The organism is Eubacteriales bacterium mix99 (assembly GCA_038396605.1).
In the GTDB taxonomy this organism is placed as follows: domain Bacteria; phylum Bacillota; class Clostridia; order Caldicoprobacterales; family DTU083; genus UBA4874.
Genome location: CP121690.1, coordinates 230,686 through 346,028, shown reverse-complemented (window position 1 = coordinate 346,028; position 115,343 = coordinate 230,686). Strand labels below are relative to the sequence as shown.

Here is a 115,343-nt window from a genome sequence, read left to right as displayed (position 1 = left end):
GGAGGGAAAGTATCACATGGGGGACATGGAGGAACTGGATTTACGGGACATTCTGCATATCATCGGCAAGCGTTTTTGGCTCATCATTACGGTGGCAGCACTGGCTGCGTTCTTAGCCAGCATGATAAGCGCCTTCTTTTTGGATAAGATTTACTCTTCCTCGACGACCTTGATTGTCAGCGGGCAAAAAAGCAGAACCAATGCAAACGACCTGCAGCAGAGTGATGTCAGTCTGGCAAGGGATCTGGTCAACACTTACAGTGTTATTATCAAAAGTGACAGTGTTCTGGAAAAAGTGGAGGATGAAGAGAATCTGGACATGCCGCTGGAGGATCTCCGCTCCAAAATATCCGTGAATTCGGAAAACGATACGGAGATTATCCGCATTACCGTGGAGGATACGGATTCACAGCGTGCGATGGATGTTGCAAATTCCCTGGCGGATGTGTTTATGGATGAAGTAACATCTCTGCTGAAACTGAACAATGTCCAGACCATTGATGTTGCAAAGGCTCCTCTGGATCCGGTCCGGCCCAAAGTGGCAAGGAATACGGCACTGGCGGCGGTGCTCGGCCTGGTACTTGGCTTCGGGATTGCTTTCCTGGCGGAAACCCTGGATCATACCATCAAGACGCCGGAAGACGTGGAGAAGATTATGGGGATTCCAGTGCTTGGGAATATCCCGAACTTTGGGAAGTAAAGGGGGAGGTCAATATTCAATCGTCAAAATTACTGTTTAATGCTTCATCCAAAACCCCGATTGCGGAAGCGTACAAAACCCTGCGGACCAATCTGAAGTTCAGTTCTCTGGACAAGGACCTGAAGGTCCTGCTGGTCACCAGTGCAGCCGCTGCGGAAGGCAAAAGCACAACAGCTTCCAATCTGGCCATTACCATGGCGCAGACCGGGAAAAAGGTTCTCCTGGTGGACTGTGACCTGAGGAAACCTTCCGTCAACAAGGCGTTTAATCTGCCCAACGGGGAGGGCCTGACCAATGTCCTGGCGGACGCGCTGGACTATCATGAAGTCTGCAAATATATCAGCGGATCGGATCTGGAGATCCTGACCTGCGGTCCCAAGCCGCCGGACCCATCAGAACTGCTGGGTTCAAAGAGGATGGAGGAGTTTATCCAAAAGGCTTCCGCAGAATGCGACATGGTGATTCTGGATGCGCCTCCGGTGCTTCCGGTCACTGATTCCGTGGTGCTTTCCCAACTGGTGGACGGCATTGTCATTGTCCTCAGCTATGGAAAGACAACCAATGAAATGGCGCTTCAGGCAAAGGAGAGTCTGAAGAAGGTCGGTGCGAACATTCTTGGAGCGGTCATCAACAACATCCCGGAGAGGGAGCACAGCCACAACGGTCACGGGTATTATTACGGCTATGCTGAGGACAGCAGGAGCAAGAGGAGAAAGCCCAGGCTGATGGGAGTGCGGGAGAAGGCAGGTAGAAGAAGCTTATGATTGATCTGCATTGTCACATATTGCCGGAGATGGACGATGGGTCAAGGTCCATGGAAGAAAGCAGGGAAATGCTGGCCATTGCAGCAGCGGAAGGCATTCGGGTGATCGCAGCGACACAGCATTTTATCGAGGATCAGACTTCCGTCGATGCTTATCTGGAGCGGCTGAAGGAGGGCATCAAAAAGGTCCAGCGCTATGCAGATGAACCGGATAAGGGGATCCGGATTGTAAAGGGCGCGGAGGTCTATATCAGCCCCGAAATTTCCCGGCTGGACGGGGTGGAGCGGCTCTGCCTGGCTTACAGCCGGTATCTGCTGATGGAGCTTCCCATGCTGGATATTCCCCAGTATACGGAGGATGTGATATACAACCTCCGGCTGAAGGGGATTCAGCCGATTATCGCTCATCCGGAGCGGAACCACAGGATTCAGGATGATCCGAATCTGTTCCTGCCGCTGATTGAGCTGGGAGCCATGGGGCAGGTCAATGCCGGGAGCATCAACGGGTTCTTCGGGGACCGGGCCCGGAAGTGCGCCAGGATTCTGTTTGACCATAAAATGGCTCATCTGGTCGGTACCGATGCCCATTCTTCCGGAAGACGGGCTCCCCGGGTAAAGGAAGCGTCTGAAAAGCTTCAGAAATGGATGGGGTCGGAGGCGGCAGATGTCGTCCTGAACAATACCCCTCAGGCCATTATGAACAATGTATTTCTGGAGCCGGATCCTCCGATCCGGTACCGGCAGAGGCTGTTTCATTTTCTGTTCACCTGAAATGTGTATTTGGAGGGATTCCCTTGGAGTGGTATGCATTGTTTGTGAAAACAGGGGAAGAAGAGCGGGTGCATTTTTATCTGGATAAGCTGCTTCCGGATGCCAACCGGAAAATCCTGATTCCAAAACGCAGGCTGATCGAGCGGCGGCAGGGCAAAGCCGTGGAGTGCATGCGGCCTTTGCTGCCGGGGTACGTTCTGTTCCGGACAGAGATGGATGTCCATTACTACTATGAACTGAAAAAAGTACCAGGCCTGCTCCGCATCCTGAAAGGAGAGCAGGACTTTCTGTACATAAAGGAAAGTGAAATCGCCGTGATCCTTGCCCTGACCGGCGGGGAGGATGTCATCGGATTCTCGGAGCTTTACAAAAAAGGCGATGAGATCCATGTCGTCAGCGGTCCCCTGAAGGATCTGGAAGGGATCATTGAGGCCTTTGACTACCGCAAGAAGCGGGTCAAGGTATGCTTTGAGCTGGGAGGACAGACAAAGCGGGTGGATCTGGGCGCAGAGTGGGTCCAAAAGGATGTGGGGACCCCTCCGGCACCGAAAAAATCATGAAGACTGCCTTTGCTGTTTCGGCGCAAGGCAGTCTGGATTGAGGTCATAGCACCACCTGTAATGCTGCTGAAAGGGAGCAATGGCGAAGCTATGGCCCGAAGTTGGTTTTGGGATCGAATGAATTGTTCGTAAATTAATGGATACAGGCATGGGGGCTTTTCTGCATGTATTTGAAGGGAAAAAGAATATTGGACATCATTATTTCTTTCCTGGGGCTGATCTTATTGTCTCCCTTTTATTTGATCATCATCCTTGCAATCAAACTGGACTCCAGGGGCCCGGTGCTGTTTCGGCAAAAGCGGTTCGGGAAGGACAAGAGCTATTTTTCTATTCTTAAATTCCGAACCATGCGGGTGAATACCCCGGATAATGTCCCGACGCATATGCTTAAAAATCCGGAGCAATGGATTACGAAGGCTGGCAGATTTCTGAGAAAAACAAGTCTGGATGAACTGCCACAGATATGGAATATCTTTATCGGACAGATGTCGGTTATCGGGCCAAGACCAGCTCTCTGGAACCAGGAGGATCTGATACGGGAGCGTGACGAATACAAAGGACGGTATGGACTGACGGCAAACCAGATCCGGCCCGGACTGACCGGATGGGCACAGATCAACGGCCGTGATGAGCTGCCAATAAAAGTGAAAGCCGGCCTGGACGGCGAATACATAAAAAAGATCAGCTTTTGGTTTGATGTGAAATGCTTCCTGGGAACGGTCACATCTGTTTTTCGGCATGACGGCATTGTGGAAGGCGGAACGGGAGTCATGGAAGTTGATAAAACCGCCGGGAAAAGGACGATTTCGGGATGAAGAAGATTCTGATAACGGGCGCAGACAGTTATATCGGGACCAGTGTGGAAAAGTGGCTGGGGAAGGATCCGGAAAAGTATCAGGTGGATACTGTGGATATGCGGACGGACTCCTGGAAGGAGAAGGACTTCTCTCCATACGATGTTGTCTTTCATGTGGCAGGGATAGCACATGTATCGACGGATTCAAAACAAGAAGATCTTTATTTCCGGGTAAATCGGAATTTGGCTGTGGAAACTGCTGAAAAGGCAAAGAAGGATGGCGTAAGACAGTTTATTTTTATGAGCAGTATTATTGTCTATGGGGACAGTACTGCCGGACAGAGCATAATAGATCAAAATACAGCTCCCAGCCCCGGCAATTTTTACGGGGACAGTAAACTTCAGGCGGAAAAGGGTCTCCGGGCACTGCAAGGTGACAGCTTTCGGGTGGTAATACTGAGACCTCCCATGATTTATGGAAAGGGCTCGAAAGGCAACTATCCGAAGCTGGCAAAGGCAGCACAAAGGCTTCCCATATTTCCCGATTTTGATAATCAGCGCAGCATGCTGCATATAGACAATCTGTGTGAGTTTATTCGATTGATGGTCGAGAATGAGGAAAGCGGACTGTTTTTCCCACAGAACAGAGAATATGTGAAAACGAGCGAAATGGTCCGGCTCGTTGCAGAAGCACACGGAAAGAAAATAAAGCTTGTGAAAGCTTTCAATCCGATTATAAGGGGGATGCTTGGGAGAGTGGGGATAGTGAAAAAGGTGTTTGGCAACCTGGTCTACCAGAAAACTATGAGTGAATATAAAGAGGAGTATCGGGTGAGGGACTTTTATGATTCAGTTAACGAAACTGAAAGGTAATAGAATAGGTTAAAGATAATGAGTCATATTTTGGTTATCTCACAGTACTTTTATCCTGAGCAATTTCGAATAAATGATATTTGCGCGGAATGGGTAAAAAGAGGCAATAAGGTAACAGTTATCACAGGCATTCCTAATTACCCACAGGGTAAGTATTATAAAGGATATGGGATCTGTAAGAGAAGGAAGGAATCCTATAAAGGTATAAATATTATAAGAATCCCTGTGATACCAAGAGGACACAATGCATTGATGTTAGTACTGAATTACTTATCTTTTGTTGTGACAGGATTTTTATGGAAATTATTTACCAAAATAAATGCTGATTATGTTTTTATCTATGAAGTTTCTCCCATGACGCAGGCATTGCCTGGAGTTTGGTATGCCAGAAAAAAAAAGATTCCGTGCTATTTATATGTAACAGACCTATGGCCAGAAAATGTAGAAATAGTTGCTGGTATAAAAAGCAAAGGTATTTTGAAAGCAATTGGCAGTATGGTTGATTATATATACAAGCGATGCAATAGAATATTTACTTCCTCAAAAAGCTTTATAGCATCTATAAATAAACGCGGTGTCGATATTGGGAAACTGGAGTTTTGGCCGCAGTATGCAGAAGAGTTTTATAAGCCAGTAAAACGTGGGACTGTTCAGGTGCCAGAGATTAAAGAGGACGGATTTAATATTGTATTTGCAGGAAATATTGGTGTGGCACAAGGGTTAGAAGTATTGCCCAAAGCAGCGAATATTTTAAAGAAGGAAAAAGTCAATGTCCGATTTAATATTGTAGGGGATGGACGTTTTAAGGATACATTGATAGATTTGGTATATAAGCATAATTTATCTGAGATGTTTAATTTTATTTCCAGACAGCCGGCAATTAGAATACCAGAGTTTATGTCCGTATGTGATGCAGCTTTGATTTGTTTGTCAAGAAGCAAAGTATTCTCTATGACACTGCCAGCCAAAATGCAGTCATGTTTAGCTTGCGGAATACCAATAATAGTATCAGCAGATGGTGAAGTTCAGGATGTTATAAGAGAGGCTAAAGCGGGAACTTATAGTAATGCAGGTAATGCTGAAATGTTGGCTCTTAAAATAAAAAATTTCGTATCCAAATCAGACGATGAGTTAAAAAGGATGGCGAATAATGCCTATCAGTACAGTAAACAAAACTATGATAAGGAGAGTTTGTTATCCAGGATGGATGGTTTTCTAATATGATGAATCATTGCTATATAAGATTTGCTTTTAATATAAAAGAGAGATCACTTATATGCGGATATTAATAGTTGTATCAGGCTATTTTCCAGCTCAAAATTACGGTGGCCCTCCTGTCAGTATCTTAAATTTTTGTCGGTTAATGAGCCATGATATAGATTGTTATATAGTAACGAGCAATCATGAATATGGTTCAAAGGCAGAACTGAAAGGGATCGGAGAAGGATGGCAGCTACAAGGTAATGCACATGTCAGATATCTAAAAGAAAGTGAAATGAGGGTTCCATACTTTCAGAAAATTTTAGATGAAGTAAAGCCGGATTGGATTTATCTAAATAGTATATTTGACATGAAGCGCACGTATCCTTTTCTAAGTTTAGCAGAGCAAAAAAATATACGTGCATTAATAGCTCCACGTGGTGAATTATGTAAAAATGCTTTTAAGAAGAAATATAAGAAGATGCCGTATTTATGGGCTTTGAAAAAATATTGGAAAAGCAGGTTGATAAGTTTTCAATCTACCAGTGAGGAAGAAACCGAAGCCATAAAAAAGATACTGCATATATCCCCCGATAGGATTTTATTATTGGATAATATCCCGACGATTCCAGATTTTTTACATATTTGTAATGATAAAAGATCTGGCGAACTATTCTTGGTGTTTTTGTCCCGGATTCATCCAAAGAAGAATTTGATATTTGCATTAAATTGTATAAGACAATTGCATGGGGATATCAGGATGGCTATTTATGGCCCCTTGGAGAATCCGGATTACTGGAATGATTGTCTTCAGATTATTGCGAATATGCCTGGTAACGTGCAGGTGTCGTATCAGGGAGTAGTGAAACATGCTGAGGTTTACAATGTTTTAAGTGGGTATCAGGTATTTTTTCTGCCTACATTAAGTGAAAATTATGGACATGTTATCGCAGAAGCCTTATTGGCCGGTCTTCCCGTAATGATCAGTGACCAGACTCCATGGAACGATGTAAACAAAGCGGAAGCTGGCTGGGCGATATCTTTGAACAATCAGAAAGAATTTATAGATAATCTGCAGAAACTTGTGGATATGAATGGTGTTGAATTCCAGAGGATATCAAGGAATGCTATTGAGTTTGTAAAGAGCCGTGTCGACGTGAAAAGAATTCGAGAGGAATATCTGGGAGTTTTACATGGAAACGAGTAATCAGAAATCTGAATATCGTGTACTCCATATTTTTTCTGGCTATGGTGGGGGTATATCCTCGTTGATTCTGAATCTTTTAGAAAATAAGAGCAAAGATTTTACCTTTGATATCATGGCATTCAGCTATAAGGGTGGAGAAAGGTTCTTGAAACGGGTTCACGCGATAGGAACAGAATCTTATTTAATGCCAAGGCCAAGATTGGAAGGTTGGAAAAAATTCTGGGATTTTATTAATCAGGTTATGGTTGCGCATGCCTATGATGCAGTTCACTGTCATATTGACGGATTAAGAGCAGTACCTTTTCAAAGAGCTGCTGTACGGCATCATATCCATACGTTTATTCTCCATGCTCACAAGACACAATATGAGAGACACTTTGATATGTTACCGTTTGTGCGATATATGAATCAAAGAACCAATTATGGAATCGCTACGGATTATATGACCTGTAGTAAATTAGCCGCTGATTTTATTTTTGGCTCAAAGTATCTTTTAAAGAGAGATGTTACATTTATTCCCAATGGCGTCAATATTAAAGCTTATCAGAATACATTATCTGTTAAACAGCGACAAGCATATAATCAGGAGTTTAGTGTAGAAGAGGATGCTCTTGTTTTTATGCATGTGGGTCGTTTTACTGCATTGAAGAATCATGATTTTATATTGCAGCTGATTGTTCAATTAAAGGTGAAGTGCAGGTCATTTGTATTTTTGTTTGCTGGTGACGGTGAATTGTATAGTGAGGTTTATGACAAAGCTTCCAGAATGAAAATATTGGATAGTATTCGTTTTATTGGGCATAGAAATGATATTCCTCATTTATTGAAGTATGCGGATATGCTTATCCTGCCTTCCATTAAAGAAGGACTACCAACTGTAGCTATAGAAAGCCAGGCTGCAGGTACTCCAATCATATTATCAGATTCTATAACAAGAGAATGCGATATGCATTTAGGGCTTGTCAAGTTTCTTCCGATAACCAGCGTCTCCATTTGGGCAGAAGCAATAATCAGTGGGATAAGAAAGGAACATCCAGTGCCTGAAAAGTATCTTTCTATAATTGAGAAAAACGGTTTTACCGCTGGATCAGCCGGGCAAACTTATTGTAATTGCCTGAAAAAAATAATCAGGAATAACGAAAGGGAATAAATGAGAATTTTATTTACAATTGGCTCATTGGCTGGCGGAGGGGCAGAGAGAGTTGTTGCACGCCTTGCAAATGAAGTGAGCCGTGAAGGTCATGAAGTATACATAAAAATGATTGCTAATAGTCAAATTGAGTATCCAATAGATGAAAAAATAGAGGTTTCCGAGGTTCGAAGCAAAATTAATATTCGTGGATTACGTTATCTATCCCGATGTCATGAATACAAAAAGCAGGTATTATCCTGTCAGCCCGATATTGTGGTTTCCTTTACAGCAGCTGTGAATCTTTTTGTTTTAAATTCATTGCATAAGACGAGAATAAAAGTGGTTTTGAGTGAACGTAACAATCCTTACGTTGATCCGGACAGTCGGCAATTGAGAAATAAAAGGGATATGTTATATAAAAGAGCAGATGGGTTTGTTTTTCAGACTCAGGATGCCTGTAATTACTTTAAGCCAGAGATCCGCAGACGCAGCGCTATTATTTTGAATCCTTTGGATGATTCAATTCCTTCTCCTTGGATAGAAGAACGGGAGAAAAGGATCGTTTCCGTGGGTAGGTTGGAGAAGCAGAAAAATCACAGATTATTAATTAATGCTTTTGCAGATATCGCTGCATTGTTCCCGGAATATGTTCTGGAGATATATGGAGAAGGATCTCTTCGATCTTCACTTGAATTACAGATTTCAGAATTACATTTGGAGGGAAGGGTTATTTTAAAAGGCTACAATAGGCAGGTGCTTGATAAGATACAAAAAGCAACATTGTTTGTGCTTCCCTCAGATTATGAAGGACTGTCCAATGCTTTGATAGAAGCAATGGCAATGGGCTTACCGGTAATTTCGACAGATCATCCAATTGGTGGGGCTCGAGAAGTTATAAAGTCAGGGTCTAATGGCATTTTAGTACCTGTTGGCGATAGAAACGCAATGTCGGATGCTATGAAGCTGATTTTATCAGACTCCCCGTTTGCTCGGAGTATCGCCAAGGAAGCGCAAGATATAAGAAGTTGCCTGTCGATAAGCAGAATCACAAGCCAATGGACTTCTTTTTTGCAAAACACAATAGAGGGAGCTTGAGATGACAAAATTGCTATTATTAATATTAGTCCTTATTGTTGCTCCGGCGATGGCAGCGATGGCTCAGAAGGAACGTGTACCTATTGTAAAAGATGGAGCTGTAACACAATATATTTATAATAAATTTTCATTAAATACTTATAGCCTATCGTTCGTTATTCTCTTTTTGATTGTCTTCATTACAAAAAGCGGAGAAGACATTCCTACGTATGTTCAATACTATAAATTGTGGAGCCTTAATGACCTAAAGTCTCTTGATTTTGAGCCGGGGTACAAGCTATTATGTATTTTTTTGAATTCTTTCATAAGTAATCCTTATATTGGTATAGGAATAATAAAATTTTTCTCTTTATTTTTGGTTTACAGAGCTATTTATCTTTTAAGGGATAGAATAAATGTTGGTTTTTCCGTTTTTGCCTATGTTACTCTATTATATATTTATTCGTTTCATCTATTAAGAATGATGTTGGCTCTTAGTATAGTCTTTCTCGCTTATTCTTATGAATCAATGGGAAAGGAGAAGCGTTGTTTTTTATTATTATGTATAGCATTGCTTTTTCATTATAGCGCTATTTTTGCATTAGGAGCATACTTAATCTATAAATTTATAAATAGCAACCTTACAATCTTAAAGATAATATCCTTGTTAGTAGTAGGTTCGATTGCATTGTTTAGCTTCAATAAGTTTGCTGAATATGCCATTACAAAATTCTCTATTTTCTCCAAGTATGACGCTTATCTCAAACTTGAAGGGGGCTCTGGTAGTGGCATTATGCAGATCATTTGGCTATTACCAATACTATATATCATTATGCGAATGTATCACACCGAACGATTTGATAAATTTTACGTTTTGAGTGTTGTATGTGGTATTTTTACTTTTTATTGTGGAAGTCTAGGCTATTTCGCACCTGTATTTAGTCGGAGCGCTTATTATTTTTATTTTTTCTTTGTTATGTATTGTGCTTCTTTACAACTAAAGCCCCGATCTGTTCAACTTGTATATGGAAGCAAAAAGGTTAGCTTTCTAACACTCTTCATGATTGTATATCTTATTGTAAGACTTTTTTTCAATATTCATTATGATAATATATTAGTTTCAAATGGTTTGGATGAATATATATTATTTTGGGATTAAAAGGCCGGACTATTTCTACATAAGTCGAAAGGATGCAAAATATATGTATTTTAAGAATTTAGTCTCAAAGAAAATGTGGACAATTTGTTTATTGAACTACGGAATATTGAACTTCTTACCGGATGAAAAATATCTCAGGATAAAGTATAGAGCAAAAATGGACAGAGAATTGAGGTTGAATTCGCCTCAGACGTTTAACGAAAAGATACAATGGTTAAAGTTGTATGACCGACATCCTAAATATACGATGATGGTAGATAAATATGAAGTTCGAAAATATATTGCAGATACCGTTGGAGAAGAGTTCTTAATTCCTTTACTTGGAGTATGGGAGGATCCGGATGAAATTGATTTTAATGCACTGCCAAATCAGTTTGTCTTGAAGTGTACTCACAATTCCGGATTAGGTATGTGTCTTTGCGAAGATAAGTCAGCATTGGATGTTCAGGCGATAAAAAGAAGGCTCAGAAAAGGACTGAAGCAGAATTATTATTTAATTGGTCGTGAATGGCCCTATAAAGACGTACCCAGAAGAATTATTGCAGAAGAATACCTGCAAGATCAATTAAGTAATGAGGGATTGGCAGATTATAAATTCTTTTGCTTTAATGGCAATGTAGATTGTGTTATGGTTTGTATTGGCAGACAAACAGGTAATACAAAGTTCTACTTCTTTAATAAGGATTGGGAGCTTTTGAGAATCAACAAAAGCGGAAAGGAAGCACCTGCCGGTTTTTCTTTGAAAAGGCCGGATGAGATTGATAAGATGTTTGCGATAGCAGGAAAACTTTCTATGGGGATACCCTTTATTCGTGTCGATCTATATGAGTGCAATCATAAGATTTATTTTGGTGAGCTAACACTATATCCGCAAAGCGGATTCGATTTAAATTTGTTGCCTGAAACCGACTTGTACTTTGGAGATTTAATTCATATTGATTAGGAAGGAAGGCCAATTATTATGAAAAGGACCATAGGTTTCCCAATTAATAAAAAGGAAAACGAAAGGCGTCGGGCTATAGTTCCGCCAGATTTATCTAAGATAAAAAATCGGGATCATCTTTATTTTCAGCATGGATACGGGAACGTTCTTGGATACTCTGATGATGATTATGCTGCCATACATGGTGTGCATATGGTTGATCGAGAAGAGGCACTGAAGAAAGACATTATCTGCGATCCTAAGATCGGGGATGCTGAATACCTAACAGGTTTACATAATCAGACTATATTTGGTTGGCTGCATGCAGTCCAAAATAAGCCTATCAGGAATGCAATCATTAGAGGTGGTTTGACAGCATTTGCATGGGAAGATATGTTTGAAGGTGGTCGACATGTTTTTTGGCGTAATAATGAGATAGCTGGAGAAGCAGCAATAATGCATGCATTTCAATGTTATGGCCAGATGCCATATGATGCCAAAGTCGCACTTATCGGCAGAGGAAATGTAGGTAGCGGAGCTTTGAAAATCTTAACGTTACTGGGAGCAAATGTTACAGTATATAGCAGAAAAATGGATGTGCTATTGCGTAGAGAACTTCCGAATTATGATGTAATAGTGAATGCAATATTATGGGATTCTTCAAGAAATGATCATATTATATATCATGAAGATTTAAAAAGAATGAAGAAAGGGGCTATGATCATTGATATTAGTTGTGATCGGAATGGAGGAATAGAATCGAGTATACCAACAACGATTCAAGATCCTGTCTATTCTGAAGGCGGTATATTGCATTATGTTGTTGATCACACACCTTCTTTATTTTACAAAACAGCTTCTGCCAATATTTCCTCTGCGGTCTATAGTTATATCGATAGACTGATTGAAGGAGACATTAATGATGTCTTAAGAAATGCATTATACGCTAAAAATGGTGTTGTATTAAATAACAGAACAATAAAGTAAAAAGAAGAGTTTCCAAATAAAAACTTTATGGTATTTTAAGGAGAAGTATGAGATTATTAATCGGTGCTGATTTAGTTCCAACAGAGAGCAATTATAAGCAATTTTCAACGGGCCAAATGGGAAAATTGATGGATGATAAGTTAGGACTAATTTTAGAACAGGCAGATTTTCGGATTTTCAATCTTGAAACTCCGTTAACGGATGTACGGTCTCCGATAAAAAAGTGTGGTCCTAACTTAATTGCTCCGGAAATTATGATTAATGGGATGAACAAACTTAATGTTGATTTTTTTACACTGGCCAATAATCACATTCTTGATCAGGGTGAGCAAGGACTTTTATCTACAATTAAAGCACTTGATAAAGCTGGCATTAAATATGCAGGTGCCGGGAGAAGTCTATTCAAGGCTGAACGTCCTTATATATGCAAATATGAGAATTTAAAAATAGGAATTTATTGCTGTGCTGAGCATGAATTTTCTATTGCAGGTGGAAATCATGGTGGTGCGAACCCGTTTGATCCACTTGTAAGTTTGGATCATATTTTTGATCTTAAGAGTAAAGTTGATTATGTTATTGTCTTATATCATGGAGGAAAGGAACATTATAGGTATCCTTCTCCTTACCTACAAAGAGTTTGCAGGAAAATGGTTGATAAGGGTGCAAATCTTGTTGTATGTCAACATTCCCATTGTATTGGATGTGAGGAGAAATATGGTGATGGGAATATAGTGTATGGTCAAGGAAATTTTTTATTTGATGGCTCAGATAGCAAATACTGGAAAACAGCTCTTTTAATTGAATTGAATGTATCACCTAAAGCCAATGTTTCAATCATTTATCATCCGATTATAAAAAATGGGAATGCTGTGAGGCTTGCAAACGAGAATGAGCAAAAAGATATTTTCAAAGAATTCTGGAAACGATCTGATGAGATAAAGTCTGATAAAATAGTTCAAGAAAAATATGATGAGTTTGCAACTGAAATGTTGCCTGTCTATTTACGTGCTTTACAAGGGAAGCATATATCTTCTCTGTGGTTCAGAGTACTTAGCAAATTTTTAGGAAAAAAATTTGTTGATAAATCTATTCGTCGGAATTACAGAGAAAAGGAGTTTCTCAAGCTGTGGAATTATTTTGTATGTGAAGCTCATAACGAATTAATAAGGCAAGGAATGCAAAATGAAACAAAACAATCTAAATAAGAAGATATCGTCATCGACTAAGTGGTCATCCATTACTGAAATAGTAAGCAAGCTAATTTCGCCTATTACCAATATGATATTGGCGAGAGTTCTTGCTCCGGAAGTTTTTGGAGTGGTTGCGACAATAACGATGGTCATCAGTTTTTCTGATATGTTTACGGATGCTGGATTCCAAAAATATATTGTACAGCATGAGTTTAAGGATAAAAAGGATCTGGCTGACAGTACGAACGTTGCGTTTTGGACAAACTTTATCTTTTCGTTGATAATCTGGTTCACTATTTTTGTCTTTGCCGATCCGATCGCAAAGCTTGTAGGGAATGAGGGGAAAGAGAAAGCGATCGTTGTAGCTGGGTTGGCTATCCCTATATTATCTTTTTCCAGTATACAAACGGCATTATATAGGCGTAACTTTGATTTTAAAACACTGTTCAAAGCACGATTGGTTACATCGCTTATTCCGTTAGTTATTACCGTACCTCTGGCTATATTGCTTAAAAGTTACTGGGCAATCATATTTGGTAATTTACTCAAAGAGATAGCTAATGCTGTTATATTGACTGTAAAGTCGCCTTGGAAGCCTCAATTATTTTATAGCTTTGATAAACTAAAAGAAATGTTATCTTTTAGCCTTTGGTCTCTTTTCGAGCAGATATCAATATGGCTAACATCAAATGTTGATATTTTTATAGTTGGAAGGTTTTTAAATGAGCATTATCTTGGCCTGTACAAAACATCCATGACGACAGTCAACGCCTATATGGCGATTATAACTGGCGCTACAACCCCGGTTTTGTTTTCCGCTCTTTCCAGGTATCAAAATGATGAATCGGCATTTCGGAATACTTTTTTTAAATTTCAAAGATATGTAGCAGTTCTGGTTATGCCGATGGGCATAGGACTGTTCCTATATCGAGACTTGGCCACCCAAATTCTGCTTGGGAGTCAATGGATGGAGGCTTCGGAATTTATAGGGCTGTGGTCACTTACCAGTGCGTTTACAATTATTTTTGGGCATTACAACAGTGAGGTTTATAGGAGCAAAGGAAAGCCAAAACTTTCTTTGTTATCGCAGTGTATCCATTTGGTGTTTCTCGTTATTATATTGATGATTTTAACTCCGATAGGTTTTAGGGCATTGTATATAGGGCGTTCATTAGTCCGAATACAGGGCGTAATAACTGGGTTGATAATATTGTGGTATTGTTTTGGGATTTCGACTTACTCGATTATGAAAAATGTATATCCTGCTATCGTTTCTTCAATTGTTATGGGAGTTGTGGGTTTCGCTCTTCAGCAAATAAGCCAAAATGTCGTTTGGTCTTTTGTTTCCATTTTGATTTGTGTTATTATCTATTTTGCTGTCTTATTACTGTTTCCGCAAATGAAAGAAGAACTTCTAAACTTTGGATTCGTTAGAAAATTTAGAAGTAAAGCGAAGAAGATACAATACAGCTTGCACCGATGAATTTAAAGATAATGAAGTAAATAGCAGAGGGACTTCCAAAAGGCAAAGGAGAATTAGAATTGCAAAGCGGAGAAGTACATTGTGAGGAAACTTATCTTATCACAGGAGCAGCTGGCTTTATCGGATCTAATTTAGTGCTGGAGCTGCTACGCACAACATCCCATGTGCATATTATTGGGATAGACAATATGAGTGATTACTATGATGTGGGCATCAAGAAATATCGGCTTGAGCAGATTAAAAAGTGTGCAGACGAATGTTTAGGATCCGTTTGGACGTTCCTAAAAGGCTCTATTGCGGATAGAGGCATTATTGATAACATATTTAAACATTATAAGCCATCCATTGTAGTCAATCTGGCTGCCCAGGCAGGTGTCCGTTATTCCATTACAAACCCTGATGTATATATAGAATCAAACATTATTGGATTTTATAACATCCTGGAGGCATGCCGACATTCCTATGACGGAGACTCTGTAGGTGTAAAACATCTTGTATATGCTTCTTCCTCATCTGTTTATGGTTATAATAAGAAGGTTCCATATTCTACCAAAGATATGGTGGACAACCCGGTCAGTCTTTATGCTGCGACAAAGAGGAGCAATGAACTTATGGCTCATGCTTACAGTAAACTGTATAATATCCCATCAACCGGGCTGCGGTTCTTTACGGTTTATGGGCCTGCAGGGAGACCGGATATGGCTTATTTTAGTTTTACAAACAAGCTGCGAAACAATGAAACCATTCAGATTTTCAATTACGGCAATTGTAAGAGGGATTTTACTTATATTGACGATATCGTTGAAGGCATAAAACGCGTGATGTGTGGTGCTCCGAAACGAGTTACCGGGGAGGATGGTCTTCCCATTCCTCCTGCTGCGATTTACAATATCGGAAACAATCATCCGGAGAATTTGCTTGATTTTGTGGACATTCTTCAACAGGAATTGGTGCGAGCAGGAGTATTGGACAAGGATTACGATTTTGAAGCACATGAAAAGCTGGTTCCCATGCAGCCAGGGGACGTGCCTGTTACCTATGCCGATACAAGTGCACTGGAACAGGACTTTGGGTTTAAACCAAGTACTGGTTTAAGGGATGGGCTTCGCAAGTTTGCCCAATGGTATAAAGAGTTTTATATGGATTGAGTAAGAGAAAGGAACGTGAGGTATTTTGAAGATTGCAGTAGCAGGGACAGGATACGTTGGGTTGTCGATTGCTACGCTTTTATCCCAGTATCATGAGGTAATGGCTGTAGATATCGTTCCGGAAAAAGTGGGACTTATTAATCATAGAAAGAGCCCTATCCAGGATGATTACATAGAAGAATATTTGTCTGAGAAGGATTTGAATCTTACAGCTACATTGGATGCGAAGGCAGCATATGTAGACGCTGATTTTGTAGTCATTGCAACACCGACCAATTATGACAGCAAGAAAAATTTCTTCGATACATCTGCTGTAGAGGCGGTTATTAAACTGGTCATCCAGTATAATCCGGATGCGATTATGGTCGTCAAGTCTACCGTTCCAGTAGGTTACACATCGTCTGTACGGGAGAAATACCATTGTGACAATATTATCTTTAATCCGGAATTTCTTCGTGAATCCAAGGCTCTTTATGATAACCTTTATCCGTCCCGTATCATAGTGGGAACGGATACGCAGAGCCCAAGATTGGTGAAAGCAGCGAATATTTTTGCCGGGCTTTTGCAGGAAGGCGCGATCAAAGAGAACGTTGACACGCTGATTATGGGATATACAGAAGCAGAGTCGGTTAAATTGTTTGCCAATACATATCTTGCGCTGCGTGTGTCCTATTTTAATGAACTGGATACATATGCGGAAATGAAAGGATTGGATACGCACCAGATTATAGATGGCGTATGCCTGGATCCACGAATTGGGAGCCATTACAACAACCCGAGTTTTGGATATGGTGGATATTGTCTGCCAAAAGATACGAAGCAGCTTTTAGCTAATTATGCAGATGTTCCTGAGAATCTGATTGAGGCAATCGTGGAAAGCAACCGTACAAGAAAGGACTATATCGCCGATCGTGTATTGGAGATTTCCGGAGCTTATGGAGCAGATAGCGAATTTGACAAAAGCAAGGAGAAAGAAGTAATCATCGGTGTGTATAGGCTAACCATGAAGAAAAACTCCGATAACTTCCGACAGAGTAGCATTCAAGGTATCATGAAACGTATTAAGGCTAAAGGGGCGATTGTTGTTGTATACGAACCAACATTGGAGAATGGCAGCACATTTTTTGGCAGTAAAGTGGTAAATGATTTAAAAAGATTTAAAGCGATAAGTCATGTCATCGTCGCCAACAGGTATGACAAGTGTCTGAGTGACGTGAAGGAGAAAGTATATACGAGAGATTTATTCGGCAGAGATTGAGTGAAAAATGATGAGATCCGCAGGGCAACAAATGCAGAATTTATAGGGTATGTTTATAAAGGAGACATAGTGATGAATGCATCAAAGTTTTTTAAAGACAAAGTACTGATGATTACCGGCGGTACCGGATCTTTTGGTAACGCTGTATTAAATCGTTTCTTAAAAACAGATATTGGTGAGATTCGCATTTTTTCACGTGATGAAAAGAAACAGGACGATATGCGTCATGAGTTTCAGGCGAACATGCCGGAAGTATCTGACAAGATCAAGTTCTTTATTGGAGACGTTCGGGACTTGGCATCCGTTAAAAATGCTATGCATGCAGTGGATTATATATTCCATGCGGCTGCGTTAAAGCAAGTTCCGTCCTGTGAATTTTTTCCACTGGAAGCTGTTAAGACAAATGTACTTGGCACGGACAATGTATTGACAGCAGCGATTGAAGCCGGAGTAAAGACAGTTATTTGCCTTTCTACCGATAAGGCTGCTTATCCGGTTAATGCAATGGGCACCTCTAAAGCCATGATGGAAAAGGTTATCGTTGCAAAATCGCGTACTGTTCAACCAGAAAGAACGAAAATCTGTTGTACAAGATATGGCAATGTTATGTGTTCCCGCGGGTCCGTTATTCCACTTTGGATCGAACAGATCAAGGCAGGAAAACCAATCACTATTACCGAGCCTAAAATGACAAGGTTTATTATGTCACTGGATGAAGCTGTGAACTTGGTACTGTTTGCTTTTGAACATGGCGTTTCGGGAGATATCCTTGTACAGAAAGCGCCAGCATGCACAATTGGTGTTCTTGCGCAGGCAGTAAAGGAGTTGTTTCATTCAAATGATGAGATAAAGATTATTGGAATTCGTCACGGGGAAAAGATGTATGAAACACTGCTGACGAATGAAGAATGCGCACATGCCATTGATCTGGGGAATTTTTATCAGGTTCCCTGTGATAAGCGGAATTTGAATTATGATAAGTATTTTATTAAAGGAGATACTCGGCGGAACATTCTTACAGAGTTCAATTCCAATAATACGCAACTTTTTAACCTGAAACAGGTCAAAGAAAAGCTTTTGTCTCTTGAGTACATTAGAAATGAAATTGATGAATGGGAGATTGAAAGCTCAAAGCAGGAAGCTGCAACCTCCAAAGATAATGTTGAGTGAGTTCTTTGTTCAGGAACGACTTGTGTCTCTCAGCTAAAGAGAAAATCGGTTCATTGTTATGCATAATTTAGGAATATGATTGGAGGATACCATGAAATTTTTAGTGCTTGGATGCAATGGTATGGCGGGACATACTATTTCCTTGTATTTGAAAGAACAAGGGCATGATGTGTTGGGATTTGATCGAAGTAAATCGGCTTACATTAAATGTATTACCGGAGATGCAAGGAATACAGAGTTCCTGCGCGGTGTTATTGAGGCAGGTAAATTTGATACTGTTATAAACTGCATCGGCATTTTAAATCAATCTGCTGAACAGGATAAACCTCTGGCAGTTTTCCTAAATGCCTACTTCCCTCATTTTTTGGCTGAAGCAACCAGTGGGTCAAATACCCAGGTTATTCATATGAGTACAGACTGTGTTTTTTCGGGTAAACGGGGTGAATATACAGAAGATGATTTTAAAGATGGAGAATCATTTTATGATCGGTCAAAAGCCCTGGGCGAGTTGAATGATGACAAGAATGTAACTTTGCGGAACTCAATTGTTGGTCCTGATATCAATCGGAATGGGATCGGACTTCTAAACTGGTTTTTAAAACAATCCGGAGAAGTCAGTGGGTACACAAAAGCAATGTGGACGGGTCAAACGACACTGCAGCTTGCTAAAACAATGGAAGCTGCGGCAAAAGAAAAAGTATGTGGGTTGTATAACACTGTACCGGATCATGCAATTTCCAAATGTGATCTGCTCCGATTGTTTAATCATTATTTTAAGGATGATTTCATTAAAATCAACCCTGTTGATGGAGTCGTTGCTGACAAGTCCCTCAAGCGAACCAGATATGAATTCAGCTATTTGATTCCGGATTACGAAACAATGATATCTGAACTGGCTCAATGGACTCTGAAGCATAAAAAGATGTATCCGCATTACAGACTCTGAAGAAAATTTAGTGACATGAGGTAATGAAATGAGCAAACTAAAATTATTAACTATTGTTGGTACCCGTCCTGAGATCATAAAGATGTCAGCTATTATTAAAAAGTGTGATCAATACTTTGATCATATTTTAGTACATACTGGCCAAAACTATGATTATGAGCTGAATCAGGTATTTTTTGAGGACTTAGGGCTTCGTGCTCCGGATTATTACCTTGACGCTGTAGGAAAAGATCTGGGAGAAACCATAGGAAATATTATTGCAAAATCCTACAAACTAATGGCAGAGCAGAAGCCGGATGCATTGTTGATACTGGGAGACACAAATTCCTGCTTGTCAGCTATTTCTGCCAAGAGACTGCATATTCCGATTTTTCACATGGAGGCGGGAAATCGCTGTTTTGACGAATGTCTGCCGGAAGAAACCAATCGCAGGATTGTAGACCATATTGCCGATGTAAACCTATGCTACAGCGAGCACGCAAGAAGGTATCTGAATTGTGAAGGAACAGTGCAGGAGCGAACCTACGTTGTCGGTTCGCCTATGGCAGAAGTCCTGCATGCGAACTTGAATCAGATCAAGGCAAGCAATGTCCTTGAAAAGCTTAGGCTTATAAAGGGAAAGTATATTCTGCTTTCTGCGCACCGTGAGGAGAACATTGACACCGAGGAGAATTTTTTCAGTTTAATGAACGCGGTCAATGCGATGGCTGAGAAATATGATATGCCAGTTCTCTATTCCTGTCACCCAAGAAGTGCCAAATATATTAGCGAACGGGGCTTTGAGTTTGATAGGCGGGTAATAAAGAACAAGCCCATTGGATTTCATGATTACTGCAAACTGCAGGCAAATGCTTTTGCAGTTGTTTCCGATAGTGGTACATTACCGGAGGAAAGCAGCTATTTCGTATCAGTGGGATTACCATTTCCAGCAGTTTCCATCCGAACTTCCACGGAGCGTCCTGAAGCACTGGATAAAGGAAATTTTATACTTGCTGGCATTACCACGGAGCAGGTACTGCAGGCAGTGGATACTGCTGTCGAGATGAGCAAAAACAGGGACTATGGAACATCTGTGCCGGCTTATGCCGATGAAAACATATCTTCCAAAGTGGTAAAGATTATACAGAGCTATACGGGTGTAGTTAATAAGATGGTCTGGAGAAAATATTAAAATTGCTTCTGGTCTGTTATTTATAGGTTAAAGCAATACAGAACTGAGTCTTTTTTCAAAAAAAGAAAATAATTCCAAGAGGCGTCTGTAAAATGTTTTTGTTTTTTGTTGGCTTAATTGGATTCTTGGTATGTTTGGTCATTCTGATTGTTAAAGTGGTGCGTAAGAAGCCTAAAAAAGTGCTTGGCATTTTGACGGCGGTATTTTTTGCTCTCGGTATTGTCGGTATGGTCCAGGCCATGAACACACCTGCAGTCGATCCAGAGACTACGGTGAAAACGGAACCAACAGTTTCGCCAGAAGCTACATCTGATTCAAAAGATGATTCAAAGACTGAAAAAAAAGTATCGAGCGGAGAAGTATTCGATAGCATGAAGAGTGTTTGGGAAGATTTTGATATAACCGAAGTATATGATAATAAAGTGGGTACTACGCTAGCCAGAGTTAATATTTATGTGAGTGAAAAAACTCCTTTGGATAATGCACGAAAGTATCTGGATATCGTTCTGGATATGAGAGATAAGTGTGGAGGAGCCTTTAAAAAGGCAGATTATAATAAAGTGGTGTTGCATTTTAATGTGCGAGATTTTGATGGAGATTTGTTTTTCTATATCGAACTTTCACCCGAAAATGGAGTATACCACATAAGTGGTTCTGCTCCGGCAGATGTCATTTCTTTATCGGATGAGTCGTATCAGAAAGCATTACAGACAGCTTTGGATGAGATTTAATACAGAGGCATTGGGATATGAAAATAGCAAGAAATGTGAAAAATGTAGTCATCGAATTTTACTAATAAAGAGGATTCTGTAATCAGGCCAAGCATAATGATGGTAGTGGCTTCATACATGCTTCCCCTGGCATTTTTGAAGTTTTTCAATCAAGCTTGAAAAGCTCTAATAACTTCAATCCTTCACCGTTCCTTTCATCCTAGGCTCAGAGCTTCCGGTTGTCAAGAAAACGGATACCGTCAGAAGAGACGGTATCCGCAGGAACCTGGGGTACATTAGGTCAGTGCTGTATCAATATCAATAATCTTTGTGCATCAGCTTGTCTGCGTCTGCGAAGGCTTCGGAGGTTATGGAGGCGCCCAGGCTGAACCCGTGGGAGAAGCATGCAGAACTATCCAGATAAGATGCCTCCAGATAAAGGATGGTCAGGTTTTCAAGCTGTTTTTGCTCCTCGGGAGGAAGCTTCTCCGTTAGATGACTCTCCTTTTCGTCAATTACCTGAAATACGTTGCGATATCTTGGATCCTTCGGTACGATGTTCTCGGCAGGATTGAGTCCCCCGCCAAAAAGCTTGTGAAGGATCGATGTCTCCGGATGATTCCTTTCTCCGGTGATATCTTTTCTGCCTGCAAAGGCTTCCGCCATAAGAAGAATACCAAGCTTCAATGCGTAAGCAAAAATGTGATAATGGGTGAATTCTTCCACACTTTCCTGAGCATCACAGTACCTTTCGAACAACTCCTTTTCGGAGTCATTCAATACTGCCTTCAGATTCTTCAAACATTTATCCTGCAGTTGCTCTGCATGGGCAGACTGAGAATCCTCACCATTTTCTATGGCGTACACGAGATTGTTATAGTATACTTCCTCAATAATGGACATGAAATCTTCTCCTCCTTGTCATTGTCTTTTTCGATCTTTCCGACAATGCCTTGAATGGAGCTGCCCGCGCATGATATAATATTTACGCTGCAAGTGCCAAACGGCAGTTGTCGGCCGGGGAAGTGGCGTGTGTTCTTTTCCGGAGAGCCCGCCGCTTCCTTTCATACTTTTTTGGTGTTCGGATCCAACTTTCTGATTCCGTCGCGGATGCCCTCTGATTTGGACTTTCCGTTTGTCCTGCAATAGTTGTCTAAAATATGGTAGGTTTCGTCATCGATACGGGCTTTTACGTTATGACGCTTTGGATTATCAGTTGGACGGCCCACCTTTTTGTTGGGCGGCAGTGATAACACCTCCTTTATTATGTGCCACAAATTTATCATATAATATTGTGGCACATGTGTCAAGAGATAATTGAAAATATTATTTATCATCATGCTCAATATTTGGAGGATATCGAGTTTCTGTAAACTGTAACCAGAAAGAGAGAATTATGAATGGATCTGTATTCTCCTCACCTTTGCGGGAGCATGGTCATACGAAAGGATTGAGAAATGACAAGTACCTATAAATCAAACGATATATCAATGGCAGACATTTTAAGGGATATCGATCAGGGGAATATCCAGCTTCCCGATTTTCAAAGAGGATGGGTCTGGGATACGGATCGAATCCGGGCTTTGATTGCCAGTATTTCCAACTCCTATCCGATTGGGGCTTTGATGTTCCTGGAGTACAACGGCAGTTCCATTCGCTTCAAGCATCGTCCTTTTACAGGCTCTAATGTGGACTGCAGTCCGGATACTTTGGTTCTGGACGGGCAGCAGCGGCTTACTTCCATTTATTGTGCCATGTACTGCAGGGAAGCGGTTCCTACTCAGACGCAGAAACATAAAGACGTGAAACGATTTTACTATATGGATATAGAGAAATGCCTGTCCGGCATCGATCGCATCGATTCCATTATTTCTGTGCCGGAAGACAAAATCATAAAAGAGGATTTTGGGCGCAGGATAGTTTTGGATCTCAGCACCCGGGAGAAGGAGTTTGAAAGTCACATGTTCCCTCTCAATATTGTATTTGATAACTATGCCTGCAGTATGTGGATGAATGATTACCAGAGATATTATCACTATGACAGGGACATATTGGAAAGATACGCACAGTTCAATGCAGCGGTCCTGATACCTATGCAGAGCTATAAGGTGCCCGTCATAACCTTACGGAAGAATATACCCAAAGAGGCCGTTTGTCAGGTTTTTGAAAATGTAAACACCGGAGGGGTATCGCTGACTGTGTTCGAACTGGTCACAGCCTCTTTTGCAGTGGATAATTTTGATTTGCGCAAAGACTGGGAACATCGCTGTGAGAACATGTGCGAACAGGTGAATCTGCTTTCCACTGTCTCCAATACGGACTTTCTGACAGCAGTTACGTTGGTGAGCCGTTATTATAATTACAAAAGCGGCGGTATGGCTGTCAGCTGTAAAAAACGTGATGTCCTGGATTTAAAGCTCCGGGATTATCGGAAATATGCGGATGACCTCATGCATGGTTTCATCCAGACCGGTAATTTTCTGAGAGAGCAGCGTATCTTCTGTAAGCGTGATCTGCCATATACCACGCAGCTGATTCCTTTATCCGTTTTGTTTGCTGTCCTTAAAAACAGGACGCTGGACAGTACAGTAAGACGAAAGCTCGTCAGATGGTATTGGTGCGGGGTATTTGGCGAAATGTATGGCAGTGCCAATGAAACGCGCTTTGCAAATGATGTAACGGGTGTGATGGAGTGGCTGGACGGAGGGCTGGAACCAAATACCGTATCCCGCGCCGGCTTTGATCCTGAGCGGCTGCTGTCCATGCAGAATCGTCTCAGTGCTGCATACAAAGGAGTTATGGCATTAATTCTGCAGTCAGGGGCAGTTGATTTTGTCAGTGGAAGGCCCATGGACTTTTCAACTTTTCTGGAGGAAAACATTGATATCCATCACATTTTCCCAAAATCTTACTGTATGAAGGAAGGCTATGAGAAAAGCAAGTGGAACTCCATTGTAAACAAAACGCCTCTTACCGCGCATTCCAATCGCATTATCGGCGGAAATAAACCGAGTGTTTATCTTAAGGCACTTGAAAATGCAGGTCATGTCAGCAAAGATGACTTGACCAAATATGTGGAAACGCATCACATTTCCATGGCAGATCTTCAGGAGGATGAATTCAACGGGTTTTTCCAGAAACGCGCCAATGCATTGCTGGATTTGATCAGCGCCTCTATGGGAAAATCGATTCCATCCCTGGATTTGTCCCATTCCGACAATGCAGTGGTATCTTTATCATAACAGTCCTCTCCTTACCATAATGCTCCTCCCCTTTCATCTCAGGATCGGGGCTTCCGCCGGCAAGAAAACGGATACTGAATATTTCTTCCTTATAGGCTATAAGTTCAATGAGAACTTGAAAAGATTAATGAAAAAGTAAAGTCAAGGCAGAGCTTCATCCGTTTATCCTTACCGGTGACTCTTTCCCAAAGAGAGTGGTAAGAAGGGACATTGGCAAGCGTTGGTTCCCCAGGAAGCCTGCGCCGACTCCGACACCAAGGCCGGCATCAACGCCGGGTCCGCCTCCGGAGACGCCAAAACCGAGGCAGACTCCAGGAACGTCAGAACCGCCTGAGCCGTTCAAAGATCCGGGACCTGTTATATCTGAGGCTTCCCGGCAGGGAACAGGCATCCGAGTGAATGATGGAATTCATGCAGCCTATCGTATGTTAAGAAATGATATATATCAACTTATTTCAGTAGTTGGGGTATGTGTTTGCGGACGCATACCTGAGGGAGTCGGAGAAGTCTGGCTCTCTTTCTATTTATGGGAGTATGTTGAATTTTGCCTGGAAAAAGGAGAGCAAAAGGAGATGCTTTTATTGACGGATCTCTTATTTTCCTGATATACTTTCATTATGCACGGAATTTCTTTGGCTTGATGGCTTATTTTTCTGGATAACTTTATTTTGTCAGAATGATCTGGAGCGGACATTTTTATTTCCTTCACAGGCGCCGAAGCTTGCGTAAACATTTATTTTTGAGAGAGGAAGCCTTTTATCATGGAGCTTAAGGAAAGATCTTTTGATTCTCTGTCTGATAAAGATAAAAGAAAAATTCTTTTATCTGGTGGTGGTATCATTTTTGATATTCTTGGCGGACTTCTATTGTTAATGGGTTTATTGGCCCTTGCAGGAGGTGCAGGAATTTCGTGCCTTGTGCTGATTATTCCGGCATTATTACTTATCTTTTTGGGTGTAAAAAAGCTGTTCTGGAAAAAAGAAAAGCAACGGGATTACATCATTTCCAGGCTCTATAAACAGTCCGTTAAAGTGCAGAAAAAGAATGGTATTTATACTTCCAAAGAAGAAAAAAACCGTATGCGTTTCGAAGAGGATCCTTTGTTCCATGACAAAGTTATGAACAGCGTGCATAAGAATGAAGATGCAAAATATGATGCGCGTATTCACCGGATTGAAGCAAAAAAGCAAAAGCTTATAAAAGGGCGGATTTCCAAAATACAAAGCATTTCCAATGCACGATGGGAAAATATCTGCGGTGGAAAGTTGATGTATAGCCCGGTTGAAGGGAAAGTGCGGATCAATCAATCTGAGACTGTTTTTTCAAGTATCAAAGGAGCAGAGTTAAATGTTGAAAATTCCTATCGGATCGAAACCCATGAAAGCGGAAAAGCCAGGAAACATGCATCTTTGGGTGGTGCTGTAGCGGGAGGGTTACTTTTGGGCAGGGTAGGTGCGGTGGCAGGAGGTATTGGATTAGGAAAGACAAAGACAAACTCAATAAGTACTTCAAATTCTATTCCGACTTGCAATCATCTTGGCGTTATGGTTAATATCAATGGTTTTATGTCTGAAATTCTTTTGATTTCCCATACCGTCGATCAATCCAGTATTACATATGCAAGCGCACAGCGTGATGCACAGGAAATCATAACCAAGCTTCGCCTGCTTGCTCAAACTCCAGTTCCTGAGACGTTCCCGAAAGTGGAGGAAGAGTCTTCCATCCTGGATTTAGATGCACAAATAACAGAAGCGGAGAAAGAGTTGGAAGCTGCCAAAGCTGACACTCCAAAATATGAAACGCCGGAAAAATATCGTCCGGTTCCAGAGAAAGAGAATATTGAAAAGCAGGGTTTCAAGAAACTTTGAAGTTCACTTTATTTCCTGAAAACAGTAGCTGCAATTGGCTCAAAAGAGAATGGATGGATGAATTTGTGCCTTTTTAGGCAATATTGTTCAATTGAAAGGGGCTGCTGCATAAGCGATTTTTATTCGCTTTGTGCGGCAGCCCCTTTGTGATCGCCACTCCGCGGATACATGGAAACACAAACACATCAAAAGTTAAATAAATTGTTGAAAAATCCGATAGGTTATTATAAGAGGATTGCCTGAGTGCAGGAGATCAAACCACATGGCAGGCATTGAAACAAATGAATGAGAAGCATGACGGTGCATCTGCAAAGGGATTGGATAGGATGTCCGGGATGATAAACCGATAGATGAAAAGATGGAGAAAACAGGAACGAGGCGAATCAAGTGGGCATGCGGGACAAAATTATCATTGGTGTTACAGCGGTTTTAGTCATATCTACTGTGGTGATCGTATCCGTTGCTGGTAAAAGCAGAGGGAACGACAGGTATAGAAACATGAATGATGATCCTGTGGCGGAAGATGAGGTGCAGGATGATGAAATGGGAGAGAATGAGGACGAGGTCAACGATGGAGAAATGATTGATGAGGAAGATGCTACGGAATCCATTGAGGAAGATAAAGGGAATGAGGAAGCAAATGATGCTCGGGGTGCGGAACCTGAGGGGAATGCCAATAAGGAACAGTGGCAGACAGCAGCAGAAGCAGTGGAAGCCAGGGAGCAGCAATCCAGGACCGCTGCGACCGATAATCGGCAGCATAATCAGTCACAGTCGTCCAGGCAGACGCCTCCGACTGCCAACACCAATAAACCGGGTACATCGCATCATCCTTCTGCCGGGAGACCGAAGCCATCTAAGAAACCCCGGAAGTCAAAGCCACCCAAGACCTCAAAGCCAGATCCTTCCTCGTCTCCAGGGACGTCCACGTCGACTCCGACACCAAGACCCACACCGTCTCCGGGGACGCCAAAGCCGTTTCCCAAACCCACTCCAAGGCCGACATCCACGCCGACTCCAAAGCCCTCGCCCACTCCAACACCAAAGCCCACTCCGACTCCAGGGCCAACATCAACGCCGGATCCGTCTCCGGAGACGCCAACGCCGGGTCAGCCTCCAGGAACGTCAGAGCCACCTGAATCCTCCAAAGATCCGGGGCCGGCTATATCTGAAGCTTTCCGGCAAGGAGCGACAGCCTGAGAATGATGGAATGATGGATTGCCGTATTATGAGAATGGCAGTATAACCGGAGACTTATTTTCCTGATGATGGTGCCAGGAAATGCTCATGGGCGGGATTGCTTACCATATCGGGATCCTGCTCCCGTTGCGCTGATTCGTTTCAGAACCATGCAGCATATCGTATGTTAGAAATGACATATATCAACATATTCCAGCCTGATTCATCATAAATTTTCCATTAATTTTCCATTTTTGTTGTATTATCATAGTAATTGTGCTATGATTTTCATATCAAATGTTTTAAATAGCTATCAACGTATAATAGGACAAAGACTGAACCCGAACTAAAAAATCATGAGGAAAGCCTTAGCTGTTTCGGCGCAGGGCCGCCTGAAATGAGGACACAGCATCCATCCTTTTTGCTGCTGAAAAGCAGCAGGGGCGAGGCTATGCCCTGAATACCCTGAAGTCTGTTTCGTATAGGATAGGAGATGATCCTATGTATATCTCCAGGATCGCAAAAGATGGAAGAATGCAGTCTGCCAGCCGGCATTTGCAGGAGTGTGCGAGTATGTCTTCCAACAGGATTTACCGGATATCATTGGGAAATGCAGAAAAGAGCTTGCGGAGGTTCTGGAGAATTGCAGGAGGACGCCGCCCCCTTGTGGGAGCATGGATTGGAAGAAATATGGAAAGTATGGACAAGCAGGTGGCAATGGTGCTACAATCTGATTAATTACTGTTATGCCGGAAACGGTGTATTGGGGTTGAGAGGGAGGGAATCAACATGGGAAAAGGCAAAAAAGGCAAGAGAAAAAAATGGCCGATTGTTGTCATTGTTATTTTGGTAGTTCTGATCGGTGGTTGTTCCGGGGTCTATTTTTTTGCGCAATCCGAGCTGAACAAGATCTCGCGCAAGGAGGCAAAGGAAACGATCAAGCCGGAGGACGAATATTTTGAGACGAATGAGGAGGAAGGGGACGATCCTCATGCAACAATGAATCCGGAGGATCTGAAGTGGCCCGAAGGCGGGGACATTATGAAGGACAAGGATATTATGAACATCATGCTGATCGGGCAGGACAAGAGGCCCGGGGAGGACAGAGCCCGTTCGGATTCCATGATGATTCTCACGGTCAACAAACGGAATCAGAAAGTGAAGATCACATCCCTTATGAGGGATATGTATCTGCAGATACCGGGATACAGCGACAACCGGATCAATGCAGCTTATGCCTTCGGAGGAATGAAACTGCTGGATGCCACGGTGGAAAAGAACTTTCTTATGAAAATAGACGGCAATGTTGAAGTGGATTTTGACGGCTTTCAGAAAGTGATTGACAAGATCGGAGGAGTGGATATCGACATCAATGCGAAGGAAGCAGCTCACCTGAAGGAGCAGGGGTTTTCGGGCCTGTCCGAGGGAAAGGTACATATGGACGGGAAGCTGGCATTGGCTTATTCGCGGATCCGCAAGGTCGGGAACAATGACTTTGAGCGGACACAGCGGCAGCGAAACGTTATGCTTTCTGCGTTTCAAAAGGTAAAGACTCTGGGACTGCCGGAGCTCACGAACATGGTGGATGCCCTGTTCCCCTATATTTCAACGGACCTTACCAACAATGAAATGATCAGCCTGGTATATAATGTTTTCCGGTTCCATCCTGAGAAGATTGAAGAGAATCGGATTCCCCTGGACGGCACCTATGAATCCGCGTGGATTCGTAAGATGCTGGTAATGGTTCCGGATCTTCCAAAGAACAGGGAGGCGCTGCAGGCCATTATCTTTGAAGACAGCAGCAAGGCCAAATAAACGTCTGTAAAATCATGAAACGGGGAGAGACATGCATGGAACGTTTTAAGTACTGCAAAATTGAAATCTTTATTCCGGGGACCCATCTGACACAGCTGCAGGAGGCGCTGCGGAGCGTGGATGCCGGGCATATAGGGAATTATGACAGCTGTTTGTCATACAGCAGGGTCATTGGATGCTGGCGGCCGCTTCCGGGAAGCAGTCCCTACATCGGGGAGGAGCAGACATTGAGCTCTGAGCCTGAGATAAAGGTGGAAGTTACCTGCCGGTATGAAGATATCGACCGTACCGTGGATGCCATAAAAAAAGTACATCCCTATGAAGAACCGGTAATCAATGTGATCCCGCTGTATCGGACAAGCTTTTGAAGGCGGATCTGCAGAAGCAGGCGGGCCTGCGTCCGCAGACTTGTTTGCAGACTTCTGAAAAACATTTGGCGGTTTGAAAGCGGACAAAGGTCGGACAGATTTATTGGCATTCGGCCGACCGGCAGATAAGAGCGGATACCGCCGAAAAGGCCGGTATCCGCAGGGACTGTGGGTTAATAATTTTTGCGCATCAGTTTGTCTGCTTCGGCCAAAGCTTCGGAGACCAGAGAGGCACCCAGGCTGAACCCATGGGAGAAACATGCAGAGCCATCCAGATGTAACGCCTCCAGATAGAGGCTCGCTAGGCTCTTAAGTTGCTTTTGCTCCTCGGGAGGGAGTTTCTCTTCCAATTGGCTTTTTTTTTTCGCCAATTTCGCGGTAGACTTTACGATAGCGGGGATCCTCCGACATAATGTCCTCGGCTGGATTGGCGTCCTCATTAAAGAGTCTGCGCAGAATGGATTTCTCCGGATCACTCCTTTCCCCGGTAATATCCTTTCTGCCTGTAAAGGCCTTTGCCATAAGAAGAATGCCGAACTTCAGGGCGTAAGTGAAGGCATGGTTACGGGTGATTTCTTCCGTGTCTGCATGGGCGTCACAGTATTTTACGAATAGTTCCTTTTCGGAATCGTTCAGAGTTGCCTCTAGGTTTTTCGAGCATCTGCTTTCCAGCTGGTCTGCCCGGGTAGATTGAGAATCCTCACCACATTTTATGGCGTCCTCGAGATTGTTGTAGTATAATTCTTCGATAATCGACATGAAATCTTCTCCTCCTTGTCATTGTCTGTCTATCCGATGCCTTGAATGGAGTTGCCCGCGCATGATATAGTGTATTTACGCTGCAAGTGCCAAACGGCAATTGTCGCCTGAAGGAAGTGGCGTGTTCTTTTCCGGAGAGTCCGCCGCTTCCTTTTGCTTGACTTGGATGGTCCATATCCAACCTTCGGATTTCATTACGTATGCCTCTTATCTGGACTTTCCGTTTGTCCTACAGTGGTTAAAATTCCACAGCAGTTAAAAATATGGTAAGCATCATCATTGATACAGGCTTTTACACGCTTTGGAATATCAGTTGGCTGGCACACCTTTCTGTCAGGAAAACTATAAATATGCACATGTTGCATATCATCAGAAAGTGAACTAGTCTCCGGAAGAAAAACGGGCAATAGCAGGATATCAATTTGCTCTCAGTGAAGGAAATTCTTATCATTTGTTTTATTGGAGAAATGTCTGGTTCACGTGTTGTCCCCTTCCCGTACAGAAAAATGGGATATCATCAAAACGAAAGGCCGACAGAACAGTGCAGTCCTGATTGATGATCTTGATATCAATGCACTGCGTGAGTTTCAGCAGAAGGAATATGAGCTGCAGCGCCAGGACAATACATTCAAAGTGATTTCTCCGGATTTTGACACGGACATCCCGGCATATAAACAGAGAGGGAAACTTTGGGAGTACCTGGAAGAGCATGAGTTTAAGAATGAATCCTGATGCTGAATGAAGACCGGGCTGAAATAATTTGCGAATCTTGTTTTCCCGTAATTTAAGGGAAAAAGTCTATCGGATCTCCTTTATAATGGAAAGTGCGAACTCTATAAAGCAACCTTTGCCTATGCGAAAATAAACAAAAAAAGCATCATTTCAGATGCTTGGAATGGAGGTAAAGTCATGATGGATTATATAGTCCTTGATATTGAAAGTCCGAACAGCAGAGGTAATTCCATCTGCGCTATTGGGCTGCTCACTATCAGAAATGGAGAGATTGCAGATCGCAGGTATTCTTTGATAAACCCGGAAGACAGGTTTGACAGGAATAATTCTGCGATAACTGGAATCACGGAGAGTATGGTGCTCTATTCCCCTACCTTTCCGGTGTATTGGGAGCAGATCAGGGATATTGTTACCAGAGTTCCAATTGTTGGACATAATATCCAGTATGACTTAAACGTCATTTCAAAGGCACTTGATAGGTATGAAATTCCGGTTCCGGAGTTTCAATATATCTGCACATTACGGCTGAGTCAGAAGCTAATGTGCGAGCCTTCTTATAAACTCGGCTCACTTGCAGAAAAAATCGGGTATGAATATCAACAGCATCATGCGCTGGAGGATGCAGAAGCAGCAGATCAATTATTCCGTTACTTGATTGAAACGTATGGCCTGGATAACGTTCAACCGAAGACGTTCCAATATAAGCACAGGGTGAGGAAAAATCCTGATCTGAAGTTAGCATCGAACATTAACGACCTTCACGGAATCATCGAGGGTATTACTGCTGATGGAGTTGTTGATGAAAAAGAAATCGGCTTTTTACAGAAATGGATCGATGAGAATTCCAAATATAGGGGGTATGCTCTGTTTGATCACATTATCACTGAATTGAACGTTATTCTGGAAGACGGTCTTGTAACGGATTATGAGAGTAGAGAGCTTATGACGATTGCCGAATGCATAGATCATTCCAAAATGTATAATGAAACCACGCTTGGAATTCAGGTTCTCGATGGCATCCTTAAGGGAATAACAGCCAATCAGGTGATTAATCAGGCAGAGGCTGATGATCTGCAACAATGGCTGAGATCCAATGATTATCTTGCAGGCGTTTATCCTTATGACAAGATTCTCAGCGTTGTAACGAGAATCCTGGAAGACGGAAAGCTCAGTGACGAAGAAAATGTTGAGCTCATGTCTGAGATTGATGAAGTTCTGAATCCGGTTAAGGAAAGCAGCAGTTTCAATCTGGAAGGAAAATCATTCTGTCTTACGGGGGATTTCAAGACCGGATCGAGAGCAGAGATGGAAAAACTTCTGACAGAAAAGGGCAGCATCAAGAAATCGGGAGTATCCGCGAAGGTGGACTATCTGTTTGTCGGGAGCCTTGGCTGCGAAGCATGGAAGTATGGCAATGTCGGTGGTAAAATTGCTAAGGCGCAGGAAGGGTAAGAACATCCAGATTATCAGTGAGGATGATTTGATGACACAGATCGCCGTAAGCTAAGCCAGTTGTTTCCCCCTAATTTACGGGAAAAAGTCTAAAGAAAATTATATGCTGACGCGGGACTTTGTGCCGGACTTGACAATCAGTGACTTGAGAATCAGATAATTTCAAAAAAGAACGCTGCCGATCCCCACATCGTAGGATATTTCGTTGATCGCACGGGAAGTGGTCACTCCTCTCGCAGGAATGCACTGGTAGAACTGGTATATATTATGCCGTCCCTGTGTGAAACCGTTTATCTCCCGCCCGGTATACAGGGATATAAGTTACCGCAATCCTTATGAGTCCTTTCTCAAGGCCATTCAGACCTATGAATCATAAAGATCTTAACTATAAAAATCTCCTTCCCGGAATGGAAGGAGATTTTTATGGCTTTATTGTGCTGTGATCACATACCGTAAAACAGGTGTGGACGTGAAATCAACAATTAAATTCTAACTGCAAGGCTCGAAGCTTCTTCTGTAGCAGCCAGCGCATCCCGTGCTTTGCTGGCGTCGCCGATGGTGTAAATCTCCGGAACCATGCCATGGAGCTGTTCTTCAAGAGGATTATAGGGAACAACGCCCATAGCTAAAATGATGTTGTCAAAGCCCGTTAATTCGGTTTGCTTTCCATCCTTTTCAATCAGAACCGTGTTATCTGAGAACTTACGTACTTTGGCAGCGGTAATGATTTCCACCTTGTTCTTATCCAGACGTTCCCTTATTCCGACTTTATGAACATAATGCATATCTTCCATAATTTCGTCCTTCATTTCGACAATGGTCATATGCCGTCCATACTGGCCCAGGAAATCAGCTACCTCTACGCCAACACTGCCGCCTCCGACAATCAGGACTTTTTTGCCCATTTCAACTTTACCCTGGAGAACATCCACCGCATGAGCATACCTTGGATTGTCGATACCGGGTATATTGGGAACCAGAGGTTTACCGCCTGTAGCCAGGACCACAGCATCGGGTTTTTCAGCTTTGACCATTTCTGCGGTAACTTCCGTATTCAAGTGAATTACTACGCCGTATTTCTCACACATGTGCCGGTAGTATGCTATCGGTGCAGTCAGCTCGCCCTTTCCGGGAGCAATTGCACCAATGCGGAACTGTCCTCCCAATACACTTTGCTTTTCGTACAGGCTTACCTGATGTCCGCGCTTCGCCATAATCCACGCTGCTTCCAGACCGCCGGGTCCGCCGCCGACCACCATGACTCGTTTGGACCTGGATACCGGTTTCACCTTGCGCGTACCTTCCTTGCCGGCAAGGGGATTGACCAGGCAGGTCAAAGGCTTGCCATCAAAGATGTTTCCTGCACAGCCCTGATGACAGGCAATGCAGGGAGCGATTTCCTCCAGGTTGCCTCCGGCTACTTTGTTGGGCATCTCAGGATCGGCGATGGACTGTCTTCCAAAGGAGACCATGTCGGCTTTTCCTGTCAGCAATACATCTTCGGCAATAAAAGGATCCGTATAACGCCCTACGGTAATGACCGGTATGGATACGGACTTTTTCACTTCTCCGGCAAGTTCCGCAATGTAACCGGCTTTGATTTCGGTTGGAGCCCAAAGCCATTGACTGCTGCCGTATACGCTGGCTGTGACGTGCATGGCATTTACGCCCAACTCCTCAAACAACCTAGCAATGGCCCGGGTTTCGGCTATGGTTCTTCCTCCGGTGATTTTTTCATCACCGCTGATACGGAAGATAATGGGGAAGTTTGCATCCACCTGTTCCCGGATGCCTTTGATGATCAGAGTGGGGAAGCGCATTCGGTTGATAAAGGTGCCGCCAAACTCATCGGTGCGCTTGTTGGAATAGGGAGACATAAACTGAGCAACCAGATAGCCGTGGGCACCGTGAATTTCAACGGCATCTGCGCCCGCCTCACGGGCCCTTTGCGCAGCATCAATGAAGTTTTGTATCTGTGTATAAACTTCCTCCGTCGTTAATTCCCGGGGGATTTCTGCACAGATCGGGCAGGGCAACGGCGAGGAAGAAACAGGCTGTTCGCCCATGATTCCTGTATTCGTTTGTCTTCCTGCATGATGCAGCTGGACGGAAACCTTTGCTCCATATTTGTGACAGGCATCAATCAGTTTCCTGTATTGAGGAATAAATTTATCATCCCATAAACCAGGTTCTGTTTTAATTGCTTCTCCTTCCGGAGCGACGGCGGTGACCTCAATGGTAATCAGTCCGAAGCCGCCTTTGGCGCGTGCGGAATAATAGTCGATCATTCGCTGGGATACCGTAGCATCCTGGTTGGCAAAGCAGGTACCCATGGGCGGAACGACAAAGCGGTTCTTTACCTCCATACTGCCAATCCTGATTGGGGACAATAAGGTTTTGAATGGCATAGACACTTCCTCCTTCAATTTGATTGCTTTCATTTGACAAAGGCACAGCAGGGAAAGCATGTATTTATGCTTGTCAAATTTATAACAATTATATCAAAAGGTGACCGGCAAGTCAATGATGAATCGCTGGTTATTTATGCCTTATATCCTTCGCCAGCTGTTGGAATTTACCCTGTGATCAAGGCCTGACAAGGGACTGTTTTCGTCGTTGATTTACTTTTCGGTATATTTATGAAATAATGTTGATAGCAAATAAACGGAATGAGGTATCGGCTATGACCATGTCTATTGAAAAAAGAGAAAAAATTGCGCGACTACGAAAGAAGCAGATCTTGGATGCCTCTCTGAAGCTGTTTGACAAAAAAGGCTATGCCAATACCACAATTGCTGAGATTGCTGATCTTGCGGGGATCAGCAAGGGATTGGTGTATAAATATTTTGATACAAAAAAAGATCTCCTGCTTGCTTACCGGGATATTGTTCATCAATGTGAGAAAGAAGTCTATACAATGCCGACAGCTGTCGAATCTTTGCGCTTATTTGCTGCCAGGCTACTTTTGGAGTATGAAGTGACGGGTTATCAACCCCCGTTACGTGTTCTGATAATGGGATATATCAATGGGGATCTGGGCATGGATGAGGAGGAGAATTATTTTCTGAACCAGTATGGCCAGAAGTTTTTTGGCCCTTTGATAAAAAAAGGACAGGATGCAGGAGAGTTCCGGCCGGGAAATCCAGAGGAGATGGGAGATATATTCTGGCACACCTTGATCGGATATACTGTGCAGATCATGTATCAGCATCCTGATATCAACGAGAGGCCTGATATCGAAGCCATTTTGGATATCGTAAGAATATAAAGGCTGTCTCTTTGAGCGGGGCAATAAGTTTGCAGTTTTCATTGTACTTCACCCTTGGAGGAGGCAAGGGGCTATTTCAATTAACCATAAATTTGCTGTTTTCAAAGGATCAGCCTGTCACCATCTGCATGGCAGGCCTTTCTGGATATGACGCGCAGGCCACCATTGGAAAACCACTATGGTCAGATCATGTTCTTTCTGTCCGGTGGTTTTTTCTATTGTACTTTTCTATGAAAATCTAAAATATTGCAGTCTTATAAAGAATTGAAGATTGATTTTTCAAAGGGGATACCTATAATGAATGTGAGTAAAACAGGCAGACATACTGAAAGGAGGTTTTACCATGCAGAAAAAAGAAGCCCAGCCGGCTTTGCTGCAAAAATATCTACACAATATCCGCTCCAATCCCGGACTTTATATTATGATTATATTACCGTTGGTATATCTTATCATCTTCAAATACATTCCTATTTATGGAGTACAGATTGCTTTTCGGGATTATTCGCCGGCCAGGTCCATTACCGCAAGTCCCTGGGTTGGATTAAAGTATGTAAAGAAGTTTATTTCCTACTATTCTTTTTGGGAAATAATGAGAAATACACTGGTTTTGAATTTATACAGTCTTGCAGTATTCCCAATTCCCATTATCTTTGCACTGATGCTGAATTATATGAGATCAGCGGCTTTTAAGAAAACAATCCAGGTGGTAAGCTATATCCCACACTTCATTTCCACTGTGGTTATGGTGGGAATCATCATGCAGTTTCTGAATAAACAGACTGGTGTGATCAATCAGGTCATTCAGCTTTTTGGAGGGAACCCCATCGAGTTTATGTCAAAACCGGGATATTTTTCTCATATATACGTGTGGTCCGGCATATGGCAGGGAATTGGCTACAACTCCATCATTTATATTTCTGCCCTTTCCGGGGTTTCACCTGAGCTGCATGAGGCTGCTATTGTGGATGGTGCCGGGATATTGAAGCGAATCTGGCATGTTGACCTGCCCGGTATCCTGCCAACGGTGGCCATCACGTTTATCATGGGTTGTGGGAGTATCTTCAATGTAGGCTATGAAAAAATATATCTGATGCAGAATAATCTGAACCTGAAGGTTTCTGAGGTAATCAGTACCTATGTATACAAGCAGGGTATTGCAAGCACGATGCCTCAATACTCCATGGGTGCAGCTATCGATCTGTTCGTTTCCCTGTTGAATATTGTCATGCTGTTGCTTGTAAACAGGGTAACAAAGGCATTGACGGAAAGCAGTCTTTGGTAAGGGGGAAACCATGATGACAAATTCAAAAAAATATCAGAACTACGGATCAGGGGATCGAATCTTTTGTGTTGTAAATGGTTTTTTATTGATCATGATATTTATTATCCTGCTGTATCCGCTTCTATTTATTGTATCCGCTTCATTTTCGGCAGATACCACGGTGATGGGACTTTCCCTGCTGCCGGGGAAATTTTCCCTGGCCGGCTATCGGGCGGTGTTTGAATATAAGGATATCTGGACCGGATACGTCAATTCCCTGATTTACATGGCGGCAGGCACTCTGCTTTCCCTTACCTTAACTGTTTGCTGTGCCTATCCCCTATCACGCAGGGATTTTGCCATGCGCAATTTTATGATGACGCTTTGCATGATTACCATGTATTTCAGCGGTGGGCTGATTCCCACATTTCTGACGGTCCGCAGACTGGGAATGCTGAATAGCATGTGGGCTATTATTCTTCCGGGATCCATGTCCGTTTATAACATGATCGTAATGCGGACTTACTTTCAGACGCAAATTCCGGACGAGCTCTGGGATTCCGCACAACTGGACGGCTGCGGAAACATACAGTTTCTGTTTTCCATTGTACTCCCACTTTCAGGGGCGATTCTGGCAGTAATCGGATTATTTTACGCGGTGGGGAACTGGAACTCGTATTTCTCAGCCCTGATCTATCTTACGGACCGTAAAAAGTTTCCGCTGTCCATTATTTTACGTGAAATTTTGATTACCAATTCCGCCAAACTGGAATTTATGGATCTGGATACCAGCATGGCATTACAGGAACGGCAGAATCTGATGAAATATTCCGTTATTATTGTGTCTTCGCTCCCTGTCCTGCTAATCTATCCATTTGTCCAGAAGTATTTTGTAAAAGGAGTGATGATTGGCGCAGTTAAGGGCTGAGTGCGACGCGTTGCCGCGCAGATAAATGTCCGGAGTCCAAAAGTATATGCAAAAAAGAGGGGGTAAATTATGAATAAGAAAGTTATGAATAAGAAAGTTATGAATAAGAAAGTTATGAATAAGAAAGTTATGAAGAAGAAGAAAGCAGCAGCTCTTATTTCAGCTCTGTGCCTTGCTATTCTGATCACAGGCTGTTCCGGTAAGTCACAGAAGCCCTCGGATTCCAACGGCAAGCCAAATTCTGCCACTGAATCAGCTTCCGGCAGCAAGGCTTCATCCGGAAAAGAAATCAAGGTTTCCGATCCCAATGAATTTCCCATTGTAACCAATCCGGTGACACTTACCGCATGGACCGGCAAAAGGGAACATATTTCCGATCCGAAGACAAACACCATGATAACAGAGTATGAGAAGAAAACCGGAGTACATATCAAATGGACGTTTGTGCCTGGAGAAGAATATTCCACTCAACTGAATCTTTCTTTTGCCGGTGGGGAATATCCCGATATGTATCTGACCAATTTAACCCCGGAACAGGTTCAGACGGCAACGGAAAGTAAAATTTTACTGCCGCTTAACGATCTGATCGAATCCCAGGGAACCAATACCAAAAAGGTACTGGAGGAAAACCCGGAATATAAGGAATATTTAACCTCCCATGACGGGAATATCTATACCCTGATGGAAACGGATGTCGGCGTTCATATGAGGAACACCCATAAGATGTTTCTTTATAATGACTGGCTTCAGAAGCTTGGCGGCAAGGTTCCTGAAACAACAGGGGAATTCAGAGATTATCTGATTCAGATTCGGGACAAGGACTTGAACGGCAATGGGAAAAAGGACGAAATCCCTATGATCTCCTTTGGCGCAGAAGGGGATCCTGTTCCGTATATTATGGACAGCTTCCAGATGACAGGAGATAATTATTACTATATCGATGACAGTGGCAAGCTGGTATTTGCCCCCATCACTGATGACTGGAAGGAAGGACTTCGTTATCTGAATGATTTGTATCAAGAAGGATTGTTTTACGCAGAAGAGACCTATACCCAGGATGGCGATTCCCTGAAAGCTCTTGTCAATAAGAAAAAGGGAGAGGATTTTCTGGTGGGAGCCGTGCCTTCCTTTTTCCAGGGCAGATTTATTGACACAGGCGTCCTGAATTGGACGGATTATGTTCCCATTGGTCCGCTGAAGGGACCATCCGGTCATCAGGCTGTGCCGGACAACGGAATCGTGTTCCGGCTTTGCTCTGCCATTTCCTCACAGTGCAAATACCCGGAGGTGGCCATGAAATGGCTGGATTATTGGACGGGAGAAGAAGGGACCTTTGCCAATGCATATGGAATGAAAAAGGGCGTGAACTATGAAATGGTGGATAAGCCCGCATTTTCCGGAGCGGATCAGTCTGTCAAGGTTCTTCAGAATTCCTACAGTGATAATTTCCGCTTTGGTGAGAACATGGTGCCGAAAGTGGACAGTGAAAAGATTCGTTATGCGGTAACGGACGACGAATCCACCTATAACACCAACAATACCTTTATTCTGATGCAGGCAGCCAGGATGTATGAGTCTTATTATCAGTCCCTGAATATTCCATCTATTGTATGGAGTGATAAGGAAACGATCTCGAAGATGACGGAAGACTCCGGGCTTTTCAACGACTATATCAAAAGGGCAAACACGGAGTTTATTCTGGGAACCCGCAGCCTGGATAAGGACTGGGATGCTTACCTGAAAGAATTAAAGGATATGGGTCTGAAAGACTACCTGACGGTATTGAGGAAATATTACGGGGCAAAATAATTTTTTTAAAAAAGGTTAAATGGGGATAGACCATTGCATGAAAATGGTCTATCCTGTTATGATGAAAGAGGGGGAACCTATGGGTTATCATATTAAAAAAGACTTTCATCTGAAAAATCCTTCCTTACTGAAATTTACTGTTTCCTGGTTTTCCATGCTGCTGATTCCCGCAGTCATGGGTATCAGCATCTATCTGCTCGTGCTTGAAAACAATTCCAGACAGCTGGATGAGTATAATTACCAGATGATCAGGACGGCATCCGAAGATCTGGAACGGAGCCTTTGCGCAGCGGATGATTTTGCCGATACCCTGAATATGGTGGAAACCCTGAATACCTGCATGGATCCCCTGACCGATATATCCGGAGTGGTTCCCGATATTGCGGAGTTATCCCTTTCCAGGGTTCCCGATACCAACGGACTGATTGATGACTATATGATATACAGCCGGTTCAACCATTTGATACTTTCCCATAACAAAGCGTTTTTTAAGCTTAAGCTCTATTATGGAAGCTATTTTCAATATGGAGATGCAGATTTTGAGGATTGGATAAAGACCGTTTTCCCCATAAGTTACAGGAAGCAGGTTTTGCCTTCCGAATGGGTTGCTTTGGGGTCGAATCAGGATTATTCCTTGATATATCGGATTCCTTTCCTGGACCTGAAAAGTACGGAGGAACTGGGACAAACCGTATTTTTTATCGGGGAGAGTGGAATAAAAAAGCTTCTTTCTCCCATTTTTTCCACAGGGGCATCCAATGTCTGGATATTGAATCAGGAAGGGGTCCCTCTTTGCTCTCTGAAAAAGGATAAGGAATCCATTCAGCATGATGGCGGGGGCATTTCGGAAGACTTGGAAAATGCCCTTGAAAGTGCCGGCTCTTCCCATACCCTGCAGTATAATGGTTTTGTAATGTATCAATATCATATAGGCGATCATGGCATGATCCTGGTAGGCGCTGTTCCTGACAAGGTATTCAACCAGCAGGCAAATGAGGTGTTGAAGGTTGTCATTTTGGTGCTTGCTGCATTGTTTCTGGCAGGAATCATGATTTCTGTCTTCCTTTATTATTGTAATCAGCGCCCTCTCCGTAAAATTGTAAACCGGATTCCTGAAATAGATCCCTCTCTGTTGCATTTTCCGCAGAATTCAGCCATCCGTAACGGTTTATGGGCAATTGACAATGCCATGACCCACATTTACAGCAAAAATAGAGAGCTGGAACAGAATGTAGCGGCAAGCAGTGAGCGCCTGAAAAAAATAATGGCTTCAAAGCTTTTGAGCGGTGAGCCCATGACGATGGAAGAGACCTCGGACTTTCTTTCTTCCTATCACATTTCCTGCATGGGGGATGTTTTCTGTATAGGAGATACCGTACTGTTCCGTGGAGTTTATGTTCGCCTTTTTGAGGATATCCAGAGTTTGGGAGATGCCGAAAATGTTTTAAACGCTGCCCTGCGGGATCTGAAACTCAATCGTCAATTTGTCTGGATCGAAGTTCCCGGGCCGAACATTTTTGCTCTTCTTGAAATCATGCACCAGGAGATTCCGGAAAAAAGGAAACAGGATCCGGATGCGCTGGAAGTGTACTATCATCTCTATTCCCATATAAAAAGTACCTGTGGCGCCGATCCGTTCTTTTACCTTGGACTTCCCCAGAAAAAGCTGCAAAATGTCCCGGAATCCTTTTTCCAGGCACAGCAGGTAATGCTCTCGGAAAATAAGCAGGGAAAGCGATATATTCTGGAATACATAGACTTCCCCTCTTCCATGGCTTCCCTGTCTTATTCCTCTTTTCAGGAGGAAAAGCTGCTGAATTTAATATCTGTTGGCAATGAACGGGATGTGGCGCAGTTGTTGGATCAGATCCACCGGGATCATTTTATCACGGGAAATGTCAGTTCCTTTATGAAAAAAGTCCTGTATTACAAGATGCTGGAAACCATGGTCCGTGCAGGCTATGTGCCTTCCCCTGAAGATGAGGAAATCTATTATCATGCAGATGCTGTCCCGGACACGGAATTTTTTCAGTTTTTAAGGGAGACATGCCACACTCTGTGCCGGGATGCCAGGGAAAAAATTAACAAACAGCAAAGTTTACTTTATCGGGATCTACGTTTGTACCTCCAGGAAAATTTTACCGACAGTTCCCTTAGCCTTACCTCACTTTCCACAGAGTTTCATATGACGGAAAGTTATCTTTCTGTTTTCATCAAAGAGTGGTTTGCGAGTAATTTTTCAACTTATCTGGAGCTCCTCAGGATTAAAAAGGCCAACGAGCTGCTGGATAAAGGGGAAAGTTCCATAAGCGGGATTGCACAGGCCGTCGGTTATACTTCATCCAACTCATTCGGCCGGGCATATAAGCGTGTCATGGGATTCAGCCCTTCTGCCTATCGGAAAAAAGGCAGCAGGGAGGACAGGAGCGGAGCAGTGTTGAGCAGTGAAAAACTGGGTGACTGAGAATAAAACAGCTTTCAGGCTGAGAAAGAAGAAGGATTTATGATCGCAAAAATTAAGGTTGCCAGGGAGAAGAAAAATGTACTGATTGCATCCCATCGGGGATGCAGCGGGGGGAATGTCATTCAGAATACCATTCCTGCTTTTGAAAATGCCCTGCTTCAGGGCGCCGATATTCTGGAAATGGATGTGGTCCGTTCCACGGACGGTAAATATTTTTTGTTTCATACGGATCAGGAACCTGCTCTGCTGGGTACCTCCCAGCGTCTGAATACATTGGATTCCGGGCAAATCCTGAGCTTTTCCCTGCATAACTGTATCCATTATCCAACCAGGCAAAAGGTCAACCGGCTGGATGATGTACTGGAACAGTTCAAGGGACGATGCCTGATTAACATTGACAGAAGCTGGGGCTTCTTTGAAGAGCTGATTCCACACCTGGACCGTTTTCAGATGCAGGATCAGATCATCCTGAAAGGACATTCCTCCCCAAAGGAAACGGAAGTGATGCAATCGATCGGCTCGAAATATATGTATATGCCCATTGTGTCAAGGCAGGAAGACGTCGATCGGGCTTTTCCGCTGAATTGCCGCGTGATTGGCATGGAGATGGTTTTCCAGGAAGAGAACAGTTCGCTGCTGCAGGAGGCAAACATCCGGAAGGCGCATGACAGAGGATGGATATTATGGGCAAATTCCATCAATCTGGACGATACGCAAAAGCTGGGTGGGGGTCACGATGACCGGATTTCCATGTTTCAGGATCCGGAGGACGGCTGGGGATGGCTGGTCCGTTATGGATTTGATGTAATTCAGACGGACTGGCCAATGCTTTTGTCATGCTATCTCAGAAAATAAATGCAGCATGTCATCTGCATTCTTCCTCTTCAGAGAAGTATGTATACCGGGTGGAACTCAGGAATGATCTGTCGGGCAGGCTCTCCTCTTTATCGCTGATCCAATTCCGAAACAAAAACCAGCTGGATATTCTCCTCCCCGAACTCGGGCAGCATGTCAGTGATCGCTTCAGCCGTGACATCCCCGCCTTCAATACCTGCATGGCCGATTGCAACGGCAAATCCCTTCTTCAGGGCAATTTCCCCGGCCTGCTTCAGACGTTTCACCACAAAGCTTTTGGGCTGCTTCCCATCCAGGAACACATCCCTGTCATAGCACAATACGCCCTGTTCGTCGGCAACCTCCTTTCCAATGGGGTGCCTTGTTGTGCGGCTGTCCACAAAGTACATGTTCTTTTTCTTTAAAACGTCCAATACAGCCGACATGACAGATTTATCGCTGCTTGCCCTCGATCCCATATGTATATTGGCCCCTACCGCATAGGGAACGCTGCTGATTGCCTCGGCGGTGAGTTTCTTTATTTCATCGCCTGTCATCCCGGATATGATTGGTCTTGGCCCTACTCAGCTTATTTTTCCTCCATTCGCTTCCATAGGTAAATGGACGATAACCTCGATACCGTTTTCATAGGCATTCACGGCATCTCTTTCAGTGTTTTCCAGAAAAGGCATGACAGCAAAGGTCAGATGTTCCTTGATGGCCAGCATCTTATCCAGGCCCGAATCGGTGGAGCCAATATCATCTATAATAATGGCAAGTTTTGCAGTGGGAGGCGGGCTGTCCTTCCTATCAGTGCGGTCTGCTGCTTCGTTATGTTCCGGATCATTTACCGTAACTGCTCCATGCACGTTTTTGGGTGTATGTGCCGATGATTCCTCATGATGGGATACAGCATACAGTATCCCCGCCATGATAAGGATGCCCAGCAAAACTGCCAAAACGGCCTGAACCGTTTTTTTTTGGATTATAATTATTTTATGCTCTTTCATACGATACACCTTTCTATATATGCTGTCCCCTGCACAGGGCCGTTCCTTCTACCTATTACTACTCCTGTGCGGCCCGATTTATTCTGATTCATGTGCATTAACCCATGCCCTGATCCCGCTGCGTTTCATTGTATGGATTCTGCCTGCACCATCCATCCATCCGGTATCAAAATAAGAAAGGGAAGTTCCTTGTAAATTTTCCAATGGAACAACCGATATATATAAATAAATGACTTTTTTCGACTTTCCCATGATTCAGGGGAAAAATCCTGTCGAATCTCCTCTATAATTGGGAGTGCAATGGCGTGAAGCGCAGGAGATTGCGCATCCGTTTTTCCTATCGGTATGCATATTGCCTTTGAGAAGATTGTGCAAGGACAATATCGCATGATTTACAGGGGGGTTCGGCAAGTTTACAGCAAATGAAAAGATTATCTTTGATTCTGGCATTGGTTCTGATCCTGTTTACTTTATTTGGCACTGGGATTTTAACTTCATCGGAAGAAAATACGCCGCCCCGCGAACCATCCGGACTGCGGACAGAAATGCTGGAGAATGCTTACGGACTTTCCACCAAAAATCCTGCGCTTTCATGGATTGTAAACGATTTGGATGCGAACGAAGTGCAGACCGCTTATCGTATTGTTGTATTCGATTCCCTGAAACAGGGAGAAAGCAGGGAATATATTCTGGATACCCATTGGATTTCTTCCGATGAGAGTTCCTATGTTCATGTCAGTGGCCTGGAAAGCAAATTGATGGATAATGAACTGTACTATTGGCAGGTACAGACAAAAGACAGGAATGGTGCCAAAAGCCCTTTCTCCAGGCCGCAGCCCTTTATGACTGATATTGGATCCGGATGGAAGAGTCTGAGCGATATCTGGAAAGATACACCATTTGGGAAAGACATAAATGGCATAAATGATATAAATACCAGGAAAAGCGGGGACCTGGCAAAACCAGTATCCGGAAATTTTGTGTTCTTTCGCAGTCCCCGGCTGAAGAGTACAGGGAATAAAGCAGTGGAAAAAGCAATTTTGAGTGCTGCGGCCCGGAATACCGAGTCGGAAAAATCCCAGATATTTGATTTGTATGTGAATGGGCAGTCTGTCGGTACAGGCCCTGCACGGGACTTTGGCAATGTGGGGAAGTACGGCGGCTCATCAGATTATACGCAGGCCTACTATAATTCCTTTGATGTCACGGATCTGTGGAAGGAAGGCAGTGACAACGTAATCAGTGCAGTTGCCTATGGCAGGGACCGCTCGAAACGTGGATTTCTGACGCAATTGACGGTATTTTATACAGATGGCAGCAAGGAGGTGCTGACCAACAGCGGTACGGAGGATTCAAACTGGAAGGCACTGGACGGGACGGCTGCTTTCGGCAGGTCCGGACGCACCATAGGAACGTCCTATTTTCAAATGCCGGCAGAGGATATGGATGTCCGACGCTATCCGGCAGGCTGGAATACAGTGAACTTTGATGACAGCTTATGGGGAAAGGCAGATCGGGGGAAGCCGGTTGCGGATGCGGTCCGCGGGAAAACCGGCCGTGTTCTGACTCCCTATCCTTCGGAAAACACGATCCGCACCCTTGTGAACGAACCAGCAAAGTCCGTATCCCAAAACAGAAATGGCATTCTGATCGATCTGGGCAAGGAAATTATCGGCGGGTTGAAAGTCAACCTGAACAGTCCCAAAGAACAGCGAATCACGGTTCGTATGGGTGAGCAGAGAAATGAAGATGGTACGGTTCGCTACGAATTGCTGGCAGGGCCGATATATGAAGAAACCTGGACATTGAAGCAGGGATTGAATTCTTTTGAAACCGTTACCATGAAGAACTTTCGCTATATTGAAATCATTGGGTTCAGGGGAACCATTGAGAAAAATGGAATTATGGGCCGGGCAATGCATCAGCCTTTTGACCGGGATGCCTCCTGCTTTCAGGCAACGGACGGCACGGACGCTTCAGCTTTGCTGAATCGTATCTATGAGCTCAGCAAGTACACGATGGAAGCCACCAATCAGGATCTGTACACGGATTCGCAGGCCCGGGAGAGACGTGCCTATGAAGGGGACTTATTGGTCCAGTCCAATACGAGTTATGCGGTTTCCGATCATTATACCCTTGCCCGGCATACCAGCCGATATCTGCTGGATCATGAGATTTGGCCGGATGATTATAAACTATTTTCCATAGAAGCAGCGTGGCAGGATTATCTGTACACAGGGAATCCGGACTTCCTTAAGGAAAATTATGACATACTGGTAAAGAAAGCAGAGATCCTAACGTTTCAGAAAGAAATGGGTCTGGTAACCGGGAATGGCCTGATTGATTATGATAACAGTACATGCGATGGGTTTATGAAAGGTGTTTACAATACCCCATGGAATGCAGAATGCGTTGGGATTTATTCTATCCTTTCCAAAATCGCGACTGTGACCGGGCATGAGACGGATGCGCAAAAATACGAGGGCCTGTCAGATACGGTCCGGGTAAACATGATCCGTAAAATGTATCATGAACAGGAAGGAAAATTTTATGATTCCCTCAATGCTGATGGAACGCCTGTCCGAACGGAAGACTGCTCTGTCTATCCGTCTGTATATGCACTGGCTTACGGTGTGTTTGATTCTCAGGAAATGGCGGACCGGCTGGCGGACTATGTCTGGAACGACGGGAAGTTTAAAGGAAGTATTTATATGTCCTATTTCATCCTGAGAGGCTTATATTCTTCCAATAACGGCACGAAGGCAATGGAGCTTTTAACCAACCCTGAGGTTGGGGAAGGCGTCAAAACTTTTGCTTCCGTTCTGGATAACTTACAGGCGACCATTACCCCGGAGGCATGGGGAGAAAAGCAAAAAACCGCCATGACCCTGTCTCATCCCTGGGGCTCATCTCCTGGAGGCGCCATTGTGCAGGGCATGTTCGGCATTGCTCCAATCACCCCCGGATTTAACAAGTTTGCCATCAGGCTGCAGCCGGGCGGCATCCCATCAGCCAAGGTAAAGGCGCCAGGCGTAAAAGGACCGATTCTGGTTTCCTACAGGCAGAAAAAGGACGGGCTGGCTGCAAAAGTAACCATTCCGGTGAACACGGAAGCAAAAGTTTCCCTGCCGGCAGGGGATCGGGCCGGCTCATCCTTCCTTGTGGATGGACAAGCTGTGGAAGCTTCCAGAACCGGGGACTATCTCATGGTTTCGCTGGGATCCGGTACCCATAGTCTGGAGATTTCCGGAGGAGCATAGAAATATCCATACAGATGAAAAAACAAGAGGCTACAGCAGCCTGTACTGCAATTATGCCAAACAATACACTGACGGGCACTTCCGTCAAAGTGATCAGAGCTTTTTTCATTAAAAACATCTCAAATTATATTAATCTCATCTTTTTCAAAGAAATTCCCGGTATCACTCATGCTGCCTTTTATGACAGGGCCGTTGAAATACCAATGGGATAAATTTCATGACAAATGAAGGGTACCGATCAATTATCCCATCAACGAAGTTCTGGGAATATCTGTTGTCTATTGGCTTAAAACTTTGGAAGATTTGTATCTATATATCTAGTTGAATATTCACGAATAAATATAATTTTTTGTAGATCTTATGAAATTTTCTATTGACAAATATTTATTTAGATGCTAACATGTTAGTGAAGCAACTAACATGTCAGTTGCTCGTGCGCGCACAACTTTTCATCGTTTGGCAGTTCCAACATTCAGCAGATGTTTTTAAGACAACTGGTTTCTTATATCCGAAGATTTTGATTGGAGGTAGATCAAAAATGGCAGAAATTATCATCGGTATTTTGATGATCCTGACCTTTATTGGCATGATTATCTACTGTGTCAAGGGCCATAACCTGATGGTAGGCTTTTTTACAATGGCTACGATATGGACAGTTATGGCCCTGATTGGCAATGCCATAAGTCCCAGTCCCGCCATGGAGGATGAGAATCTGCTCAGTGTACTTAAAAATGTATACCAGACCGGTCCGGAAGGTTATGCAAGTTCGATTTTAGTTAATATATTTTTTGGTGCCTTCTTTGGTCGTGTGCTGGTAGATACCGGAATCGCCGCTACCTTGATCCGCAAGGTTGTGGAGTTGGGCGGCGACAGGCCTCGTATTACCATGGTCCTGCTTTGCATCGTCACTTCCCTTTGCTTTACGTCCATGACCGGTATTGGGCCGGTTATTTCCATTGCAGTAATTGTAATGCCGATTCTGCAGGCATTGGGTATTCCCTCTGCTATTGCGCTGTTTGCTTTTATGGGCTCTATTATGGCCGGAATCTGCGCTAATATCACAAATTTTACTCAGTATCAGGGAATACTGGGTGGTATTGAGCCGGCTTTCCTCCAGCAGTATGATTACAACGCTTACTTTCTTTTTGGCGCAATTGCCATGGTTGTCTGCCTGATAGTGGTACTGATTGTTGCCAGCCTGGCTCTGAACAAAGAGAAAGTCACCCATGCCTGGGCTGCGGTTTCATCCAATGGAAAAGAGGAAACCGCCCCGTGGTATTCCTGGATATCGGTCATTCTTCCGGTCGTTCTGGTGGTAACCACGAAGTGCCCGATTATTCTTGCTTTTATTGCGTCCGCTTTGTATGCCCTGCTTACCTGTGGCAAATTAAGGCAGAAATTCTCCGGGATTTGCCGTATGCTGGCCAAACAGTTTGCCGACGGTGCAGTGGATGTGGCTCCGATGATTGGTTTTCTGCTGACACTTGCCATGTTCAACAATGCAGCCACTTATGCAGCACCTTATTTTAAGGCGGTTATCGGTGGTATTTTCCCAACCACTGCGTTTGGGATTGCTGCTTTGTTTGCGGTATTGGTCCCATTGGGGTTCTTCCGTGGTCCGACCAACCTTGTAGGTTGTGGAACCGCGATTGCAGCGGTGGTGCTGTCCCTGGCAAAATGGCCCGTTGCCTTTATTTATCCGCTGTTTGCCGTTACGACCATTGTGCCGCAGCATCTTGATATCACGCAGTCCTGGGTAGCCTGGGGCCTTGGATATTCCAAGGTAAGCTCCCGGGATTTTATGAAATACTCGATTCCCACCGGATGGATTGCCGGGGCAATCCTATGCTTTGTGGCATTCTTCCTGTATGGTAATCTGGTCTAGCGAATCCGGTCCATTGATCCCGTGGAATGGTGTGAAAAGGTGCGCACGGAGGATTCTGTATCCCGTCCACCTTTTTGCCCCTGGGCTGCCGCTTGCAATTGCCTGCGGGTCTTATTATAATTTATATGTTGAAAGAGGTAGAAATAATGGCGAGAACAGTGAGAATGGGTATTGATGTCGGCGGTACCTATACCAAAGCTGTTGCGATTGACAATGACACCCATGAAATCATTGGAAAATCCAGCGTCAAGACCACACATAGTGATCCTCGTGGTGTTGCGGCAGGTGTCGTGGAGAGCTTTGAAAATTGTCTGCACGAAAATAACATTGACACTTCAGAAGTTGTTTTCGTGGCCCACAGTACTACCCAGGCAACCAATGCCCTTATCGAAGGCGATGTGGCTGTGGTGGGCATTCTGGGCATGGCCAGGGGTGGCGTGGAAGGGTTTCTTGCCAGGCGTCAGGTGTGTCTTGATGATATTGATCTTGGCAATGGCAAGAGTATTCATATTGTAAATACCTTCATCAGTGCCAAACATTTTGACAGACGGACGGTGGAACAGGCTGTGGATGAATTGGTAGATCAAGGCGCACAGGTCATTGTAGCCTCCATGGCATTTGGTGTGGACAACAGCGAACCGGAGCAACTCGTATATCAGGTGTGCAGTGAGAAGGGCCTGCCCACCACTATGGCTTCGGATATCACCAAACTGTATGGTCTGACTCGCCGTACCCGCACTGCGGCTATCAATGCATCCATTTTACCCAAAATGCTGGACACTGCCAACTCCACCGAGGCTTCGATACATGAAGCGGGTGTTATGGTACCTTTGATGATTATGCGTGGTGATGGCGGTGTTATGGCGATCAATGAGATGAAGAAGCGTCCGGTGCTGACTATGTTATCCGGTCCGGCGGCTTCCGTCATGGGCAGTCTGATGTACCTGCGTGCCTCCAATGGTGTGTATTTTGAGGTGGGTGGCACCACCACCAATATCGGCGTCATTAAAAACGGGCGCCCGGCCATTGATTACTCCATTGTAGGAGGCCATTCCACCTACATTACCAGTCTGGATGTGCGTGTTCTGGGCTGTGCTGGTGGCAGCATGGTGCGGGCCAACAGGAAAGGAGTTGTTGATATAGGCCCGCGTTCTGCCCACATTGCAGGCCTGGAATACTCAGTTTACAGCAATCCTGAAGAGATGGAGGGCCCAAAGATCGAGTTCTTCAGTCCGAAACCTGGCGATCCATCGGATTATGTGGCTGTCCGCTTTGCCAATGGTAAGCGGGTCGCCATTACCAATTCCTGTGCAGCCAATGTACTGGGGCTTGTAAAACCGGAGCACTTTTCCTATGGCAGCGCTGAAGCTGCCCGTAAGGCCATGCAGGCATTGGCAGATTACTGCGGAACCAGTGTGGAAGACATTGCTGCGCAGATTATGGAGCATGCCTATGCAAAAATAGAACCGATTATTCTTTCTCTGGCTGATAAGTACAAGCTGGAAAAAGATCAGCTTTCCCTGGTGGGAGTTGGCGGTGGCGCGGCATCTCTGATTGTGTATTTTGCCAACAAGCTGGGAGTCCGATACTCCATTCCTGAAAATGCTGAGGTTATTTCTTCCATTGGTGTGGCACTGGCCATGGTGCATGACGTTGTGGAACGTATTATCCCATCCCCCAGTCAAAATGATATCCGCGCCATTAAAACCGAGGCAATCAATAAAGCCATTGAAAGTGGAGCCACCCCTGAAAGTGTCGAAGTGCATATTGAAATTGACGCACAAACCTCCAAAGTCCGGGCAACTGCCACAGGCTCGACGGAGGTCCGGACTACTGATCTACTTACAGAGTGTGACGAAGGCGAAGCCTGCAGACTGGCTGCTGAGGATATGCGTTTGCCTGTCACTCAGGTCAAGCTGATTGAAAAGACCCAATATTTCTATATATATGGGGATAAAAATTGTGTGGATGCCGGCAAGGCCAGCCCTATACGCATTCTGGATACCAAGGGATTCATTAAAGTACAGCGCAGTTGCGGCATGGCTCTGCGCACCACGGCAGAAAGCTTCGAAGGTGCGATCCGACAGCTATGGGATGATATGGCGGAATATAAGAGTGAAGTTATTATTCGTCCGGATTACTATATTTGCATGGGAGCTCGTGTGGTGGATTTTTCCAGTATGGAATTTGAGCAGCTTAAGCTGTTGATCGAGCTTGAGGTGAATAACCTGAACCCCGGAGATGAGGTAATGGTGGTGGCGGCGAACACCCGGCAGAACTAACCGGGGATCGGCGAGTTTCGGATGCAACACGCGAAAACAGCCTGTATCCTCTGCAGAAGGGTGCTATATTTATATGGAAGAAATAACGTTGGAGACGATGATGCGAAACATGCGTACTGTGGATGATATGACCTGGGGCCGCTATGCTTTTTCACGTGATATCCTGCGGGATCGTGTCACTCCGGAAGGGCGGGATGAGATGATTCGCAAGTCCTTTGACTGTGGCGCACAGTGGGCTGAGCAAATGCGGGCACGAACTGGTACATCCGACCCTTTTACGTTGGCAAGGGATTTGGATCTGGAGGCAGTGGAGAGTGACCGGTCCATGACCGGGGGGAGAGTGGTGTTTGCACAGTTCGTGCCGGACAAACGTATTGAGATTATGAGTGATACGCTGGATGCTTACGCCGATCTTTATCAGAAACAGACAGCCAATAAGCGGGCTGTACTCTTTCCAACACCCGGGGAAGTGCGTGCGCTGTTGCTGGCACATGAGATTTTCCATTACGTGGAGGAGGTTCATGCCGGCGATATTTATACACGTAATGAGACGATCCGTTTATGGAAGGTTTTGTGTTTTAAAAATGATTCTACTATTCGTGCTGTCAGTGAAATTGCGTCCATGAGCTTTGCAAGGACGTTCACCAAAATAGATTGCAATCCTTTCATACTGGATGTGCTGTTATTTTTCGGCCGTAATCCGATGGGTGCCAGAAGTATTTATGCGGATGTGATGGAGATTCTGTCCAGCGCAAAAATTCAAGAGAAAGTGGAAACCAATTAATGCCAAATGTTACTTTGAATGACCGAGTGTACCGGAAAATAAAAGACGACATCATGTATCTTGTACTGGAACCAGGACTTGCCGTCAGTGTGCAAAAACTGGCAGATACCTATGGCTCAAGCCGTACACCGGTACGGGAGGCAGTTGTCCGACTGCAGCAGGAGGATTTGGTGCATATTTACCCACAAGCCCGCACTGCTGTTTCTCTTATCAGCATGGACCGTATTCAGGAAGAGCGCTTTATTTGTAATTCCCTTGAATTGTCCATGGTTGACAGCTTCATTAAAAACTGCAGTCCGTTGGTGGTTGATACGTTGGAAAATGTTATCGGTATTCAGCATCGTGCCATGGAGCGTCAGAAGTTCCGGGAGTTTTTTGATATGGGAAATCGGTTTCAACGGATTCTGTTTGAGACGGCAGGGCAGCGTCTTGCCTGGAAAATAATTGAATCTTCCAATTCCCATTACAGTCGTTTACGTTATTTGTCACTCAGGCACTATGGCTTTGATCCGAAAGTTTTGCAGGATGATGAGGCGATTATGTATGCTGCCAGACAACGTGATGAAGACGGAATGCGCAAAGTACTGAGCAAGCACCTGAGCAAAGGGCAGGAGAATATTGTGGGATTACCCAGGCTTTATCCCAATTATTTTACAGAATAATGGAATCAGGAAAGTGATAAAAGGAGGTATATCAATGGATATTCGTTATAGCGCAAATCAAAAAGATTTTAAACGGTACACAACCCAGGAACTACGGGAGGAATTTCTTATGGAAAAATTGTTTCTCCCGGATGACGTAACTGCCATGTATTCCCATGTGGACCGAATTGTAGTAATGGGAGCAATGCCAGTGCGGGAAACCCTGGCTATTGAAAAAAATATCGACTGTCGGAAAAACTTCGGTGTACGTTATTTTCTAGAACGGCGCGAACTTGGAATCATCAATATTGGTGGCGATGGGATTGTCACAGCTGATGATGATACGTTTGAGTTGGGGCATATAGAGGGATTGTACGTGTCAATGGGTACCCGCCAGGTTACCCTGGGTGCAAAAAATCCTGATCATCCTCCTAAATTCTATATGTGTTCGGTACCCGCACATAAGCCCTGTCCTACAACCTATATTCCTTTTAAAATGGCAATCCACCGGGATCAGGGTGCAGCGGAAACGGCAAATGAGCGCACCATAAACCAATTCATTCATCCCGATGTGCTTGAGACCTGCCAGCTGTCAATGGGCTGCACCATTCTCAAACCGGGCAGTGTCTGGAACACGATGCCAGCTCATACACACGAACGTCGTATGGAGGTGTATATGTACTTTGACATCCCACAGGACAATGTTGTGTTTCATTTGATGGGGCAGCCTCAGGAAACCCGTCATATTGTCATGACCAACGAGCAGGCAGTAATCAATCCATCCTGGTCGATTCATTCCGGATGCGGCACCGCAAACTATTCCTTTGTCTGGGCAATGTGCGGAGAAAATAAGGAGTTTGACGATATGGATGGCATTGCCAATATGGATCTGCGTTAAATTCAGCTTTTACCTTAGCATAATTATGAGAAAGGGGAGAAATCTTATGGATGCATTCCGATTGGATGGCAAAGTAGCTTTGGTGACAGGAGGGTCGTACGGAATCGGGTTTGCAATCGCAAGCGGTTTGGCAAAAGCGGGTGCAAAGCTGGTATTCAACGATATCCGGCAGGATCGGGTGGATAAAGGGCTCGAGGCATACCGGCAAGCTGGTATTGATGTACATGGATATGTATGTGATGTGACCAGCGAAGAGCAGGTAAATGATATGGTATCGCAGATAGAGAAGGATGTCGGTATCATTGATATTCTTTTTAATAACGCAGGAATCATTAAGCGAATCCCCATGTGTGATATGACAGCAGCCGAATTCCGACAGGTTGTCGACGTGAACCTGAATGCGCCATTCATTGTCTCCAAGGCGGTCCTTCCTGCTATGATCAAAAAGGGAGGCGGTAAAATCATTAACATTTGTTCGATGATGAGCGAACTCGGTCGGGAAACCGTTTCGGCGTATGCGGCGGGCAAAGGTGGCCTTAAAATGCTTACCAAAAACATTGCTTCAGAATACGGTAAATACAACATTCAGTGCAATGGTATCGGTCCGGGTTATATTGCTACGCCCCAGACTGCTCCCCTGCGTACCGATGGACATCCTTTCAACAGCTTTATTATCTCCAGGACTCCGGCGGCGCGTTGGGGTACGCCACAGGACCTGGTGGGCCCCGCTGTCTTTCTTTCCTCGCCAGCCTCTGATTTTGTCAACGGTCATATTCTTTATGTCGATGGCGGGATTCTCGCTTATATTGGCAGGCAACCCGAGTAAAATTTCAGGCGAGCTGAAAATATAGTTTTACTCACATGTTCATTTTGCAATAGCATTGGTTGCTTTGCAGCAACATTGGCCTCACCTTAAGGGAGAGGCCAATGCTTTTTTCTGAGACAAAACCGCTGAAATTTGATAGAATATATTTACACTTTTATATTCCGGAAGTGGAATAAGAAAAGTGTGAGGAATCCGGCACTCTGAAATTTAGAAGAATGAAAAGGGGAGTTCAGATATGAAAAGGGAAAAAGAGGTTAGCTACGTCATCAGCGTTTCGCTCGGTACTGGTTGTTACCGGCATATTAAGATATCCTCAAACGCAACATTGGATTGTTTTGCTCAGGCTGTTCTTGATGCATTCGAATTCGATAATGATCATTTGTATGCGTTCTTTTTAAATAATAAACGATGGGACAATGGAGATGCTTATTACAGCGACAACGCAGACTCTGCTGACAGACTGGCCACCCATTATAAGCTGAAGCAAGTCGGCTTGACGGCAGGCAAAAAGTTTCTATATCTGTTTGACTTTGGTGAGGATTGGACCTTTAACTGTAAAGTTCTCAGGATACTGGAGGAAGAAACAAAAAAGCCGGAGGTGATCCGCTCAAAAGGAGAGGCACCCGAACAATATTATGATGAATACGAAGAGGAGTACGAGGAAGACTTTGATGACGACGATGATTAGGATGCTGTCGCGATCCATCGTTACAATTTATAGGAATGTATAAGCATTGGATAAACCACAGATTTGCTATTGAATGATACAGCTGTCTCTATCACACAGATAGCTGTGATGATAGGAAGAGGAGGCAATATAGTGGACTACATAACATTACCATATGATAAAATGATTACATTCTGTGAAGAAATTTTTACAAGCTATGGATTTACAAATGAGCAGAGTCATGTTATTACAGATGTACTTTTGCGGGCAGATCTTTATGGGATCGAATCGCACGGGGTGCAGCGATTGGTCAGATATGACCGGGAAATTGGCAGAGGGATGGTCTCTATCCATGCCGTACCGAAAGTCATTCATGAAACACCGGTGTCTGCTGTAATCGATGCGGACAGAGCCATGGGCCAGTTGTCCGGAGTACATGGTATGCAGCTGGCAATAAAAAAAGCTCATAAGAACGGCATTGGAATGATACAGGTGTGCAATTCCAACCACTTTGGTATTGCAGGTTATTATGCCAAAATGGCCGTTGAGGAAGACATGATAGGTATCTGCATGACGAATACGGAGGCTATCATGCTTCCCACCTTTGGCAAACAACCAATGCTGGGGACGGACCCGATCTCACTGGCAATGCCGGCTGACCCAATCCCTTTCCTTTTTGATGCGGCGACAACGGTGGTTCCCCGTGGTAAGCTGGAAGTTTACAATAAAACGGAGCGTCCGCTTCCTGACGGGTGGGTACTGGATGAAGACGGAACGGGAAGCAATGATCCCAAAAGGGTGCTGTATAATATCATTCACCGAATAGGCGGAGGGATCCTGCCTCTGGGTGGGGAAGGCGAATTGCACTCAGGCTATAAAGGATATGGCCTTGCGCTGATTTGTGAACTGTGTACGGGCATATTATCCGGTGGGCCTACTGCCAACCATATTTCCAGTTCGGGTTCCTATTCAGGGATTTCACATTGTTTCTGGGCAGTAGATTACGGCATTTTTGGGGGAAAGAAGGAGATCAGGAGTCGTTTCTCGGATTACCTTCGTGAAATTAGGAATTCGCCCAAGGCAACGGGGGAAGACAGAATCTTTATCCATGGCGAAAAGGAGCTGGAAGAGGAACAGAAGAAAAAGAAAATCGGTATCCCGGTAAACAAAAAAACTTTCCAGGAAATGCAGAAAATTGCCAAAGAGCAGCATGTTGATATAAATGATTATTTTGACGCTTCATCGATTACAGATATAGAGACCATCTGAACTATCTGATCGGAATTTTTGTGCCAATTTAAAAGGCGGCATTTTGAGGTCATCCAGATGTTCCTGGCCTCAGGCTGCTGCCATAATTGTCCTTTGCAACGTCAGTCATATTTTTTTTAACCCATTTTGGAGTCATTCATTACCTTTTTCGTCTTTAGAAATTCGACAACCGGTCATTACAACACAACTTTTAAAATTATTTTATGTTACATATTGACAGAAATTGATTTTTGTTATATAGTAATTTCGTAATACGAAACTAGATTTCGGGATATTCGGATAAAGGAGGCTGGTAAAGGATGGACAGGTTTTCGGGTGATGTTGTGATTGTCGGAGGCGGTTGTGCAGGTGTTGTGGCAGCGATTGCTTCTGCAAGATCCGGGGCTGAAACATTGTTGATAGAGAAGACAGGTGTTGTGGGAGGTACTGCGACCAATGGCCTGGTAGGACCGTTTATGACATGTTTTGATCCAAAAGGGAAACATCAGATTATAAAGGGCATTTTTGATGAAATTGTTCGCAGGATGGAGAAGAGAGGGGGAGCGATACATCCCTCAAAGACCGGAATGGTGAGTGAATATGGTTGCTGGATTAAATTAAGGCATAACAACGTAACTCCGTTTGAGCCGGAATGTTTAAAGATGGTTTTAACTGAGCTGCTTGCTGAAGCAGGTGTGACAGTTCATCTGAATACTGTTTTGACCGATGTGGCTGTGGAAAACAATACCATTAAAGAATTAAAAGCTTATGATGGAAATCGTTATGTGAACTATTCGGCAAAAGTTTTTATAGACGCTACCGGAGATGCACTGCTGAGCTGTAAGTCAGGGGTTCCATGTGTTATTGCTGATGTTGAGAATGAATTGCAGCCCATGACATTGTTTTTTTGGATTTATAATGCCGACGATGACAAGATCGTAAGATTCCTGAACCAAAAGGAAGAAACAAAATATTTACCCTATCATGATATCATCGAAGAAGCCAGAGAAAATGGAGAATTTCAAATCAATCGTAACAAAATAGGATTATATCATATGGTGAAGTCAGGAGAGTGGAGACTGAACACCACCCGACTTCAAGGCTATGATCCAACGGATCAGCAAAGTATGAATCAGGCTTATCTGGAAGGGATGAAACAAGTTCAGTTCCTAATGGATTTCCTTAAAAGATTGCCGGGGCTGGAAAACGCGAGAATTGCGCAGACCGGCTCCATTGTGGGAATAAGGGAGTCCCGAAGAATCCAGGGTTTATATACGCTGACAGAAAATGATCTGATTAAAAATACTGAATATAATGATACGATCTCATTGTGTAGCTATCCCGTTGATTTGCATCCTTCCAAAGGTGCCCTGACAGGTACAAGCTATAAAAAAGAGAATACGAATGTTGCTGATGTTTACAGGGTTCCCTACAGGATTCTATTGCCTCAAAAGATAGACAATTTGCTTGTGGCTGGAAAGTGTGTCTCAGCGACTCATGAAGCACTTGGCGCAATCCGGATTATGCCGTCTGTATTTGCCATGGGTGAAGCTGCAGGAACCGCAGCGGGTCTGGCAGTGGCAGACGAAGTAAATCCGAAAGATGTTTGTATTCCTAAATTACAGGAAACACTTATTCATAACGGGCAAGTGTTGAATTACAACTAGAGAGGAGCAGGAATCGGAATCATGACTTTACAGATTATCTTAATCCTTGCTATATTTATTGTGATTGTTGGGCTGATGGTATCGGATAAAATTAATGCCGTTGTCGCTCTTCCTTTAATGGCCGTATTGCTTTGCTGCGCCGTTGGGCTTCCATTTAAAACAATCATCAATGATGTGGTAGGTACTGGACTAAGCGGAATGTCAGAGGCGATATTCTCCACCCTTGTGGCAGCTGTTTTGGGAGAAATCATAAAAAAGACTGGAATTGCGGAAAAGCTCATTCGGACTGCCGCTGAATTAGGCGGCGACAATCCGTATTTCATAGCTATTCTTTGCTTTTTCGCCTGCGGATTTTGCTTTGTCGGCTTAAATGGAGTCGGTGCAAAAATTATGCTTGGCATTATTGTTTTTCCAATTATGCTATCCGTTGGAGTGCCTAAGGTAATAGCTGCTTTTGTGATGCTGGCTTCCACACAATTGGGATATTTCTTTAATGTATCCAGGTGGGCCTTTATCGGCGGCCTGGCAGGTCTGGATGCAACGGACCCTCTTATAAAACAAACGGCAGTTTTTTTGGCAATTATCGCAATCATTGTCAGCATCGTCTTTATCATTGTTGGAATTAAGGTAAGCGGGCCGGTGTTTTCATGGGCTGCGAAAAACCCGAAGAAGAAAAAGGAAGACAAGGACGATGTTCCTCTTTATGCAGTGATTGCTCCAATCATACCGTTGATCACGGTATTCTTGTTCGATTGGAATGTGAATGCTGCTCTGATTGCCGGCATTATTTACGCGATTCTTTCTACGGGATGGAAGAAGAAATTTAAAGGTTCCCTTGATTTAATCAATCGTTCTTCCTTTGACGGATTTGCAAACGTCGCGGTGACCATTCTGATCATGATGGGCATTGGCATGGTATTGGCAGCTGCGAAACAGGAAGCGTTGCTGGCACCCATGCAGAAAATGTTGACCGGCATAGTCCCCACCAAAGCGTTGCCAATCATTCTGGTCTTCGGTCTCATTGGTCCATTTCTTACCATGTATCGTGGTCCGCTGAATCCCTGGGGATTGGGAGCTGCATTAATCGGAATCTTATTAAATACGGCTTTGCCAATTGGCCTGATTATTTGTCTGGCCTGGTTGTATGATTACTATGTAGGAGTGAATGACCCAACAGCATCGCAGGTTACCTGGGCGTGCGGCTATCTGCAGCTTAAGGTCGGGAAGTACACACGCGGTACCTTCCTGGTGGATGCCCTTGTCGTCTTAATGGGTGTCATTGTTGGCGTTATCGTGTTTATGTAAATATACTGCAAGGAGCTGGAAGCTGGATGAGAAAAATAAGAATTGGCATCGATGTTGGGGGGACTTTTACCGATGCTGTTGCCCTTGATAATGATACCTATGAGATAATTGCACAGAATAAACTTCCGACGACGCATAATGCAAGGGAAGGCGTTGCCAGTGGAGTAATCAAAATATTAAACCTTCTGCTGGAGGAAATTGGTTATCAGCCCAGCGATGTTGTCTTTATTGCGCACGGGACAACACAGGCTACAAATGCTTTGCTGGAAGGTGATGTGGCCAAAATAGGAATCATTGGAATGGGCTCAGGAATCGGGGTTTCCAAAATCAAAAATGATACACGGCTTGGCAATGTACCGTTGGAAGATGGGAAAGAGATCAACACGGAATATGAGTTTATCGATACTTCTTCCGGGGATTTTACGGACAGGGTAAATGGGATCGTTGACCGATTCAAAGACGAAGGAGTTGAAGTCGCGGTTATCAGTGAAGCGTTTTCTGTTGATAACCCGGATAATGAAAAGAACGTTGCAGGTCTTGTAAGGGAAAGAGGTCTGTTGGCAACTGCAACACATGAGCTTTCCAAATTGTATGGGCTGAAAGCAAGGACGAAAACGAGTGTAATCAACGGTTCCATTCTGCCAAAAATGGTTCAAACGGCAACGATGACGGGCAATGCGGTGAAAACTGCTGAAATCAAGGCGCCTCTCATGATTATGAGATCGGATGGCGGGGTCATGCAGATTGATGAGATCAAGAAGCGGCCTATTTTAACGGTATTATCCGGTCCGGCAGCAGGGGTGGCAGGTGCTTTGATGTATGAAAAAATATCAGATGGCATATTTCTTGAAGTGGGAGGAACGTCCACTGATATCTCTGCTATTCAGAACGGCAAAGTGATCACCAAATATGCCACAATTGGCGGTCATAAGACTTATGTCAATTCATTGGATATTCATACGGTTGGCATTGCCGGCGGAAGTATGATACGATGCACGGATAAGGTGATTAAGGATGTAGGGCCGAGAAGTGCACATATTGCGGGGCTTGAATATGCCTGCTTTGCTGATCTAAAGGATTTAAAGGATGCGCACGTTACCAGTGTAAGAATAGCAGCGGATTATACAGATAATTATCTGGCAATCGAAAACAGTGAAGGGAAGAAGTTTGCGGTTACTTTAACATGTATTGCAAACATTCTTGGCTTAATCGATGCGGAGGACTATGCAAAAGCACAGGACGATGTGGTCGCCCGCATAACCGAAATTCTGGAAAGCTATTTTAACAGAAGCGGAAAGAAAGTAGAGGAGGAGATCATGGCAATCGCAGTCTCGAAAGTAAGACCCGCAGTGGAAGAGTTTATAAAACAATATAACCTGTCGCGGAATTACTTAGAGCTAAATGGTGGCGGCGGCGGTGCGAGTGTTGTTGTGCCGGCACTTGCCAAAAGTATGGGATTAAAATACAAGATTGCAGATAATGCACCTATCATCGCAACCATTGGCGCCGCGCTTGCCATGGTAAGAGACTCGGTGGAGCGAACCATCGTGAATCCGACTCAAAATGATATTCTCGAAATCCGGAAAGATGCTGCGCAAAGAGCGATGGAATCCGGTGCCTCTCCAGGCTCCATTGAAGTTACCATTGATATTGATGCCACTAAAAACGTGGTTAAGGCAACAGCGGTTGGAACAACAGAATTAAGCGCGCAGAAAAAAGCAGGGAAGAAACTGAGTGATGAGGAGATCCAAAAAATTGTAGACAAATCCTTTGACAATTTTTCAGATTTGTCTGTTTCCAAGGTAAGTGAAAACGGCATCTATTCTCTTTTTGAAGTAACTTACACCACCAAGCCCAAACTTTTTTTCTTTAAAAAGAAGTCCCGCCTGCTGTGCCTGATTGATAGAAATGGTGTCATAAAACTGAATATAGAAAATGCAAATTACCATATCCTAGGGAAAAAGGATAAGAGTGGGCTCATCAACTGCATTGAAAGCGATACGAAATTTGATGAGGCCGGCAAAACCATGCCGGAGATCCATCTGATTGTCAATGCGAAGGTTTCGGACTTGTCCGGTCTGGAGAACATAGAGCAGGTAACGTCGCTGATTGATGTTGAGCTGTCGGAGTTGAATGAAAATGAGGACTATATCTTGATTACCAGAAAGCGATGAGGGAATCATCATGCCGATGAACGAAGATCTTGAGAGATTTAACCAATACCCCTATTCGAAATTGCTGGATCAACAGAAAAGGGAATTGGTTTTTGCGGAAGCAAAAAACATAGGTGAAAACAACGCCTCCAGGATTTATAATGAATTCGGAAGCCGGGATCCCTTTTATATCGCACATCAGGAACAGGTTTCCATTACTTTTGATGTGCATGATGATGTGAATGCGGATTATGTTAAGTTTGCAGAATACCACGCAAAGAAAAAGAACATTGTCCTGAATGAAAAAAGTATTGAAATCATAGCGAAAAGCTATGATAAGGGTGTGGTTGAAAACTTAATCCTCACTCATGAATTGTTCCATCATTTTGAAGTCTCACGTTGGGGACTGACATCCAAAAAATTCAAAGTCCCAGTAGTATATTTTGGTTTGTTCCGAATTGGGCGACCTGTTCTTGCTGCATCCGAGATAGCAGCGGATGCATTTGCCCAAACCCTGAATAATACTGCCATTAGTGCGGCGAATTTGGAGAATGCATATTTTTCCAATATTGATTAAAGATGACTAAAGATAGGGCAATTTGTTTTTATGGAAGCCCCAGGTTTCTTGAAATCAAATTGCCCTTATCCGTATACTCCAATATTTTTTCAGATAAATAATTCTTATCCAGAAGTTGTTTAGAGAAAAGACAAACCATCGCGGCAAGTTCTCTGGCATAATTATAGATGGGGATACACAGAGAAGGATAGTCATTATAATCGGCCTCCACATAATCGTAACCTTGAATGGCTATCAGCCTCATTTTCTGACGTAATTCCTTCTGATCTTGTTTGGATAAATCTCCCATATAAAAGGTATCAATATTTTTCCATTTCAAATAATTTGTGTAATATACTTCTTTTATTGAGATATAATTTTTCAGACAATCATTTATGTCTGAATTTCGGATCATTTCCTGGTTTCCAATCACATCTATCAGGGAACAATTATTTGAGTATGGTTTCACAACGACAATGGATTCTTCCTCATTCGAAGTATCGAAAAATTGACGAATCAATCCCCGTAAATCAAGCCGATCATAAAAAGTATGGGCAAGGCTTAATATTTTCATGCCAAGTTTATATTTACCGGTTATATTGTCTTGCTCTACGAAATCTCTCTCCATTAAAGAAGTCAGAATTCTGTAAACTGTAGTTTTGTTCATTGAGACTCTGTTGCTCAGATCAATAAGCCCCAAACCTTCCGGGTCAACAATCAGTTCTTCCAATATATATAGTGCCTTTGTTACAGACATTACCTTATCATCATATCGATTTGCCAACGTTTCATCACCGATATCTATTATATCAGAAATAACGATGGTGTACAGTATCCGTCATGAAATGAAAAAGTTGTCCGACTGAGAAGAGAAAGCCGGGAAGTTGCTCCCGACTTTTTTTCATCCGGTTCGTATCCGTAATCAAACACTCTTTCTGTATATATTTCTGGTCAGTTTTTGAACCGCAGCGTCATATCGCTCAAATGGAATGGTTCACATCCGATCAAATAAGTCTTCAGGATATATAGCATCGCATGCTAAGATTGCACGGACGTTGCAAAGTTTCGTAAGGCTTATGAGTAATAAATTATGGGTTACCGGCCTCTGTTCCGATATACCGTGGGGTATATCCCATAATGTTTTTTGAATTCACTGGAAAAATAGCTTTGGTCGCAATAGCCAAGGATTTGCGCAATCTGGCCTATCCCGAATTCCGTTTCCACAAGGTAACGGCAGGCCAGGTTGAGCTTTTTATTGATCATATAAGCACCGGGGGGAATCCCATACCGGGCTTTGAACACGCGAATCAGATGCCGTCCGGATATGTTGAACGTTTCTCCCAGATTGTTGAGAGAGGGATTCTCAAAAATGTGATCATCGATGTATTTTTTGATGCGCTCTGCGAGGGAGGCCGGCATGGGGCAGGTGCTTGCACGGGAAACAGTCATAAAGATATCAAGAAGCGCGTGGCACGCCAGGCCCTCGTCATAACAGCCTTCCTTCAGCATAGTTATCAACCTGCGGAATGGGTCACTGACATCCGCCTTTTGAACCGTCACGCTGACATCCGGCAGATAGATCTGCGCCAGTTTTTCCACCAGCTGTCCGTCCGCACCGAACCACAACTTATGATACGGGTTGTTTCCGTCGGAAAAGTAACGGACATGAAGTCCCTTTTTCACATAGCAAAAATCTCCGGCGGTTAAATGATATTCCATTCCGTTATGGATGATGTGTCCTTCCCCGCTTATTACATATTCCCAAAGATGTTTTCCAACCCGCCTGTTCAGAGAATACTTTTCGTCCGGATAGACAATACCGGAACTGGGCAGGTAGCAAATCGGATTCTCACTATGCGTGTTGACAAAAAAGCGCTCGTTGAACGACATTTTCTTTCCCCCCACCTGCAAAATTATATTGCTGTTTTCTCATAATGTCAATATTCCTAATAAATGTGGCACTTATCATCATTGCTTCCTCTCAGTCGGTATTTTATACTTAACCTGAACTCACAATAACGGAAAGGTTGTGAAACAGTGAGAAAAATAGTGATCATCGGTGCAGGGAGCTTTAATTTTACCTGTGCAATTTCCCGCGATATCTTTACGTTTCCTGCGCTGGCCGATTCAAACATTGTTCTGGTCGATATTCCGGAGGGTGTGGATCGAATGGAAGCAGCGCGGATTGTCATTGAAAAGACCATACAAAAAGGCGGATATCCCGGATCGGTTTATGCAACCTTCAACCGGAGCGAGGCGCTGGCAGGTGCGGACGCCGTGATGATTACCATCCGAAACGATCTGACCATTGATGCCTGGAGCCGCGACCTTGCCATTCCGAAGAAATACGGAGTGGATACCGTAATCGGAGATACCAGAGGCCCTTCAGGCATTTTCCGATTTCTCCGTTCCGCTTCCGCACTGCTCGATATCTGCCGCGATATTGAGAAGTATGCTCCGGAGGCGGCAGTGCTCAATTATACCAACCCCATGGATATGATCTGCAGTTATATCCGAAAAATGACTCATCTCAATATTACAGGTCTCTGCCACAGTGTTCAGGGCACGGCGTCCATGCTGGCACAATGGATTGAAGCTGATATCCGTGATATCACCTATCTTTGTGCGGGGATCAACCACCAGGCGTTCTTCCTGGAATACAAGTGGAAGGGCCGGAATGCCTATCCCGATATCAAAGAAGCCATAAAGAAAGAAGAAATATACAAAAAGGAGATGGTGCGCAACGAAATGTTTCGTGCCCTTGGCTACTACCCCACCGAATCGTCCGGACATAATTCCGAATACAATGCGTGGTTTCGAAAGCGTCCGAACCTGATTGAAAAGTATTGTCCCGATTCCTATGCAAGTTCGGTCCGGATTATTACCGAGCGGGAAAAAACGCGGGATGAAAAGATGAAACAGATCGTTGACAGTGATGGGATGGATCTCAGTCGTGGGAAAGAATACGCCGCTTCCATCCTCAATGCCCTGCTGGGGGACGGAACGCTGTTCGAATTCAATGGAAATGTGGAAAACAAAGGACTCATAACCAATCTGCCGGAGGGAGCAACGGTGGAAGTTCCCGTGACGGCATCGAAGGCTGGGCTAAGGCCCTATGGAATCGGCAATTTGCCCAGGCATCTGGCTGCGCTGAATAATCAGAATGCCCAGGCCGAAGAACTCGCAGTGGAAGGATGTATCGAAGGAGACCGCAACAAAATTTATCTGGCAGCGGTCTGCGATCCTCTTACGGGCGCAGTATGCAGCCTGGCTGAAATACGGGCCATGGTGGATGAAATGTTTGAAGAAAATCAGGAATCCTTGAAGGCACTGAATTTCCGATAAATGAGGTGAAACGATAAAATGCGGGAGAAATTATTATTTGACTTCGGATGGAAGTTTCATGAAGGGGATATTGACATACCGATGCCGGTAACGAAAACGCCTTTGTATCTTCATGCAAAGACAGAGCGTGCCCAGTGGGGACCTGCTTCCTGCCATTATAATGAAAGCGCCCCATTTTGCACAGAGTCCTGGACGACAGTGGATCTGCCCCATGACTATATCATCCGTCAGGAGCCAGGTCCGGAAAACAACAACACATTGGGCTATTTCCAATATCCGAATGCCTGGTATCGCAATCGGTTCCGGCTGGAGGATCAGGACAGAGGAAAACGGATCACGATATTGTTTGAGGGCGTAGCGGTTCACGCGACGGTATATGTGAATGGCTGTCTGATGGCCCGCAACTTTTGCGGATACACTTCGTTTGAGGTGGATATCACGGATGTGGCACGCTTTCAGGAAGATAACGTCATAGCGGTCCATGTGGATGCTTCCGATCATGAAGGATGGTGGTATGAAGGAGCGGGGATTTACCGTCATGTCTGGCTGATTAAAACAGAGCCGGTGTCCGTGGATCTGTGGGGGATATGGGTGAATCCGCAAAGGACGGACGGTGAAAATTGGGAGGTACCTGTCGAGACGATATTGCGGAATGATTCTCTGGATGCCGCTGAGGCAAAAATTACTTCCTGCATCTTGGATGGGGAAGGAAATCGGGTGACGGAAACAACGCAGCGAATCGGGGTATCTGCGAAGAACAAAGGCGTGATGCATCAGCTGTTACAGGTTCACAAACCCGGATTATGGGATGTGGAACATCCGGTCCTGTATACGATGAGGACCATCGTTCGATGGAAGGGGTCCCAGGTGGACAGCGTGGATACAAAGTTTGGCTTTCGGACCATCCGGTTTGATGCGGAAAAGGGATTTTATCTCAATGATAAAAATATAAAGCTGAAAGGTGTTTGCTGTCATCAGGATTATGGGCTGACGGGCAAAGCCATGCCGGACAGAGTGCACCGTTATCGTCTGAAAAGGCTGAAGGAAATGGGAGCCAATGCATACCGTGCGTCTCATTATCCGCCGGCGGAGGCAACAATGGATGCTCTGGACGAAATTGGGTTCCTTGTGATGGATGAGACAAGGTGGTTCGAGTCCACAAAAGCCGGGCTGGAACAGCTCGAAATGATGCTGAAGAGAGATCGTAACCATCCATCGGTGATTCTTTGGTCCGTGGGAAACGAAGAGCCTCTGCATGCAAAAGAACAAGGAAAGCGAATCATGCAGACCATGACAGCCTTTGTAAAACGATATGATTCTTCCCGGCCGGTAACAACGGCAATTTCACATGATCCAATGGATGCGCCGGCTGCGGAGGTATCGGAAGTCATTGGCATCAACTATCACCTGGACCAATATGATGGTATACATGCAAAATATCCGCATCAGCCGGTGATCGCATCAGAATGCTGTGCGGTTGGAACGACCCGGGGCTGGTATCTGGATGATGACAGGAATCGCGGATATCTTTCTGCCTATGACCATGCGACAGACGGCTTTTCCGCCAATCGGGAACAAACGTGGAAGCACATTATGGCAAGGGACTGGGTTGCAGGAGGATTTCAATGGGCTGGAATCGAGCATCGTGGAGAGACCGTGTGGCCGAGGCTCTGCTCGCAGTCGGGTGCTCTGGATTTATTTCTGCAGCCAAAGGATGCCTATTATCAGAACATATCCCATTGGACCAACAAACCCATGATCCATATCCTGCCTCACTGGAACCATCCGGGTCGGGAAGGGGAGGCCCTGTCCGTGTGGACCTATACGAATTGCGAAGAAGTGGAATTGTTTCAGGACGGTCAAAGTCTTGGGATACAAAAAACGGATTCCTGTACTCATGCGGAATGGAAGGTGGAATATCACCCGGGGGAACTGAGGGCAGAGGGTCGGGAGGACGGAAACGTCATCGTTTCTGAAACGGTAAGAACGACAGGATCTGCAGTTGCATTGAAACTGCGTTTGGAGGATGGTGGTCTACGGGCAGACAATGAAGATATGGCAATTCTGACTTGCTGGTGTGTGGATAAGGATGGGCGGATGGTTCCGGATGCGGCGCCGTATATCTATTTTTATACCAATCGGTACGGCCGGATCGTCGGAACCGGATCGGATGTTTGCGATAGGGTTCCGGTTGACTGCCCGGATCGGAAAATGCGCGCCGGCTTATGCTCGGTTGCAGTAAAAGTTGGCGATCAGTCTGGTACACTCCGGGTTTACGCGCAGGCAGAAGGATTATTGCCTGCAAGGCTGGATATGGAATTGAAGGAAGTCAAACGGAGGCCCTGGGTAAAATCATCGTATTCTCGTTGAATTAAAATTATTAAAGCTGCCTAATGGCAGGAGGTCGCCGGGAAGGCGGCTTCCCGCCAAATCAATCTGCATTTGGAGAGCCCTCTTTCTTTGTCTTATTCGGGGGCCTTTTTTAAAAATCAACATAGCTGGAACATCATTTGATTTGACTTCTGTTGTCTGTTTCAGGATATCCATTTTTTTATTGTCAATGTGGAGGACCAGCCCCGGCCGTAGAAAGCGATTCCCAGGACGATTTTTCCCGGATCCACTCCGGCGCTCTATAGCTTTCTGTACCAACAGAAGAATCCGGATGATATAATAAGGATCATGAAAAGAAAGAGTGGTGCAGGGAAAGAAGGTTGCAGAATGGGGAGCATAGTAAAAAGAGCGATCTGCTCTGGCGCCGGTGCGGCAGCATGGACAATGCCGATTGGCATGTCCGCGGAAGTCCGTGCCGCATCGGATGTCACAATTCATTGGAATGACGTAAAACAGGAAATCGACGGCTTTGGAGTATCCCAGGCAGACTGGTCCCATGCAATTTATGATATGCAGGGACCGGTACGGGATGAGATAATGGATCTGCTCTTTGATTTGGAAACAGGCATTGGCGCATCCATATTCCGGGGATCCATATTTGCGGACTTCAATCCTGCACCGGGCGAGTATGATTTCAATACAAGGCCCGACCAGGTATGGGTCATGCAGCAGGCCCAGGCAAGGGGCGTTGACAAAATCATTGCGACGAACTGGAGCCCGCCGGCCTGGATGAAAACCAACCACAGCACAACCCATGGCGGATACCTGAAGCCGGAATGCTATGCAGACCATGCATGTCTTCTGTCCGGGTTTATCCGGGAATACCGTAAACGCTTCGGCATTGATCTGTACGCCATATCCATGTGCAATGAACCAAACTCCATGAAATTTCTCTCATGGGATTCCTGTCAATGGAATGCAAAAAATATTCGTGTCTTTCTCCGGGATTATCTGAAACAGGAAATGATCGATCAGGGAGTGGCAGATACCAAAGTGATTGCTGCGGAGCCTTTCTGGTGGTCGGAGAATCTGATGAAGGATGCCTTGAGTGATCCGGAATCCAGCGGGAGGATCGACATCGTTGCCGCCCACAATTATCCTGTTCCCATCGTGAACCGGGAGCTTCCGACGAAACCCTTTACAATGGCTTCCGCCAATGGGAAAAAGGTGTGGATGACAGAGGTGTCCCAGGTGGACTCCTATGATGTGGGAATGACATCCGGGCTGAAGTTTGCAAAGCAGGTCCATCACTTTATGACCGATGCCAGTGTCAATGCCTGGCTGTACTGGACCGGAGCAATCCCCGGAAGCAATGATGAAGGGCTGATCAATGTCTATAAAGACAGCAACACCTATCAGCTTACGAAAAGATATTATACCTTCGGAAACTACAGCAGGTATATCCGACCCGGATATGTGAGGATCGGAGCAACGGACAGCCCGATGAAGGGAGTATATATCTCCGCATATAAAAACCGGGACACCGGTGAATTTACCATTGTTGCAGTCAATGACCGCGACAGTGCGGCAGCGCTGAATATTCTCCCGGACGGCTTTGCTTCCGGTCACCTTACTCCCTATATTACAAATGACAGTCTCAATATGAAGCAGGGGCATGATCTTGTTTCTGTGGATGGAAAGTTCCAAACGGCGCTGCCTCCAAAAAGTGTTGTGACCTTTGTGGGGGAAAAGGCATGATGGGATCAGGAAAAGGCTCCTTCCAGAATCCCGAGAAGAATCATCCCACCAGAAAAAATAAGAAGCGCGCCGAGTACAACGCCGAATATTCTGATCAGGAGGTACTTGCTGTTTGTAAGCGGGAACCATGTCCAGACGTTTCGGTAGTTCCCGATAAAAAATATCTCAGAGAGAAAAATCAGAAGAAAGAAAAACCGATTGAGTACTAATTGGTAACTGTTTGCATTTTCCACGTCCAGTAACAGGCCTGCGGCAAACAATAAGACATATAAAAATATTGACATTACTAGGATGCCCCGATTATGACCCCGAAAGCCCGGCGGCAGCCAGCTGCGAAGTCCGGACTGCTGCGCTTTGCCGTCCGGCTCCGATTCCGGTTTCTCGCCTGGTAATTTGCGATGCATTGCCTTCTGCAATTTATCCACATCCGGATAGCACTTTCGTGGATCCATTTCGGTGCACTTTGCAATCACCGATGTCAACGGGCCTTCGTATTTCTTATCTTTTGGCAATTCGCCTGTCAGCAGCTCGTTTAAAAGCACTCCAATTTCATAAATATCCGTTGTGGGCCTGGATGCAGAAAAGCCAAACTGCTCCGGCGCCGCATACCCGACGGTCCCGAATAAAACGGTGTCCTGACTCTTGTCTCCTGTGGATTCCTTTGCAGAATTGAAGTCCACCAGGACCAGTGACCCGTCGTAGGTCACAATCAGATTGGAAGGCTTGATATCCCTGTGTACTATGGGCGGATGGAGCTGATGAAGCGGAAGGAGGATATCGCACAGCTGATCGATATAAGCCGCCGCTTCCTGTTCCGTCATCGGGCCGTTGGACTCCAGCAGCTCACGCAGGGAAGTACCTGAGATATATTCCTCTATGACGCAGAGTCTGTCATCCTCCTCGATGAGCTCGATGATCTTTGGCATTCCCTTTAAGCGACGCTCTGCCAGATATGAAAACACCTGCATGTCGTATATTTTAAGAGACTTCAATACGAATATTTTGCCGGTTACCGTATGCTGCACCAGCTGCGCCTTATGCCGGTCATCCACATAAGCAATTTTCCGGTAATAAGACAATTTCAATTTGGTATTCAGCTTTCTGTCTACTTCTGTTTTCATGTTTGCTCTCTGCTTTCTGCCTGCTTCCATCTTTCTGCCTTCCATTTCCATGTTCGCTCTGCACATCCCAATTCATTCGGTTTTGCTTGTTTCCTATATCATACATACATTATGCAGGAAACCCTTTCGATTCCAATCCATCCTGCATTTACTTGTTTCCGCGACAAATATATACTATAATTTTATCATATCGTTCATATATTTGTAAGATGGGGAGGATTTTTATGGGACGGGAACAGGAAAGCACCGGGTATCTTATGAATGTGCTGAAAAACGCTGAAAAAGAAGATATTGATGAGTTCAGCAGGAAATATCTGAAAGAACAATGCGGCGGATTTCCCGCATATATGGAATCCATTATCAAACGGAAAAAGCTGAAGCGGCAGGATATTTTTCAAAAGGCAGATTTGCCGCAAAAGTATGGATATAAGCTGCTGAGCGGCGAGACACACACCACGGACCGGGATAAGCTGCTGCGGATTTTCATTGCGATGAATATGACACTGAAGGAAACACAAAGGGCATTGTCCCTTTATGGTATGCCGCGACTGTATGCAAAGAAAAAAAGGGACGCTATGCTGATTATTGCTTTCAACAAAGGGATGTCCTCAGTGGATGATGTAAACGAATATCTGAAGGAAAAGGGGGAAGCAGAGCTTACCCGCAGCTCCGGCTGATTTTCCCGTGATTTACGGGAAAAAGCCTGTCCGGTTTCCTTTATAATTGTTACTTGAAGTCTGCTCCGGAGCATGGAATTGTCGGGCTCATCTGCTTATCAATTGGAAGGGCAAAAGCTGGACAACAACCTTCATTAAGCAGGAAAGCAGGAGTTATCTCTATATGATTTTGACGCAGATTGTTGAAAAAAGTATAATAAGAGGGAAATGATAAGAGGAAGATGAGTGGGAGGGTCCTGCATGACAGAAGTAGTGGCAGCTTTGATTTGGAAGGACAACAGGTTTATGATCTGCCAGCGGCCGGCAAACAAGGCACGCGGCTTATTGTGGGAGTTTGTCGGAGGAAAGGTGGAACCGGGAGAGACAAAGGAACAGGCGCTTATCCGCGAATGCCGGGAAGAGCTGGACATTACCGTTTCGGTCGGCGATGTGTTTATGGACGTAGTGTATGAATATCCGGACATCATGGTACATCTGACCCTGTTTCATGCTTCGATTGCAGAAGGCGTACCGCAAAAGCTGGAGCACAACGATATTCGCTGGATTCCGGTGACGGAAATTTCACAATATGATTTCTGCCCGGCAGATCAGGCAATTTTAAAAAAACTTCAGGCTGAGGTAAAATGAATATCAACATGAATATCTTCTAATATTCTGTATCATTGAAATAGTAGTCTCCTGAGAACAGGGTCTGCTGTTTTTTATTGCATAAAATCAGTTTGAGTTCCTTCGTGCAGACCATACTGTAAATAGTATATAATGTTATGCTAAATAGCACAGATGAGGTCGTAAAAGATAGATATTTGAAATATTACATATCATTTTGTCAAAACAATTAAGCAGCTAATCCTTAAATTATGCAGATTCAGAAAGAAAATATATAGACATTATACAAGTATATTGACACGCTGTTATTGTATCTATATAATTAAAAATGGATATATCAATTATATGAATGATATATAAAGAAGGGAGATGAGTGGCGAAATGGTATATTAAATGAAGAAGATTAACCGGAGAACGGGAGGTACGTACAAATGAGAGGAGGAGAAGGAATGCAAAAGAAGCGGAAATTCAAGCTATGCGGCAAAGGAATGCTGGCGGCGGTGCTGATCATGACCATGCTGATGACTTTGTTGACACCGATGGCAACACAGGCAGCAGCGGAAACGGAAACTTTGGAGTCGCAGACTTCCGGAGCGGAGACCTTTGGGGAAGAAGCCTCCGCTGCCGCAGAAGCGGAGAGAGCTCATTTCCCCCGGATCAGGATTTTGAAGAAGGCAGAGATCAGCAATAAGAAGCCTTCTGTAGGAGATGTCCTGACTGCAGATATCGAACCGGAGGATGCAACGGTACGGTACAGCTGGAGATCCGGCTCGAAGGAAATAAGCAGGGATCAGGAATGCCGGGTTTCTTCTGCGCTGAAGGGAAAAAGGATTCGTTTGATTGTCTCGGGAACCGGTCATACCTTGGGTATCCGTACGGATCAGACAGAAAAGGTAACAGCCGGGGCGGAATATCCTTCAAAAGATCCTTATGACAGAATCGAAGCAGAAAGTTTTGACGAAAGCTTCGGCGAAGGCATGGTGGTGGAGGACTGTATTGATGGAGGAAAAAACATAGGCGGTATTAAGGACGGCTATTATACCGGCTACCGCAATGTAAATTTCAGATATAAGGCAGCCGAATCCGTGATGTTCCGGGCCTCCTCCAGTTCCGGCGGAACCGTGGAAGTTCGGCTGGACGGTCCGGACGGAAGACTTCTTGGCAGCTGCAGCATTCCTTCTACCGGCTCCTGGGAGGATTATCAGACCTTTCATACCAAAATTGAAAAAGTGAAAGGGATACAGGATTTCTTCCTGGTATTCCGGGGAAAAGACTATCTGATCAACCTGAACTGGATTCAGTTTTTCACTCACCCAACCAGGAACATTCGCAGTGTGCGTCTTGACAAGGACAGTCCGGTGGCAGGGGATACGCTGCATGGAACCCTGACACCGGAAGACGCCATGGTCCGTTATGTCTGGAAAGCAGACGGAAAAGAAGTTGGCTACAACGATCATTATAAGGTGTCTGTAGGGGACATCGGGAAAAAAATAGAATTGGAAGTTACAGGTATTGGGGATTACAAAGGAACCAAAACAAGCAACAGGACCCATCCGGTTCAGGCTCCGGATTACGGTGTCGACTTCAAAGAGATGGCATACGATGGGTTTACGGCATTTATTGATAAATACTATCAGTATGACGAAGAGAAAGATATCCATCGCTTCGGGGGGTTCTGGACGGGTGCGGAAATATTTGAAATTGTCGTTGACGCATACAGTCATACCGGGGAAGCACGTTACAAAGAAATGATGGATCAAATCCATGAAGGCTTCCTGGTGGACCAAAAAGGTTATGAAGTGGATGGCTGGTGGGGGAAAAATGACTATAATGATGATATTATGTGGATTGTCATCGCATGTGCAAGGTCCTACCTGGCAACCGGGGATACAAAATATCTGGAAACTGCCAGGATCAACTTTGATAACACCTATAAAAGAGCCTGGAGTGATGATCTGGGAGGCGGATTGTTCTGGCGTGCGGACAATCAATCAAAAAACGCCTGTGTGAACGGGCCGGGTGCCATTGCAGCCTGCCTGCTGGGTACTGCTCTCGGAGACGAAAGTTACTTTGAAAAAGCAAAGGCCATGATGGATTGGGAAAGAGAAGTCCTGTTTGATCCGGAGACAGGACATGTTGATGACTGTATCGGGATGGATGGCGTCAAAAGCACATGGGCTTCCACCTATAATCAGGGAACCTTCATCGGTGCCAATTGCATGTTGTATGAGCATTACGGCGATGAAAGATATTTAAGTGATGCGATTTCGGCTGCAGATTATGCAATGATTGACATGTATGGCTACGGCGTGATGAGCAACGAAGACGGTGGCGCCGATTTACCGGGGTTTAAAGGGATCTTGACCAGATGGCTGAATTATCTGATTGTGAACCACAATCAGCCGCAGTATATCGACTGGATGCAGTACAATGCCTGGACAGCATGGAATAACAGAAATTCAGAGGGCATCACCGGCACAAGATGGGGTAAAAAAACCGAGGACAGCGACAAACCAACAGATTGGAGCGCTTCCGCTGCCGTTGCATTATACCAGAATACGCCGCCGTCCGGAAATTTGATCAAGGATGCCTATCATACCCTCGGGGCAAAGGACTTTGATTCCTGTAAGGCCATACTTGTCAAAAAGGCAGGGGACGGAACGAAATACATAGGCAATATCGAAGACGGAGCCTATATCATGTATCGTAATGTGGACTTCGGTGATGTGGCACCCGGATACGCGGAATTCCGGGTTACCCCCATGACAGAAGGAGGAACCATTGAAATTCGGATTGGTGGTCCGGATGGAAAGGTGATTGGTTCCCTTGATGTGGAAAACATTGGCCTGCGGAGTGCCTGGAACAGCCAGGTTATGGAGCTTACGGAGGAGGTTACCGGTCTTAAGGATCTATGCCTGGTTTATCGGACAGGGCAGCAGGATCCATTCCGGCTGAATTCCTTCCGCTTTATGATAGGATCGGAGAAAGCAGTCGAAGGAGTAACAATTGATCCGGTAAAACCGGCATACCGGGATGTTCTGACAGCTGCGGTGACCCCTTCGGACGCAACGGTGACCTATATCTGGGAATCGGGCGGGAAACAGGTTGGTACCGGTAAAAACTATGAAGTGAAGGAAGCGGACATCGGGAAAACCTTAACGGTAACGGCGATTGGAGAAGGCGAATATATCGGAACCGTAATCAGCAAAGAAACGGAGGCAGTCGTGGATCTTCCGGCGGACGACCTGCGCGATCCCTATGGCACAATCGAAGCGGAAAGCGCGGATCGGCTGGAAGGACCGAAAGCTGATCCGGGCTGTCTGACCGGTATCAAAAATGGGCATTCTGCTGTTTACCGGAATCTGTTGTTTGGAGAAAAAGGAAGCAGTCTTGTCCGTTTCCATTATGCCACATCTGCAGAGGATGCAGCAGTGGAAATCCGGCTGGGTAGTGCCGGAGGAAAACTTCTTGGGACCTGTAAGCTTCCGGGCACAGGCGGTTGGGACGCCTGGAAGACGGCAGAAGTTGAAACAGCTGACATAACGGGCAGACAGGATATCTGCCTTGTGTTTCATGGCTCTGCTGATTTATTATGCAATGTGGACAGCTTTGTCTTTGATGAAGAAGAAGCCGCTGCAAGGAATCCTTATCAAACCATGGAAGGAGAAGATGCGGACGAAGTATCCGGCATGACGGCAGGAGAGAAATACCTAACGGATATGCAAAATGGCGCTTATGCTGCATTCAAAAATCTGAGATTCGGTGAAAGAGGCGCGGTAAAGGCAACTTTGCGGTATGCAACACCGGTTAAGGATGCCTCTGTGGAAATACATCAGGACAGTGCAGACGGGGAATTGCTTGGAATCTGCCGGCTTGAAAACACCGGAGGATGGGAGAACTTCACCGAGACGACCGTTACGGTGGAAAGACCTCTTGGAAGACAGGATATCTATCTTGTGTTCAGGGGCGGAGATGGGATATGTAATCTGGATCATCTCGTGTTTACCGAGCTGACCGGAGAAATCCGGGATCCTTATGCGATGGTGGAAGCGGAGCACTGCGACAGGAAAAAAGGCTGCGGGACGGAAACCAGGGACGGAGTCACTTATCTGGCAGGGATTCAGAACGGCGCCTGGTCAGAATACAGAAACCTGGACTTTGGAAAAAAAGGAGCCGGAAAGATCATTCTGCGATACGCTTCGCCTGCGGAGGATGCAACGATCGAAATCCGGGAGGGCAGTATGGATGGGAAGCTGCTTGCTACCTGTCTCCTTAAAAATACCGGTGATTTCTGGGCATTTACCGAAACCGGATATGAAGTCGAACCGATAGCCGGAATAAAGGATATTTATCTTGTGTATCATGGAGCATCTGAGATCTGTAATATGGATCATTTGCTATTTGGGAACGGAGATATTTGAAAAATGAGATGGAGCAGCCTGGATTGCCCGGCCCGGGTTTCCGGGCTGCTTTCCTCCTTCCGGATGCCAGACATCTGGCATCTGCATGCGGACTTTCCATTTGCTTTTTTCCCGGTATTTATCTATAATGATTTTGTAGAAAAAAGGCGAAAGCAGGAATGTTTCAGCCAGGGGGGATACGGTATGACATTTGAAGAACTTTATCAGCGCGCATATTCCGTTCTGAATCCGCGAAAGCTATCCGGGGATGCGGAAGCCGGGGGAGTCGGCGCAGCTCTCCTCACGGACAAAGGGAGTGTATATGTGGGTGTTTGTATTGATACTGCCTGTTCCATGGGGTTTTGCGCAGAGCATGCCGCTGCAGCGGCAATGGTGACAGCGGGGGAAAGCCGGGTCGTGAAGATGATAGCAGTAGGCTGGGACGGACATATTATGCCGCCATGCGGCCGCTGTCGGGAGTTTATCAGCCAGCTTAATGATGAGAATGTAAATACCAGGGTCATGGTCCGAAAGGATGTGGTGTGGACTCTGGGAAATCTCCTGCCTCATGACTGGCGCAGAACAGAGGAGGAAACGGCATCTGCGCATGATGATGGGGATCAATAATCATCCTGGGAAGGATTGCGGGAAACAAATACAGGAAAGCAAAAGGCAGAGAGGAAGAGCCGCATGGAGAAATACAGGGAACTCACCGGGCTGTGTCTGATGCCCGGCGTCAACAATGACAAACTGGAAGTCTTCCGGCAGAAATATATCAATGATCCGTCCAAAGTGGTTCCAATGCATATCACGTTGCTGAATCGTTTTTTCCTGCCGGGCGCAATGAATGCAGAAATCGTTAACAAACTAAAGGCCATCGCCGGCAGAACCCAAAGATTTGAATTCTGGGCAAAACCGCTGTCCTGCTTTCCCACCAGCAATGTTCTGTATCTGACGCCCAGCCCGCTGGCTCCGGTGGAAGCCATGACTCAGGTATTGTACGATACGTTCCCTGAATATCATACGGATTTCTGCGGCTTTTCCACCTATCATATGACCATTGCCCTTGGAAATCCAAAAAAGAAAATGAACGATATTATAAAGGAATATCTGGAGACCTTTGGATATGAGGCCTTGCGGTTTGAGACAGGTTCTGTGGATATGTTCCATTTGTCCGAAAATAAATGGACGAAATACCTGTCCTTTGATCTGTCGTAATTTTGGTTTCTTCAATTCCTGTGGTATAATGGGAAAAACAATGGATCTGCCTGAACCTTTCATTATCGAAGGATCCGGATAGGAGACAACATGAGATTCGTCAGCGACATTTCAGAATTTATCTTTTTGGAGGCTGAACCCCGGCCTGCCGACATCATTTTCATTCCGGGCGGACCCTGTCCTGAGATCGCCGAAAGGGCTGCGGATCTATGGAAGCAGGGGCTTGCTTCCTATATTCTCCCATCTGGCAGGTACAGCATGAAATGGGGGCATTTCCGGGGGCCGCTGTCCAAAGCAGAGGTTTATAATAAGGATTATCGTACGGAGTGGGAGTTCCTGAAGGATGTGCTGATTTCAAACGGGGTGGAGGAAGGTGCCATCCTGCGGGAGGACCAATCCACCAACACATATGAGAATGCTGTCTGCTCCAGGCAGATAACGGATCAATTGAAACTTGATATCCAAAAAGCCATTTTGTGCTGTCAGGCCTTTCATGCGCGCCGCTGTTCCATGTACTATCAAGCTGTTTATCCGCAGACGGAGTTCATCCTCTGTCCATCCAACACGCAGGGCATAAACAAACAGAACTGGCTTCATTCCGAATTTGGCATAGAAAAGGTCATGGGGGAACTGACGAAGTGCGGAAGTCAGTTCGTTGATATCATAAAGAGATATGATAAGCTGCCTTAAAAGACGTCAATCCATTACGACCTTTCTTCATTTTGCTGAGGGTGCGTCCAATATGAAAATATACGGGCGGGGTACACTGGATGCCAACGGTGAGGTTCTCTATGATATACGTTGTCTGTCAACGAAATATCGGAAAAAGTAGGATTCCGGGATTACTTTTATTTTAATAAAGTCTTTAAGAAGGTAAAAGGAACAACTCCAATTAAGTATCGAAACAATAGCAGGGAAACGAAATGAAGAATATCTTAGACAGCATATGTATTACCATCTACTACTCACCTGCAGGGCAGTCCGATTGCTTCGCTGACAAAAGACAGGACAGTACGGTATAGGCATCCTCCGGTAATTGCCGAGAGTTTATGAATAATCTTATTAATCACACAGAGTATGCAGGTGTGATTGATAAGCTGCTTTGTAAATTGAAAAAATTTTTAGATAATAGAGGATAGGTTGCTGTGCCCAGACGCCTACTTCAATAAGTGGCCCGTTCACTCTTATGAATTCATGTTACGTTACGTCTTCATCTGAATCCTCATTGTTTTGCCAGGGACAAAACGAGTTCACTTGCGCTTTCTCCTGTGATATGCTATAAAGGAAATGTTAAAGGTTTGCTTGTACCATATCACTACAGGAAGGATATACTGCATGAATTTGCTAAGCATAGAAAACATCTCGAAAAGCTACGGAGAAAAGCCGCTATTTCATAATATAAGTTTTGGGATTAACGAGGGAGATAAAATAGGGATCATCGGGATCAATGGAATCGGTAAGACGACCTTGTTGAAAATTATCGTCGGATTGGAACAGCAGGATGAGGGGAGACTCATCAAAGGCAGCTCCGTTCGTACGGCTTATTTGTCTCAAAATCCCCTTTTTAACTCGGAGGCTACAGTTCTGGACCAAGTCTTTATGGGGGACTCACCGCTTATGGTGCTAATTCGGGCATATGAAAGGGCTCTCAGTAACCCCGATATATCCGCCGAAGAAATGATCCGTCTCACTCGTGAGATGGATGACTTGGATGCCTGGAGTGTGGAGAGTGATGCCAAAACCATCCTGACCAAACTGGGGATTCTTGATTTTTATGCAAAGGTGGAAACCCTATCGGGAGGTCAGAAGAAGAGGGTGGCTTTGGCCACAGCACTCATTCATCCTTCGGACTTATTAATTCTGGATGAACCGACCAACCATTTGGACAATCACTCCATTGACTGGCTGGAAGAATATCTGACCAAAAGAAAAGGTACATTGCTGATGGTCACCCATGACCGGTATTTTCTTGACCGGGTAGCTAATGAGATCATTGAATTGGATCAGGGTGATTTATACGAATACCAGGGAAACTATAGTTTTTTTCTTGAGAAAAAGCTGGAACGGGAAGACATGGCCAGATCTAGCGAGAAAAAGCGGGAGAGCTTGTTAAAGAAAGAGCTGGCTTGGATGAAACGAGGTGCAAAGGCCAGAACCACCAAACAAAAAGCCAGAATCGACCGGTTTGAAGCTTTAAAGGAGCAAACAATGAATCTGCCACAGGAAAAGCTGAGTATTTCAATGGCAGGCAGCCGCCTTGGTAAAAAAGTGATTGCATTGGAGCAGGTCAGCAAATCCTTTGATAATAGGAAGGTCATTGATTCATTTGACTATATCCTCTTGAGGGATGACAGGGTAGGCGTTGTAGGACCAAATGGAATCGGAAAATCGACTCTTTTAAATATCATCTCCGGTAGACTACAACCGGATACCGGGAAGGTAGAGGTCGGAGAGACTGTCAGAATCGGATACTTCTCTCAGGAAACCGACCCAATGAACGGTGAGCAGAGAGCCATCGAATATATTCGGGATGGGGCAGAATATTTGACCAATGCAGAAGGAATCCAAGTCAGTGCATCTCAGATGATGGAGCGCTTTTTATTCACATCGGCTTTGCAATGGACACCCATCGGTATGCTCTCAGGGGGAGAGAAAAGAAGGCTATACCTCCTCAGGATTCTAATGACTGCGCCCAATGTACTGCTGCTGGATGAGCCGACCAACGATCTGGATATTGAAACCTTAACCATTCTCGAGGATTATATCGATGATTTTCCGGGAGCCGTTATGGCTGTATCTCATGACCGTTATTTCCTCGATCGAATCGCAGGAAAAATATTCTCTTTCGAAGAAGACGGAAAAATCAAGCAATATCCGGGGAATTATACAGACTTTATACAGAGTGTGCAAGAAAACCGGGAGAATGGTATTTTGACTCAACTGTCTGAAGAGGGAAAAAAAGCATCTCCTAAAAATTCTGATGGGCAAGAGCAATATAATCTTCAAAAATCAAAGAGTAGGATTCAGAAATTTACCTTTAAAGAGATGAAGGAATATGAAACCATCGACAGTGTGATTCAAGAATTGGAAGAGAACATCCTTGAAATGGAAGAAAAGATGGCTCAGGCTTCTACCGATTATTCCCTGCTTCAGCAGTTGATGGCTGAGAAAGAGGAGGCAGAGCAGCAGCTTGCAGAGAAGATGGATCGCTGGGTTTATCTCAACGAATTGGCAGAAAGGATAGAGAAGGGAAAGGAATGAATGGTTTCGTTATGAAAAATGAACAAAAAGGTTTGTCACCGGAACAACGCGAAGAACTACTCAATGTGTTGAAAGTCCGTTTTGAGAAAAATAGGAACCGTCATATAGATTTAGAATGGAATGGAGTACAGGCAAAGCTAACAGCTAATGCTGAAAAACTGTGGTCACTCAATGAAATGGAAAAAACCGGAGAATGGGATTATTTTCCTACAAAGGGGAAGCCGCAGTAAATTGTGCTACCTATCGTACCAAGGATTATATGGTGTCCGGGCTGGTGGAATCTGATAAAGGAGAATTTACCCAGGTACTTTATCATCCTGTTAAGGATTATGTTGCCATCGGTTCAGACGATACTGCAGTGGGGTGCAGTCTGTATCTTCCCGGAAGATTTTTATAAAATAGCTGGGACTTTCATAGCCGCATATTCTGCCGATTTGCTCTACAGAATAGGAACTGTAGCGCAGGAAATCCTTCGCTTTTTGCATGCGGATCTTTTTGAGAGCCTGGATCACGGTCCCGCCCGTATCTTTCGCATAAGACCGGCAAAGGCTGAACCTGTCCATACCAGCATGTTCTGCGATCGTGGACAGAGTGAGGGGCTTGCCATAATTATGCTGCAGGAACAGGGTCACCTTTTCCGATCCGGAAAGGGGCTTTTGAAAAAGAGCGTCCAGCAGTTCTGCCGCCCAGGCATATCCATGAGCGGAAAGGATTGCCCTGGAGGAGGAACGGTTGCACATCTCCATAAGATGCTCTGTGGAAGCGGTTAAAAAATCCGGCGCGTCAAAGAAGAAAAAGTCTCCAATATGGTAGTAATCCAACAGGTACTCGCCATTTTGAAAGGTTACCCACATGGTGTCGAAGGCACCGCCGCTGCTTTGATAGCAATGAGGTACATTTTTCCGGGAGAAAAAGCCATGGCCTTGTGTCAGCTTTACGGTATTGCCTTCCGTGGTGAATATTCCCTCTCCTCCGATCACCCACAGGAACTGATGCACATCAAATCCATTGGGGCGGTCCGTGCGTCCCTGTTTTTCGGATACGCCGATGGTAACCGGAATGAATGGAAGACTGTCTTTGCTCTGTTTAAAATCCTCTGAGAGCATATGCAATATCCTTATATTTATTACAATTATATATTATTGATAACCGGATATAATTGCAATATAATTATATTAATTGGTGAGATAAAAGTCAACAGCAAGTCCTTGTCAAGCCATGATCAAAATGAAAAGAGGGAAGGCCATGAAAAAAGTACGTGTCGGACTGATTGGCTGCGGAGGCAGGCAAAACGCACACATGGATGCACTTCTTCAAATGAAGGATGTGGAAATTGTGGCGGTTGCTGAGCCGGTGGAGGAAAGAAGGGCGAAGGCGGCTGAGACTACAGGAGCAAAGCGGCAATATGATAACCATTCGGAATTCTATGAGAAGGAAAACCGAGAAAGTGTGGATGCCATTTTTATTGCCGTGGAACCTACTGCGCATGATCATATCGAAATCAGGGCCATTGAACTGGGGATTCCATTCCTGGTTGAAAAGCCGATGAATTTGGACCTGCAGCAGGCGGATTCCATTGCCTCCATGATCCGTAAGAGAAATTTGATTACCGCCGTAGGGTTCCAGGATCGCTATCTGGATCTGATGGAAAGAATGAAAGAAGAGATTCCAAAGCACAAAAAAGGCGGAATTGTAAACGGGTCCTGGATTGGAGGTATCCCCCCTGTATGGTGGTGGCAGAAAAAATCCACCTGCGGCGGACAGCTGGTGGAGCAGAATATTCATTTGGTGGATGGATTACGTTGGCTGTTCGGTGAGCCGCTCTCCGTATATGCGGTAAATGCCACTGGCATGATTCAGCCGGGTGTGGATGCCAGTCCGGAGTATGATACGGATGATTACTCTGTCTGCCTGTTCCGGTTCCAAAACAACATCACTGCCACCCTGGAGAGCGGATGTTACTGCAGGGGAGCGGGGCCGAATAACGGTTTGGTGGTCATACTGAATGACATCGTTTTGGATTATCGGCTGCGGAACAATCTAATTATGAAAACGAAGGGCCAAACCCTGGATATCAGGAGGGGGAACGATCAAACCTATGATCTGGACCGGGCTTTTATTGACGCGGTGAAGTCCGGAGACGGAACGCAGATACGTTCTCCCTATGAAGATGCCCTGCGGTCCCTCAAGGTTGCCTTTGCAGCCAATCGTTCGATGGAAACCGGTGAAGTCGTCTGCTTGAAGGAGGATGAATGATGAGGATCTGTATTCCCATACCTTGTTTCTTTCCGGACATGGATTTTGTAAGCGCCATACATAAAGTAGGAGAACTTGGATTTGACGCGGCAGAAACCTACAACTGGAAGGGCCTGGACCTGGAAGCGGTGCGCAATGCCTGTGAAGAGGCAAATGTGGAACTGATCAGCATGTGCACCACCGAATTCAATATGACCAACCCGGAAATGCGCCAAAAATGGCTGAAAGGCCTGAAAGAAAGCTGCCGGGCAGCCGGACTTGCCGGCGTGAAGCACCTGATTACACAGGTTGGCAGGGATACCGGTGCGGAACGTGGGCTGCAGCATGAAAGCATTGTGAATGCGCTCAGGGCAGCCCGCCCCATATTGGAGGATACAGGGGTAACAATCATGATTGAACCCCTGAATACCCTTGTCAATCATCCGGGCTACTATTTGTGGAAGGCAAAGGAAGCTTTTGACATCATCCATGAGGTGGATCATCCTTTGGTGAAAGTGGTGTATGATATTTATCATCAGCAGGTGATGGAAGGCAACATCATTCCCAACATAACCAACAATCTGGATTGCATTGCCCATCTGCACGCCGCAGGGCATCCGGGGCGAATTGAGCTGCAATTCGGTGAAAATGACTACCATGTTATTTTTGATGCAGTGGACAAGGCAGGGTATCAGGGCGCATGCGGACTGGAATACAATCCTACACTGGGCAGCGTGGAAAGCCTGGAAAGCTTTAAGCGGATCTATAGGAAAGACTGAATGAATGACTGACCCTGTATCATTTGAAATCACTTGACCGTTTGTTTAACCGCTATCGTGTGATTGACTATATCCGGGATTATTATGAAGCCCTGCATATTACCGACGGACAGTATATTGTAGATGACATTAGTTTGTATATTAAAGCCAGGCAGCCCTCCATGACTTAAAAACATCCCTGCCGCATTGACAAATGAAAGACGGAGAGGTTGACGTCTGTTTCCTGAACCTCTCCGTCTTTTTCTGTCCAGATTCCTTGTGGGTCAGGCGGTTCCCGCCAAAGAGCATTTTTTATGATGCCCGTTCGGCTGCATTTACGATTGCTCGCAGCCTGCCAGCAGTCGGGCAACTTCATGCTCCCGTTCAAATAAAAGGCAGCCTCCTTCCTGTTCTCCGTCCAAAAGCCCGTTCTCTTTTAATTTTTCAAAGAAATGGGAGTGGATGGCTTCCAGCAAGGTATGATTCTTCAGGTTGATATCAGAATAAGGCGAAAAAGGGCAGGGCTCTGCGTTGCCGTTTGCGTTAATGTGAAAGAAACTTCTGCCGGCGGCAAGGCAGCCTCCTGTGTATTTCTCATCTCCGGGGAATGAGAGAAAGATCATCTGTTCAAAGGCAGTTCGCAGATTCTCCCTGGACTGCTCAAGGGCCGCCCGATCCGCTTCTGTGAGCGCAAGATGTCTTGTTTGTTTATCGATTGGCACATACTCTACAAACAACAGGACCCGGCAGCCTTTGGAAGAAAGCCAATTCACAAAGTCGGTTCCGGTGACGGTCTGCAGATTTTCCGTTGTCACGGTGACGGATGCTCCAAATAGAATGTCATTCGATTTCAGACGATCCATCCGGTTAACAAGGTTTTGATAGGTACCAGTGCCGCGGCGGTCATCCGTCTGCTGCTGGTTTCCCTCCAGACTCAGAACCGGTACCATATTGCGGCTTTTATCAAATAGTTTCCTATATTCACTGTCCATCAGTGTTCCATTTGTAAATACCGGAAATAAAAGCCTGTCATGCTTTGCCGCAATTCTTAGAACATCCCTGCGAAGCAGCGGTTCACCCCCGGCCAGCAAAACAAACAACACCCCCAGTGCTTCCGCCTGTGTGAAAATATCATCCCACTTTTCGGCGGACATCGAATCGATGGTCCTCTCTTCCCCGCAGGTATGATTTGCCCGTGCATAACAGCCTTTGCAATGCAGATTACAACTGCCGGTGATGCTTGCAATCAGAAACGACGGGATATGTTCGCCATTTTTTTCATAATGCTCCCGTTTCATTTTTGCGTTCTTTCCGGTCATCAGATATTTCATGATAATGGCCGCCTCTTTCGGCCTGGTAATCGAAGACTGAACGGCCCCCTTTACAATGTTTCCGATTCGGCTGCCCATATACCCGGATAATTCAATTTGAAAATTCTTCTCTCCCACGACTTCTCAATTTCCTCCTCTTGTATGAATGGATTCCACACGACCCGATGACCTGTATTTTTCTTCCCGCATAAGAAGACACACGCGTCTCTCATTTTTATCCCAACAGGCAGGATGAATCAGATTGCCACCATGAGATGGATCCCCATTGAAATGGTGCAGCAGATGGGACAGTGTTTTATCACTGATGGTATGTTCCATCCGGCAAGCATCCTGTTCTGCCGTTTTCTCATCCACTTGAATGGATACCAACAGTTCTTTCAGAAGATTGTATTTGCATGTAAGCTTCTTCGCCCGCTGACGCCCGTATTCAGTCAGTGATATTTCACCGTATAAGGGCTTTACGATCATGCCTGCCTCCTGTAATAGTTCCATAGCGTGATGCACGCTGGGCTTTGTTACGCCAAGAAACTCTGCAATGTCCGCAGATCGCACGTTCTCTGTTATTTGTGAGAAATAGTATACAGTTTTCAGGTAGTCCTCGCTGGCAGCGCTTAATGGCTTATATCTTTGACGCCTGATTTCTTTTTCCTGCTGCAAATGTTATCCCTCCGTTTCGTTCATGATAAAGATTGTCTGATACCGGTAAAATGGTACCATGAACACAGTATAAAGAGGAAATGTGCCCTCAATGTGCCCAAGCTCAATATTGATACAGGAAAAACAAATTCCAACAGTCAGGCAAAATGGGATCAGGGCCATATTGAGGCCATATTTGTATGATACTTTTTTGTTGTCCAAAATAAACAGTTGATTTCCGGCGTGCCGGCAGCAATACCATAATGCTGATTTTGACCGGTAAAGAGGATCGCCAAAGACGGAGGATCGATAAAAATGGAGGATTGATAAGGATGACGGATCGATAAGGATAACCAAATGATGATATAATAAGGGTAGCCAACAGGTGATCCGACATTTGTCGTCCGGAACAGGGGACAGTCAAAATTTGATGTGTTGATTTTTGACGGAAAGGCAGACGGAAGAATGTTTTCCATACTGGTGGTGGAAGACGACGCCACATTAAACAAAATGATATGTGCAAAGCTCAGACAGGAGCATTTTAGACCCGTTCCGGCATTTGACGGAGAAGAAGCGTTGCAGATACTGGACAGGGAATATGTTGACCTGATCATCTGCGATATCATGATGCCGAAAATGGACGGATATGTGCTTACAAAGGAGCTGCGCGACGCGTCCTATAAACTTCCGATTCTGATGATTACCGCCAGGGGTCAGATGGAAGATCTGGAGAAGGGCTTTCAGGCAGGAACGGATGATTATATGGTAAAGCCTATCCGGATGAAGGAAATGATTCTTCGGGTGAATGCTTTGCTGCGGCGTGCCCGGATTGCCAATGACAGGAAGCTGACAGTCGGCAGGGCCGTGCTGGATGCCGATGCCCTGACGGTACACATTGGTGATGACCGTTTTGAGATGCCGCCAAAGGAATTTTTTCTGTTGTTTAAGCTTCTGAGCAACCCGGATAAAATTTTTACCCGGCTGGAATTAATGGATGAAATATGGGGGATGGATACGGAAGCGGATGAACGCGCAGTGGATTCCCACATCAAAAAGCTCCGGCGCAAGTTTGAAAATTACCCTGATTTTGAAATTATTACCGTAAGGGGTCTTGGTTATAAAGCCAAATATGAATCCTCCGTATGAAAGGCAGGTATTATGCGAAAGCACAACGATAAAAAGGAAAGCGGACGGCTGCATCTCCCTGTACGTATCTATTTTCTGTTGATTTCCATCTCCTCTTTGTGTGCAGCGTGCATTATCTCTTTTCTCCTTGTTTCAGCAGGGGTGACCCTGTTCCATGAGGGTCCCATCACAAGGCCTTTCATTATTGGGATGGGTCTCCTGGTTTGCGGTCTGTGCATCCTGATTGGCGGAATTATGCTTTGGTTTGCATCCCAACATTTTGTAAAGCCGATTGAGGAAGTAAGCAAAGCCGTAAAGAAAGTGGCAAACGGTGATTTCAGTGTTCATATCACCCAAAAAACAAGACATTTTGGCCATCATGAAGTCCATGATGAAATCGATGAATTATCTGAAAACTTCAATACCATGACTTCTGAATTAAGCGGCATGGACTACATGCGAAAGGATTTCATGAGCAATGTATCGCATGAAGTCAAGACTCCGGTGGCTGCCATTACAGGTTTTACGGATATCCTTATGGAGAATGACCTGAGTCCGGAAGAACAGCAGGAATATCTGCTGCTTGTCAATCAGGAATCCGTCAGGTTGTCTCATTTATGTGAGAACATGCTGCGCATGTCACGGCTGGACTATCAAAAGATTGTCCGGAAAAAAGACAAGGTGCGTGTGGATGAACAGATCCGCAAGTGCATTATCATGTTGTCTGAGAAATGGCCGGATTCATCCGGAAACTACGAATTGAATCTGGAGAGTCTTGAAATACAGAGTGACGCGGACCTTTTGATGCAGGTATGGACCAATCTGATTGATAATGCAATCAAATATTCGCCGGATGGCAGCACGATTACCATATCCGGCAGGAAAGAGGGGGATTCCCTGGCTGTAACCATCCATAATGAAGGAGAAGGGATCCGTGAGGAACAGCGATCCAGGATCTTTGAGAAGTTCTATCAGTGTGATGCCTCCCGCAAGAAAGATGGAAGCGGGTTAGGACTTTCCATTGTAAAAAGAATCGTTGATTTACTGGGAGGAAAGATCATATGTATCAGCGAAAAGGGAAAAGGAACGACAATGGAAGTAAAAGTGCCAATCTAACGGTAACCGCCTGCCGCCAAAGGAATTTCGCATTTACTGCCTGTTGCGGAATTCCTTTGGCGACATTCCCGTGTATTTTTTAAAAACTTTGCTGAAATAAAATGCGCTGTCGTACCCTACTTCGTCAGAGATTTCGTAGATTTTTTGATTGCCGGTCAGGAGGAGATCCATTGCCGCTTCGATTTTGAGCTTGGTGATATAGTCCGTTATCCCCGTGCCGGTTGCCTTTTTAAAAAGCTGGCTCAGGTAATTTGCGCTTACTTCAAAATGGGAAGAGATCTCCTGCAGGGACAGTTTTTTCTCCCGGTTATCGTGGATATATTTTTTAACCTGACTGATCAGATAGCTGCTGCTGACACTGCCAGCGGTTTGCTCGTCATAAAAGAGAGTCCCATTCTCCTTTATTTCGCACGACAGCAGCTGCTTTGCATCATCATAGGACAAATGAACGTCTTCTATTTTACTTACCATGCGGCCAACGCAAAAGAAAAGGTGTACATTGTAGTAGTTGAAAATCATGTTGTCCACCTGCCGGAGGCTATCCGTTAATTGCTTCCTCCAGTGTTTGCATTCCTTTTCCGAAAAATAAAAGAGGACTGCAAAATAATGGGTATCAAGAAGTGCCACCCGGCAGGGGATGTACTTTTGAATCAATTCCTGAAACAGCCGGAGCGTACTGCTGAAAATCTGTAAATCTTTCTTGCTTCCATTTTGATGATGCAGAATCACTTCGGCCTGTGCAGCCACATAACCGGCATACTCCAGGCTCAGATTCAGATATTTGATATCCTCCTGCATTTCATCTTTCCGAAAACGGTTATTCAGCAGTTTTGAAAAGAAACGGTCCTGCAGCAATAACAGGTTTTGGCTGTCCTTTGTTATGGAGGATTGATTCTTCCTATGGGAAAGCACCTTTTTTTGTGCTTTGACGATGGCGGATTCCAGACTCTCCGGAGTCAGGTCCAGCTTGACCAGGTAATCAATCACCTGATATTGGATCGCTGTTTTTAAATAGTCGAATTCCTTGTAACCAGTCAGCAGGATAAACACGGGAAGTTCGCCATATTGTTCAAAAGACTTTTTCATAAGGGTCAATCCGTCCATGACAGGCATCTGAATATCGGCAATCACGATTTCCGGATGAAACTTTTCGATCTCATCCAGGCCTGTTTTCCCGTTTGCCGCAACCCCACAGATTTCGATATCAAGCCTCTTCCAGTCAATCATGGATTAAATCCCGACCTGGACAAGAGGTTCATCCTCTACGATCAATAATCTCATTCTCTTTCCCCTCATATTCCGCATGGCTTATTTTTGGCAATCGAATTTGAATGGTTGTATACTGGTTTACGACACTGTCGATGGAGATCCCATACTTCTCTCCGAAGACATACTGAATCTGCTTGTTTACACTTAATATTCCCATGTCACGGAAAGTCTGGGAACGGTTCTTCCCACGTTCCGACATTACTTTCTGAATCGTATTCTCGTCCATTCCCATCCCGTTGTCGGTGATGGAAATCAGGATATCGTCTTCGGCAGCATACTCCATGGAGATCCGGATGCTGCCCTGCTTTCCGGTTGGTTCGATCCCGTGAAGGATGGCGTTTTCCACCAGCGGCTGCAGGGTAAAACGCAGAATGACATTGTCCTTTATCGCTTCGTCTTCCAATTCATAGGCCAGGGTGATGCTTCCGCCGTATTTGTATTTCTGAATCGTAAAGTAATCCTCCAGAAGGGCAAGTTCATCCCGGATCGGAATGATCGTCTGTGTCCCTTTGGAAACATTTTTCAGCAAATGCGACAATGCCACAACGATCTCTGAAATCCCGGGCGCTTGCTGCACGGTTGCCATCCATTTGATCGTATTCAGTGTATTGTAAATAAAATGGGGCCTGATCTGGCTTTGAAGGATTTGATAGCGGTAGTCCTGTTTTTGATGCTCATCAGCAATCTGCTGCCGCATCAGTTTTTCAATATCTGTAGCCAGGGCATTCACCGTCCTGCCCATGTATCCCAGCTCATTGTCCCACTCGATGGAGGGATCCGTTGAAAAGTCTCCGGTGGATATCTTTTTCAACCGGTTGCTCAGCATGGCGAGGGGCCTGGTAATCGATTTTGTCAGGCTGTAATACAGCAGTATTCCGACTATCAGAACACAGCCGACGATTCCAAGGAGAATATAGGAGTAGCTATGCATCTGCTTTTGAACCAGGCTGTCCGATGTGGAAAGGATGAGCTCGCAGTTGGCCGTGACCAGGGGCAATTGGTAAAGGATCCGCTCCTTCCCATCCAGAAACCCACAATTTATGGAAAGCTCCTCTTCCCGCTGCTCCGGGAAGACCGCTTCTCTGACTGGAACCGGCTTTCCTATTTCCTTATAGGAATCTTCGTTAATCCGGTAATAGTGTGTTCCGATATGAAGCAGAATGTCCATGTTGTCTTTCTCTTTGAGGTTTTTTGTGGTATCCAGAAAGAGCTCCGGCGAGATTCCCAGGTATACAAATCCTATTTTATCCTGCCTGTACGGATGGTAAATCGGCTGAATGGCGATCAGGGACTGATATTGTTTTGGAAGAAACGGGTCGCTCTGGAATCCATCGGAAAAGGTGAAAGTATTGTCGGCGAACATGTCCCTGAAACAGGGCAGGTTGGTAATCGTTTTTACAACAGGTATATCCACAGAAAAACTGGTATTGTTGATATATTGGATGTAGTCCCGGCGATCCGGGCTGCCAATGACGACCCGCTGAATGTAGCGGTTGCCGGTGTCATTGTTGATGTAGCGTTCCACCAGTAAATCCTTAGCCCTGGACATGTTGCTGTCCGGATGGGTCAGGTAATCCGCAATGTCATGCGTACGCTGTGCCCACTGACTGAAAGAGACAATATTGGAAAGACGTTGGTTCATTGTGTCGGACAGCAATCGGATGTTGGTGACATTGGACCGGATTTCGTTGGAACGGAGGATTCGGTTGTTCATAGTGAAGCTGAAAAATACAACACCGGCACCTATGACAAGCATTAAAATGGAAATTGTGATAAGAAAACGCCCTTTTATGGTTTTATATATCGGGTAATTCATACAAACCCTCCTGATCACGCTCAAAGTATATCAAAATAGTGCAGGAAAGTAAAGAATATTGCATGCACAGGTTTGATGGAAATGGAAAAGTAAATGAAACACGGAAACTCTCCATGGCTTTTCCAGGGGTTTCTGTTTAAAATGAATATATAACGATTAGGGGAGGTAGCGGATTCATGAAAAGGAAGTTCTTAAATGTGCTTATGTGTTTGGCCCTGGTCATTGCAATCTTCACTGGCTGCAGTACAGGGAAGGATGCGGAAAAAGGGAGCAGTTCCGAAACCGGGACAGGCAAAGCGGAGACAGACAAAGCGGAAAGCAAGGAAACAAAGACTTTGAAGTGGTCCGTATGGGATCAAAAGACAACGCCGTATTGGGATCAGCTGGCGGACGCCTATATGGGAAAAAACAAAGATGTGAAAATCGAATTGGTGGATCTGGGATCCCAGGATTATCAGACCGTTCTGGGGACGGATTTATCCGGTGGCGGTTCGGACTTTGATATTGTAACCATAAAGGATGTTCCCGGATATGCCACGCTGATTTCAAAAGGGGTGCTGGAGCCTCTGAATGACCGGATCAGGGAAGACAATATCGACTTAGGCAAGTTTGCCGGAACCACAGAACAGGTAACGGTGGACGATAAATTATATGAGCTGCCCTTCCGGACGGATTTTTGGTTGCTGTTTTACAATAAGGATTTGTTCGATAAGGCGAAAGTGGATTACCCAAACAACGATATGACGGTAAAGGAGTATGACAAATTGGCAAGAAGCGTCGCCGGAGACGGGGTTTACGGATCCCACTATCATACATGGAGAAGTGCGGTGCAGCTGTTTGGCATACTGGATGGAAAACACTCCATTCTGGATGGAAAATATGAATTTACAAAGCCGTATTATGAGATGGTATTGAATCAGCAGAAGGATGGAATCTGCAGAAGCTACAGTGATACCAACGCATCCCAGCTGCATTATTCCGCGGCGTTTGCCGAAGGGGATACAGCGACGATGAACATGGGATCCTGGTATATCGGTCAATTAGTAACCAGTCTTCAATCCGGGGAATATGACAAGGAAAAATGCGGGAACTGGGGTATCGCTTCCTATCCGCATCCGGAAGGAGCGAAAGCCGGAAGTACCCTGGGGACTATTACAGGACTTTCGATACCGACCAGCGGAAAGAATAAGGATATAGCCTGGGACTTTATCAAGTTTGTCAGCGGAGAAGAAGGGGCAAAGATTCTGGCGGAATTGGGGAATTTCCCCGCAGCCATGAATGATGATGCACTTGATATTATTACGTCTGTGGAAGGATTCCCTCAGGATGAGGCTTCCAAAGAAGCATTGAAGACAAATAAAATTTACCTTGAGGCACCTTATGCCGGGAATGTGGCAGATATCAATGCCATTCTGGATACGTATCATAAGGACATCATGAACGGGGACATCTCTGTTAATGAGGGAATCAATCAAATGGATGAAGAGGTTTCCGCTTTGGATTAGCCTGGTTTGCTTTAGGCAAGGACATCAGGGGCCGGTGAAATTCCGGCCTTTTTATAGAAAAGAGTTCCGGGAGGATGAACATGGCTGAAATGACACTTAAAAAAAGGATGCGTCGGAAAGAGAGAAAGCGAGATTTGATCGCTTATTCTTTCATTGCCCCCAATTTCATCGGATTTGCAGTGTTTACTCTGATCCCTGTAATATATGCTTTCGTATTGGGATTTACCAAATGGGATGGGAATAATCCGATGGAATTTGTGGGCTTTCAAAATTTCATAAAATTATTTCAGGACAGGATGTTTCTGGCCGCCCTGAAGAACACCATTCTATACTGTATTGGGACGGTTCCCCTGACGATGGTTGCGTCTCTGGTACTGGCGGTTGTTCTGAATCAGAAGGTAAAATTCAGGGGCTTTTTTCGAACGGTTTCCTTTTTTCCCTATGTGGCATCCCTTGTGGCGGTGACTTCCGTGTGGAATATGCTGTTTCACCCTACAAGAGGGCCGGTGAACTGGATCCTTCAGAATGTGTTTCAGGTGGCGAATCCGCCCAACTGGTTCGGCAAGGATCTGATTTTGCTGACGATGATCCTGTTCAGTGTATGGAAATATACGGGATATTATATGGTAATCTATCTTGCCGGACTGCAGGGAATCTCAGGAGAGCTGTACGATGCGGGGAGCCTGGACGGAGCCGGCACCTGGCAGAAGTTTCGATATATCACCTGGCCGCAGCTTCATTCCACCACATTCTTTGTTGTGATCATGCTTACCATTACCTGTTTCAAGGTATATGACATTGCTATCATGATTGCCGGAGGCGGGGACGGCAGACTGGGGACATCGTCTACGGTACTTGTCTACTATATATACCAGAAAGCGTTTATCAACTGGGATCTTGGCTACGCCAGCGCGGTGGCTATGGTTCTGTTTGCACTGGTTCTGACTGTGACGCTCGTTCAGTTCAAAGGTGAGAGAGTACAAGGGAAGGAAAAATAGGGGGAAAGATAAATTGAGTGCCGCAAAAAAGCGAAAAACAGGCAGATTCTTTTTGTATCTGATACTGGTTCTCATGACTTTGCTTATGATGATACCGTTTATATGGATGTTGTCCGCTTCCATCAAGACCAGTGATGAAGTTTTCATCATGGAGCCGTTCCGATTAATTCCGGAAGTGCCGAGGTGGAGCAACTATAAGGAGATATGGACACGCATCCCCTTATTGAAGTTTATTGAAAACACAACGATACTCACAGTTGTGGTCACGTTTTTGCAGCTGCTCACCAGCAGTTTCGCGGCCTATGCGTTTGCCAAGCTGGAGTTTCGGTTCAAAAACGCCCTGTTTATGGGGTACGTAGCGACGATCGCCTTGCCATGGCAGGTTTATATGGTCCCACAGTTCATCATGATGCGGAGAATGGGGCTGAACGATAAACTGCTGGCTATGGTATGCCTGCAGGCATTCTCAGCTTTTGGGGTATTCATGATGAAACAGTTTTATGAGGGCATACCGGACTCCCTTTGCGAAGCCGCCAGAATTGACGGAATGAGCGAATACCGGATCTGGGCGAGGATCATGATTCCGCTGTCCAAGCCGGCGCTTTCGACCCTTACCATCTTTACCTTCGTAGCCACCTGGAACGATTATTTGGGCCCCCTGATTTATTTGAAGACCGAAACCAAAAAGACAGTACAGATTGGATTAAAGATGTTTATGGGACAGTATACAGCAGAATATGGCCTGATCATGGCCGGCTCTGTAGTGGTTTTGATTCCTGTTTTAATTGTGTTTTTGATTCTCCAGAAATATTTTGTGGAAGGGATTGCGAGTACCGGCATAAAAGGATAAAGTATAACTGACAGGAATTCATTGGGCATGGGGGATATCACAAAGATGGGAAACAGGATCGGGAAGGAGTCCGAGAGCAAAACCGGAGACAAGACTAGGGAGGAATGGCTGAATGCCTTGCTGCGCATTGTTGCTCCGGTGATGGAATCTCTGGGCAGGGGAGAACTGAAAAAGCAGATGCCGCTGGACTTTCATGAAGATCGGAAAGAGTACGCTCCGCTGGAGGCCTTCGGCAGAAGCATGCTGGGCCTTGCGCCGTGGCTGGAGGCGGAAGGAGTCTGCGGGAAAGAGAAAGGGCTGCAGGAAAAATACCGAGGGCTTGCCATTCGCTGCATGGACAGGGCAGTCGATCCCGGTTCCCCGGATTATATGGGATTTACAAAAGGGGAACAGAATCTGGTGGATGCGGCTTTCCTGTCCCATGCCCTGGTGCGTGCACCCAGGCATCTGGCGGGTGCGTTGCCGGGTGCGGCCAGGAACAACCTGATCCGGGCGTTGAAAAGCACGAGGGACTTTATTCCCGGGGAATCCAACTGGATCTTCTTTTCTGCCATGGTGGAAGCAGGACTGTATGTGCTGGGCGAGGCGGATTTTGATAAAATGTGCATCGTATACGCACTGCGTATCTATAATGACTGGTATAAAGGGGACGGTGTCTATGGAGACGGGGCGGCATTTCACTGGGATTATTACAACAGTTTTGTGATTCAGCCCATGTACGTGGATCTTATGAACTTATTCGGGGACATGTCAGATGAGTTCCGGATGCTGAAACCAAAGGTGCTGAAAAGGGCGGCCCGGTATGCAGCCATTCTGGAGAGAATGATTGCACCGGACGGAACCTGGCCGGTCCTCGGACGATCCATCTGCTATCGTTTCGGAGCCTTTCAGATGCTTGCCCAGGCAGCTTTGCAGCATCGGCTGCCGGAAGGCCTGCATCCCGCTCAGGTTCGCTGTGCCCTTACGGCCGTTCTGGAGAAGGTGATGGAGGCACCGGATATATTTGATGCGGACGGATGGCTGCAGCCCGGAGTATATGGCTGTCAGCCGGAGCTTGCGGAAGGATATATCAACACAGGAAGCCTTTACCTGTGTACTGCCCTGTTTCTTCCGCTGGGCCTGCCGGCGGACGACGAATTCTGGAGCAGGGAAGAAGAAGCATGGAGCAGCCGTAAAGTTTGGAGCGGCGGACAGATTTGCAGGGATCATGCCATTGATTAGAACTTCGGAGTCTATGGAATGTGGATTGTCTTGCTGCTGCCAAAGTCCTGAAATATAAAAATCCTGCGGAAGATTATATTGCCAGGCTGGAGGAGTATAATATAGGAGCAAAGACTTTTCACCAGCACAACATCCTGTCACCTGTCGGGACAGGGCAGGAGAAAAAAAGCCTGAGGAGGGAGCAACATGAAAATCAGGGACATGACGCTGTATCAGGTACCGCCGCGATGGCTTTTTCTCAAAGTGACGTCGGAGGACGGCATAGTGGGTTGGGGCGAGCCCATCTTGGAAGGCAAGGCGGATACCGTCCGGACAGCTGTGGAGGAGATGAGTGATTATCTGATCGGGAAGGAAGCCGGAAACATTGAGGATCTTTGGCAGGCATTGTATCGGGGTGGATTTTACCGGGGAGGTCCGGTTCTGACCAGCGCCATTTCCGGTATTGAGCAGGCTTTATGGGACATGAAGGGCAAGAAGCTGGGCGTACCGGTTTATGAGCTGATGGGTGGTGCGGTCCGGGATAAACTCCGGGTTTACTGCTGGATCGGCGGCGACAAGCCATCCAATGTGGCTGCTGATGCAGCGGAGAAAACAGAGGCAGGCTATACGGCTTTGAAGATGAACGGGACAGATGGCATGAGCTGGATCGATTCCTTTTCAAGGATCGATGCGGCGGTGGCACGTCTTGCAGCGATCCGGGAGAAAGTCGGATATGATGTGGACGTTGGGATCGATTTTCATGGCCGGGTTCATAAGACCATGTCAAGAATCCTGATGAAAGAGCTGGAGCCATACAGGCCCCTGTTTGTGGAGGAACCGGTGCTTCCCCAGAACAACGAAGCGCTGAAGGAGCTGCGTACCCACACAGTTATTCCCATTGCCACCGGGGAACGGATGTACACCCGTTGGGATTTCAAGGACATTTTGCAGGATGGAGCAGTGGATATCATCCAGCCGGATTTGAGTCATGCAGGTGGGATATGGGAAACCAGGAAGATCGCTGCCATGGCGGAAGCCTATGATATGGCGGTGGCTCCCCATTGTCCCCTGGGCCCGATTGCCCTGGCGGCATGTTTCCAGCTGGACTTCTGCACCCCCAATGCCTTTCTTCAGGAGCAAAGCCTGGGCATTCATTACAACAGGGGATCCGATTTGCTAGACTACCTGATGGATCCGGGAGTCTTTGCCTATGAAAACAGTTATGTAAAGCGCCTTACCGCACCGGGACTGGGAATAGAAATCAATGAAGACAAAGTCAGGGAAATGGCGGATCCGGATCGTCGATGGAGAAATCCGGTATGGCGCACTGAGGATGGAGGGATAACGGAGTGGTAAAAAATGCAACCGACATTTTGCAGAAGTTAGGGGAATACAGGCTGGTATCCGTTGTTCGGGGAGTGAAGGAAGACAAAGCGCTGCACACGATGGAAGCATTGTATCGCGGCGGCATCCGTGCCGTGGAGATCACCATGAATACTTCAGGGGCTCTTCGGATGCTGGAAAATATCAAGAAGGCTTATGGGGATAAGATGCTTGTAGGGGCCGGAACGGTATTGGATCCCGAAAATGCTGTCCATGCCATTCAGGCAGGAGCGGATTTTGTCCTTTCCCCGACTTTGTCCGTCAGGGTAATCGAGGCCTGCAACCGCTACAGCAGGCTGGCTGTTCCGGGAGTGCTGACACCGACGGAAATTCTGACTGCCTGGGAGGCAGGCGCGCAGCTGGTCAAGATATTCCCCGCCCGGGTGTTTGGACCAAAGTATATTCAGGATATAAAAAAGCCGTTGCTTCAGGTGGAGATCATGCCGGTGGGCGGAGTTTCCCTGAAGAATGCGGCAGACTTTATGAAAAACGGCGCCTATGCCCTGGGCATCGGATCTGCACTGGTCAATCCGGAATGGACGGAGCAGGGCGAATTTGAAAAGATTACGCAGGCTGCTGCAACATTTGTAAAGATCGTAAACGGAGTGACTGTAATATAGACAGTTGCCGAATAAAAGCCAGAGGTTGTTATGGGATTCAGAGGGAAGCGCGGCAGAGCGGAATTGCCGAAATACATACAGAGAAAATTGCAGGAGGTTGTCGAACCGGAAATTCCATATGTCCAACCTGTCTGGACAGAGAAACAGGGTAAACAGCAGAAGCAGATGCATTTCAACTTTCAGGTGGATGACTTGCCCGCTGCCGTTGAGGAAACTCTCCGGCTCGGCGCCAAAAAGGCGAACATATGTTTGACAAATCCTCCGGAATATGTCCCCTGGTGGTGAAGAGCTGGAGCTTCAACAGCTCTGGAAACAATACTTTGAAGGCATTGCGATCCGGGGGAGATATCACCCGGGACTGCAGCGGCAGTTTATGCCCAGACGATATTGGAAATACCTGGTCGAGAAGAATTGATATTTCTCATTTCCTTCAACCTATGAAGCGTGCATTGCACATACCAATTTAAAATCTACTATTATAATAGTTTATAATTAATATACGAATGGAAATTATTGGATTATAAATTTTGGTGCAAGGGTATGGATAAAAAGATTTGTTCAAACTATAATGTAGTATAAGGGAAATATCAGAAGTCTGAGTCGTGACTACTATAAATGGCAGTCCATCAGGAGGCAAATGCATATGAAAAAGAAGCCTTTCCGGATATTTTATCGTTTTATACTGACATATGTCGCAGTAATCCTGTTCCTGGTATTATGTCTGCTGCCTGTTTATAAAATCAGCCTGAACAACCTGAAGGAAAAAGAGATTGCCAATATAGCGGCAAAAATGGAGACAGGAGTGGATGAATTTGAGCGGACCTTCATTGATTTGACAAGGGTTCTGGTATACTTGAATGACGACTTGAATTATAAATACCTTGTTTCACAGACCGATGAATTTCAGCCAGGGGAATGCTTGAGGGTACGTGAGGTGCAAAAGACTTTTACGCAACTTATGCAGCCTATCTACCTGGCGAACCATTCCTTTGTTGTATTTCATAATAATCATGTTGTATTTGATATGAATCGGATTTATTTTGACGAAAATCTTTTTTATGGTACATTTTTAAAATATGAAACAGAAGACTTCGACGAACTGGATGGATTCCGGGAACATTTCAATCAATCCGTAAATCCATCCGCCCTGGTTTTGTTATACAATAGAGTCAAAGCAGATGAATTCATAACATTACATATTGCAGTCAACCAAAAGAGCTCACTCTATACACTGATTGACAAAGAATCTTTGCTTCAGTTATTCTTTCAATCCGATATGATAAAAATGGGCTATTTCATAATAATGGACGCTGATAATCAAACTGTATTTGAGTATAATCCGAAAGGATATGCGATTCGAAATAACGGCTCAGATCTGGAATTGTTAGATCGTGAAATCGGTTTACTGGGGTTAAAACTCGTGGCAGGTGTTCCGAAGGCGATTTATGAGCCGGCTTTGCAAAAGTCCATTGCCATCATACTGACATCCACTTTAGTGGCGATTTTCCTGAGTATGTTGTTATCCTTTGCCTTTGCTTACCGAAACTCTGCGCCTATTGTCAATCTGGTAAAGGAGATTCAAGGAGATTCACTCCTTTGGCATAGGCAATGACGGAAGTTCAGAAAAGGAAAGAAGGAATGAGCTTGAATACTTACATCAGTCCTTTACATTACTGAACCACAACCAAACAAGATATCAACAGGATATGGAATCCTACAAAAGCAAAATGAAAAACAGGCTATTTGAAGATCTTCTAAAGGGAACCATTATGTATGATGAGAAAAAATTTTCCGAATGTGATCTGAGATTTTATCCCATGAGCTGTCTTCTGTTGTTTTCCGCTATTGGTGATACCCGGGAGGAGGAAGATGTCTGCCAGAGAAAGAGCAGTCATAAAAGGCTGCCTCTGAAGGAAATCAGAAGTTTTCTGCCGGAGGACTGCGTAATATATGAAATAGACAACAGGTATATTGCAGCCATTATCCCTTATGGGGAGATCCCATTTGAAAACTACCCATCCATTGAGATTCAAATGAAAATGATTCTTCATACGGTTCAAAAGCAGGCGGATTCCATGCTGGTGGGACTTGCTGTAAGTAAGGAATTTCAGGATCCCAATCAACTTTTTGAAATTTATCATCATGCAAAAAATATATTGGAAAAGGTTACACAGGAAAGCCCTGTCGTTTTCCTGAATGTGGAGCAGTCCTGTGCGGCAAACAGGAAGATTACACCAGCTATATTGGGCCAAGTTTATGATCTTCTGCTTGCCGGAAAAGAGAAGGAAGTAGATTCCATATTTTCAGAAATTTTTTTACCGGGCAGTTTATTATCTTCCGGATTTAAGCAGAGCTTTTATAGCGTTCGCGGCGTGATCATTCAGGCAGTCTATAAACTGTCTCTGGAAAGCGAAATCAAAATTGCGGATTTTGAAGAGAACAAAACACATTATGAATTGCTCCATGACATGCTGGTCTGCTGTCAGACGATATGCCGGCGGGTCAACGGATATAAACGCAGTCATAATGATAATCTGAGAGAGAAACTGCTTCATTTTATCAATACGCATCATCAGGATCAGCAGTTATGTATTTCAATCCTGGCTGAAAAATTTGAAATAAATGAAAAATATGTTTCTCAGTTTATAAAGGAGCAAACAGGAAAAACCTATTCGGAGTATTTGGAATCGGTACGTCTGGAACATGCACTGGTTTTGCTGAAGAATTCAAGATTCAGTATTACCCAGATCGCAATGGAGGTGGGGTTTACCTCACAAAATACATTTTATAAAGCCTTTCGAAGAGTTTACCATGTTTCACCCAGCTCATGGAGAAGGACTTATTTAGCCGGTTGAAGTTGTTGCCCTTCCGATTTATAACGATTTTCATGACAAAATAAAAGTATCATGGTTGGATTATAACCTTGTTCATGAGGAAAACTGAATTTCATGTGCTATTTCCGGCCTTTTCATGCTATGATTTTACATCAGATAAATCAAAGGGGTGTTAATATGAAGAAGAGGCGATTGGGTTCTACTCTCATGATTTTGGTTGTGATGTTCTTAAGTATAGCGTGCCATTCCAGCAATCAGGGAACCCCGGATTCGGATGCAGCAGCCGATACAGTTAAAAATCCTGCAAAATCCTCTGCCGGAGACGTCGATTTAAAAAATTCTTCTAAAATGACCGATCCTATTGTTAACGACCCGGGTGTTTTTCCAATCTGTCAAGAGAAAACGGATATCAGTGTTGGTGTGGTTCAGAGCATGCAGGTAGAAGATTATGAGACGAATTGGCTGACTCAGGAAATGGAAGAATTCACAAATATGAACCTTGTATTCAGTGTGTTTCCATTTAAGGATGCCAAACAGAAACTGGAGATCCAGATCAACTCCGGGACGGAGCTGCCGGAAATTCTAACGGGATTCCGGATGGACGATATGGATATTTTAAACTACGGATCGCAGGGAGTTTTTCTTCCACTCAATCACTATATAGATGATTTGGGAGCAGAGGTTCAGGATGCGTTTTCCCGTGTGAAAGCAAAGGATTTGAAAGGCTTGATCACATCTGCGGATGGCAACATCTACTATCTGCCCAAATATACGGAGCAGATGGGAGATCAATTCTCTCAAAGACAATGGATCAATCAGACCTGGCTGGACAAATTGAACCTGGAGATGCCGGCGACGACAGATGAATTCACAGAAGTTTTGAAAGCCTTCCGGGATCGTGATCCAAATGGAAACGGCAAAAAGGATGAAATTCCTTATACAGGCGGACAGAACTGGCAGGGATCTTCTGCAGATGCCATTATGAATGCGTTTATCTATGATGATGCCGCTACAGTCAACGTAAAACCCCGATGGCTGCTAAAGGATGGGAAACTGGATGTTCCCTATAATAAGCCGGAGTGGAAAGCCGGGCTGAAGTATGCCAATATGCTTGTGAAGGAAGGCCTGTTGTCCCCTCAGTGCTTTACACAGGATGAGGAGCAGTTGACAAAATTGCTCGAGAATGGAGAAAAAAGTACAGTAGGTGTTTATACAGGAGGAAATTTCTTCTTCGGTCCGAAAAATAAAAGGAAGCTGGAATATAAGCCATTGCCTCCTCTGACAGGGCCAAAAGGAGTATGTTATACCGCTTATTATCCTTCTTTGCCAAACTCGTACTTTATTATCACAAAAGATGCAAAACATCCGGAAGCTGCTTTTCGTTTTGGCGATGCAATGATGTCAAAAGACTTTGCTTTAAAAAATCGATTTGGGGAGCCAGGGGTAGACTGGAAAGAGCCGGGGCCAAATGACAGGGGATTATATGAAGATTTGGGGTTTGAACCAATTGTCGTACCTGTTTTACCGTGGGGAACCATACAGAACAAGCATTGGGAGGGAGGATTGAACGTTGTAATGGAAATGGGTGTCCAGGATGGAATGGCGGTGAATGTAGACGACCCACTGTACGGCGAACTGTTTATTGCGGAAGCTGTCCCATTTTATATTGACCATGGGCCGGAAGAATACGTTGATATTATTAAATATACGGCAGAGGAAACGGAACAAATCAAGGACATTCAAACATCTTTGGTGACTTATGTAAATGAAAGTATGGCTCGGTTTATTACCGGTGATCTGGATCTTGATACCCAGTGGAAGTCGTACCTGAAAGAACTTGAAAAGATCGGGCTGAAAAAATTTCTGGAAGTGTCCCAAACGGCTTATAGCCGTACGCACAAGTGAGGTACAATACAAAAACGTGATCTGAAAGGTTGGGATTGAATCATGGCACAATGTGAAATAGCCCGTACTTCCACCCTAAAGAGAGGTTTCCTTTACAATGTGAAAAAGCACTGGAGATTGTACCTCTTTCTGCTTCTTCCTTTGATATATTTACTTGTGTTCAAATACTATCCGATGCTTGGCCTTCAGATTGCTTTTCGAAAATATACAATTAGGGGGGGAATCTGGTACAGCGAATGGGTAGGCATGAAGAATTTTTTGAAGTTTTTTTCTTCCTATCAATTCTCAAGGATATTACCCAATACGATTATACTGAGCTTTTATCAGCTGATCGCCGGGTTTCCCATTCCTGTCATTCTTGCTCTGTGCTTTCATGTACTAAGAAACCGGAGCTATAAGAAATTCGTCCAGACCGTTACGTATATTCCCTACTTTATATCCGTTGTTGTGCTGGTTGGGATGGTGTTTCAGATCTTTAACGTACAGATCGGTTTGTATGGAAAGCTTTCCATGTTATTGAAGGGGATCCGTCCAGATGATTTATTGAGCAGTCCGGATGCCTTTCGTCATCTGTATGTCTGGTCTGGCATATGGCAAAATTCCGGTTGGGGAACGATTATATATATTGCTGATTTATCCGGAGCAGATACGGATCTATATGAGGCAGCAGAAATAGACGGAGCTTCAAGGTTCAAGAAAATATTGCATATTGATTTACCTGCGATCCTGCCCACTATATCCATTATGTTGATTCTTCAATCGGGCAGCATCATGAATATTGGATTTGAAAAGGTTTATCTGATGCAGAATAATCTGAATTTGAGTACCAGCGAAGTGATCTCCACTTATGTTTACAAAGTCGGCCTGGCTGCAGGCGGGGGAGACTTTTCCTATGCGACGGCGATCGATTTCTTTAATTCCCTCGTAAACTTTATGATCATAGTGGTGGTGAATCAAATCAGTAAAATGGCAAGTGATACCAGTCTATGGTAGGCAACATCAATAAATACCGGAGAAGTGCCATAAGTGGGGACAGTAGTATTAGGGATGAGACAGGTATCGGAAGGATAGCTTTACATCCTCGGATTTTTGAAAAAAGGACATAACAGGAGTGGTTCTGTATGGGAAGGGAACAAAGCAGTGCAGTAATAATGGCAATTTCCACAGGGGACAGATTATTTTATATGATTGTCGATATCATTGTATTTATTGTAGCGATCCTGATGTTGTATCCGTTGATTTACATTTTGTCCTGCTCTTTCTCATCCGGCGAGGCGGTTGCTTCCGGAAAAGTGATTCTGTGGCCGGTTGATTTGAGTCTGGAAGGATATAGGGCAGTGTTTGAAAATAAAGATGTGATCATTGGTTATCGCAATACTATTTTCTATACTGTTGTCGGTACCATGATCAATGTTGCCATGACTTTAATGGCAGCGTATCCCATGGCCAGGAAAAATTTACCGTATAAAGGTGTATTCACATTCTTGTTTGCATTCACTATGCTGTTTAATGGTGGAATGATGCCGAACTATATTTTAATGAAAAACCTGAGGATCATCAATACCGTGTATGCCATGATACTTCCGGGTGCAATTTCTGTTTACAACATGATCATTACCCGGACTTTTATCCAAAATACCATACCCGCTGAGCTCTATGATGCTGCCAATATAGACGGCTGCAATGATACCAGATTGTTTTTTTCCATTGTTCTGCCATTGTCAAAAGCAATTATTGCGGTGATTACCCTTTATTATGCAGTGGATCGTTGGAATGCCTATTTTGACGCTTTTTTATATCTTAACAATAAGGACCTGTTCCCATTGCAGATATTTCTGAGGGATATTCTGGTATCCAATACGATTGACAGTTCATTGCTTATGGATCCGGAGCTGATGGCGGCCAAACGGGGACTGGCAGATCTTTTGAAATACTCTTTGATTGTGGTATCTACAGTTCCCATTTTATGTTTATATCCTTTTGTACAGAAATATTTTATCCAGGGTGTTATGATTGGTTCATTGAAAGGATAGTGTGGTTCCGGTACGAAGCCCTTGTGGGTTTTCGAATATAATAACAGGCAAAAGGAGGATTTCTATGTCACTGAAAACTTGTTTGTATTCCATAACGTACCTTGGCATATGGTACAAAGGGGAGGCGCTGACATGGCAGGATGTACTGGCACGCGCCAAAAAATTTGGCTATGACGGTGTGGAGTTTGACTGCAAACGTCCGCATGCCAATCCAATGGACTGGACGGAGGATGTCCGCAAGGCGGTGGTGGATCAGGCCGGTACGCTGGGCCTTGCGCTGCCCGTGCTCTCTGCCGACAATGATTTTTCCAGCCCGGTACCCGAACATCGGGAAGCGCAGCTCCTCATGGTGAAGGAGCAGCTCCGGCTTGCAGCCGATCTTGGATGCAAGGTATTGCGCGTGTTTGCGGCCTGGCCGGGCATTACGATGCGTGACGGCATGGCAACCTACGATGAGGCCCGCGGCAACTGGGAGCGCTGTTTCAGGGATGTGCCTTTTTTACAGCGCTGGCGATTTGTACGTGACACGCTGAAGGAGGCATGCAGGTATGCCGGGGAATATGGTGTGACGATGGCCCTTCAGAATCACCCACCCATAGTCGGGACGTGGAGGGAGGTATATGATATGGTAACGGAGGTGGACTCGCCCTGGCTCAAGGCCTGTTTTGATCTGAACCATGAGTGCGACGATCCGGCCATTATTCGGGAAGCCTTTGACACCATCGGATCGATGGATGTACATTATCATTATAACGGCGAGTGGGAGCGCAAAGACGGTGTTCTTATGCCGAAGCGCTGCCTCCATCACAATCCTCTGATGAACTATGGCACGTTTGTGAAGGAAATGAAGCGCGTCGGTTATGACGGATATCTATCCTATGAGTTCTGTCATCCTGCCATGGATGGATCGGATTTTGCCGGCATAGACTACGTTGATGGGCAGACGCAGATGGCACTGGAGTATACGAAGGGTTTAATGGCAAATTCATAATGGACAGTATGGGCATGCCGGGAGTCGGCTTTTCCGGCAGGTCTATAAAAAATGAAAGGAGAGGGATCATATGAACAGTTTGCCTCAGGGATGGGGGAAAAATCAACAGGTAGCTGTGGAGACGCACTTACCGCTTGCCACACAGCTTTTTCCGGTGGAAGATATGCTGACAAAGGATCTTCGCGGTACATTGAAGCGGATCAGGGAGGCCGGATACGATGGAGTGGAGTTTGCCGGTGGATTTAAGTATCCTGCCCAGGAGGTTCGTTTTGCCCTTGAAGAAGCAGGGCTGCAGATTGTGGGATGGCATACGCCCTGGGAATGCCTGTCCCCGGAAAATATTTACTCCACCATTACCTACAACAAGGTTCTTGGCAATCCATTTATCATCGTTCCCTGGCGGCCGGAAGAAGTCCTTGCCACCCGGGAAAGCTGCCTGCAGTTCGCCGCGGAGTTGACCTGGGTTTCGGATTTGCTCGGCATGCATGGAATGGTTACAGGCTACCATAATCATGCGGCGGAGTTCCGGCCCACAGACGATACGAAAGAACTGCCATGGGACATCATCGCGCAGAACACTCCCTCCAGTGTCATACTGCAAAACGATATCGGAAACGGAATGCGTGGCGGCGGGGATATGATCCATCTGCTGAAGAAATATCCGGGCCGTGCTGTAACAATTCATATGAAGCCTTACTCGCCCAAGGGTCGGGATGTGTTCTTTGATGATCCGGACTGCACCATCAACTGGGAGGAATATTTCCGGATAGCCCGCAGGGAAGCCGGCGTTCGATGGTATATCATGGAGTATGTCAATCCGGTTCGTTTTCCGAAGGATCCCATCGGCGCACTTGCCGCGTCGGCAAAATGGTTCCGGGACCGTGACGGAAAGTAAGGTAAGAATGGGAGAAGCAAAAATCTGTGTAAACCGGTTTTTCAGTGTGGAATAATGGGGGAGGATAAAAGATGGAATGGAGACCCAGACAAAAACCGAAAGAGGTTCGGATCGCATTGATCGGCACCGGCGTTCAGCAGCGCAATCATATGAGGAATTATGCCGGTCTTCCTGGTGTAAAGTTTGTTGCAGCGTCTGATATTATAGAAGAAAAGCTCAATGAGTTCTGTGATGATTTTCATATCGGGCATCGCTATATTGATTATCGGGAGATGCTGAAGAGAGACGACATTGATGCCGTGGACGTAACGGTTCACAACAATTTGCATCTCCCGCTCGTTCTTGATGTCCTGCGTGCCGGCAAACACTGTTACTGCGAAAAGCCAATGGCGGGATCCTTCGCAGACGCCGTCACGATGTACCGGGCCAGCGAAGACTACGGCAGGATGCTGCATATTCAGCTTGGCCGGATCTATGATCCTGAAACTGTCGCGGCAAAGGAGTATATTGACAGCGGGAAACCTGGTCATATTTATCATGCCCGCTCCTATGGCTACCGCCGCCGGGGGCGGCCGTATGTTGACGGATACGCGGAAAAGGAGTTTGATCAGGCCTATATGGCCCAGCATGGGGCACTGTACGATATGGGGGTTTACCATATCTCACAGATCCTCTATCTTCTGGGCCTTCCGAAGCTTGAAAGGGTGTCCGGCAAAGTATATCAGGAGCTTGCCATGGATCCTGTTCGCAAGGCGATCAGCAAGTTTGATGTGGAAGAGCTTGGCGCAGGGTTTGCATATTATGAGAATGACCTGACGCTCGATATCCTCGAATCCTGGGCAATCCACGGTGGTCCATTCCCGCCTTCGGCCATTTATGGTTCAAAAGGCGGTGTATCGCTTGGCGGCAGCTTTTCCAGCGTCAAAGAAGATCCGACGGAAAATACGTTTTCCTTCTATGATGAAGAGCTTGGTTATCCGAGAGTGGTCAAGCCCGACCTGAAGGCAGAGTTCGGCCGCCGTGCGCAGGTGGATCCGAACTACAGCTTCTATTGCAATTCGCAGGCACATTGGCTCGCGGCCCTGCGCGGCCAGTGCAAGCTTCTTCCGACAAAGGATATTGCACTGGAAACCATGCGGGTCAGTGAAGGACTTTTCCTTTCGAGTACATTGAACAGGGAAATCCTTGCCGACGAGATCCCGACTCTCAGCAAATCCACGGCTTTGAGAACGCAGGAGACCCCATTTGGCATCCTCAGATACGATTTCTAAGTAATTTTGCTAAAGAAGGGTATTCTTTTTGATCCGGGGGCGATGGATTTTCCACCGTTCCCGGACTTTTAACAGTGCATCCGGCGGGACAAAATTACGGTGGAGATGGAGTATATTTTTGAGATTTGACAGCTGGGAGAAGTGGAAGTGAATCCCGGGGGAAGGCCCCTGCAGGTGATCACGCTGGGTTGTCACAGTCCGGAAGACATTAGTGATTCCGGACCTTTCTTCCGTTTCCAGGGTTGATGCCGGAGACGCCGGCAGAGCTTCTCTGGGTGGTCTCATTTAATCGTAGATCCGGTATTTTTGATGAATTGGACGGAATGCAGCAGCTTCCTTATTCCATTTACTCAGGATTTGATCGGCGGAGAGCTTGCCTTCCCGCAGATCCGTGTTCCCGGATGCAAGGTCAATATGATAATGCGCCCCTTCGGAAGGCGGCGGATTAAATGCAAACTGCCCTGGGTACATTTCCCGGATCGTGCACATAAGCAGCACTCCAAGCTCTACGGCGCGGACTGCTTTGGGCTCTGAAATATGGATCTGTACCCCATAGCAGCATTTTCCGGCGTGTTTTCCAAAGGAAGGGATGAAAAATGCCGGACTGAATGCAAGACCAGGACAGTGTTCCCGGTTCATTCGATCAGACAGTGCAATCGGATCAATATAAGGTGCGCCGATTGTGGTAAAGGGAGTGGTGGTTCCACGCCCTTCTGAAACATTCGTTCCGGAGAACAGACAGGTTCCGTTGTAAACCAGAATGGAATCAGGAGTGGGCAGATTGGGACTGGGCTTGACAAAAGGAAGACCGGTTTCATTGAAATACATTTCACGGTTCCAGCCCTGCACGGGAATCACCCCCAGGTCACAGCCCAGATGATGCTCGCCGTTGTAATACTGTGCCATTTCACCCATTGTCCAGCTGTGGCGAATTGGGATTTGCGTCAGCCCGATAAAGGAAAGCAGATCCTTTGTGTGGCAATTGCCTTCCAGCACGGTTCCGCCGATTGGATTGGGGCGGTCCAGTACCACCATTTTTTTGTCCGCAGCTGTGCAGGCACGCATGGCATGGAAAAGGGTGGACGCGTAGGTATAGTAACGCGAACCGACATCCTGAATATCGAACACCATCATGTCGATTTGATTCATCGCTTCCCTGGAAGGCTGATATACCCGATCCTTTGCGCCGCCATCCCCGGAAGAAATGGAATCTTCATACAGGCTATAGGCAGGCAATCCGGAAAACCGATCGATATAAAAGGAAACCTTTTCTCCTGGCCCGAGGATGCCCCGTACTCCATGTTCGGGAGAGAACAGGACACGAAGATTAAACCTTTCTTTCAGAACATCAATACTGGTTTTCATATTGCGGGCAAGGCCGGAATATCCGGTAATCAGGCCAAGCCGCGCATTTCCGAAGACACGCCGGCACTCCTCTGTTCTGTCAATACCGGTCAGGACACCAGCAGTCATGGATTCCATCATCCTTTCCTTCAATGAGCCTTGCAATATCTCTGCTGCATGTTACAGAGCATCTCCCTTTTCGCCGGACGGTATATTTTCCGGATTCAATTCATCGATGTCAATGGCGTTCTTTTTTACTTCTTCCGGAATCTGAATCGGCTTCACCTTGTTATAGGAATTCACGGTCATTGACAGAGTGATTTCTTTTATTTTGGCAGCATTTTCTTCATCCGTTCCGGAAATCATTGCATCAGTCAGATCACCCAGATCCGCTGTAATTTTAGCGGGTAAACTGGAATCCTTATAAATATAAATATCCATGTTAATGTTGATGTCATCCGAATCCAAAGCATTTGAAATATCTTTTGCCATATCTCCAAGGGAGGAAAGCAGCTCCTTTATATATTCTCCCTTTAGTGTAACCTTCAGCAGATAAGCATCTTTCTTGCCGACTTTCTGCAGTTTATCATCCAGGGAAGCTTTAATCTTTTTATCAACGATTGCCTGGTACACATCCTTTTTGGCGAGTGTATCCATATTTAATTTTTTATCATTGGAAGCCAGTTTCATCCACTTGCCGGCTAATGAAGTGTATGCTATATATCCACCGTCAGTTTTGACAGAATAACTCTCGGTATCGGTTTCAATGCGGATTGGCCCGGACATGGACAACTTCCCTGAAGAATGGATCGCCGGCTTTGGTGCCAGGATGGACTGAACATCCATATTCAGCTTCATGCCCAAATCACCACCATTTATACCAATGACCGGATTGGAGGGAAATGTCATTTTCAAATCAACTTCTGTGGCTCCATCCACAGACTTCAGATTCTTCACGGCTTCCACTACGTTTTTCGCAACGCTTATTGGGGTTGGTCTCCCGCAGCCGGATAAAAGTCCCATAAGGATGGTGATTGTGGAGAGGAGTATTATCGCTTTCCGGTATTTTTTCAAATGAGTTCCTCCTTTGCAGCGCTGACAGCGCCGCAACTTGTTCTAATGATCTGTTAAATTATATCATGGTTCCTGCATTTTTAACAGGATCTGTCTGTCACAGTATTGCAGCAGTTCTGGCTTTGCAGTTTTACGGGTATTCCCTTCATGTCATCTTACCTCCAAGTTTGTTTATCAAAAAGTAAGCGAAAATACGCCCGCTTCGATAAGGGGTGATGAATCACCTCTACAGTTACCGTACCCAAATGGTGAACGATAACATGAATCCCTCATCTTCAAAACGCTTAGTGTTTAAGTGGGGAGGTTCAACAGGTATTGACCTCTTGAAGCAATGGAATGGATCAAGATTAATTAATTTTTTGAACTTTTTAAACTGAGAAGGCATATCGAAAAAACGAAAACAGCAGATAAGGAAGAACTTTCAAGATTGTCAGGGGAGGTGTCTGAAGTGATGGAATCCTTTTACTACAAAGCTAAAGATGAGGGTCGACAGGAAGGGCGACGGGAAAGGAACCTGCAGACTGCTCAAAAGATGCTGAAAAAGGGCTTAAGCCTGGATTTGATCTGTGAGATAACGGAGTTGCCACGGGAAACAGTGGAAAGGTTGGGGAAAGAAATTGCAAATTAGGAAGAAAGCATAAAGTCTCCTGCCAGATGAGATAATGGCAGGAGATTTTGTTTTGGGCATTTTTTACATCATCATCAAACCAAAAGCAGCAACGCCCACAACCGCATAAAGACCGTTTACCAGAAGACAGATTTTCATAAGGTTATTCTGCACCTTTGCTTTCATATAGGAGGCTATGGTAAATATGCCGCTGAGAATCATAAAGGCTGCGTAGCAGGATATGATGATTTCCGCTGCAGGGGATTTCAACGCCCAGTCCAGCGTCCTGAGCGGAAAGATGGTCCACGGTATAAACATCATGAGGGTACTCATGCCGGTAAGAATTTTATTTTTCATTGAATTTATCCCCTTTCAACTTGTCCGAAACGGAAACAGGACAGGAGCAAACAAATAATTGTAATCCCAGCTGCAACAGGCAGCCATGGAATCCATTTGATGGGTGCTGTGGAAAGACGCGTGGCCAGTTTTCCATATTCCGAAACAATAACGAAGAATGGATAGGCCATGGGATAGACAAACCACACTTTTGTATTGATCATCAAAACGGACGGTACGATGGAAGCAAGCCCGAATCCGATGGAAAAAATGGGAGTCCGGATCCATACGGAGAGGAGCCAGAAAAACGTCAGCATGGGAATGGAGGCCAGTAAAATGGAACCTGCCTGTTTAAATACATAGGACAGTGGCAGCAGGAAGTTATAGTCCTGTGTCCGGGAAGCAATGCCTGCACTGACCCCATACATACCGACGGTCATCAGAATCTGGGCTGCCGCCAGTGGCAGCAATACCGTAAATTTGGCAAAACACAGCTTTGCGGGACAGACTGGAAGGGACAGCATTTTTAGAATGCCATGATGGTTTCGTTCCGTCTGCTGAAGCAATACGGTGCAAACGACCATGCTTGCGGGAAACAGGAATGCTGCCATTCCCATGAATCCCTGTATGAAAAAATTGTTTTCCGGTGAAATGCCTTCCGCCTGCATTTTAAAGTTCATATCGGCATGGATGACGGAGGGCAACCAAAGAATGACCGTTCCCAGAAACAAAAGAATCAGAATCCTGGATCGGCGGATCTTCCGGAGCTCCACTCCAACAAGGGTACAAAATTTCATGTAAACCGCCTCCTTATATTGGTAAACAGGGCTCCTGCAATACTGATCGCCCCAATTTCGATGGGCACGGCAAGTAGTAATTTACCGGCCGTGTGCGCTGGCAGGCTTTCGGGGATCTGAAAAAGCAGTGCATAGGGAAACAGTGACAATGCAAAGTTTCCGGAAGGCAGCATTGTGGCTGTAAACACGCAAATGACACCGATCCCCAGGGAAATCCACATATTTTCACACACTGAGGCGATGAAAAGCGAGAGCAGCACAGCCGGCATCATCAGGAGCAAAAAGCATCCAAAGTTTTGAAGCAGCTCCAGGATGAGCCCATGAAAGCCTTCAGGCAGCGGAAACCAGCGGAAGGAACAAAATCCAACTGCAGCCGCTTCCAATGCGAGAATGACAATGCAGGCAGCGGCCATCAACAGGAACTTATCCACAAACAGTTTGCCTCGTTTTATCGGCAGGGCAGCCATCTTCCCAATAGCATGATTCTCATACTCCGTATGATACAGAATGCAGGTACCGACCAGAACAAGCAGTATGTTCAGCATGGCCATCATCTGCCAGTTTGCATCAAGCAGGATCCGGACAGGAGGCTTGCCCTGGCTGGTATAGAGTTCGGAACGGAAGGCCATATTCAAAACGGGAACCATGGCGGAAAACAGCCCGCCAAGCAGCAGCGCCGGGAAAAAACCGGATCGTTTCATTTTTTTGCATTCCGGGAACACGCTCATCTCATGCCTCCTGTCTGCCGGTTATCCGTTTCAATCAGAGAGAGAAAAGAGTCCTCCAGGTTGTCCGTAGGGAACCCCTGAGCTCCGGCTCTTTGCTTCAGTTCCTGCAGTGTCCCTTCAAACAAAAGACGCCCGTGATTCAGGATGCCGATAGAGTCCGCCATCCGTTCCATTTCGGACAGCAGATGGGAAGATACCAGCACCGTACAGCCAAATTGCTGTGGCAGGGAACGGATGAGGGCCCGTATTTCATGGATCCCCACGGGATCCAGCCCGTTTGTCGGCTCGTCCAGAGTCAGAATCGGGGGTCTGCCAATCAGGGCGCTGGCCAGGCCCAGTCTCTGTTTCATGCCAAGAGAGTATTTTCCGGCAAGCCTTTTTCGGTATGGAGTCATGCCTACAATCTCCAGTGCTTCGGAAACAGCGGACTTTGGCAGACCCAGGATTCTGCGGACAATTTCCAGATTTTCCTCTCCGCTTAAGTTTCCATAAAAAGCAGGGGATTCAATGAGGGATCCGACCTCTCCCAGAATCTCCATCCTGTTTTCCGGATATTTTTTGCCGTCAATTACAAAGGTACCGCGTGTAGGTTTGGTCAGTCCCAGCAGCATTTTCATCGTCGTGGATTTTCCTGCCCCGTTGGGGCCGAGAAAGCCATAAACTTCTCCTCCTGGTATGTGAAGATGGATATCGGATACGGCGGCAAAGTCCCCATAGGTTTTGGTCAGGTGACTGGATTCAATGATATTCATATCTTTCTGCTCCTTTCCCGTTTGTTTTGTCTTTTCGGTTTGCATGGATTGCATAGATTGGATAGGTTGTATTGATTTTGCTTTTTTATCATTTCATACCCCTTCTCTTTAAGCTTCTTATCTGTTCCGGACTTTTTGCTTCTTATCAGTTCCGGCTTTTCTTTCTGGCTTTCCCTCTTTCCCTTTCTTACAGAAACATTCTACCGGTCCAACCTTGCAGCAACCTTTCCCCTTCCTTACATCTGTCTTACATTTCGCCGGAAGGTGATAAAAGAAAGCGCCCTGTGCTATAATGAAATCATGCAAAAGAACGGAAACGGAAGGAAGGCGGAGTTCCTGTGGCCTCGGAATATTTAAAGACAAAACGCATCCTGCTTGTCGATGATGAGCCGGAGCTTCTGGATATGGTGGGCTCTATCCTGACGGAGGGTGGATTCGAAAGGATAAAAACAGCAGGCAGTGTGAAGGAAGCGATTGCGGCAGCAGAGGAATTCTGTCCGGAGCTGGCAATCCTGGATGTGATGCTTCCGGACGGAAGCGGTTTTTCTTTAATGAAGGAACTGAGGGACAGCGGGGATTATCCGATCTTGTTCCTGACGGCCCGGGGCGAGGAGGAGGACAAGTTCAAAGGCTTTGGACTGGGAGCCGACGATTACATGGTCAAGCCGTTTTCGCCGAAGGAGCTGCTGTACCGTATCATGGCCATTTTGCGGAGATGTTATAAAGAGGAGGATTCCCTGGTAAAGCTGTGCCACAGTGAAATTGATTTTGCCCGTGCGGAGGTTGTAAAAGGTGGAAAATCCATTCCCCTCACTGCAAAGGAACATGCGCTGCTGCTGGCTTTGTATCGAAACGCAGGCCGCATCGTGTCCATCGACGCCCTGTGCGAAGCAGCCTGGGGCGAGAACCCCTTTGGCTATGAAAACTCGCTGATGGCCCACATACGCCGGATCAGGGAAAAAATAGAGCGGAATCCTTCCCGGCCTGTATCCCTTCTGACCATCAAGGGGCTGGGATATAAACTGATGGTGGAGGGAGACTGAGATACGGATGATGAACAGCATTCCGAAACTGATTCGTCGTTTTGTTGGGATATGGCTGCTCAGCTCATTTTTGCTGATTGTTTTGAATTTTGTCATGCTGGTCATTGTGGCTCTGAAGCAATCTCCCAACGGCACCCCGTGGAAAGCAGCGGAGCAGGCGGCTGCGGCCCTTAAGCGGACGGAGAAGGGATATGTCCTGTCCGGCCCGGTATCCGCCGAATTGAAGTCCCATCACGTCTGGGCGATTTTTATTGAGGATGCCACCCATCAGGTGGTGTGGCACACAGACTATCTCCCCGATTCGGTCCCGCTGAAATTTTCACTGTCTGATGTTGCAGACCTGACCCGTGGATATATTGACGGATATCCGACTTTTACAGGGAAATTGGAACAGGGCCTAATGGTATTGGGTTATCCGAAAGACAGCTTCTGGAAACATATGTGGCCAAGCTGGGACTATCAATTCATCGCCAACCTGCCAAAGATGATCTTTTTTTGCTGTCCATCAATGTTGCACTCATATTTCTTATCTACATGATCGCCAATTCAAGGCTTTTGAAATCGGTCCGGCCGATTGCCAATGGGATACAGGCTTTGCCCACCGGGAAACCGGTATATATCCGGGAAAGGGGTCTGCTATCCGAGTTGTCTGTCAATATCAACCGTACCTCGGAGGTGCTGCAGTCCCAGAACGATCAGCTGCGGAAAAAGGAAACGGCCCGGGCAAACTGGATTGCAGGGGTTTCCCATGATATCCGTACTCCGCTGTCCATGGTCATGGGATATGCAGAAC

At 45.2% G+C, this 115,343-nt stretch carries 101 protein-coding genes and 2 pseudogenes (1 of these 103 running past the window's edge); 84 read left to right on the top strand and 19 right to left on the bottom strand.

The annotated features are described in order from the left end of the window. The first annotated feature begins 16 nt into the window (after positions 1-16). From QBE55_01425 to QBE55_01325, 21 genes are all read left to right on the top strand, one after another. A complete protein-coding gene (locus QBE55_01425) occupies positions 17-700 on the top strand; it encodes a Wzz/FepE/Etk N-terminal domain-containing protein (GenBank protein ID WZL78860.1) in 684 nt (227 codons plus the stop codon). Between the two features lie 119 nt (positions 701-819). Further along, positions 820-1,464, top strand: a complete 645-nt coding sequence (locus QBE55_01420) for a CpsD/CapB family tyrosine-protein kinase (protein WZL79831.1) — start codon at positions 820-822, stop codon at positions 1,462-1,464. Beyond that, entirely contained in the window at positions 1,461-2,234 is a 774-nt protein-coding gene (locus QBE55_01415; protein ID WZL78859.1) for a hypothetical protein, read from the top strand. Before QBE55_01420 ends, QBE55_01415 begins: the two co-directional genes overlap by 4 nt. 23 nt (positions 2,235-2,257) lie before the next feature. Beyond that, complete coding sequence (gene loaP / locus QBE55_01410) at positions 2,258-2,794, top strand: antiterminator LoaP (protein WZL78858.1); 537 nt, start codon at positions 2,258-2,260, stop codon at positions 2,792-2,794. A gap of 164 nt (positions 2,795-2,958) precedes the next feature. Continuing rightward, complete coding sequence (locus QBE55_01405; protein WZL78857.1) at positions 2,959-3,609, top strand: sugar transferase; 651 nt, start codon at positions 2,959-2,961, stop codon at positions 3,607-3,609. Further along, on the top strand, positions 3,606-4,463 hold the full coding sequence (locus tag QBE55_01400; GenBank protein ID WZL78856.1) for an NAD-dependent epimerase/dehydratase family protein: 858 nt from the start codon (positions 3,606-3,608) through the stop codon (positions 4,461-4,463). The genes QBE55_01405 and QBE55_01400 overlap by 4 nt, the downstream gene beginning before the upstream one ends. Positions 4,464-4,481: 18 nt before the next feature. Next, on the top strand, positions 4,482-5,687 hold the full coding sequence (locus QBE55_01395; GenBank protein WZL78855.1) for a glycosyltransferase family 4 protein: 1,206 nt from the start codon (positions 4,482-4,484) through the stop codon (positions 5,685-5,687). A 52-nt stretch (positions 5,688-5,739) separates the two neighbouring features. Next, on the top strand, positions 5,740-6,870 hold the full coding sequence (locus tag QBE55_01390; protein WZL78854.1) for a glycosyltransferase: 1,131 nt from the start codon (positions 5,740-5,742) through the stop codon (positions 6,868-6,870). Continuing rightward, entirely contained in the window at positions 6,857-8,020 is a 1,164-nt protein-coding gene (locus QBE55_01385; protein ID WZL78853.1) for a glycosyltransferase, read from the top strand. The genes QBE55_01390 and QBE55_01385 overlap by 14 nt, the downstream gene beginning before the upstream one ends. Further along, a complete protein-coding gene (locus QBE55_01380; GenBank protein WZL78852.1) occupies positions 8,021-9,097 on the top strand; it encodes a glycosyltransferase family 4 protein in 1,077 nt (358 codons plus the stop codon). Between the two features lies 1 nt (position 9,098). Continuing rightward, a complete protein-coding gene (locus QBE55_01375) occupies positions 9,099-10,235 on the top strand; it encodes an EpsG family protein (protein ID WZL78851.1) in 1,137 nt (378 codons plus the stop codon). Positions 10,236-10,278: 43 nt separating this feature from the next. After that, on the top strand, positions 10,279-11,178 hold the full coding sequence (locus QBE55_01370) for an ATP-grasp fold amidoligase family protein (GenBank protein ID WZL78850.1): 900 nt from the start codon (positions 10,279-10,281) through the stop codon (positions 11,176-11,178). A gap of 18 nt (positions 11,179-11,196) precedes the next feature. Continuing rightward, positions 11,197-12,144 (top strand): N(5)-(carboxyethyl)ornithine synthase, encoded by a 948-nt coding sequence (locus tag QBE55_01365; GenBank protein ID WZL78849.1) that lies wholly within the window; start codon positions 11,197-11,199, stop codon positions 12,142-12,144. A gap of 47 nt (positions 12,145-12,191) precedes the next feature. Next, positions 12,192-13,349, top strand: coding sequence for a CapA family protein (locus QBE55_01360; protein ID WZL78848.1), 1,158 nt, complete (start codon positions 12,192-12,194; stop codon positions 13,347-13,349). Continuing rightward, positions 13,327-14,817 (top strand): lipopolysaccharide biosynthesis protein, encoded by a 1,491-nt coding sequence (locus QBE55_01355; GenBank protein ID WZL78847.1) that lies wholly within the window; start codon positions 13,327-13,329, stop codon positions 14,815-14,817. The genes QBE55_01360 and QBE55_01355 overlap by 23 nt, the downstream gene beginning before the upstream one ends. Positions 14,818-14,876: 59 nt before the next feature. Then, positions 14,877-15,965, top strand: a complete 1,089-nt coding sequence (locus tag QBE55_01350) for a GDP-mannose 4,6-dehydratase (GenBank protein ID WZL78846.1) — start codon at positions 14,877-14,879, stop codon at positions 15,963-15,965. A gap of 25 nt (positions 15,966-15,990) precedes the next feature. Next, positions 15,991-17,223 carry a nucleotide sugar dehydrogenase gene (locus tag QBE55_01345; protein ID WZL78845.1) on the top strand — a complete coding sequence of 411 codons (1,233 nt, stop codon included), beginning with the start codon at positions 15,991-15,993 and terminating at the stop codon, positions 17,221-17,223. Positions 17,224-17,295: 72 nt separating this feature from the next. Next, positions 17,296-18,393, top strand: a complete 1,098-nt coding sequence (locus QBE55_01340) for a nucleoside-diphosphate sugar epimerase/dehydratase (GenBank protein WZL79830.1) — start codon at positions 17,296-17,298, stop codon at positions 18,391-18,393. Positions 18,394-18,484: 91 nt separating this feature from the next. Then, positions 18,485-19,339, top strand: coding sequence for a sugar nucleotide-binding protein (locus tag QBE55_01335; GenBank protein WZL78844.1), 855 nt, complete (start codon positions 18,485-18,487; stop codon positions 19,337-19,339). Between the two features lie 28 nt (positions 19,340-19,367). Next, positions 19,368-20,510 carry a UDP-N-acetylglucosamine 2-epimerase (non-hydrolyzing) gene (gene wecB, locus QBE55_01330; GenBank protein WZL78843.1) on the top strand — a complete coding sequence of 381 codons (1,143 nt, stop codon included), beginning with the start codon at positions 19,368-19,370 and terminating at the stop codon, positions 20,508-20,510. A 92-nt stretch (positions 20,511-20,602) separates the two neighbouring features. Next, entirely contained in the window at positions 20,603-21,241 is a 639-nt protein-coding gene (locus QBE55_01325; GenBank protein ID WZL78842.1) for a hypothetical protein, read from the top strand. Between the two features lie 297 nt (positions 21,242-21,538). Here the strand turns inward: QBE55_01325 and QBE55_01320 are convergent, their stop codons facing one another. Further along, entirely contained in the window at positions 21,539-22,123 is a 585-nt protein-coding gene (locus tag QBE55_01320; GenBank protein ID WZL78841.1) for a hypothetical protein, read from the bottom strand. 161 nt (positions 22,124-22,284) lie between these two features. Next, on the bottom strand, positions 22,285-22,506 hold the full coding sequence (locus QBE55_01315) for a ribbon-helix-helix domain-containing protein (protein WZL78840.1): 222 nt from the start codon (positions 22,504-22,506) through the stop codon (positions 22,285-22,287). 171 nt (positions 22,507-22,677) lie between these two features. Here QBE55_01315 and QBE55_01310 point away from each other — a divergent pair, with 171 nt between their 5' ends. The 6 genes from QBE55_01310 to QBE55_01285 all read left to right on the top strand — a co-directional run bounded on the left by QBE55_01310 (position 22,678) and on the right by QBE55_01285 (position 29,692). Continuing rightward, complete coding sequence (locus QBE55_01310) at positions 22,678-24,462, top strand: DUF262 domain-containing protein (GenBank protein WZL78839.1); 1,785 nt, start codon at positions 22,678-22,680, stop codon at positions 24,460-24,462. Between the two features lie 761 nt (positions 24,463-25,223). Beyond that, positions 25,224-26,330 carry a hypothetical protein gene (locus QBE55_01305; GenBank protein ID WZL78838.1) on the top strand — a complete coding sequence of 369 codons (1,107 nt, stop codon included), beginning with the start codon at positions 25,224-25,226 and terminating at the stop codon, positions 26,328-26,330. A 393-nt stretch (positions 26,331-26,723) separates the two neighbouring features. Then, a complete protein-coding gene (locus tag QBE55_01300) occupies positions 26,724-27,530 on the top strand; it encodes a hypothetical protein (GenBank protein WZL78837.1) in 807 nt (268 codons plus the stop codon). 480 nt (positions 27,531-28,010) lie between these two features. Then, a complete protein-coding gene (locus QBE55_01295; GenBank protein WZL78836.1) occupies positions 28,011-28,247 on the top strand; it encodes a hypothetical protein in 237 nt (78 codons plus the stop codon). Between the two features lie 51 nt (positions 28,248-28,298). After that, positions 28,299-29,324, top strand: a complete 1,026-nt coding sequence (locus QBE55_01290; GenBank protein ID WZL78835.1) for an LCP family protein — start codon at positions 28,299-28,301, stop codon at positions 29,322-29,324. 35 nt (positions 29,325-29,359) lie between these two features. Then, on the top strand, positions 29,360-29,692 hold the full coding sequence (locus QBE55_01285; GenBank protein ID WZL78834.1) for a cytochrome C biogenesis protein: 333 nt from the start codon (positions 29,360-29,362) through the stop codon (positions 29,690-29,692). 309 nt (positions 29,693-30,001) lie between these two features. Here QBE55_01285 and QBE55_01280 read toward each other — a convergent pair whose 3' ends face one another. Further along, positions 30,002-30,451 (bottom strand): hypothetical protein, encoded by a 450-nt coding sequence (locus tag QBE55_01280; GenBank protein ID WZL78833.1) that lies wholly within the window; start codon positions 30,449-30,451, stop codon positions 30,002-30,004. Positions 30,452-30,931: 480 nt separating this feature from the next. Between QBE55_01280 and QBE55_01275 the strand changes: the two genes are divergently transcribed. Both QBE55_01275 and QBE55_01270 read left to right on the top strand, forming a co-directional pair. Beyond that, on the top strand, positions 30,932-31,183 hold the full coding sequence (locus tag QBE55_01275; GenBank protein ID WZL78832.1) for a hypothetical protein: 252 nt from the start codon (positions 30,932-30,934) through the stop codon (positions 31,181-31,183). A 177-nt stretch (positions 31,184-31,360) separates the two neighbouring features. Continuing rightward, positions 31,361-32,635: an exonuclease domain-containing protein gene (locus tag QBE55_01270; GenBank protein ID WZL78831.1), complete on the top strand. Its 1,275-nt coding sequence runs from the start codon at positions 31,361-31,363 to the stop codon at positions 32,633-32,635. 482 nt (positions 32,636-33,117) lie between these two features. On the opposite strand, the gene QBE55_01265 is transcribed toward QBE55_01270, so the two are convergent. Then, positions 33,118-35,043 carry an FAD-dependent oxidoreductase gene (locus QBE55_01265; GenBank protein WZL78830.1) on the bottom strand — a complete coding sequence of 642 codons (1,926 nt, stop codon included), beginning with the start codon at positions 35,041-35,043 and terminating at the stop codon, positions 33,118-33,120. A gap of 275 nt (positions 35,044-35,318) precedes the next feature. Between QBE55_01265 and QBE55_01260 the strand changes: the two genes are divergently transcribed. The 6 genes from QBE55_01260 (at position 35,319) to QBE55_01235 (ending at position 43,220) form a co-directional block, all read left to right on the top strand. Further along, positions 35,319-35,903, top strand: coding sequence for a TetR/AcrR family transcriptional regulator (locus QBE55_01260; GenBank protein ID WZL78829.1), 585 nt, complete (start codon positions 35,319-35,321; stop codon positions 35,901-35,903). A gap of 343 nt (positions 35,904-36,246) precedes the next feature. Then, the gene (locus QBE55_01255; protein ID WZL78828.1) at positions 36,247-37,185 is read left to right on the top strand and encodes an ABC transporter permease subunit; all 939 of its coding nucleotides are present in this window, start codon (positions 36,247-36,249) and stop codon (positions 37,183-37,185) included. A gap of 10 nt (positions 37,186-37,195) precedes the next feature. Next, entirely contained in the window at positions 37,196-38,092 is an 897-nt protein-coding gene (locus tag QBE55_01250; protein WZL78827.1) for a carbohydrate ABC transporter permease, read from the top strand. A gap of 69 nt (positions 38,093-38,161) precedes the next feature. Beyond that, entirely contained in the window at positions 38,162-39,901 is a 1,740-nt protein-coding gene (locus tag QBE55_01245) for an extracellular solute-binding protein (protein ID WZL78826.1), read from the top strand. A 79-nt stretch (positions 39,902-39,980) separates the two neighbouring features. Then, positions 39,981-42,365, top strand: a complete 2,385-nt coding sequence (locus tag QBE55_01240; protein WZL78825.1) for an AraC family transcriptional regulator — start codon at positions 39,981-39,983, stop codon at positions 42,363-42,365. Positions 42,366-42,404: 39 nt separating this feature from the next. After that, entirely contained in the window at positions 42,405-43,220 is an 816-nt protein-coding gene (locus QBE55_01235; protein WZL78824.1) for a glycerophosphodiester phosphodiesterase family protein, read from the top strand. A gap of 89 nt (positions 43,221-43,309) precedes the next feature. Here the strand turns inward: QBE55_01235 and QBE55_01230 are convergent. Next, positions 43,310-43,927 (bottom strand): annotated as a pseudogene (locus QBE55_01230) (divergent polysaccharide deacetylase family protein). Positions 43,928-44,631: 704 nt separating this feature from the next. Here QBE55_01230 and QBE55_01225 point away from each other — a divergent pair. The 14 genes from QBE55_01225 (at position 44,632) to QBE55_01160 (ending at position 62,402) form a co-directional block, all read left to right on the top strand. Further along, positions 44,632-47,469, top strand: coding sequence for a family 78 glycoside hydrolase catalytic domain (locus tag QBE55_01225; GenBank protein WZL78823.1), 2,838 nt, complete (start codon positions 44,632-44,634; stop codon positions 47,467-47,469). 14 nt (positions 47,470-47,483) lie between these two features. Next, positions 47,484-47,681: a hypothetical protein gene (locus tag QBE55_01220; GenBank protein WZL78822.1), complete on the top strand. Its 198-nt coding sequence runs from the start codon at positions 47,484-47,486 to the stop codon at positions 47,679-47,681. A gap of 326 nt (positions 47,682-48,007) precedes the next feature. After that, positions 48,008-49,354 (top strand): citrate transporter, encoded by a 1,347-nt coding sequence (locus QBE55_01215; protein WZL78821.1) that lies wholly within the window; start codon positions 48,008-48,010, stop codon positions 49,352-49,354. Positions 49,355-49,500: 146 nt separating this feature from the next. Further along, positions 49,501-51,636, top strand: a complete 2,136-nt coding sequence (locus tag QBE55_01210; GenBank protein WZL78820.1) for a hydantoinase/oxoprolinase family protein — start codon at positions 49,501-49,503, stop codon at positions 51,634-51,636. 73 nt (positions 51,637-51,709) lie between these two features. Beyond that, positions 51,710-52,420, top strand: a complete 711-nt coding sequence (locus tag QBE55_01205; protein WZL78819.1) for a hypothetical protein — start codon at positions 51,710-51,712, stop codon at positions 52,418-52,420. Further along, positions 52,420-53,082, top strand: coding sequence for a GntR family transcriptional regulator (locus QBE55_01200; GenBank protein ID WZL78818.1), 663 nt, complete (start codon positions 52,420-52,422; stop codon positions 53,080-53,082). The genes QBE55_01205 and QBE55_01200 overlap by 1 nt, the downstream gene beginning before the upstream one ends. A gap of 34 nt (positions 53,083-53,116) precedes the next feature. Further along, positions 53,117-53,959: a 5-dehydro-4-deoxy-D-glucuronate isomerase gene (kduI, locus tag QBE55_01195; protein ID WZL78817.1), complete on the top strand. Its 843-nt coding sequence runs from the start codon at positions 53,117-53,119 to the stop codon at positions 53,957-53,959. Positions 53,960-54,005: 46 nt separating this feature from the next. Next, a complete protein-coding gene (locus tag QBE55_01190) occupies positions 54,006-54,785 on the top strand; it encodes a gluconate 5-dehydrogenase (protein WZL78816.1) in 780 nt (259 codons plus the stop codon). A gap of 235 nt (positions 54,786-55,020) precedes the next feature. Further along, positions 55,021-55,473, top strand: a complete 453-nt coding sequence (locus QBE55_01185; protein ID WZL78815.1) for a hypothetical protein — start codon at positions 55,021-55,023, stop codon at positions 55,471-55,473. A 132-nt stretch (positions 55,474-55,605) separates the two neighbouring features. Next, positions 55,606-56,721, top strand: a complete 1,116-nt coding sequence (locus tag QBE55_01180) for an Ldh family oxidoreductase (protein WZL78814.1) — start codon at positions 55,606-55,608, stop codon at positions 56,719-56,721. A gap of 299 nt (positions 56,722-57,020) precedes the next feature. Then, entirely contained in the window at positions 57,021-58,367 is a 1,347-nt protein-coding gene (locus tag QBE55_01175) for an FAD-dependent oxidoreductase (protein ID WZL78813.1), read from the top strand. 21 nt (positions 58,368-58,388) lie between these two features. Next, the gene (locus QBE55_01170; protein WZL78812.1) at positions 58,389-59,672 is read left to right on the top strand and encodes a hypothetical protein; all 1,284 of its coding nucleotides are present in this window, start codon (positions 58,389-58,391) and stop codon (positions 59,670-59,672) included. Positions 59,673-59,698: 26 nt separating this feature from the next. Next, on the top strand, positions 59,699-61,846 hold the full coding sequence (locus QBE55_01165) for a hydantoinase/oxoprolinase family protein (GenBank protein ID WZL78811.1): 2,148 nt from the start codon (positions 59,699-59,701) through the stop codon (positions 61,844-61,846). Between the two features lie 16 nt (positions 61,847-61,862). Beyond that, positions 61,863-62,402: a hypothetical protein gene (locus QBE55_01160; protein ID WZL78810.1), complete on the top strand. Its 540-nt coding sequence runs from the start codon at positions 61,863-61,865 to the stop codon at positions 62,400-62,402. Positions 62,403-62,430: 28 nt separating this feature from the next. Here the strand turns inward: QBE55_01160 and QBE55_01155 are convergent, their stop codons facing one another. Both QBE55_01155 and QBE55_01150 read right to left on the bottom strand, forming a co-directional pair. Continuing rightward, complete coding sequence (locus tag QBE55_01155) at positions 62,431-63,138, bottom strand: helix-turn-helix domain-containing protein (protein WZL78809.1); 708 nt, start codon at positions 63,136-63,138, stop codon at positions 62,431-62,433. Positions 63,139-63,476: 338 nt separating this feature from the next. Beyond that, the gene (locus QBE55_01150) at positions 63,477-64,271 is read right to left on the bottom strand and encodes an AraC family transcriptional regulator (protein ID WZL78808.1); all 795 of its coding nucleotides are present in this window, start codon (positions 64,269-64,271) and stop codon (positions 63,477-63,479) included. A 147-nt stretch (positions 64,272-64,418) separates the two neighbouring features. On the opposite strand from QBE55_01150, the gene QBE55_01145 reads away from it, so the two are divergent. The 3 genes from QBE55_01145 to QBE55_01135 all read left to right on the top strand — a co-directional run bounded on the left by QBE55_01145 (position 64,419) and on the right by QBE55_01135 (position 69,815). Then, positions 64,419-65,726 carry an alpha-glucosidase/alpha-galactosidase gene (locus QBE55_01145; GenBank protein WZL78807.1) on the top strand — a complete coding sequence of 436 codons (1,308 nt, stop codon included), beginning with the start codon at positions 64,419-64,421 and terminating at the stop codon, positions 65,724-65,726. An 18-nt stretch (positions 65,727-65,744) separates the two neighbouring features. Further along, positions 65,745-68,096, top strand: coding sequence for a glycoside hydrolase family 2 TIM barrel-domain containing protein (locus QBE55_01140; protein WZL78806.1), 2,352 nt, complete (start codon positions 65,745-65,747; stop codon positions 68,094-68,096). Between the two features lie 348 nt (positions 68,097-68,444). Beyond that, positions 68,445-69,815, top strand: a complete 1,371-nt coding sequence (locus QBE55_01135) for a glycoside hydrolase (GenBank protein WZL78805.1) — start codon at positions 68,445-68,447, stop codon at positions 69,813-69,815. A gap of 5 nt (positions 69,816-69,820) precedes the next feature. On the opposite strand, the gene QBE55_01130 is transcribed toward QBE55_01135, so the two are convergent. Then, positions 69,821-70,966 carry a protein kinase gene (locus QBE55_01130; protein WZL78804.1) on the bottom strand — a complete coding sequence of 382 codons (1,146 nt, stop codon included), beginning with the start codon at positions 70,964-70,966 and terminating at the stop codon, positions 69,821-69,823. 194 nt (positions 70,967-71,160) lie between these two features. On the opposite strand from QBE55_01130, the gene QBE55_01125 reads away from it, so the two are divergent. From QBE55_01125 to QBE55_01085, 9 genes and pseudogenes are all read left to right on the top strand, one after another. Further along, the gene (locus tag QBE55_01125) at positions 71,161-71,613 is read left to right on the top strand and encodes a hypothetical protein (GenBank protein ID WZL78803.1); all 453 of its coding nucleotides are present in this window, start codon (positions 71,161-71,163) and stop codon (positions 71,611-71,613) included. 240 nt (positions 71,614-71,853) lie between these two features. After that, positions 71,854-72,240, top strand: a complete 387-nt coding sequence (locus QBE55_01120; GenBank protein ID WZL78802.1) for a (deoxy)nucleoside triphosphate pyrophosphohydrolase — start codon at positions 71,854-71,856, stop codon at positions 72,238-72,240. Positions 72,241-72,668: 428 nt separating this feature from the next. Continuing rightward, positions 72,669-76,640: a carbohydrate-binding protein gene (locus QBE55_01115; GenBank protein ID WZL78801.1), complete on the top strand. Its 3,972-nt coding sequence runs from the start codon at positions 72,669-72,671 to the stop codon at positions 76,638-76,640. Between the two features lie 3 nt (positions 76,641-76,643). Continuing rightward, on the top strand, positions 76,644-77,246 hold the full coding sequence (locus tag QBE55_01110) for a hypothetical protein (GenBank protein WZL78800.1): 603 nt from the start codon (positions 76,644-76,646) through the stop codon (positions 77,244-77,246). Between the two features lie 63 nt (positions 77,247-77,309). After that, complete coding sequence (locus QBE55_01105) at positions 77,310-77,837, top strand: 2'-5' RNA ligase family protein (protein ID WZL78799.1); 528 nt, start codon at positions 77,310-77,312, stop codon at positions 77,835-77,837. Between the two features lie 90 nt (positions 77,838-77,927). Beyond that, the gene (locus QBE55_01100) at positions 77,928-78,527 is read left to right on the top strand and encodes a YdcF family protein (GenBank protein ID WZL78798.1); all 600 of its coding nucleotides are present in this window, start codon (positions 77,928-77,930) and stop codon (positions 78,525-78,527) included. 111 nt (positions 78,528-78,638) lie between these two features. Beyond that, positions 78,639-78,764: an AraC family transcriptional regulator gene (locus tag QBE55_01095; protein ID WZL78797.1), complete on the top strand. Its 126-nt coding sequence runs from the start codon at positions 78,639-78,641 to the stop codon at positions 78,762-78,764. A gap of 408 nt (positions 78,765-79,172) precedes the next feature. Further along, positions 79,173-81,098: an ABC-F family ATP-binding cassette domain-containing protein gene (locus tag QBE55_01090; GenBank protein WZL78796.1), complete on the top strand. Its 1,926-nt coding sequence runs from the start codon at positions 79,173-79,175 to the stop codon at positions 81,096-81,098. 11 nt (positions 81,099-81,109) lie between these two features. Next, positions 81,110-81,289 (top strand): annotated as a pseudogene (locus tag QBE55_01085) (DUF4256 domain-containing protein). A gap of 129 nt (positions 81,290-81,418) precedes the next feature. Here the strand turns inward: QBE55_01085 and QBE55_01080 are convergent. Further along, positions 81,419-82,204 (bottom strand): AraC family transcriptional regulator, encoded by a 786-nt coding sequence (locus QBE55_01080; GenBank protein WZL78795.1) that lies wholly within the window; start codon positions 82,202-82,204, stop codon positions 81,419-81,421. Between the two features lie 139 nt (positions 82,205-82,343). On the opposite strand from QBE55_01080, the gene QBE55_01075 reads away from it, so the two are divergent. From QBE55_01075 to QBE55_01065, 3 genes are read left to right on the top strand one after another with little or no spacing between them, the layout of a single operon-like run. Beyond that, positions 82,344-83,354: a Gfo/Idh/MocA family oxidoreductase gene (locus tag QBE55_01075; GenBank protein WZL78794.1), complete on the top strand. Its 1,011-nt coding sequence runs from the start codon at positions 82,344-82,346 to the stop codon at positions 83,352-83,354. Then, positions 83,351-84,112 carry a TIM barrel protein gene (locus QBE55_01070; GenBank protein WZL78793.1) on the top strand — a complete coding sequence of 254 codons (762 nt, stop codon included), beginning with the start codon at positions 83,351-83,353 and terminating at the stop codon, positions 84,110-84,112. The genes QBE55_01075 and QBE55_01070 overlap by 4 nt, the downstream gene beginning before the upstream one ends. Positions 84,113-84,171: 59 nt before the next feature. Further along, entirely contained in the window at positions 84,172-84,282 is a 111-nt protein-coding gene (locus QBE55_01065; GenBank protein ID WZL79829.1) for a DUF3791 domain-containing protein, read from the top strand. A 144-nt stretch (positions 84,283-84,426) separates the two neighbouring features. Here the strand turns inward: QBE55_01065 and QBE55_01060 are convergent, their stop codons facing one another. Both QBE55_01060 and QBE55_01055 read right to left on the bottom strand, forming a co-directional pair. Then, the gene (locus QBE55_01060; GenBank protein ID WZL79828.1) at positions 84,427-85,500 is read right to left on the bottom strand and encodes a radical SAM protein; all 1,074 of its coding nucleotides are present in this window, start codon (positions 85,498-85,500) and stop codon (positions 84,427-84,429) included. A 45-nt stretch (positions 85,501-85,545) separates the two neighbouring features. Next, on the bottom strand, positions 85,546-86,079 hold the full coding sequence (locus QBE55_01055) for a metal-dependent transcriptional regulator (protein ID WZL78792.1): 534 nt from the start codon (positions 86,077-86,079) through the stop codon (positions 85,546-85,548). A 444-nt stretch (positions 86,080-86,523) separates the two neighbouring features. Here QBE55_01055 and QBE55_01050 point away from each other — a divergent pair, with 444 nt between their 5' ends. Together QBE55_01050 and QBE55_01045 are read left to right on the top strand one after the other, a co-directional pair. Continuing rightward, positions 86,524-87,204 carry a response regulator transcription factor gene (locus QBE55_01050; GenBank protein WZL78791.1) on the top strand — a complete coding sequence of 227 codons (681 nt, stop codon included), beginning with the start codon at positions 86,524-86,526 and terminating at the stop codon, positions 87,202-87,204. Positions 87,205-87,216: 12 nt separating this feature from the next. Next, a complete protein-coding gene (locus QBE55_01045; protein ID WZL78790.1) occupies positions 87,217-88,299 on the top strand; it encodes a HAMP domain-containing sensor histidine kinase in 1,083 nt (360 codons plus the stop codon). 33 nt (positions 88,300-88,332) lie between these two features. On the opposite strand, the gene QBE55_01040 is transcribed toward QBE55_01045, so the two are convergent. Further along, the gene (locus QBE55_01040; protein ID WZL78789.1) at positions 88,333-89,526 is read right to left on the bottom strand and encodes an AraC family transcriptional regulator; all 1,194 of its coding nucleotides are present in this window, start codon (positions 89,524-89,526) and stop codon (positions 88,333-88,335) included. Positions 89,527-89,554: 28 nt separating this feature from the next. Further along, positions 89,555-91,384, bottom strand: a complete 1,830-nt coding sequence (locus QBE55_01035) for a sensor histidine kinase (GenBank protein ID WZL78788.1) — start codon at positions 91,382-91,384, stop codon at positions 89,555-89,557. A gap of 176 nt (positions 91,385-91,560) precedes the next feature. Here QBE55_01035 and QBE55_01030 point away from each other — a divergent pair, with 176 nt between their 5' ends. The 15 genes from QBE55_01030 to QBE55_00960 all read left to right on the top strand — a co-directional run bounded on the left by QBE55_01030 (position 91,561) and on the right by QBE55_00960 (position 107,869). Beyond that, positions 91,561-92,889 carry a sugar ABC transporter substrate-binding protein gene (locus QBE55_01030; GenBank protein WZL78787.1) on the top strand — a complete coding sequence of 443 codons (1,329 nt, stop codon included), beginning with the start codon at positions 91,561-91,563 and terminating at the stop codon, positions 92,887-92,889. 74 nt (positions 92,890-92,963) lie between these two features. Next, on the top strand, positions 92,964-93,887 hold the full coding sequence (locus QBE55_01025; GenBank protein WZL78786.1) for a sugar ABC transporter permease: 924 nt from the start codon (positions 92,964-92,966) through the stop codon (positions 93,885-93,887). A gap of 73 nt (positions 93,888-93,960) precedes the next feature. Then, positions 93,961-94,737: a carbohydrate ABC transporter permease gene (locus tag QBE55_01020; protein WZL79827.1), complete on the top strand. Its 777-nt coding sequence runs from the start codon at positions 93,961-93,963 to the stop codon at positions 94,735-94,737. Positions 94,738-94,764: 27 nt separating this feature from the next. Then, positions 94,765-95,958: a DUF2264 domain-containing protein gene (locus tag QBE55_01015; GenBank protein ID WZL78785.1), complete on the top strand. Its 1,194-nt coding sequence runs from the start codon at positions 94,765-94,767 to the stop codon at positions 95,956-95,958. Positions 95,959-96,144: 186 nt separating this feature from the next. Next, positions 96,145-97,293 (top strand): galactonate dehydratase, encoded by a 1,149-nt coding sequence (gene dgoD / locus QBE55_01010; protein WZL78784.1) that lies wholly within the window; start codon positions 96,145-96,147, stop codon positions 97,291-97,293. Then, complete coding sequence (locus QBE55_01005) at positions 97,287-97,940, top strand: bifunctional 4-hydroxy-2-oxoglutarate aldolase/2-dehydro-3-deoxy-phosphogluconate aldolase (protein WZL78783.1); 654 nt, start codon at positions 97,287-97,289, stop codon at positions 97,938-97,940. The genes dgoD and QBE55_01005 overlap by 7 nt, the downstream gene beginning before the upstream one ends. Before the next feature lie 30 nt (positions 97,941-97,970). Next, positions 97,971-98,225, top strand: coding sequence for a VOC family protein (locus QBE55_01000; protein ID WZL78782.1), 255 nt, complete (start codon positions 97,971-97,973; stop codon positions 98,223-98,225). Positions 98,226-98,583: 358 nt separating this feature from the next. Next, complete coding sequence (locus QBE55_00995; GenBank protein WZL78781.1) at positions 98,584-99,552, top strand: hypothetical protein; 969 nt, start codon at positions 98,584-98,586, stop codon at positions 99,550-99,552. A 94-nt stretch (positions 99,553-99,646) separates the two neighbouring features. After that, on the top strand, positions 99,647-100,795 hold the full coding sequence (locus QBE55_00990) for an AraC family transcriptional regulator (GenBank protein ID WZL78780.1): 1,149 nt from the start codon (positions 99,647-99,649) through the stop codon (positions 100,793-100,795). A 156-nt stretch (positions 100,796-100,951) separates the two neighbouring features. Further along, positions 100,952-102,679, top strand: coding sequence for an extracellular solute-binding protein (locus QBE55_00985; protein WZL78779.1), 1,728 nt, complete (start codon positions 100,952-100,954; stop codon positions 102,677-102,679). A gap of 246 nt (positions 102,680-102,925) precedes the next feature. Beyond that, on the top strand, positions 102,926-103,672 hold the full coding sequence (locus QBE55_00980; GenBank protein ID WZL78778.1) for an ABC transporter permease subunit: 747 nt from the start codon (positions 102,926-102,928) through the stop codon (positions 103,670-103,672). 128 nt (positions 103,673-103,800) lie between these two features. Next, positions 103,801-104,712 (top strand): carbohydrate ABC transporter permease, encoded by a 912-nt coding sequence (locus QBE55_00975; GenBank protein WZL78777.1) that lies wholly within the window; start codon positions 103,801-103,803, stop codon positions 104,710-104,712. A 64-nt stretch (positions 104,713-104,776) separates the two neighbouring features. Then, on the top strand, positions 104,777-105,703 hold the full coding sequence (locus QBE55_00970) for a sugar phosphate isomerase/epimerase (protein ID WZL78776.1): 927 nt from the start codon (positions 104,777-104,779) through the stop codon (positions 105,701-105,703). Between the two features lie 70 nt (positions 105,704-105,773). After that, the gene (locus QBE55_00965; GenBank protein ID WZL78775.1) at positions 105,774-106,598 is read left to right on the top strand and encodes a TIM barrel protein; all 825 of its coding nucleotides are present in this window, start codon (positions 105,774-105,776) and stop codon (positions 106,596-106,598) included. 71 nt (positions 106,599-106,669) lie between these two features. After that, entirely contained in the window at positions 106,670-107,869 is a 1,200-nt protein-coding gene (locus tag QBE55_00960; protein WZL78774.1) for a Gfo/Idh/MocA family oxidoreductase, read from the top strand. A gap of 285 nt (positions 107,870-108,154) precedes the next feature. On the opposite strand, the gene QBE55_00955 is transcribed toward QBE55_00960, so the two are convergent. The 6 genes from QBE55_00955 to QBE55_00930 form a co-directional block, all read right to left on the bottom strand. Beyond that, complete coding sequence (locus tag QBE55_00955) at positions 108,155-109,342, bottom strand: DUF1343 domain-containing protein (protein ID WZL78773.1); 1,188 nt, start codon at positions 109,340-109,342, stop codon at positions 108,155-108,157. Between the two features lie 51 nt (positions 109,343-109,393). Further along, positions 109,394-110,287 carry a hypothetical protein gene (locus tag QBE55_00950; GenBank protein ID WZL78772.1) on the bottom strand — a complete coding sequence of 298 codons (894 nt, stop codon included), beginning with the start codon at positions 110,285-110,287 and terminating at the stop codon, positions 109,394-109,396. Between the two features lie 691 nt (positions 110,288-110,978). Further along, positions 110,979-111,251: a hypothetical protein gene (locus QBE55_00945; GenBank protein WZL78771.1), complete on the bottom strand. Its 273-nt coding sequence runs from the start codon at positions 111,249-111,251 to the stop codon at positions 110,979-110,981. A gap of 5 nt (positions 111,252-111,256) precedes the next feature. Next, entirely contained in the window at positions 111,257-112,027 is a 771-nt protein-coding gene (locus QBE55_00940) for an ABC transporter permease (protein WZL78770.1), read from the bottom strand. Continuing rightward, a complete protein-coding gene (locus QBE55_00935) occupies positions 112,024-112,755 on the bottom strand; it encodes an ABC transporter permease (protein ID WZL78769.1) in 732 nt (243 codons plus the stop codon). The genes QBE55_00940 and QBE55_00935 overlap by 4 nt, the downstream gene beginning before the upstream one ends. Continuing rightward, the gene (locus QBE55_00930) at positions 112,752-113,507 is read right to left on the bottom strand and encodes an ABC transporter ATP-binding protein (protein ID WZL78768.1); all 756 of its coding nucleotides are present in this window, start codon (positions 113,505-113,507) and stop codon (positions 112,752-112,754) included. Before QBE55_00930 ends, QBE55_00935 begins: the two co-directional genes overlap by 4 nt. 338 nt (positions 113,508-113,845) lie before the next feature. On the opposite strand from QBE55_00930, the gene QBE55_00925 reads away from it, so the two are divergent. The 3 genes in view from QBE55_00925 to QBE55_00915 are tightly spaced (at most 7 nt apart) and all read left to right on the top strand, a layout consistent with a single transcriptional unit that may run on beyond the window. After that, positions 113,846-114,550 (top strand): response regulator transcription factor, encoded by a 705-nt coding sequence (locus QBE55_00925; GenBank protein WZL78767.1) that lies wholly within the window; start codon positions 113,846-113,848, stop codon positions 114,548-114,550. Between the two features lie 7 nt (positions 114,551-114,557). Continuing rightward, positions 114,558-115,088 carry a hypothetical protein gene (locus QBE55_00920; protein ID WZL78766.1) on the top strand — a complete coding sequence of 177 codons (531 nt, stop codon included), beginning with the start codon at positions 114,558-114,560 and terminating at the stop codon, positions 115,086-115,088. Beyond that, positions 115,046-115,343, top strand: partial view of a HAMP domain-containing sensor histidine kinase gene (locus tag QBE55_00915; protein WZL78765.1) — the start only. Its footprint extends 608 nt past the window's final position; 298 of the gene's 906 nt are visible here — the first part of the coding sequence; it begins with the start codon at positions 115,046-115,048; its stop codon lies off the right edge, out of view. Before QBE55_00920 ends, QBE55_00915 begins: the two co-directional genes overlap by 43 nt.

Coding starts and splice junctions, on each gene's coding strand:
- QBE55_01425 (WZL78860.1), top strand. CDS start 17: ATGGGGGACATGGAGGAACTGGATTTACGGGACATTCTGCATATCATC.
- QBE55_01415 (WZL78859.1), top strand. CDS start 1,461: ATGATTGATCTGCATTGTCACATATTGCCGGAGATGGACGATGGGTCA.
- QBE55_01405 (WZL78857.1), top strand. CDS start 2,959: ATGTATTTGAAGGGAAAAAGAATATTGGACATCATTATTTCTTTCCTG.
- QBE55_01400 (WZL78856.1), top strand. CDS start 3,606: ATGAAGAAGATTCTGATAACGGGCGCAGACAGTTATATCGGGACCAGT.
- QBE55_01395 (WZL78855.1), top strand. CDS start 4,482: ATGAGTCATATTTTGGTTATCTCACAGTACTTTTATCCTGAGCAATTT.
- QBE55_01390 (WZL78854.1), top strand. CDS start 5,740: ATGCGGATATTAATAGTTGTATCAGGCTATTTTCCAGCTCAAAATTAC.
- QBE55_01385 (WZL78853.1), top strand. CDS start 6,857: ATGGAAACGAGTAATCAGAAATCTGAATATCGTGTACTCCATATTTTT.
- QBE55_01380 (WZL78852.1), top strand. CDS start 8,021: ATGAGAATTTTATTTACAATTGGCTCATTGGCTGGCGGAGGGGCAGAG.
- QBE55_01375 (WZL78851.1), top strand. CDS start 9,099: ATGACAAAATTGCTATTATTAATATTAGTCCTTATTGTTGCTCCGGCG.
- QBE55_01370 (WZL78850.1), top strand. CDS start 10,279: ATGTATTTTAAGAATTTAGTCTCAAAGAAAATGTGGACAATTTGTTTA.
- QBE55_01365 (WZL78849.1), top strand. CDS start 11,197: ATGAAAAGGACCATAGGTTTCCCAATTAATAAAAAGGAAAACGAAAGG.
- QBE55_01360 (WZL78848.1), top strand. CDS start 12,192: ATGAGATTATTAATCGGTGCTGATTTAGTTCCAACAGAGAGCAATTAT.
- QBE55_01355 (WZL78847.1), top strand. CDS start 13,327: ATGAAACAAAACAATCTAAATAAGAAGATATCGTCATCGACTAAGTGG.
- QBE55_01340 (WZL79830.1), top strand. CDS start 17,296: ATGAATGCATCAAAGTTTTTTAAAGACAAAGTACTGATGATTACCGGC.
- QBE55_01335 (WZL78844.1), top strand. CDS start 18,485: ATGAAATTTTTAGTGCTTGGATGCAATGGTATGGCGGGACATACTATT.
- wecB (WZL78843.1), top strand. CDS start 19,368: ATGAGCAAACTAAAATTATTAACTATTGTTGGTACCCGTCCTGAGATC.
- QBE55_01325 (WZL78842.1), top strand. CDS start 20,603: ATGTTTTTGTTTTTTGTTGGCTTAATTGGATTCTTGGTATGTTTGGTC.
- QBE55_01320 (WZL78841.1), bottom strand. CDS start 22,123: ATGTCCATTATTGAGGAAGTATACTATAACAATCTCGTGTACGCCATA.
- QBE55_01315 (WZL78840.1), bottom strand. CDS start 22,506: ATGATAAATTTGTGGCACATAATAAAGGAGGTGTTATCACTGCCGCCC.
- QBE55_01310 (WZL78839.1), top strand. CDS start 22,678: ATGACAAGTACCTATAAATCAAACGATATATCAATGGCAGACATTTTA.
- QBE55_01305 (WZL78838.1), top strand. CDS start 25,224: ATGGAGCTTAAGGAAAGATCTTTTGATTCTCTGTCTGATAAAGATAAA.
- QBE55_01300 (WZL78837.1), top strand. CDS start 26,724: ATGCGGGACAAAATTATCATTGGTGTTACAGCGGTTTTAGTCATATCT.
- QBE55_01295 (WZL78836.1), top strand. CDS start 28,011: ATGTATATCTCCAGGATCGCAAAAGATGGAAGAATGCAGTCTGCCAGC.
- QBE55_01290 (WZL78835.1), top strand. CDS start 28,299: ATGGGAAAAGGCAAAAAAGGCAAGAGAAAAAAATGGCCGATTGTTGTC.
- QBE55_01285 (WZL78834.1), top strand. CDS start 29,360: ATGGAACGTTTTAAGTACTGCAAAATTGAAATCTTTATTCCGGGGACC.
- QBE55_01280 (WZL78833.1), bottom strand. CDS start 30,451: ATGTCGATTATCGAAGAATTATACTACAACAATCTCGAGGACGCCATA.
- QBE55_01270 (WZL78831.1), top strand. CDS start 31,361: ATGATGGATTATATAGTCCTTGATATTGAAAGTCCGAACAGCAGAGGT.
- QBE55_01265 (WZL78830.1), bottom strand. CDS start 35,043: ATGCCATTCAAAACCTTATTGTCCCCAATCAGGATTGGCAGTATGGAG.
- QBE55_01260 (WZL78829.1), top strand. CDS start 35,319: ATGACCATGTCTATTGAAAAAAGAGAAAAAATTGCGCGACTACGAAAG.
- QBE55_01255 (WZL78828.1), top strand. CDS start 36,247: ATGCAGAAAAAAGAAGCCCAGCCGGCTTTGCTGCAAAAATATCTACAC.
- QBE55_01250 (WZL78827.1), top strand. CDS start 37,196: ATGATGACAAATTCAAAAAAATATCAGAACTACGGATCAGGGGATCGA.
- QBE55_01245 (WZL78826.1), top strand. CDS start 38,162: ATGAATAAGAAAGTTATGAATAAGAAAGTTATGAATAAGAAAGTTATG.
- QBE55_01240 (WZL78825.1), top strand. CDS start 39,981: ATGGGTTATCATATTAAAAAAGACTTTCATCTGAAAAATCCTTCCTTA.
- QBE55_01235 (WZL78824.1), top strand. CDS start 42,405: ATGATCGCAAAAATTAAGGTTGCCAGGGAGAAGAAAAATGTACTGATT.
- QBE55_01225 (WZL78823.1), top strand. CDS start 44,632: ATGAAAAGATTATCTTTGATTCTGGCATTGGTTCTGATCCTGTTTACT.
- QBE55_01220 (WZL78822.1), top strand. CDS start 47,484: ATGAAAAAACAAGAGGCTACAGCAGCCTGTACTGCAATTATGCCAAAC.
- QBE55_01215 (WZL78821.1), top strand. CDS start 48,008: ATGGCAGAAATTATCATCGGTATTTTGATGATCCTGACCTTTATTGGC.
- QBE55_01210 (WZL78820.1), top strand. CDS start 49,501: ATGGCGAGAACAGTGAGAATGGGTATTGATGTCGGCGGTACCTATACC.
- QBE55_01205 (WZL78819.1), top strand. CDS start 51,710: ATGGAAGAAATAACGTTGGAGACGATGATGCGAAACATGCGTACTGTG.
- QBE55_01200 (WZL78818.1), top strand. CDS start 52,420: ATGCCAAATGTTACTTTGAATGACCGAGTGTACCGGAAAATAAAAGAC.
- kduI (WZL78817.1), top strand. CDS start 53,117: ATGGATATTCGTTATAGCGCAAATCAAAAAGATTTTAAACGGTACACA.
- QBE55_01190 (WZL78816.1), top strand. CDS start 54,006: ATGGATGCATTCCGATTGGATGGCAAAGTAGCTTTGGTGACAGGAGGG.
- QBE55_01185 (WZL78815.1), top strand. CDS start 55,021: ATGAAAAGGGAAAAAGAGGTTAGCTACGTCATCAGCGTTTCGCTCGGT.
- QBE55_01175 (WZL78813.1), top strand. CDS start 57,021: ATGGACAGGTTTTCGGGTGATGTTGTGATTGTCGGAGGCGGTTGTGCA.
- QBE55_01170 (WZL78812.1), top strand. CDS start 58,389: ATGACTTTACAGATTATCTTAATCCTTGCTATATTTATTGTGATTGTT.
- QBE55_01165 (WZL78811.1), top strand. CDS start 59,699: ATGAGAAAAATAAGAATTGGCATCGATGTTGGGGGGACTTTTACCGAT.
- QBE55_01160 (WZL78810.1), top strand. CDS start 61,863: ATGAACGAAGATCTTGAGAGATTTAACCAATACCCCTATTCGAAATTG.
- QBE55_01155 (WZL78809.1), bottom strand. CDS start 63,138: ATGTCTGTAACAAAGGCACTATATATATTGGAAGAACTGATTGTTGAC.
- QBE55_01150 (WZL78808.1), bottom strand. CDS start 64,271: ATGTCGTTCAACGAGCGCTTTTTTGTCAACACGCATAGTGAGAATCCG.
- QBE55_01140 (WZL78806.1), top strand. CDS start 65,745: ATGCGGGAGAAATTATTATTTGACTTCGGATGGAAGTTTCATGAAGGG.
- QBE55_01135 (WZL78805.1), top strand. CDS start 68,445: ATGGGGAGCATAGTAAAAAGAGCGATCTGCTCTGGCGCCGGTGCGGCA.
- QBE55_01130 (WZL78804.1), bottom strand. CDS start 70,966: ATGGAAGCAGGCAGAAAGCAGAGAGCAAACATGAAAACAGAAGTAGAC.
- QBE55_01125 (WZL78803.1), top strand. CDS start 71,161: ATGGGACGGGAACAGGAAAGCACCGGGTATCTTATGAATGTGCTGAAA.
- QBE55_01120 (WZL78802.1), top strand. CDS start 71,854: ATGACAGAAGTAGTGGCAGCTTTGATTTGGAAGGACAACAGGTTTATG.
- QBE55_01115 (WZL78801.1), top strand. CDS start 72,669: ATGCAAAAGAAGCGGAAATTCAAGCTATGCGGCAAAGGAATGCTGGCG.
- QBE55_01110 (WZL78800.1), top strand. CDS start 76,644: ATGAGATGGAGCAGCCTGGATTGCCCGGCCCGGGTTTCCGGGCTGCTT.
- QBE55_01105 (WZL78799.1), top strand. CDS start 77,310: ATGGAGAAATACAGGGAACTCACCGGGCTGTGTCTGATGCCCGGCGTC.
- QBE55_01100 (WZL78798.1), top strand. CDS start 77,928: ATGAGATTCGTCAGCGACATTTCAGAATTTATCTTTTTGGAGGCTGAA.
- QBE55_01090 (WZL78796.1), top strand. CDS start 79,173: ATGAATTTGCTAAGCATAGAAAACATCTCGAAAAGCTACGGAGAAAAG.
- QBE55_01080 (WZL78795.1), bottom strand. CDS start 82,204: ATGCTCTCAGAGGATTTTAAACAGAGCAAAGACAGTCTTCCATTCATT.
- QBE55_01075 (WZL78794.1), top strand. CDS start 82,344: ATGAAAAAAGTACGTGTCGGACTGATTGGCTGCGGAGGCAGGCAAAAC.
- QBE55_01070 (WZL78793.1), top strand. CDS start 83,351: ATGATGAGGATCTGTATTCCCATACCTTGTTTCTTTCCGGACATGGAT.
- QBE55_01060 (WZL79828.1), bottom strand. CDS start 85,500: ATGGGCAGCCGAATCGGAAACATTGTAAAGGGGGCCGTTCAGTCTTCG.
- QBE55_01050 (WZL78791.1), top strand. CDS start 86,524: ATGTTTTCCATACTGGTGGTGGAAGACGACGCCACATTAAACAAAATG.
- QBE55_01045 (WZL78790.1), top strand. CDS start 87,217: ATGCGAAAGCACAACGATAAAAAGGAAAGCGGACGGCTGCATCTCCCT.
- QBE55_01040 (WZL78789.1), bottom strand. CDS start 89,526: ATGATTGACTGGAAGAGGCTTGATATCGAAATCTGTGGGGTTGCGGCA.
- QBE55_01035 (WZL78788.1), bottom strand. CDS start 91,384: ATGAATTACCCGATATATAAAACCATAAAAGGGCGTTTTCTTATCACA.
- QBE55_01030 (WZL78787.1), top strand. CDS start 91,561: ATGAAAAGGAAGTTCTTAAATGTGCTTATGTGTTTGGCCCTGGTCATT.
- QBE55_01025 (WZL78786.1), top strand. CDS start 92,964: ATGAACATGGCTGAAATGACACTTAAAAAAAGGATGCGTCGGAAAGAG.
- QBE55_01020 (WZL79827.1), top strand. CDS start 93,961: ATGACTTTGCTTATGATGATACCGTTTATATGGATGTTGTCCGCTTCC.
- QBE55_01015 (WZL78785.1), top strand. CDS start 94,765: ATGGGGGATATCACAAAGATGGGAAACAGGATCGGGAAGGAGTCCGAG.
- dgoD (WZL78784.1), top strand. CDS start 96,145: ATGAAAATCAGGGACATGACGCTGTATCAGGTACCGCCGCGATGGCTT.
- QBE55_01000 (WZL78782.1), top strand. CDS start 97,971: ATGGGATTCAGAGGGAAGCGCGGCAGAGCGGAATTGCCGAAATACATA.
- QBE55_00995 (WZL78781.1), top strand. CDS start 98,584: ATGAAAAAGAAGCCTTTCCGGATATTTTATCGTTTTATACTGACATAT.
- QBE55_00990 (WZL78780.1), top strand. CDS start 99,647: ATGGAATCCTACAAAAGCAAAATGAAAAACAGGCTATTTGAAGATCTT.
- QBE55_00985 (WZL78779.1), top strand. CDS start 100,952: ATGAAGAAGAGGCGATTGGGTTCTACTCTCATGATTTTGGTTGTGATG.
- QBE55_00980 (WZL78778.1), top strand. CDS start 102,926: ATGAAGAATTTTTTGAAGTTTTTTTCTTCCTATCAATTCTCAAGGATA.
- QBE55_00975 (WZL78777.1), top strand. CDS start 103,801: ATGGGAAGGGAACAAAGCAGTGCAGTAATAATGGCAATTTCCACAGGG.
- QBE55_00970 (WZL78776.1), top strand. CDS start 104,777: ATGTCACTGAAAACTTGTTTGTATTCCATAACGTACCTTGGCATATGG.
- QBE55_00965 (WZL78775.1), top strand. CDS start 105,774: ATGAACAGTTTGCCTCAGGGATGGGGGAAAAATCAACAGGTAGCTGTG.
- QBE55_00960 (WZL78774.1), top strand. CDS start 106,670: ATGGAATGGAGACCCAGACAAAAACCGAAAGAGGTTCGGATCGCATTG.
- QBE55_00955 (WZL78773.1), bottom strand. CDS start 109,342: ATGACTGCTGGTGTCCTGACCGGTATTGACAGAACAGAGGAGTGCCGG.
- QBE55_00945 (WZL78771.1), bottom strand. CDS start 111,251: ATGAAAAATAAAATTCTTACCGGCATGAGTACCCTCATGATGTTTATA.
- QBE55_00940 (WZL78770.1), bottom strand. CDS start 112,027: ATGAAATTTTGTACCCTTGTTGGAGTGGAGCTCCGGAAGATCCGCCGA.
- QBE55_00935 (WZL78769.1), bottom strand. CDS start 112,755: ATGAGCGTGTTCCCGGAATGCAAAAAAATGAAACGATCCGGTTTTTTC.
- QBE55_00930 (WZL78768.1), bottom strand. CDS start 113,507: ATGAATATCATTGAATCCAGTCACCTGACCAAAACCTATGGGGACTTT.
- QBE55_00920 (WZL78766.1), top strand. CDS start 114,558: ATGATGAACAGCATTCCGAAACTGATTCGTCGTTTTGTTGGGATATGG.